The sequence below is a fragment of the Kitasatospora sp. NPDC001309 genome (assembly GCF_042896295.1).
Taxonomy (GTDB): Bacteria; Actinomycetota; Actinomycetes; order Streptomycetales; family Streptomycetaceae; genus Kitasatospora.
Genome location: NZ_JBIAXC010000039.1, coordinates 1 through 99,071 on the forward strand (window position 1 = coordinate 1; position 99,071 = coordinate 99,071).

The 99,071-nt window shown below is 73.5% G+C and carries 79 protein-coding genes and 1 pseudogene; 36 read left to right on the plus strand and 44 right to left on the minus strand.

Features of this window, described 5'->3' with window-relative positions:
* Window positions 1-162: 162 nt before the first annotated feature.
* From ACFY2K_RS31550 to ACFY2K_RS31565, 4 genes are read right to left on the minus strand one after another with little or no spacing between them, the layout of a single operon-like run.
* Window positions 163-2,166 (minus strand): hypothetical protein, encoded by a 2,004-nt coding sequence (locus ACFY2K_RS31550; RefSeq protein ID WP_387716084.1) that lies wholly within the window; start codon window positions 2,164-2,166, stop codon window positions 163-165.
* An 11-nt stretch (window positions 2,167-2,177) separates the two neighbouring features.
* Window positions 2,178-3,059: a carbohydrate ABC transporter permease gene (locus tag ACFY2K_RS31555; RefSeq protein ID WP_380531812.1), complete on the minus strand. Its 882-nt coding sequence runs from the start codon at window positions 3,057-3,059 to the stop codon at window positions 2,178-2,180.
* The gene (locus ACFY2K_RS31560) at window positions 3,056-4,000 is read right to left on the minus strand and encodes a carbohydrate ABC transporter permease (protein ID WP_380531815.1); all 945 of its coding nucleotides are present in this window, start codon (window positions 3,998-4,000) and stop codon (window positions 3,056-3,058) included. The genes ACFY2K_RS31555 and ACFY2K_RS31560 overlap by 4 nt, the downstream gene beginning before the upstream one ends.
* A gap of 37 nt (window positions 4,001-4,037) precedes the next feature.
* Window positions 4,038-5,351, minus strand: coding sequence for an ABC transporter substrate-binding protein (locus ACFY2K_RS31565; RefSeq protein WP_387716086.1), 1,314 nt, complete (start codon window positions 5,349-5,351; stop codon window positions 4,038-4,040).
* Window positions 5,352-5,511: 160 nt separating this feature from the next.
* Between ACFY2K_RS31565 and ACFY2K_RS31570 the strand changes: the two genes are divergently transcribed.
* The 5 genes from ACFY2K_RS31570 to ACFY2K_RS31590 all read left to right on the plus strand — a co-directional run bounded on the left by ACFY2K_RS31570 (window position 5,512) and on the right by ACFY2K_RS31590 (window position 12,646).
* Entirely contained in the window at window positions 5,512-6,792 is a 1,281-nt protein-coding gene (locus ACFY2K_RS31570; RefSeq protein ID WP_380531821.1) for an ROK family protein, read from the plus strand.
* A gap of 128 nt (window positions 6,793-6,920) precedes the next feature.
* Window positions 6,921-9,566 carry an RICIN domain-containing protein gene (locus ACFY2K_RS31575; protein WP_387716088.1) on the plus strand — a complete coding sequence of 882 codons (2,646 nt, stop codon included), beginning with the start codon at window positions 6,921-6,923 and terminating at the stop codon, window positions 9,564-9,566.
* A 127-nt stretch (window positions 9,567-9,693) separates the two neighbouring features.
* On the plus strand, window positions 9,694-10,320 hold the full coding sequence (locus tag ACFY2K_RS31580; protein ID WP_387716090.1) for a hypothetical protein: 627 nt from the start codon (window positions 9,694-9,696) through the stop codon (window positions 10,318-10,320).
* A gap of 169 nt (window positions 10,321-10,489) precedes the next feature.
* Window positions 10,490-10,918: a hypothetical protein gene (locus ACFY2K_RS31585; RefSeq protein ID WP_380533103.1), complete on the plus strand. Its 429-nt coding sequence runs from the start codon at window positions 10,490-10,492 to the stop codon at window positions 10,916-10,918.
* 54 nt (window positions 10,919-10,972) lie between these two features.
* The gene (locus tag ACFY2K_RS31590) at window positions 10,973-12,646 is read left to right on the plus strand and encodes an AAA family ATPase (protein WP_387716092.1); all 1,674 of its coding nucleotides are present in this window, start codon (window positions 10,973-10,975) and stop codon (window positions 12,644-12,646) included.
* Window positions 12,647-12,766: 120 nt separating this feature from the next.
* On the opposite strand, the gene ACFY2K_RS31595 is transcribed toward ACFY2K_RS31590, so the two are convergent.
* Window positions 12,767-14,467: a tannase/feruloyl esterase family alpha/beta hydrolase gene (locus tag ACFY2K_RS31595; RefSeq protein ID WP_387716094.1), complete on the minus strand. Its 1,701-nt coding sequence runs from the start codon at window positions 14,465-14,467 to the stop codon at window positions 12,767-12,769.
* A 212-nt stretch (window positions 14,468-14,679) separates the two neighbouring features.
* On the opposite strand from ACFY2K_RS31595, the gene ACFY2K_RS31600 reads away from it, so the two are divergent.
* Window positions 14,680-15,519, plus strand: coding sequence for an alpha/beta fold hydrolase (locus ACFY2K_RS31600; protein WP_380592506.1), 840 nt, complete (start codon window positions 14,680-14,682; stop codon window positions 15,517-15,519).
* A 111-nt stretch (window positions 15,520-15,630) separates the two neighbouring features.
* On the opposite strand, the gene ACFY2K_RS31605 is transcribed toward ACFY2K_RS31600, so the two are convergent.
* Window positions 15,631-16,992 (minus strand): epoxide hydrolase family protein, encoded by a 1,362-nt coding sequence (locus tag ACFY2K_RS31605; RefSeq protein ID WP_387716097.1) that lies wholly within the window; start codon window positions 16,990-16,992, stop codon window positions 15,631-15,633.
* A 68-nt stretch (window positions 16,993-17,060) separates the two neighbouring features.
* The gene (locus ACFY2K_RS31610) at window positions 17,061-17,987 is read right to left on the minus strand and encodes an alpha/beta hydrolase (RefSeq protein ID WP_387716099.1); all 927 of its coding nucleotides are present in this window, start codon (window positions 17,985-17,987) and stop codon (window positions 17,061-17,063) included.
* A 303-nt stretch (window positions 17,988-18,290) separates the two neighbouring features.
* On the opposite strand from ACFY2K_RS31610, the gene ACFY2K_RS31615 reads away from it, so the two are divergent.
* The 3 genes from ACFY2K_RS31615 to ACFY2K_RS31625 all read left to right on the plus strand — a co-directional run bounded on the left by ACFY2K_RS31615 (window position 18,291) and on the right by ACFY2K_RS31625 (window position 22,762).
* Window positions 18,291-19,523 carry a cytochrome P450 gene (locus tag ACFY2K_RS31615; RefSeq protein WP_380529767.1) on the plus strand — a complete coding sequence of 411 codons (1,233 nt, stop codon included), beginning with the start codon at window positions 18,291-18,293 and terminating at the stop codon, window positions 19,521-19,523.
* A gap of 330 nt (window positions 19,524-19,853) precedes the next feature.
* Complete coding sequence (locus ACFY2K_RS31620) at window positions 19,854-21,581, plus strand: ABC-F family ATP-binding cassette domain-containing protein (RefSeq protein ID WP_380529765.1); 1,728 nt, start codon at window positions 19,854-19,856, stop codon at window positions 21,579-21,581.
* 137 nt (window positions 21,582-21,718) lie between these two features.
* Window positions 21,719-22,762, plus strand: coding sequence for a trypsin-like serine peptidase (locus tag ACFY2K_RS31625; RefSeq protein ID WP_387716101.1), 1,044 nt, complete (start codon window positions 21,719-21,721; stop codon window positions 22,760-22,762).
* Window positions 22,763-22,840: 78 nt separating this feature from the next.
* Here ACFY2K_RS31625 and ACFY2K_RS31630 read toward each other — a convergent pair whose 3' ends face one another.
* Both ACFY2K_RS31630 and ACFY2K_RS31635 read right to left on the minus strand, forming a co-directional pair.
* Window positions 22,841-23,200: a hypothetical protein gene (locus ACFY2K_RS31630; RefSeq protein ID WP_387716103.1), complete on the minus strand. Its 360-nt coding sequence runs from the start codon at window positions 23,198-23,200 to the stop codon at window positions 22,841-22,843.
* 244 nt (window positions 23,201-23,444) lie between these two features.
* Window positions 23,445-24,008 (minus strand): TetR family transcriptional regulator, encoded by a 564-nt coding sequence (locus tag ACFY2K_RS31635; protein WP_387716105.1) that lies wholly within the window; start codon window positions 24,006-24,008, stop codon window positions 23,445-23,447.
* 155 nt (window positions 24,009-24,163) lie between these two features.
* Between ACFY2K_RS31635 and ACFY2K_RS31640 the strand changes: the two genes are divergently transcribed.
* The 3 genes from ACFY2K_RS31640 (at window position 24,164) to ACFY2K_RS31650 (ending at window position 29,082) form a co-directional block, all read left to right on the plus strand.
* A complete protein-coding gene (locus tag ACFY2K_RS31640) occupies window positions 24,164-26,983 on the plus strand; it encodes an AAA family ATPase (protein WP_387716107.1) in 2,820 nt (939 codons plus the stop codon).
* Between the two features lie 69 nt (window positions 26,984-27,052).
* Complete coding sequence (locus tag ACFY2K_RS31645) at window positions 27,053-28,240, plus strand: CaiB/BaiF CoA transferase family protein (protein ID WP_387716108.1); 1,188 nt, start codon at window positions 27,053-27,055, stop codon at window positions 28,238-28,240.
* Window positions 28,241-28,356: 116 nt separating this feature from the next.
* Window positions 28,357-29,082 carry a phosphatase PAP2 family protein gene (locus ACFY2K_RS31650; RefSeq protein ID WP_387716110.1) on the plus strand — a complete coding sequence of 242 codons (726 nt, stop codon included), beginning with the start codon at window positions 28,357-28,359 and terminating at the stop codon, window positions 29,080-29,082.
* Between the two features lies 1 nt (window position 29,083).
* Here the strand turns inward: ACFY2K_RS31650 and ACFY2K_RS31655 are convergent, their stop codons facing one another.
* The 21 genes from ACFY2K_RS31655 to ACFY2K_RS31755 form a co-directional block, all read right to left on the minus strand.
* Window positions 29,084-30,406: a glutamate-1-semialdehyde 2,1-aminomutase gene (locus tag ACFY2K_RS31655; protein WP_387716112.1), complete on the minus strand. Its 1,323-nt coding sequence runs from the start codon at window positions 30,404-30,406 to the stop codon at window positions 29,084-29,086.
* A 5-nt stretch (window positions 30,407-30,411) separates the two neighbouring features.
* Window positions 30,412-30,960 carry a dTDP-4-dehydrorhamnose 3,5-epimerase gene (rfbC, locus tag ACFY2K_RS31660; protein WP_380592522.1) on the minus strand — a complete coding sequence of 183 codons (549 nt, stop codon included), beginning with the start codon at window positions 30,958-30,960 and terminating at the stop codon, window positions 30,412-30,414.
* 17 nt (window positions 30,961-30,977) lie between these two features.
* Window positions 30,978-32,171 (minus strand): polysaccharide pyruvyl transferase family protein, encoded by a 1,194-nt coding sequence (locus ACFY2K_RS31665; protein WP_380529749.1) that lies wholly within the window; start codon window positions 32,169-32,171, stop codon window positions 30,978-30,980.
* Entirely contained in the window at window positions 32,168-33,118 is a 951-nt protein-coding gene (locus tag ACFY2K_RS31670) for a glycosyltransferase family 2 protein (RefSeq protein ID WP_380592526.1), read from the minus strand. Before ACFY2K_RS31670 ends, ACFY2K_RS31665 begins: the two co-directional genes overlap by 4 nt.
* Complete coding sequence (locus tag ACFY2K_RS31675; RefSeq protein ID WP_380592528.1) at window positions 33,115-34,446, minus strand: hypothetical protein; 1,332 nt, start codon at window positions 34,444-34,446, stop codon at window positions 33,115-33,117. The genes ACFY2K_RS31670 and ACFY2K_RS31675 overlap by 4 nt, the downstream gene beginning before the upstream one ends.
* 5 nt (window positions 34,447-34,451) lie before the next feature.
* The gene (locus ACFY2K_RS31680; RefSeq protein WP_380592530.1) at window positions 34,452-35,735 is read right to left on the minus strand and encodes a DUF4910 domain-containing protein; all 1,284 of its coding nucleotides are present in this window, start codon (window positions 35,733-35,735) and stop codon (window positions 34,452-34,454) included.
* Complete coding sequence (locus tag ACFY2K_RS31685; RefSeq protein ID WP_380592532.1) at window positions 35,723-36,748, minus strand: NAD-dependent epimerase/dehydratase family protein; 1,026 nt, start codon at window positions 36,746-36,748, stop codon at window positions 35,723-35,725. The genes ACFY2K_RS31680 and ACFY2K_RS31685 overlap by 13 nt, the downstream gene beginning before the upstream one ends.
* Window positions 36,749-36,751: 3 nt before the next feature.
* Window positions 36,752-37,399 (minus strand): PIG-L deacetylase family protein, encoded by a 648-nt coding sequence (locus ACFY2K_RS31690; protein WP_380529742.1) that lies wholly within the window; start codon window positions 37,397-37,399, stop codon window positions 36,752-36,754.
* On the minus strand, window positions 37,396-38,193 hold the full coding sequence (locus ACFY2K_RS31695) for a glucose-1-phosphate cytidylyltransferase (protein WP_380529740.1): 798 nt from the start codon (window positions 38,191-38,193) through the stop codon (window positions 37,396-37,398). Before ACFY2K_RS31695 ends, ACFY2K_RS31690 begins: the two co-directional genes overlap by 4 nt.
* Complete coding sequence (locus ACFY2K_RS31700; protein WP_380529738.1) at window positions 38,190-39,425, minus strand: class I SAM-dependent methyltransferase; 1,236 nt, start codon at window positions 39,423-39,425, stop codon at window positions 38,190-38,192. Before ACFY2K_RS31700 ends, ACFY2K_RS31695 begins: the two co-directional genes overlap by 4 nt.
* Window positions 39,422-40,696: a glycosyltransferase gene (locus ACFY2K_RS31705; RefSeq protein WP_387716117.1), complete on the minus strand. Its 1,275-nt coding sequence runs from the start codon at window positions 40,694-40,696 to the stop codon at window positions 39,422-39,424. Before ACFY2K_RS31705 ends, ACFY2K_RS31700 begins: the two co-directional genes overlap by 4 nt.
* A gap of 1 nt (window position 40,697) precedes the next feature.
* Window positions 40,698-41,990 carry an O-antigen ligase domain-containing protein gene (locus tag ACFY2K_RS31710; protein ID WP_380532156.1) on the minus strand — a complete coding sequence of 431 codons (1,293 nt, stop codon included), beginning with the start codon at window positions 41,988-41,990 and terminating at the stop codon, window positions 40,698-40,700.
* Window position 41,991: 1 nt separating this feature from the next.
* Window positions 41,992-43,521 carry a right-handed parallel beta-helix repeat-containing protein gene (locus tag ACFY2K_RS31715; protein WP_380592538.1) on the minus strand — a complete coding sequence of 510 codons (1,530 nt, stop codon included), beginning with the start codon at window positions 43,519-43,521 and terminating at the stop codon, window positions 41,992-41,994.
* A 16-nt stretch (window positions 43,522-43,537) separates the two neighbouring features.
* A complete protein-coding gene (locus ACFY2K_RS31720; RefSeq protein WP_380592550.1) occupies window positions 43,538-45,511 on the minus strand; it encodes an alginate lyase family protein in 1,974 nt (657 codons plus the stop codon).
* A gap of 2 nt (window positions 45,512-45,513) precedes the next feature.
* On the minus strand, window positions 45,514-47,715 hold the full coding sequence (locus ACFY2K_RS31725) for a bi-domain-containing oxidoreductase (protein ID WP_380592540.1): 2,202 nt from the start codon (window positions 47,713-47,715) through the stop codon (window positions 45,514-45,516).
* Window positions 47,716-47,742: 27 nt separating this feature from the next.
* A complete protein-coding gene (gene asnB, locus ACFY2K_RS31730) occupies window positions 47,743-49,662 on the minus strand; it encodes an asparagine synthase (glutamine-hydrolyzing) (protein WP_380532147.1) in 1,920 nt (639 codons plus the stop codon).
* 3 nt (window positions 49,663-49,665) lie between these two features.
* A complete protein-coding gene (locus tag ACFY2K_RS31735; protein ID WP_387716120.1) occupies window positions 49,666-51,201 on the minus strand; it encodes a Wzz/FepE/Etk N-terminal domain-containing protein in 1,536 nt (511 codons plus the stop codon).
* A 5-nt stretch (window positions 51,202-51,206) separates the two neighbouring features.
* Window positions 51,207-52,586, minus strand: a complete 1,380-nt coding sequence (locus tag ACFY2K_RS31740; protein WP_387716122.1) for a Wzz/FepE/Etk N-terminal domain-containing protein — start codon at window positions 52,584-52,586, stop codon at window positions 51,207-51,209.
* Window positions 52,583-53,842: a glycosyltransferase family 4 protein gene (locus ACFY2K_RS31745; RefSeq protein ID WP_387716124.1), complete on the minus strand. Its 1,260-nt coding sequence runs from the start codon at window positions 53,840-53,842 to the stop codon at window positions 52,583-52,585. The genes ACFY2K_RS31740 and ACFY2K_RS31745 overlap by 4 nt, the downstream gene beginning before the upstream one ends.
* A gap of 4 nt (window positions 53,843-53,846) precedes the next feature.
* Window positions 53,847-55,163, minus strand: a complete 1,317-nt coding sequence (locus ACFY2K_RS31750) for a nucleotide sugar dehydrogenase (protein WP_380525013.1) — start codon at window positions 55,161-55,163, stop codon at window positions 53,847-53,849.
* A gap of 79 nt (window positions 55,164-55,242) precedes the next feature.
* On the minus strand, window positions 55,243-56,682 hold the full coding sequence (locus ACFY2K_RS31755; RefSeq protein ID WP_380525012.1) for a sugar transferase: 1,440 nt from the start codon (window positions 56,680-56,682) through the stop codon (window positions 55,243-55,245).
* Between the two features lie 782 nt (window positions 56,683-57,464).
* Between ACFY2K_RS31755 and ACFY2K_RS31760 the strand changes: the two genes are divergently transcribed.
* The gene (locus ACFY2K_RS31760) at window positions 57,465-59,159 is read left to right on the plus strand and encodes an FAD-binding oxidoreductase (protein ID WP_387716127.1); all 1,695 of its coding nucleotides are present in this window, start codon (window positions 57,465-57,467) and stop codon (window positions 59,157-59,159) included.
* An 80-nt stretch (window positions 59,160-59,239) separates the two neighbouring features.
* Here the strand turns inward: ACFY2K_RS31760 and ACFY2K_RS31765 are convergent, their stop codons facing one another.
* The 4 genes from ACFY2K_RS31765 to ACFY2K_RS31780 all read right to left on the minus strand — a co-directional run bounded on the left by ACFY2K_RS31765 (window position 59,240) and on the right by ACFY2K_RS31780 (window position 62,787).
* Window positions 59,240-59,965 (minus strand): hypothetical protein, encoded by a 726-nt coding sequence (locus tag ACFY2K_RS31765; RefSeq protein ID WP_380586512.1) that lies wholly within the window; start codon window positions 59,963-59,965, stop codon window positions 59,240-59,242.
* 127 nt (window positions 59,966-60,092) lie between these two features.
* Window positions 60,093-60,680, minus strand: a complete 588-nt coding sequence (locus ACFY2K_RS31770; RefSeq protein WP_380641376.1) for a cysteine dioxygenase — start codon at window positions 60,678-60,680, stop codon at window positions 60,093-60,095.
* A 2-nt stretch (window positions 60,681-60,682) separates the two neighbouring features.
* Window positions 60,683-62,428 carry a cation acetate symporter gene (locus tag ACFY2K_RS31775; protein ID WP_387716129.1) on the minus strand — a complete coding sequence of 582 codons (1,746 nt, stop codon included), beginning with the start codon at window positions 62,426-62,428 and terminating at the stop codon, window positions 60,683-60,685.
* The gene (locus ACFY2K_RS31780) at window positions 62,425-62,787 is read right to left on the minus strand and encodes a DUF485 domain-containing protein (protein WP_387716131.1); all 363 of its coding nucleotides are present in this window, start codon (window positions 62,785-62,787) and stop codon (window positions 62,425-62,427) included. The genes ACFY2K_RS31775 and ACFY2K_RS31780 overlap by 4 nt, the downstream gene beginning before the upstream one ends.
* Before the next feature lie 102 nt (window positions 62,788-62,889).
* Between ACFY2K_RS31780 and ACFY2K_RS31785 the strand changes: the two genes are divergently transcribed.
* Window positions 62,890-63,810 carry a LysR family transcriptional regulator gene (locus ACFY2K_RS31785; RefSeq protein ID WP_380641372.1) on the plus strand — a complete coding sequence of 307 codons (921 nt, stop codon included), beginning with the start codon at window positions 62,890-62,892 and terminating at the stop codon, window positions 63,808-63,810.
* 42 nt (window positions 63,811-63,852) lie between these two features.
* Here the strand turns inward: ACFY2K_RS31785 and ACFY2K_RS31790 are convergent, their stop codons facing one another.
* Window positions 63,853-64,920, minus strand: coding sequence for a polyprenyl synthetase family protein (locus ACFY2K_RS31790; protein ID WP_380641412.1), 1,068 nt, complete (start codon window positions 64,918-64,920; stop codon window positions 63,853-63,855).
* Between the two features lie 301 nt (window positions 64,921-65,221).
* On the opposite strand from ACFY2K_RS31790, the gene ACFY2K_RS31795 reads away from it, so the two are divergent.
* From ACFY2K_RS31795 to ACFY2K_RS31840, 10 genes are all read left to right on the plus strand, one after another.
* Window positions 65,222-67,081, plus strand: coding sequence for an alpha/beta hydrolase family protein (locus ACFY2K_RS31795; RefSeq protein ID WP_387716133.1), 1,860 nt, complete (start codon window positions 65,222-65,224; stop codon window positions 67,079-67,081).
* A complete protein-coding gene (locus ACFY2K_RS31800; protein WP_380409779.1) occupies window positions 67,078-67,239 on the plus strand; it encodes a hypothetical protein in 162 nt (53 codons plus the stop codon). Before ACFY2K_RS31795 ends, ACFY2K_RS31800 begins: the two co-directional genes overlap by 4 nt.
* A gap of 112 nt (window positions 67,240-67,351) precedes the next feature.
* Window positions 67,352-69,286, plus strand: a complete 1,935-nt coding sequence (locus ACFY2K_RS31805; RefSeq protein ID WP_387716135.1) for a RiPP maturation radical SAM C-methyltransferase — start codon at window positions 67,352-67,354, stop codon at window positions 69,284-69,286.
* Entirely contained in the window at window positions 69,267-69,956 is a 690-nt protein-coding gene (locus ACFY2K_RS31810) for a DUF5825 family protein (protein ID WP_380525002.1), read from the plus strand. The genes ACFY2K_RS31805 and ACFY2K_RS31810 overlap by 20 nt, the downstream gene beginning before the upstream one ends.
* An 86-nt stretch (window positions 69,957-70,042) precedes the next feature.
* Window positions 70,043-71,245, plus strand: a complete 1,203-nt coding sequence (locus tag ACFY2K_RS31815; protein ID WP_387716136.1) for a cytochrome P450 — start codon at window positions 70,043-70,045, stop codon at window positions 71,243-71,245.
* Window positions 71,238-72,584: an MFS transporter gene (locus ACFY2K_RS31820; protein WP_387716137.1), complete on the plus strand. Its 1,347-nt coding sequence runs from the start codon at window positions 71,238-71,240 to the stop codon at window positions 72,582-72,584. Before ACFY2K_RS31815 ends, ACFY2K_RS31820 begins: the two co-directional genes overlap by 8 nt.
* A 398-nt stretch (window positions 72,585-72,982) precedes the next feature.
* Entirely contained in the window at window positions 72,983-73,867 is an 885-nt protein-coding gene (locus tag ACFY2K_RS31825) for an ABC transporter substrate-binding protein (RefSeq protein ID WP_387716138.1), read from the plus strand.
* Window positions 73,868-73,916: 49 nt separating this feature from the next.
* Complete coding sequence (locus ACFY2K_RS31830; protein WP_380586485.1) at window positions 73,917-74,702, plus strand: amino acid ABC transporter permease; 786 nt, start codon at window positions 73,917-73,919, stop codon at window positions 74,700-74,702.
* Window positions 74,695-75,510 carry an amino acid ABC transporter ATP-binding protein gene (locus ACFY2K_RS31835; protein WP_387716139.1) on the plus strand — a complete coding sequence of 272 codons (816 nt, stop codon included), beginning with the start codon at window positions 74,695-74,697 and terminating at the stop codon, window positions 75,508-75,510. The genes ACFY2K_RS31830 and ACFY2K_RS31835 overlap by 8 nt, the downstream gene beginning before the upstream one ends.
* A 91-nt stretch (window positions 75,511-75,601) precedes the next feature.
* Window positions 75,602-76,816, plus strand: a complete 1,215-nt coding sequence (locus tag ACFY2K_RS31840) for a saccharopine dehydrogenase family protein (RefSeq protein ID WP_387716140.1) — start codon at window positions 75,602-75,604, stop codon at window positions 76,814-76,816.
* Between the two features lie 330 nt (window positions 76,817-77,146).
* Here the strand turns inward: ACFY2K_RS31840 and ACFY2K_RS31845 are convergent, their stop codons facing one another.
* Window positions 77,147-78,208, minus strand: a complete 1,062-nt coding sequence (locus ACFY2K_RS31845) for a PIG-L deacetylase family protein (protein WP_380586475.1) — start codon at window positions 78,206-78,208, stop codon at window positions 77,147-77,149.
* A gap of 363 nt (window positions 78,209-78,571) precedes the next feature.
* Between ACFY2K_RS31845 and ACFY2K_RS31850 the strand changes: the two genes are divergently transcribed.
* The 5 genes from ACFY2K_RS31850 to rbsD all read left to right on the plus strand — a co-directional run bounded on the left by ACFY2K_RS31850 (window position 78,572) and on the right by rbsD (window position 84,450).
* Complete coding sequence (locus tag ACFY2K_RS31850; protein ID WP_380524991.1) at window positions 78,572-79,618, plus strand: LacI family DNA-binding transcriptional regulator; 1,047 nt, start codon at window positions 78,572-78,574, stop codon at window positions 79,616-79,618.
* Window positions 79,615-81,135, plus strand: a complete 1,521-nt coding sequence (locus tag ACFY2K_RS31855) for a sugar ABC transporter ATP-binding protein (RefSeq protein ID WP_380524990.1) — start codon at window positions 79,615-79,617, stop codon at window positions 81,133-81,135. The genes ACFY2K_RS31850 and ACFY2K_RS31855 overlap by 4 nt, the downstream gene beginning before the upstream one ends.
* Window positions 81,125-83,071: a substrate-binding domain-containing protein gene (locus tag ACFY2K_RS31860; RefSeq protein ID WP_387716141.1), complete on the plus strand. Its 1,947-nt coding sequence runs from the start codon at window positions 81,125-81,127 to the stop codon at window positions 83,069-83,071. Before ACFY2K_RS31855 ends, ACFY2K_RS31860 begins: the two co-directional genes overlap by 11 nt.
* Window positions 83,072-83,152: 81 nt before the next feature.
* On the plus strand, window positions 83,153-84,064 hold the full coding sequence (locus ACFY2K_RS31865) for a ribokinase (protein ID WP_387716142.1): 912 nt from the start codon (window positions 83,153-83,155) through the stop codon (window positions 84,062-84,064).
* Window positions 84,061-84,450, plus strand: coding sequence for a D-ribose pyranase (gene rbsD / locus ACFY2K_RS31870; RefSeq protein WP_380524987.1), 390 nt, complete (start codon window positions 84,061-84,063; stop codon window positions 84,448-84,450). Before ACFY2K_RS31865 ends, rbsD begins: the two co-directional genes overlap by 4 nt.
* Window positions 84,451-84,542: 92 nt before the next feature.
* On the opposite strand, the pseudogene ACFY2K_RS31875 reads toward rbsD, so the two are convergent.
* The 3 genes and pseudogenes from ACFY2K_RS31875 to ACFY2K_RS31885 form a co-directional block, all read right to left on the minus strand.
* Window positions 84,543-84,983, minus strand: a pseudogene (locus tag ACFY2K_RS31875) (flavodoxin family protein); the annotation flags it as partial.
* 894 nt (window positions 84,984-85,877) lie between these two features.
* Window positions 85,878-86,300 (minus strand): hypothetical protein, encoded by a 423-nt coding sequence (locus ACFY2K_RS31880; RefSeq protein WP_387716143.1) that lies wholly within the window; start codon window positions 86,298-86,300, stop codon window positions 85,878-85,880.
* A gap of 17 nt (window positions 86,301-86,317) precedes the next feature.
* A complete protein-coding gene (locus ACFY2K_RS31885) occupies window positions 86,318-87,460 on the minus strand; it encodes a hypothetical protein (RefSeq protein ID WP_387716144.1) in 1,143 nt (380 codons plus the stop codon).
* A gap of 284 nt (window positions 87,461-87,744) precedes the next feature.
* Between ACFY2K_RS31885 and ACFY2K_RS31890 the strand changes: the two genes are divergently transcribed.
* From ACFY2K_RS31890 to ACFY2K_RS31900, 3 genes are all read left to right on the plus strand, one after another.
* Window positions 87,745-88,155 (plus strand): hypothetical protein, encoded by a 411-nt coding sequence (locus ACFY2K_RS31890; protein ID WP_387716145.1) that lies wholly within the window; start codon window positions 87,745-87,747, stop codon window positions 88,153-88,155.
* Window positions 88,156-88,217: 62 nt separating this feature from the next.
* The gene (locus ACFY2K_RS31895; RefSeq protein ID WP_387716146.1) at window positions 88,218-88,766 is read left to right on the plus strand and encodes an AAA family ATPase; all 549 of its coding nucleotides are present in this window, start codon (window positions 88,218-88,220) and stop codon (window positions 88,764-88,766) included.
* Complete coding sequence (locus ACFY2K_RS31900; protein WP_387716147.1) at window positions 88,763-89,470, plus strand: phosphotransferase; 708 nt, start codon at window positions 88,763-88,765, stop codon at window positions 89,468-89,470. The genes ACFY2K_RS31895 and ACFY2K_RS31900 overlap by 4 nt, the downstream gene beginning before the upstream one ends.
* Window positions 89,471-89,615: 145 nt before the next feature.
* Here ACFY2K_RS31900 and ACFY2K_RS31905 read toward each other — a convergent pair whose 3' ends face one another.
* Together ACFY2K_RS31905 and ACFY2K_RS31910 are read right to left on the minus strand one after the other, a co-directional pair.
* On the minus strand, window positions 89,616-89,999 hold the full coding sequence (locus ACFY2K_RS31905) for a TetR/AcrR family transcriptional regulator (RefSeq protein ID WP_387716148.1): 384 nt from the start codon (window positions 89,997-89,999) through the stop codon (window positions 89,616-89,618).
* Between the two features lie 765 nt (window positions 90,000-90,764).
* Window positions 90,765-91,235, minus strand: a complete 471-nt coding sequence (locus ACFY2K_RS31910) for a MarR family winged helix-turn-helix transcriptional regulator (protein WP_380586446.1) — start codon at window positions 91,233-91,235, stop codon at window positions 90,765-90,767.
* 236 nt (window positions 91,236-91,471) lie between these two features.
* Between ACFY2K_RS31910 and ACFY2K_RS31915 the strand changes: the two genes are divergently transcribed.
* From ACFY2K_RS31915 to ACFY2K_RS31925, 3 genes are all read left to right on the plus strand, one after another.
* On the plus strand, window positions 91,472-93,487 hold the full coding sequence (locus ACFY2K_RS31915; RefSeq protein ID WP_387716150.1) for an MMPL family transporter: 2,016 nt from the start codon (window positions 91,472-91,474) through the stop codon (window positions 93,485-93,487).
* A gap of 86 nt (window positions 93,488-93,573) precedes the next feature.
* On the plus strand, window positions 93,574-93,762 hold the full coding sequence (locus ACFY2K_RS31920) for a hypothetical protein (protein WP_387716152.1): 189 nt from the start codon (window positions 93,574-93,576) through the stop codon (window positions 93,760-93,762).
* Window positions 93,763-94,776: an MFS transporter gene (locus ACFY2K_RS31925; RefSeq protein WP_387716154.1), complete on the plus strand. Its 1,014-nt coding sequence runs from the start codon at window positions 93,763-93,765 to the stop codon at window positions 94,774-94,776.
* Window positions 94,777-95,050: 274 nt separating this feature from the next.
* Here the strand turns inward: ACFY2K_RS31925 and ACFY2K_RS31930 are convergent, their stop codons facing one another.
* Both ACFY2K_RS31930 and ACFY2K_RS31935 read right to left on the minus strand, forming a co-directional pair.
* On the minus strand, window positions 95,051-95,611 hold the full coding sequence (locus ACFY2K_RS31930) for a dihydrofolate reductase family protein (RefSeq protein ID WP_387716156.1): 561 nt from the start codon (window positions 95,609-95,611) through the stop codon (window positions 95,051-95,053).
* Between the two features lie 16 nt (window positions 95,612-95,627).
* The gene (locus ACFY2K_RS31935; protein WP_380524977.1) at window positions 95,628-95,984 is read right to left on the minus strand and encodes a YciI family protein; all 357 of its coding nucleotides are present in this window, start codon (window positions 95,982-95,984) and stop codon (window positions 95,628-95,630) included.
* A gap of 183 nt (window positions 95,985-96,167) precedes the next feature.
* On the opposite strand from ACFY2K_RS31935, the gene ACFY2K_RS31940 reads away from it, so the two are divergent.
* Complete coding sequence (locus ACFY2K_RS31940; protein ID WP_387716158.1) at window positions 96,168-97,082, plus strand: LysR substrate-binding domain-containing protein; 915 nt, start codon at window positions 96,168-96,170, stop codon at window positions 97,080-97,082.
* Between the two features lie 172 nt (window positions 97,083-97,254).
* On the opposite strand, the gene ACFY2K_RS31945 is transcribed toward ACFY2K_RS31940, so the two are convergent.
* Window positions 97,255-97,686 (minus strand): SRPBCC family protein, encoded by a 432-nt coding sequence (locus tag ACFY2K_RS31945; RefSeq protein ID WP_380586434.1) that lies wholly within the window; start codon window positions 97,684-97,686, stop codon window positions 97,255-97,257.
* Between the last annotated feature and the right edge of the window lie 1,385 nt (window positions 97,687-99,071).

Below are 99,071 nucleotides of genomic sequence, written 5' to 3' on the forward strand. Positions count from 1 at the left end.
GGCAAGCTCGCCGACCTCGTCGTCCTCGACTCCGACACCTACGACCTGGTCGCCGTGATGCGCCGCGGCCGCTGGGCCGTCGGCGGCGACCGCTTTCCCACCGTCAGGTCGGCCTGACCGAAGGCGTGTCCGACACGCCCCAGGTGCCCGGGCCGGCCGCGGCTACCGCCAGTCGAGCAGCAGCCAGCCGCGGTGCGGCAGCTCCTCGGTGACCTCGACGCTGCGACCGGTCACCGCGGCCTCGACCGGCTCGGGGTCTGCCAGCGGGCGGAGCAGGATGCCCTCGGCCCGGACGGCCCCGACGGGCAGGTGCACCCGGGGGTGGGCCGGGTCGGCGCTGCCGTTGGCGACGGCGAGCCGCCAGCCGTGCTCGGTGCGGGTCAACTGCGGGATCAGGTGGGGCCCGCCGGTGACCAGCGGCAGGGTCGGGGAGTCGCCCTCCAGGTAGCGGACGGCGGCGTGCAGCAGGCGCTGCCCGTCGTCGTCGTGGGGCAGCAGCTCGACGGCGGTGGCGGCCGTCACCGCGACCCGGCCGCCGAGCTCGTTGGTGAAGACGCACCGGCCGGCGCCCCAGAACCGGTGGTCGGGGGTGAGGATCTCGGTCCAGGTCTCGGCCCCCGCCGCCGGCCGGAGCCGGGCCAGGGCCGGTTGGAGGTTGACGCTCAGGTAGGCGCCCGCGCCCTCCCCGGTCAGCACGCGTTCCAGCGCGTACGGGCCCGGCCCGCCCGCGGCTCCACCCCCGGCTCCGCCCCCTGCTCCGCGCTCGACGACCTCCTCGACGGTCACCCCGAGCAGCTCGCCGAACCCGCGGGCCCGCAGGATGTGGGCGGCGGTGCCGTCGAGCAGCAGGCCGTCGGCGAGCATCCGCCGGAGCTCGGCGTCCTGGTAGGCCCAGGCGAGCTGCCCGAACAGCACCCGGACCGGGCCGTCCTCGGCGGTGACCGGGACGCCGTAGCGGAGCAGGTGGTCCGCGGCCGGGCCGGGGTCGACCGCCAGTTCGGCGAGGTCGCCGCCCCGGCGGGTGCGGACGTGCGCGGCGGCGTCCTGGCGGACGGGCAGCGTCACGCCGTGGGTGCGCGCCGCCGGGCCGGTGAGCAGGTCCAGCGCGGGCCGGGAGCGGCGCAGCAGCTCGGCGACCCGCGGGAAGCGTCCGGCGGCGCCGGACTGCATCGGGTGGAGGTTGAGGAACAGCGCTTCGGAGCCGGCGAGTTGGGCGGCCACCAGCTCCGACCAGGTCTGGGTGTCGGACTTGGACCACGCGGTGTGCGGCCAGTTCTCGACCTCCGGCGCGCTGCGCACGTGGCGCGGCCGCAGGGCCCGCTGGACCTCCAGCATCCAGACCGAGAAGCTGAGTTCGCGGCCCGGCGCGTCCGAGTAGCGGGCGAAGTGCGGCCGGTGCCAGACTTCCCCGTCGATGGCGAGCGCGTCGAAGAGGGCCGGCCAGTCGCGGCCCTCGACCGAGTGGACGCCGGGCTCGGAGCTCATCAGGCCGAGCCGCGCGCGCCCGCCGGAGGCCTTGGCGACCGCCGCCGCCACCTCGCCGGCCACCTCCAACTGTGCGGTGCGCCAGACCTGTTGGAGCAGCGCGCGCCAGGGGTGCGGCGGGCCGGGGGCGGTCACGGCGGCGACCGCCCGCTCCCGGTCCACCGGCTCCCCGGCCAATGCGGCGAGGCGCTCCAGCATCAGCGGTTCGAAGCCGCCGCCCCAGGGCAGCGGAGCGTGGTTGTGGTAGCGGAAGTCGTCCTCCAACCACAGCACGCGGACGTCGAGTTCGGCGAAGCGGGCGTAGTGGGCGGTGATCCAGGCGCGGAACCGCGGACAGGCCGGGGAGGCCTGGGCGGTGGCCACGGTGCCGTCCGGTCCGACCATCGGGGCGAAGCCGAGCCGGTCGGCCCGGCCGCGGTCGGCGTGGCCGAGGGTGACCCAGGGGTTGAGGCTGACGCCGAGCCCGGCTGCGCGCAGGACCGCCGTGGCGGTCGCGGCGGTGTCGTACAGCCGGTCCTCCACCCCGCCCGCCGGGTGGCCGGGGTACAGCTCCTCGGCCGCGAGCAGCAGGACGACCTCCTCGACGCCCGACTCCCGGCAGAAGGAGGCGAGTTCGGCGGCGCGTTCGGCGGCGTCCGGGGTGGGATGGAGCTGGAACCGCAGGTGGTACCGGGCGGGCACGCCGGGCCTCCTCATTTGACGCTCCCGGCGGTGAGGCCGGCGCGCCAGAAGCGTTGCAGGGACAGGAACAGGATGACCAGCGGGATCGCGGAGACCATGGCGGCGGTGACCACGATGTTGAGCGGCGGCGCGCCGGGGCCGAGTGCCCGCTGGGCCTGCCAGCCGACCACGCCGACGGTGACCGGCTGGAGGTGGTCGTCGGCCAGCATCAGCACGGGCAGCAGGTAGTTGGTCCAGATGGCGACGAACTGGAACAGGAAGACCGTGACCAGCGCCGGGGACATCACCCGCAGCGCGATGGTGGCGAAGATCCTGAACTCGCCCGCGCCGTCGATCCGTCCGGCCTCGATCAGCTCGTCCGGCACGGAGGCGGCGGCGTAGATCCTGGCCAGGTAGACGCCGAACGGGCTGACCGTGCTGGGCAGCAGCACCGCCCAGTAGGAGTTGACCAGGTGCAGCTGGGAGAACATCAGGTAGAGCGGCACGGCCAGCAGCGGCTGCGGCACCAGCACGGCCGCGAGCACTCCGTTGAAGGTCAACTCCCTTCCCCGGAAGCGGTACTTGGCCAGTGCGTAGCCCGCCATCGCCGAGATCAGGGTGGAGCCGGCCGCGCCGCCCACGGCGTAGAGGGCGCTGTTGCCGAGCCACTGCCAGTAGATCCCGCCCTGGCGGGTGAAGACGTCGCGCAGGTTGTCGGCGAGGGCGAAGTCGCCGAACCAGAAGCCGTTCCCGGCGAACAGGCCGCTGCTGGTCTTGGTCGAGGCGACCAGCAGCCACCAGACCGGGGCGAGGAAGTAGACCGAGGCGATCAGCAGCACGCCGAGGGTGAGCCAGCGGGAGGCCTGGTACCGGGCGGTGCCGGTTTCGGTGGCGGTGTCGGTGGCGGTGCTCACAGGGCCTCCCCGCGACGCTGGACGAGCTTGAGGAAGCCGAAGGACAGCGCGAACGCCAGGACCGCGAGCACCACGGACTCGGTGGCGGCGAGGTTGAAGTCGTTGGCGTCCACGGCGTTGTAGGCGGCGTAGATGGGGGTGTAGCTGCTGCTCAGGTTGGGGGCGACGTTGTGCAGGATCGCGGGCTCGTTGTAGAGCTGGGCGGTGCCGATGACGGAGAACACCGTGGTCAGCACCAGGGCGGGGCGGATCATCGGGACCTTGATCCGCCAGGCGATGCCGAAGGCCGAGCAGCCGTCCATCCGGGCCGCCTCGGCCAGTTCGGCCGGGATGGCCTGGAGGGCGGAGTGGATGATCAGCATGTTGTAGCCGGTCCAGCCCCAGGTCAGCATGTTGCCGATGGTCGCGCCGAGCATGCCGTCCGAGGTCAGGTTCAGGTCCAGGCCCAGGTGGTGGGCGGCGGCGGTGATCGGGCTCAGGCCCGGGGCGACCAGGTAGGACCACATGATCGCGCCGACCACCCCGGGCAGGGCGTACGGCAGGAAGAAGGCCAGCCGGAAGAACCGCTTGAACATCGTCGACCCGGCGTCCAGCAGCAGGGCCAGCGCCAGGGCCAGGGCCAGCATCACGGGCACCTGGACCACGCCGATCAGCAGCACCCGCAGCAGCGAGCCGCGGAAGGCCGGATCGCCCAGCGCCGTCGCGTAGTTGCCGAGGCCGGCGAAGACCTGGGTGGGGGCGGAGAGGCCGAGGCCGGAGCGGTGCATCCGGAACAGGCTCTGGTAGAGGGTGTAGCCGATCGGCGCCAGGTACAGCGCCGTGAACAGCAGCAGGAACGGGGCGAGGAACAGCGCGACGGTCCGGGCCCGGTGGCGGGCGGGGCGGTCCGGGCGGGCGGCGCGGTCCTGCGGTGCTGTCCGCCCGGCGAGGGCGGTGGTCATGGGGGTTCGTCCCTCCTTGGTCGGTCCGGGTGCCCGGTCAGCCGGCGACGGCGAGGCCCTGCTGCTTGAGGCCGGCCACCGTCCTGCTCTGCAGGTCGGCGAGCACGTTCGGCAGGGTGGCTCCTCCGGTGCCCGCCTTGCCGAGCCCGTCGCCGAGGTCGGTGGAGGTCTGGGTCATGGTCGGGCCCCACTGCCAGTCGGTGGTGATGTGGGCGGTCTCGGCCTTGAAGACGTCGTAGATCACCTGCCCGCCGTAGAAGGGGTCGGGCTGGGAGAGCGCGGGGTGGGCGAGCGCCGAGGTGGCCGCCGGGTAGATGCCGGTGACCTTGATCAGGTTGCCGACGCTGTCGGGGTCGGTGCTCATCCAGGTGGCGAACTCGGCGGCCTCCTTGGCGTGGGCGCAGCCCTTCAGGACGGCGGTGGCCGAGCCGCCGTCGTTGCCGTACGCCGGGTTGGCGGCGTCCCACACCGGCATCGGGGCGACGGCCCACTGCCCGGCGCCGTCCTTGACGCTGCCGGCGATGATCGGCGCGTCCCAGACCGCGTTGACGTCGGAGAGGATCTTGCCGTTGGCCATGTCGCTGAACTGCGAGGCGTCGTTGCTGGGGTCGGCCTTCACCAGCTTCTTGTCCAGCAGGTCCTGCCAGTAGGAGGCGACCTTGCGGTTGGCGTCGCTGTTCAGGCTGACCTGCCACTGGTCGTTGCCGGTGCCGAACCACTTGGCGCCCGCCTGCCAGGCGAGGCCGGCGTAGGTGTACGGGTCGTTGCCGAAGTTGCCGAGGTACACGGTGGGGTCGGCGGCGTGCACCTTGGCGGCGTCGGCCGCGTACTCCGCCCAGGTGGCCGGGGGCTTGTCGATGCCGTACTTCGCGAACAGGTCCTTGCGGTACATCAGGGCCATCGGCGCGGTGTCGACCGGGAGGCCGTAGGTGTGGCCGTCGACGGTGACCTGCTTCCAGGTCCAGTCGGCGAACCTGCCCTTGGCGTCGGCGGTGTACGTGCCGACGTCGGTGAGGGCGCCGGCCGCGGCGAAGCTGGGCAGGGTCTCGTAGCCGACCTGGGCCAGGCAGGGGGCGTTGCCCGCCTTGGCGGCCGTGAGCATCTTGGTGTAGCCGCCCTTGGAACCGGAGGCGGTCTTGCCGAAGCTGACCTGGATGCCCGGGTGGGTCTTGTTGAACAGGGCGACCGACTCCTCGTACCCCGGGGCCCAGCCCCAGAAGTCGAGCTTGACCGGGCCGGGGGCGGCGTCCGCGCCACTGCTGCCGCTGCCGCCGGAGGAACAGCCGGCGACGAGGACCGCGGCCGTCACGAGCGCGAGTGCGGAGGCCGTCGAAACGGGTCTTGTCTTCACGTGTGTCTCCTCGAAACCGGGAGGGCGGGGCGCGGTCCCGGGGGCGGAGTGGGAACCGGCCAATTCGTTCGGTTATTGTTTGAACCAACCCTGATAAAGTCAAGAGGCAGTGTCGACGCCCGCGTCGGCCGTGACGGTGGCACCGGAGGAGGAGCGGTTCGTGAAGGCAGCGCTTCAAGGCTCGGGCGTACGGAGTCTGGCGATGGCCGGGCCGGCCGTGGCCCGCGACCGCTCGTCGTCCCGCCGGGCCAACCTCGGCATGGTGCTGCGGCTGCTGCGCGACGAGGGCCCCCGCTCGCGCGCCCGCATCTCCGAGGACACCGGCCTGCCCAAGGCCACCGTCTCCAACCTCACCGCGGAACTGCTGGAGGGCCGGCTGATCCGCGAGGGCGAGGCGGAGCGGGACCGGGGCACCGTCGGCCGGCCCGGGCAGGCCGTGGAGATCGACGGCAGCGGCGTGCACGGCATCGGCGCCGAGATCAACGTCGACTACGTCAGCCTGCTCGCCCTCAACCTCAAGGGCGAGGTCACCGCCGAGCAGCGGATCCCCTTCGACGTCCGGGCCGCCGGGCCCGACGCCACCCTGGACACCACCGCCCAGCTGGTCGCCCGGGGCATCGAGGCGCTGCGCCGCGACGGCGGCCGGGTCGCCGGGGTCACCCTGGCCACGCCCGGCGCCACCGACATGGCCACCGGCACCGTCGGCTTCGCCTCCAACATCGGCTGGCGGGACGTGCCCGCCATCGCCGGCCTGCGCGAGCGCCTGGGCCCCGGCGCCCCGGAACTGCACCTGGAGAACGACGCCAAGCTCGGCGCGCTGGCCGAGTACGTGACCGCCTCCGCCGACAACGTCCGCGACCTGGTCTACGTCACCGGCCAGACCGGCGTCGGGGTGGGCATCATCGCCGGCGGGCAGCTGGTGCGCGGGGCCGGCGGCTACGCGGGCGAGGTCGGCCACCTGCAACTGGTGCCCTCCGAGCAGCTGTGCGCCTGCGGCAGACGCGGCTGCTGGGAGACCACCGTCGGCCGCGGCGCCCTGCTGCGCTACGCCGCCGACCCCGGCGACCTGGTCTGGGACCCGATGGTGGACCTGGAGCGCCGACTCGCCGAACTGCGCGAGCGGGCGGGCGCCGGGGACGCCCGCACCCTGGCCGCGGTGCAGCGGATCGCCGACAACCTCGCGCCCGGTCTGGCGCTGCTCGCCGACGTCCTCAACCCCCGGCTGATCGTCCTCGGCGGGCACTTCGCCTTCTTCGGCGAGTACCTGCTGGACAGCGTGACCGCCCAGGTGCGCGAGCGGGTGATGGCCCCGGACGCCGGGGGCTGCGAGATCGTGCTGTCCACCACCGGGCTGACCGGGACGGCCCGGGGCGGCGCGCTGCTCGCCCTGGACGCCGTCTACCAGGACCCGACCAGCGCCATGACGCCCGCCCGGCGCTGACCGTACGCCCCGATCTGCTGCACGGGTCTTGACATGACCCGCAATAAGTTCGGATTCTGGCGGAACTAATCGCCAGTCGTGCCGCCTCCCCCACCCAGCGGGCGGCACGCCTCCGGAAGGATCCCCCGATGAGACGGACGACGTCCCGGCCGGCCCGGGCCTCGCTCGTGCCGGTCCTGGCCCTGGCGGCGGCCACCTGCCTGCCGCTCGCCGCCGCACCCCCCGCCTCCGCCGCCCCGCCCACCACCACTGCCGCCGTCGCCACCGCCGCTGCCGCCACCACCGGCACGGTCACCATCGGCGGCAAGTGCCTGGACGACGCCGACGGCGGCACGGCCGACGGCAACCCCGTCCAACTGCTCGGCTGCGACGGCTCGGCCCGCCAGCAGTGGACCCGCAACCCCGACGGCAGCGTCACCGCGTTCGGCAAGTGCCTCGACGTCACCGACGCCTCCAACGCCACCGGCGCCCTGCTCCAGCTGTACGGCTGCACCTCCGGCCCCAACCAGCGCTTCGGCTGGCTCCCGGACGGCACCGTCTACTCCGCCAAGTCGGCCAAGTGCCTGGCCGTCCAGGGGAGTTCGGCCACGGACGGGGCCCGGGTCGGCCTCGCGCCGTGCACGCCCTCCCCCACCGAGGTCTGGGGCGGCAGCGCGGCACCGCCCGCGTCGTACACCCTCTCCGCCGGGAAGCCCGTCCCCTTCGGCAACGCCGACGACACCCCCGCCTTCGGCTACACCGACACCGACGGGCAGTTCTACTACCAGTCCGCCCACTCGCTGTACGGCGCGAAGGACGGCCGCAGCTGGCAGTTCTACCGCGGCTCGGACTTCGACACCGCCACCCTCGCGCCGATCAGCACGGCGGTGAACCCGGCCAACCCCCAGGACAGCAACGGCGACACCACCTGGCGCTGCGACAACAGCCCGACCGGCCTGGGCGCCACCGCCGCCCCCGCCGGCTCCGGCTACGCCCAGCCCAACTACTGCGACCTGACCGGGGTCTGGGTCGACCCCGACACCGGCTGGTGGTACGGCCTGGTCCACAACGAGTTCACCCCGCAGCCCTTCGGCGACGGCCTGCACTACGACGCCATCGACGCCACCGTCTCCAAGGACCGGGGCCACACCTGGACCATCACCGACCACGCGATCACCACCCCGTACAGCACCGTCCGCGGCGACACCACGACCTTCCCGGGCTCCACCTACTCCTACGGCGACGGCGACCCGCGCCTGTTCACCGACTACCGCTCCGGCTACTTCTACGTCTTCTACATGTCCCGGGCCGTCGACAAGACCGGCGGCTGGGGCGGCTTCGAGGAGCACGTCGCCCGCGCGCCGATCTCCGGGAAGCTGGCCGCCTCCTCCTGGACCAAGTGGCACGACGGCTCCTGGTCCACCCCGGGCATCGGCGGCGCCGAGAGCGACCTCGTCCCCGCCCAGGGGGTCGGCACCGGCTACCTCGCCCCCGGCGACGGCTACTCCCCCGACCGGACCGGCAGCATCCGCACCCAGATCGCCGCCGGCACCATGCCCGCCCCCTCGCAGCTCTCGGTGCTGAACATCGCCTGGAGCGCCTACCTCGGCAAGTACCTCGGCACCCCCGAGAACGAGGCCGGCTCCGACCAGCCCCAGCACTACTACGTCACCGACGACCTGGCCACCCAGCAGTGGACCGACATCGGCTCCGTCGGCGGGCCGCAGAGCTCCTGGTACCGCTGGCTGGTGGACTCCGGCAGCCGGACCGGCACCACCGTGCTCGGCAAGACCTTCCGCTCCTACTGCTGGTACAGCTGCTCCACCGGCAGCGGCGAGTACGCCGAGGTCAGCATCGCCCCGACCGCCGCCGGCGCCCCGCCGGCCGCCCCCGTCACCACCGGGGTGCCGTACCGGCTCGCCGCGGGCGACGGCCACTCGCTGGCCCAGAGCGGGAGCACCCTCACCACCTCCGCCACCGCCGACACCGCCGCCCAGCAGTGGACCTTCACCCCCACCGGCGACGGCTTCTACACCATCGCCAACGCCGGCTCCGGCAAGCTGCTCGGCGTCGACTCCCGCGGCAACGCCGGACGCGCCTGGGGCGCCGCCCCCACGCTCGCCGCCCGTGGCAGCAGCCCGACCGTCGGCCAGCAGTGGTCCGTCCAGACGGTGGTCACCAGCCCGGCGGGCAGCGGCCCGTCCACCCCCACCGGCGGCTACCGCCTGGTCAACCGCTACAGCGACCTCGCGCTCAGCCTCACCACCGGGGCCCAGGCCGTGACCACCTCCCCCCAGCGCACCTGGGACAACCCCGGCAGCACCGCCGACACCCGCCCGGTCACCGCCCAGACCCTCACCCTCACCCCGGCCGGCGCCGCCCCGGTCCTCGACGGCACCCACGTGCTGTCCACCGGCGGCAAGGCGCTGGATGTCCCCGACTGGTCCACCACCCCGGGCACCCGGCTCGACACCTGGACCACCAACGGGGGCCGGAACCAGGGCTGGACCTTCGCCCGGCAGGCCGACGGCTCGTACACCCTCACCAACCTCCACTCCCGGCTGTGCGCGGACGGCCGGGGCGGCGCCACCGCACCCGGCACCCCGGTGATCCAGTGGACCTGCACCGGCGGCGACAACCAGCGCTGGACCGCCACCCGGCTCCCCTCCGGCGCCTACACCCTGACCAACCGCCGCAGCGGACTCCTGCTGACCACGGCCGGACCGGCCGACGGCGACCTGCTGGCCCAACAACCGGACAGCGGCTCGCCGTTGCAGCGGTGGACGCTGGACTGACCCACCGCCACCCGGCCGCCCCCGGCGCCGTCGAGCGCCGGGGGCGGCCCCGGACCTGGCCCGATCCACCGGACACGCCCTAAGCTCCCCGCAGCACTGTTGTTCAACAGTGGGCAAAGGAGCGGCAATGCACCACCCAAGGCCTGCCGGGCCGACCGGAACCACCAGGCCCGCGGAGAACGCGGAGAACCCGGAGAGTCGGGAGAGCCGGGAGAACCCTGCGGGCCGGTGGAGGACGGTCACGGCCGCCGCGGTGGCCGCCGCCCTCGTCTCCTCCGCCGCCACCGCCTGGTGGCTGTCCGCCGACGACGGCCTGGACTACGTCAACGACTACGCCTCCCACGAGCCGTTGCGCGTGGTCGGCTACCCCTCCACCGGCACCCTGCACCTGACCCAGCAGATCGTCTGGCGCCTCGCCGACGGCTCCGAGGGCTCGCTGGCGACGATGGCCACCTCCGACGGCTCCGGCGCCGAGGCGCGCAGCACGGCGGCGAACTGGGTCCGGACGTTCCGGGAGGGCGCGCAGGGCCCGGTGACGGCGGAGTTCCACGGCGAGGGCGAGGTCCGCCAGTCGGTGGTGCTGTACTTCGGGCGCACCCGGCAGGTCAAGCAGTTCCGCCTGCGCCTCGACGGCAACGGCGGCGCGGACGGCTGGCGCGTCCTGATGCGCGAGACCGACCCCCAGGAGGCCGCCGCCCCACCCACCTGGGCCCCGGCCTCCCCCGGCGCGACGCTCCCCCCGGCCGTGCCCTGAGGCCCACCGACCGCTGACCCGCACGCAGAACGGGCGGACACCCCCTCACGGGTGTCCGCCCGTTCCGCGTTCCCCGACCCGATTCGCGTCACCGTCTTGACGGGTGACGCCGACTCATGGAACTCTTTCGTCACCGGTCAGAACAGTTACTTTTGATGAGGACACCACCATGGCAGTCGTACGCTTCCAGCTCGTCTCCACCCTCGGCGCCGAGGACGTCCTGGCGGTCCTGACCGACTTCAGCCCCGCCCGCGCCGAGGCCTGGCCGTCCATCGACGCCGAACACTTCGAGGTGCACGCCCTCGGCGACACCTGGGCCGAGGTCACCGAGGGCACCGCGGCCGCCTGGGAGCGCGCCCGCTACGAGTGGCAGCCCGACGGCGACACCGTCACCGTCACCACCCTGGACTCCAAGCTCTTCGGCCCCGGCGGCGGTTGGGTCTTCAAGCTCACCCCCGAGGGCGACGGCACCCGGGTCGACGTCGAACTGACCCGCCACCCCCAGCACCTCAAGGGCCGGATGCTCGCCGCCCTGCTCCCCGTCGCCGCCCCCGGCGCCCTCCGCAAGTCCTTCGCGGGCCCGCTGCGCACCGGCTGAACCGCCGCCCGCCCGTGGCACGCCCGGTGGGAGCCGTTAGGAAGGAGCACGGGGATGGGGTCCACCGGTACGGCGTTGGTGGGGCGCGCGCAGGAGCAGGCGGAGCTGGCGGCGTTCGTGGAGTCCGCCACGGGCGGGGCGCTGGTCCTGCGGGGCGAGGCGGGAGTCGGCAGGAGCGCGCTGCTGGACCACGCCGCCGCGCGGGCCGAGCGGGCGGGCCACCTCGTCGTCCGGGCCGCCGGCGTCGAGGCTGAGTCCGCACTGCCGCACGCCGGGCTGCACCAGCTCCTCCATGCCCTGCTCGCCGGCCTCGCGCGGCTGGACGACGGCTCCCGGGCGGTGCTCGGCTCGGTGCTGGGTTCGGTGCCGGGTTCGGTGCCGGGCGGATCGCCTGACGTCCCGCCGGGCGATCCGCCGTCGGTCATGACGCTCGGCATCGCCGTCCTCGGCCTGCTCCCGGTCTCCGCCGCCCGGCGGCCGCTGCTGCTGGTCCTCGACGACGGGCAGTGGCTGGACGACTCCAGCGCCGACGTCCTCGGCTTCGTCGGCCGGCGGCTGGCCGGCAGCCGGGTGAAGCTGCTGGTCGCCGTCCGCACCGACGTCCCGTCCCGCTTCGACACCGCCGCCCTGCCCGAACTGCCGGTCGCCGCCCTCGGTGACGAGGACGCCGGGCGCCTTCTCGACCAGCGGTACCCGGAGCTGGACCCGCGGATCCGCCGGACCGTACTGGACCAGGCCCGGGGCAACCCGCTCGCACTGCTGGAGCTGCCCGCCCAGCTCGCGAACCGGTCGGACGGCCTCCCGGTCGACGGCCTCCCGGTCCAGGGCCTCGTCGGCCGGCCCGGCGTGCCGTTGCCCCGGCGGCTGCACCGCCTGTTCGGCGCCCGCATCGAAGCACTCGACCCGCGGGTGCGGGCCGAGCTCCTGACGGGTGCCCTGGACGACGCGGGCTCCCCGGGCGGCGCCGAGGCGCTCCCCGACAGCCGGTACCGGATGCGCGACGCCGACCCGGCCGTGGCAGCCGGGCTGCTGGGCACCGAGCCGGTCACCGGCGAACTCGTCTTCCGCCACCCGCTGGTGCGTTCCACCGTCGTGCAGCTGGCCACGGCCGACCAGCGCCGCGCCGCCCACCTGGTGCTGGCCCGGGCCCACCGGGGGAACCTCGAACGCCGGGCGGCCCACCTGGCGGCCGCGACGGTCGACCCCGACGAGGACGTCGCCGCGGTCCTGGAGGCCGCCGCCGAGTCCGCGGCCCGACGCGGCGGGGCGCCGGCGGCCGTGCACTGGCTGACCCGGGCCGCCGAACTCAGCGAGGACCGGGCCGAACGGCACCGGCGGCTGGCCGAGGCCGCCTTCGTCGCCGGTCACGCCGCCCGACTCGGTCAGGCGCAACGGCCGGTCCGGGCCGAACTGCGCGCCGCCGACGTCCCGTCACACCGCCCGGCCCCGGAACCGGCCAGGAGTCCGGCCCCGGCCTCGGCACCGGCCTCGGCACCGGCCTCGGCACCGGCCTCGGCACCGGTTTCGGCCCCGCTGACCTCGCAGGAGCGCCGGATCGCCGAGCTGGCGGCCGGCGGCCTGACGAACAGGGAGATCGGCCACCGGATGCATCTCTCACCGCGCACCGTCGGCTCGCACCTGTACCGGATCTTCCCCAAGCTGGGCATCACCGCCCGGGCCGCCCTGCGCGACGCGCTGAACCGGGCCGACGCGGACCGCCGGACCTGACGCCCGACCGCACCCACGGCCGGGGGGGGGGGGGGGGCCGGGGCCCGCGGCGCCGCGCCCCCCCCCGGGGGGGGGGGGCGGGCGCCCCGGCCCCCCCCCCCCCCCGGCCGGATCCGGGGGTCAGTGCCGCGGCGGCTGAACGCAGCGGAAGCTGCTCGCGGCGCCCGGGTCCCCGTGGCCGGTGTAGCGGGACACCATCGGGTAGCGGCACAGGTCGCGGGCGACGGTGGCGCCGGTGCCGGTGGTCAGGGTGGCGTGCAGCACCGACGGCGCGCTGCCCTGCTCCACCCAGGCGGTCAGCGCCGCCAGGTCGTCGACCTTGCCGCCGTCCAGGCCGCAGTGCTCGACGCCGGGGGCCAGGAACAGCCGGTAGAAGTCGTCGACCTTCTTCGCACCGCCCATCCGCTCCTCCACCCGCTTGCGGTAGTCGACCGTGCCGGCGGTGGGGATCAGCTGGTCGGCGTCGCCGTGCCAGCTGAGCAGCTTGCCGCCGGCGTCACGGAACGCGGAGAGGTCCGCGTCGCGGGTGCCGATGACCTGGTCGTACTCGGCGCGGGCCGCCCGGAAGATCCGGTCGAACTGCGCCCGGCTGAGGTGGGCGGTGTCGAACCCGGGCTGCTTCTGCACGAAGGTGGCGACCCACGCGGCCGGGACGACGAACGGCACGCCGGTGGTGACGCCGTTCGCATCGGTCCTGCTGGCCGCCAGGTAGCGGAAGTCGGCGCCGATCGGCAGGCCGTACCAGAGCCGCTTGCCGTTGACGTCGCGCGGGCCGTCCCAGATCCGGCGGACCACCTCGGCGTCCGCCGCCGTGACGGTGACCTGCTTGCCGTCGCACTCGACCCGGGTGCCGACCAGGCGGCGCGGGTCGAAGTCGCACCGCTGCGGGTCGCTGATCAGGCCGTCGGCGACGCCGTCGAGCGTGTCGCAGGCCTTGAGGGCGGCCCGGTTGAAGGCGTCGAACTCGCACCCGGTCGGGTAGGTGCGGGTCTCGTTCATCACCACCTGGGGCCACAGGGTGGCGACTTCGAACTGGTTCCAGTTGACGCCCGGCGCGGCGGCCTTGATGCCGTCGAAGTCCGTCGGGTAGCGCTGGGCCTCCAGGTAGCCCTGGCGGCCGCCGGTGGAGCAGCCGTTCCAGTAGGAGTAGGACGCCGCCCGCCCGTAGGCCGCGGCCACCACCTCCTTGCCGACCAGCGCCATCTCGTGCGCCGAGCGGGAGGCGAAGTTGTCCAGCAGCGCGGTGTCGACCCGCCCGGCGGCGTCCAGCGCCCAGCTGGTGTCCAGGGCCCCGCCGACACCCGCGTCGGTCGTGGCGGCGGCGTAGCCCTGCTTGACGGCCGCGGCGAGCCCGGCCCCGTTGTCCCCGGCGGCGTAGGCACTGCCGCCCACCGCCTGGAAGCGGCCGCTCCAACCCGCCTGCGGCAGCCAGACGTTGACCTTGGCGTGGTCGTTCGCGCCGGGGTGGGTCAGGGTGACCGTCACCTCGCAGTGCGCCGGGACGTCGGGCACCGGGAAGCCGCCGAGCGGCGGTTCCCCGGGCACCTGGAAGGTCCCCGCCGGCACCGCGACCGCGGTGACGGACTCCACGGCGGTGCCCGCCGGAGCCGGGATCCCGGCCGGGGCGCAGCTGAACGCCGACGGGCCGGCGGTGGCACTCGTGGCCGTGGCACTCGTGGCGGTGGCACTCGCGCCGGTGCTCACGGTGGTGGCGCTGACGGCGGCGGCGAGCTCCGGTGACGCGCTCACCGGAGTGGACACCGCAGCGGCGGCGACCAGGGGGACGGCCGCCGCGACGACGGCCAGGAACCGTCTCTTCATGATCTCTCCTCGGTATCGGGCTTGGCCCCCTCACTCTGGCCGCGCCGGCGGTGACGGCACATCAGTCACCTGACGCTCCGCCGACACCGCCCGGGGCGCACCCGAGCGGCCGGAAGGATGGAGTCACATGACCGATGCGCCGGGCCCGGACGGCGGACCACAGTGGGGCCCGCTGGATCCACTCACCATTCGAAACCCCTTGGAGCACTTGCATGTTCAGCCTTGAGCACGGCCGCCTGCGTCGCCTCGCCACCGGTGCCGCCGCCGGGGTCGGCGCGATCGCCTTCGCCGTCGCCGGCACCGCGAGCGCCGCGACCGAGGACGCGGCCGCCGACCGGGGCCCGAAGCCGACCGTCGTCCTGGAGCACGGCGCGTTCGCCGACGGCTCCAGCTGGGACGGCGTCGTCGCCCGGCTGCGCCACGACGGCTACCCGGTGGTGGCCGCCGCCAACCCGCTGCGCGGCCCGGCCTCCGACGCGGCCGCGCTGCGCAGCGTGATCGACCACGTCAAGGGCCCCGTCGTCCTGGTCGGCCACTCCTACGGCGGCTCGGTGATCAGCGCGGCCGCCGTCGGCCGGCCGCAGGTCAAGGCGCTGGTCTACGTCGCGGCGTTCCTGCCCGCGCCGGGCGAGTCCGCGCTCCAGCTGACCGACGCGTTCCCGGGCTCGACCCTGTCCGGCGCGCTGGACCCGGTACCGGTCACCAACGCCGACGGCAGCACCGGCACCGACCTGTACATCCGGCAGGACCGGTTCCGGGCCCAGTTCGCCGCCGACGTCCCCGCCGACCGGGCCGCGCTGGCGGCCGCCGCCCAGCGGCCGATCGCCCAGGCGGCGCTGACCGAGCAGGCCACCTCCGCCGCCTGGCAGACCGTCCCCAGCTGGGACGTCATCACCACCGAGGACCGCAACATCCCGGCCGACGCCCAGCGGTTCATGGCCGGGCGGGCCCACGCCCACACCACCGAGGTGGCCGCGTCGCACTCCGTCGCGGTGTCCCACCCCGGTGTGGTGGCGGGCGTCGTCGAGCAGGCCGCCCGCGCCACCCGCTGACCGGCGGCCCTGAGCAGGGAGGGCGGCGCCCCCGATCCGCCCTCCCGATCCGCCCGCCCTCCCGCCGTCGGCCCCGGGTCGGCCCCGGAGCGCTGCTCCGGGGCCGATGCGTCAGCGCAGCGCGCGGAAGGCGGTGCGGAGTTCCTCGGCCAGCAGCTGCGGCTGCTCCCAGGCGGCGAAGTGGCCGCCGCGGTCGACCTCGTTCCAGTGGATGATGTTGCCGAAGGTCCGCTCGCCCCAACTGCGCGGCGCCGGGTAGATCTCGGCGGGGAAGACCGTCACCGCGACCGGCAGCTTCGGGATCGGCACCGCGTTGAACGGTCCGCCGCCGGCCCGGGTGCCCTCCCAGTACAGTCGGGACGAGGAGGCGCCGGTGCCGGTCAGCCAGTACAGCGAGATCGCGTCCAGCATCTCGTCGTACGTGAGGACCTTCTCGGGCTCGCCGTCGGAGTCCGTCCACTCCGCGAACTTGTCGTAGTAGTAGGCCGCCATGCCGACCGGGGAGTCGGTGAGGGAGTAACCGATCGTCTGCGGGCTGCGGTTCATCATCGCCGCGTAGCCGAAGCCGTCGCGGTAGAAGTGCAGCAGCCGGTCGTACGCCCGCACCTCCTCGGCCGACAGGTTCGCCGGGGCCGGGTCGAAGTTGCGCAGCCGGCGCAGCAGGTCCTCCGGCACGGTCCCCGGCATGGTGACGTGGATGCCGAGCAGCCCCTTCGGCTGCTGGACGGCGAGCACCTCGGAGAGGATCGCGCCGTGGTCGCCGCCCTGCGAGACGTACTCCGGGTAGCCGAGGCGCAGCATCAGCGCGTGGAAGGCCCGCGCGATCCGGGCGAAGTTCCAGCCGGCCTTGCCGGGGTTCCCGGAGAAGCCGTAGCCGGGCAGGGTCGGCAGCACCAGGTGGAACGCGTCCTCGGCGCGGCCGCCGTGGGCGGTGGGGTCGGTCAGCGGACCGATGACCTTGAGCAGTTCGACGATCGAGCCGGGCCAGCCGTGGGTCATCAGCATCGGCATCGCGCCGGGGTGCGGGGAGCGGATGTGGGCGAACTGGACGTCCAGTCCGTCGAGTTCGGTGACGAACTGCGGCAGCCCGTTGAGACGCCGTTCCACGGTCCGCCAGTCGTACCGGGTGCCCCAGTGCTCCACCAGCGGGCGCAGCTTCGCCAGCTGGGCGCCCTGGCTGCGGTCGTCGACGGTCTCGCGGTCGGGCCACCTGGTCGCCCGGACGCGGCGGCGGAGTTCGTCGAGCTCGCTCTGCGGGACCTTGATGCGGAAGGGGCGGATGCCCGGCACGGGCCGCGGAGCCGGGGCGGGCGCCGGGGCCGACGTCGGGGCCGGGGCCGCGTTCGGGGTCTGCGCCTGGGCCTGGGCGGACGCGCCGACCTGCCCGGCGACGACACCGGCCGCGGCGAGGCCGAGGAAGCGGCGTCGGCCGGTGGAGGGGCGGTTGGTGCTGGTGTTTCCGGATGCTGCCATCGAGGACTCCTCGGGTTCGGAAGGGGACGGGAGGTGCGGTGCGGACGCCGGGGCACCGGCGCGGCCGTTCAGTGCGCGGCGTCCAGGTGGGCGGTGAAGAAGCCGGCCAGCTTGTCGACGGCCCGGTCGATGTACTCCTGCCGGTCGTAGAGGTCGACGTGGCTCGCGCCCGCGATCCGGTGCAACTCGGCCGGTCCGAAGGCGCGTTGGTGGGCCTCGACGGCCATCCAGGCGGTGACGGCACGCTCGCCGACGATCTGCAGGATCGGGCGCGGGCCGATCAGCGGGACGGCGAAGAAGGGGTCGTAGCCGGCCAGGCGGTCGACGCTCTCCCAGGCCAGGGACTTCGCGGACCGCTCGTGCGCGCCGCGTGCGGTGCAGTAGTACGCGAAGCCCTCGGCGCCGTGCTCGCCGCCGAGCTCGCGCGCCTGCTCGGCCGTCTCCGGGAACACCGTCAGCCCGCCGGGGTCCTGCCCCCGGGCGGCGGCGGTGCGGGCCCGGGCGGCCGCGTCCAGCAGGGCCCGGAAGACGGCCGGGTCCTGGCCGCCGTCGGCGCCGAGCCGGAACTGGCGGGACGGGTCGGCGGTGCACACGGCGGCCACCGCCCGGACCCGGCTGTCGCCGCCGGTGGCGGCCAGGGAGTACCCGCCGGACGCGCAGATCCCGAGCAGGCCGATCCGCTCGGCGTCCACCTCCGGGCGGGTGACCAAGTGGGACACGGCGGCCTTGAAGTCCTCCACCCGCTGGGCCGGGTCCTCCAGCCCGCGCGGCAGACCGCCGGACTCGCCCTGGTGGGCCGCGTCGAAGGCGAGGGTGACGAAGCCCCGCCCGGCCAGCAGCCGCGCGTAGGTGCCGGACGCCTGCTCCTTCACCCCCGTCCCCGGGTGGCCGACCACCAGGGCCGGGCGCGGACCGGGGGCCGGGGTGTCGGGGAGGTACAGGTGCGCGGCGATCTCGATGCCGGCGCTGTCGAAGCGGATCTCTGACCTGGCCATCCGGGGCCTCTTCCTGTCGATCGGCACATCGCGTGCGCGTCGTATGCGCGTCGGGCGCACGTCGGTGGTTCATGGGTGGTTCGTGCTGCCACCACCGTGGCCCACTGGCGGGTGCCGGGGCTTCGGTCAGATGACTCCGGAACCGACGTGCAGTCATGGAGCGGCCCGCCGCCGACCGGCCCGGACGTCAGATGACCGATGCGGGGCTCCCCGGCCGCCCGAAGGATGGAGACCCCCAGGTCACGGACGTCGGCCCGGTCCCACCCCCCGCCGACCTCCCTTCCCCCGACAGGAGTCGCTCCCATGGACGCGAACGACGAACCCGCCCACAGGCCGGCCACGGTGGTCCTCGACGCCGCCTTCAAGGCGGACGCCCCCGCCCGGTACGCCCGGCTGCGGGAGCTCGGCCCGATCCACCGGGCCGAGTTCCAACCCGGCCTGGAGGGCTGGGTGGTGGTCGGCCACGACCTCGCCAGGACGGCGCTGACCCACCCCGGCCTGCTCAAGGACGCCACCCCCGCCGCCGACGCCCTCGACGCGGCCGGCTTCGTCCTGCACCGGCCCGCCGTCGGCCTCGGCGCCCAGATGATGGAGGCCGACCCGCCCGAGCACACCCGGCTGCGCCGCCTCGCCGCGGCCGCCTTCACCCCGCGCCGCACGGCCGAACTCGCCCCACGGATCGAGCAGATCGCCCACCGGCTGCTCGACGCCCTGCCGCCCGCGGGCACGGCCGACCTCGTCGAGGCCTACAACGCCCCGCTGCCCGCCACCGTCATCGCCGAGCTCCTCGGCGTCCCGGCCGCGCACCACCGCGACTTCCGCCACTGGTCCGCGCAGGCGCTGCGGCCCGCCTCCCCCGAGCACCGCCCCGCGCTGGCCGCGCTGCACCACCTGCTGGCCGACCTGGTCGCGGCCAAGCGCCGCCACCCGCAGGACGACCTGCTGTCCGCCCTGGTCTCCGTCCGCGACCGGGAGGCGGGCCGCCTCACCGAGGAGGAGCTGGTCGGCACCGCGCTGATGCTGGTCGTCGCAGGCCACGAGAGCACCGTCAACCTGCTCGGCAACGCCCAACTCGCCCTGCTCCAGCACCCGGACCAACTACGGCGGTTGCGCGAACGGCCGGAGCTGCTGCCCGGCGCGGTGGAGGAGTTCCTGCGCCACGACACCTCCGTGGAACGCTCCACCAACCGCTACGCGGCGCAGGACCTGGACCTGGGCGGGGTGAGGATCCCCCGGGGCGGCGTGGTCGTGGTCGCCCTCGGCTCCGCCGGCCAGGACGCCCCGCAGACCGGCTCCGGCGACCCGGCCGCCCTCGACGTGGCCCGACCCGACGCCCGCCACCTCGCCTTCGGCCACGGCATCCACCACTGCCTCGGCGCCCCGCTCGCCCGGCTGGAGGCCACCATCGCCCTGCGCGTCCTGCTCGCCCGTGTCCCGGAGCTGGAACTCGCCGTCCCGGTGGACTCGCTCGACTGGATCGGCTCCGGGATCATCCGCGGCGTGCTCACCCTCCCCGTCCGCTACCGGCTCGGCTGACCGGACGGGGGCTCCGAACGGCCCGTTCCCGTCACCTGTCGGACAGGTGACGGGAACGGGCCCGCCCCTGCTAGAGTCGCCGTGACGTGCAGTCAGCATGCAGTCAGCCGGCCGTCCGGGTACGGCCGGAGGAGCGAGGAGCGGCAGACGTGGCGGGTGACGACGACATCTCCGGGTGAGCCCCGGAGCTGACGGCCACCGGCGGGTGCTCAGGAGCACCGCCGAAGTGGTCCGCCTCGTCGTACCCCTTTCCCCGGCGCCCGCCCACGGGCAGAGCTCCGCCCTTCCCGCGGACCGCCGGGGCCCGACGCCTCCCCCGGAAGGATCCCCGTGCTCCAGCACGCCCTGCTCGCCCATGACCTCGTCCGCAACCTCGACGGCCGCCGCGTCCTCGACGGCCTCGGCCTGACCGCCTCGCCCGGCCAACGGATCGGCCTGATCGGGGAGAACGGCGCCGGGAAGTCAACCCTGCTGCGGGTGCTCGCCGGCCTGGACGAACCCGACTCCGGCACCGTCTCGCGCCCCGCGGACCTCGGCTTCCTGCACCAGGAGCTGCCGTTCCCGGCCTCCGCCTCCGTCGCCTCCGTCCTGGACGACGCGCTCCGCGAGGCCCGCGCGGACCTCGCCGCACTCGACCGGCTCGGCGCGGAGATCGCCCGCGTCCCGGACACCGACCCCGGCCACGGGGACCTCCTGGACGCCTACGGCCGGCGGCTCGAACAGGCCCAGTACCGGGAGTCCTGGGACGCCGACCGCCGCGCCGCCCTGGTCCTGGACGGACTGGGCCTCGGTGCCTTCGGCCCCGGCGCCCCCGGACACGGCCGCCCGCTCGGCTCGCTGTCCGGCGGACAGCGCGGCCGGCTCGCCCTGGCCGCGCTGCTCGTCCGCCGGCCGTCCGCACTGCTGCTGGACGAGCCCACCAACCACCTCGACGACGGCGCCGCCGCCTTCCTGGAGCGACAGCTCCGCGCGCACCCCGGCACCCTGCTGGTCGCCACCCACGACCGGGCCTTCCTCGACGCCGTCTGCACCCACCTGATCGACCTCGACCCGACGGTGGACGGCCCGGTCCGCTTCGGCGGCGCCTACTCCGCCTACCTGGGCTCGCAGCGCGCCGAGCGGGAGCGCTGGGAGCTCCGGTACGCCGAGGAGCAGGAGGAGTTGGCGCAGCTGCGGCACTCGGCCGGCGTCACCGCGCACCTGGTCGCCCCGGACCGGGGACCGCGCGACCACGAGAAGATGGGCTACGGGCACCGCGCCGGCCGGGTGCAGAGCCAGGTCGCCCGCCGGGTGCGCAACGCCGCCCGCCGGCTGGCGGAGCTGGAGCGCGCCCAGGTGCCCGAGCCGCCGCGCCCGCTGCGGTTCGCGGCCGACGCCCTGGCCGCGCCGGACGCCCTCGTCGCAGCGCAGACCCCGGAGACCTCGGAGACCTCGGAGACCCCGGAGCCCCTGGTGTCCCTCCGGGGCGTCCGGGTCCCCGGCCGGCCCCCGCTGCCGGACCTCGACGTCACGGCCACCGACCGACTGCTCGTCACCGGCGGCAACGGCACGGGCAAGTCGACCCTGCTCGCGGTGCTGGCCGGCCGCCTCCCGGCCGGGGGCACGCTCCACCGCCACCCCCGGCTGACGGTCGGCCTGCTCACCCAGGACACCGCGTTCGACCGCCCCGACCGCACCGTCCACGACACCTACCGGCTCGCCCTCGGCCCGGCCCGCGCCGAGCGGGTGCCGCTGGCGTCCCTCGGCCTGCTGCACCCGGCGGACCTCGACAAGCCCGTGGCCCGTCTCTCCCTCGGGCAGCGCCGCCGCCTCGCCCTCGCCCTCCTGGTCGCCCACCCGCCCCGGCTGCTGCTGCTCGACGAGCCCACCAACCACCTCTCCCCGCGCCTGTGCGACGAGTTGGAGGACGCCCTCGGCACCGGCCCCGGCGCGATCGTCGTCGCGAGCCACGACCGCTGGCTGCGCCGCCGCTGGCAGGGCCGCGAGCTGCGGCTGGAGCCGGACCGGAGTGAGCAGCGGGCACCGCTGCCGGGCCGCGCCGCCGTTACCGGAACCTGACGCTACCGATGGACGGGCGATACGCGGTCCAGACACGGACCTGACGTTCCGTTCGTACAGTGCCGGACATCCCCGGTGAGCAGGGGCGGACCGCGGCCGCCCCTGCCCACCGACCGCACCGACCGAGATGGGCGACGATGTCAACCACACGCCGAGCACTCCCCCGCCGACTCCCCACCGCAGCAGCCCTCCTGCTGAGCGCGGCCACCGCGGCGGCCCTGCTGCCCACCGCAGCCCTCGCCGCGGAGCCGGACACCGTCACCTCGCACGCCGGCGCCACCACCCCGCAGGAGCGCAACCGGATCGACGCCTACTGGACGGCCGACCGGATGAAGCTGGCGGGCGCCATGGTCCCCGAGAACACCCCCGTGCCCGCGGACGACAACACGCCCGACGACCCGCGCCCGCTCGCCCCCAGCACCCCGGATCCCGGGGCGGTCTGGACCCACGGCGGCGCGGTGAACAGGAGCGTCGGCCGGCTCTTCTTCACCTTCTCCGACGGCTACGACGGCAGCTGCACCGCGACCGTCGTCACCGGCGCGAACCGCAGCACCCTCGTCACCGCGGCGCACTGCCTGCGGGGCGTCGGGGCGCCCACCGCCGACGGCACCTGGACGCACAACGTCTACTTCGTGCCCGGCTACCGCAACGGGACCAAACCGCTCGGCGGGTTCAGCATCAAGTCCATGGCGACGTCCTCCCGTTGGGACGCCGACCGGAACGGCACGAGTTCCTCGGACGTCGCCGCGGCCGGCTTCGACACGGGGGTCCTGGTGGGGAACCCGTCTCCCGACGGGCGGCGGCTGGCGGACGTCACGGGGAACCAGCGGATCGCGTTCTCCGATCCCGTCGACGCGGAGTTCGTCCACGCCTTCGGCTACCCGAAGGACCGCCTCAACGATCCCGCGGCCCAGTACGCCGGTTCGCGCATGATCCACTGCGCCGGCCCGAACCGGCAGAGCCCCAAGGCGCCCCTGCTGTGGGGCGAGTCCTGCAACATGGGCCACGGGGCGAGCGGCGGCCCGCACCTGGCCCGGTTCGACACCCGGACCGGCTCCGGAACCGTCGTCGGCGTCACCACCACCACCGACGAACTCGTGGGCGGGCAGCCGGGCACGCTCTACGCCACCCGCTTCGGTGACAGCGCCCACCGCCTCTACGACTGGGCCCAGGCGCGCTGACAGCGCCGGGGAACGCCGGTGCCGGGGGCGCGGCTCGCACCCCCGGCACCGGCGTCCGTCACCGCGCCCCGGCCTCCGTCAGGCCGGGACCACCCGGTAACTCAGCATCGTCCAGGGCGTGTTGGACTGGGCCAGCGAGCCGGTGCCCCACGGGACCGCACCCGCGCAGCCCCGGCCCGGGTACAGCACCACGGACGCGGAGCCGTCGGCGACCTGCACCGAGCGGACGGGCGCCGCCAGGGTGTGACAGGTGCCGAGGTCGCCCAGGTCGACCGTGGTCACCGCGCCGCTCCCGTCGGTGCCGGTGTACAGGTGCGCGCCCGGCTGCAACGGCGGCCAGCCGGCCGCCTGCGCCGAACCGGCACCGAGACCGATCAGGGCCGCGACCGCGACGGCCGCCGCGGCCGAGCCGCGGAGCATCCTCTTCGAAGTGGACATGTGGGAACCGCCTTCCGTGGGTGTGCCGGGATGCCGAACGATTCGGACCCCGCCGGGTCCTACCCGCCTCCACCCTGCCGCGGGGGGCGGTGGCGCGGCATCGGTCATCTGACTGCACATCACCGGTGCCGGTACGGAGGCGGGATCGGTCGAATGACTCCGTACGTCCGGTGACGCCGTACGTCCGGTGACGCCGTACGTCCGGACCGGCTCACCGCGAACGGTGCGCGGTGCGCGGCCCGGGTCACTCCAGCAGCCCGGCGGCCACCCGCCGGACCAGCTCCCGGCGGTGTGCCGCGTCGTCGAAGTCCACCACCGTGCGCACCTCGGGGGCCATCGCGGGCCACAGCATGGCGAGGTGGACCATCAGCGCGAACAGGAACCGGGCCTCGAACCGGTCCGACACCACGCCCCGGGCCTGGGCGTCGGCGAGGATGCCGGTCCGCCTGCGGACCTCGTCGACGGCGTAGCCGTTGAGCGCCTCGTCGCCGCGCTCCAGGTTCTGCCAGGTGATCAGCCGGGGGATCTCCGGGTGCTCGGCGTAGATGTCGCTGAGCCGGGCCGCGAACTCGGGGAGGTCCTCGTCCCCGTCGAAGGGCAGGCTGCCGATGATCTGCTCCACCGCGGAGTTCCAGACCGCGTCGAAGAGGCCCACCTTGCTGTGGAAGTAGTGGTAGATCTGCGCCTTGTTGCTCCGGGCGGATTCGGCGATGCGGTCGACCCGGGCGCCGTGGAGTCCGTGGGCGGCGAACTCGGCCCGCCCGGCCGCGATGAGTCTCTGCTTGGTGGCTTCGGCGTCGCGTTGCATGCGCAGACCTTAGCCCAGCACCGACTAACCGGTTGGTTGACAGCGGGTTCCTTGTCCGGGTGTAATCAACCAACCAGGTAGTTGAAAGTTGGCCGGCGTCCATGGCTCGCGGTCTTCGAACGACCTGGAGGTTCGATCGGGGAGGGAACTGGACCGTGGGATCAGCCGTGCCGTTGCTCGGTCGGGACAGCGAACGCGAGCAACTCGCCGAGTTCGCACGCTCCGTGGAGGGCCGCACCCTCCTCCTCCGCGGCGAGACCGGGGTCGGCAAGAGCACCCTGCTCGACTACGCCGCCGACCTGGCCGTCCGGGAGGGGCGGCTCGTGGTCCGGGCCACCGGGGTCGAGGCGGAGTCGGAACTGCCGTACGCCGGACTGCACCAGCTCCTCTACCCGCTGCTGCCGCACACCGCCGGACTGGAGCACAACTCCCGGGCGGCCCTCGACGCCGTCTTCGGCCACACCGGCGCCGGGGGCACGCCGCCCTCCCTGATGACCCTCGGCATCGCGGTGCTCGGCCTGCTGTCCTCGGCCTCGGTCGAGCAACCGCTGTTCCTCGTCCTGGACGACGGCCAGTGGCTGGACGACTCCAGCGCCGCGGTCTGCGGATTCGTCGGCCGCCGACTGACCGGCAGCCGGTTGAAGCTGCTGCTCGCGGTCCGCTCCGACATCGCCTCCCCCTTCGACACCGCCGCACTGCCCGAGCTGGCCGTCGGCACCCTCACCGACGAGGACGCCGCCCTCCTGCTCGACGGCCACTACCCCGCGCTGGACCGGCAGTCGCGCCGCCTCGTACTGGACCAGGCCCAGGGCAACCCGCTCGCCCTGCTGGAACTGCCCGGCCACACGGCCGGCCGCCACCCGGAACGTGCCGCCGCCGACCCGCAGGCCCTGCGCGGCGCCTCGCCGTCCCGGCGCCTCCAGTACCTCTACGGCACCCGGATCGCCGCCCTGGACGCCGCCGTCCGGGCCGAGTTGCTCAAGGGCGCCCTCGACGGCGTCGCGGCCGGACCCGGCGACGCGGCGGGCCCCGCCGGCCGGTACCGGATGCGCGACGCCGACGAGGCCGTCGCCCGCGGCCTGCTGGTGATCGAGCCCGCCACCGGTGAGTTCGCCTTCCGGCACCCGCTGGTGCGCTCCAGCGTCGTCCAGCTGGCGACCCCCAACCAGCGCCGCGAGGCCCACCGGACGCTGGCGCTGCTCCACCGGGACAACCTCGAACGGCGGGCCGCCCACCTGGCCGAGGCCACCCTGGACCCGGACGAGGAGGTGGCCCGGGTCCTGGAGGCCGCCGCCGAGTCCGCGACCCGTCGCGGCGGCGCGCTGACGGCGGTGACCTGGCTGACCCGCGCCGCCGAGCTGAGCGAGCACCCGGCGGAGCGGTCCCGGCGGCTCGGCGACGCGGCGTTCATCGCGGGGCACGCGGCCCGCCTCGGCCACGCCCGCCGGATCCTGCGGGCCGATCCCGGGCCCGACGCCGACCGCTCCCCCGCCGCCGCACTGGCCTCCGGCTACCAGGCGCTCTACCAGGACGGCGACGTGCGCTCCACCCACCGGCAGATCGCCGCCGCCGTCGAACGGCTGGTCGGTGGGACTGCCGACCCGGCGGCCGACCCCACCGCCGGGTACGACCCCGAGGTGCTGGACCGGCTGCTCGCCCTGCTGCTCGCCACCAGCCAGTTCGCCGCCGACCGGACCCTGTGGGAACGCACCCACGCCCTGCTCGCCACGCTCGGCGAACGGGTCGGCGAGCGGGCCCGGATCTACAGCGCCACCTGGAGCGACGTCGTCCGCCACGGCGCCGGCTGGACCGCACCGGTGGAGCGGGCCGCCGCCGACCTGCCGGGCCAGGAGCCCTGGGACGTCGCCCGCTTGGCCGTCTCCGCCTACCACCTCGACGTCCTCAGCCCGCTCCGCCCGCACCTGCAGCGCGTCGTCTCCCGCGAGCTGGAGACCGGCGCGGTCTCCACCGGCATGGTGATGCTGCACCTGATCATGCTGGACCAGATGGCCGTCGGGGAGTGGGAGGCCGCCGAACGGACCGGACGGCGGGCCCTGCTGCGCTCCGACGAGCACGGGCACGAGCTGTTCGCCCAGCAGACCCGGGCCTACCTGGCCCAACTCGCCGCGATGCGCGGGCAGACGGCGACCGCGCGCGAGCTCCAGGCGGTGGTCGACGCCTGGGCCCGCCCGCGCGGCATCGGCTTCCTCACCCAGCTCGCCGACGCGGCCGGCACCACCGCGGCGCTGAGCGACGGCGACTACGAGGGCGCATACCTCCAGGCCATCGGCATCACCGCGCCGGGCGCCTTCCAGCCCTACGCCCACCAGGCCTCCCGCACCCTGCTCGACCTCGTCGAGGCCGCCGTCCACACCGGGCGCACCGCGCAGGCCCGCGCCCACGCGCTGGCCGCCCGGGAGGCCGGCCTGCCCGCCGTCTCCCCCCGGCTGTCCCTGGTCACCCACGGGGCCCTGGCCATGACCGCCGAGGACGAGGACGAGGCCGCCGGGGCCTACGCGCACGCCGTCTCCCACCCGGCCGCGGCACACTTCCCGTTCGAGCTGGCCCGGATCCGCCTGGCGCACGGCATCCGGGTGCGCCGCGCCCGGGGCGCCACCGTGGCACGGGAGTTCCTCGCCCCGGCCGCCGACTCCTTCGAGCGGCTGGGCGCGGTCGCCTGGGCCGCCCGGGCCCGGGCCGAACTGCGGGTCGGCGGCGTCCCGACCCGGCCGGCGGCGCGCACCGCGAGCCTGCTGACCTGGCAGGAGCGCCGGATCGCCGACCTGGCCGCGGGCGGCCTGACCAACAAGGAGATCGGCGAGCAGACCCGGCTGTCCCCCCGGACCGTCAGCGCCCACCTGTACCGGATCTTCCCCAAGCTGGGCATCACCACCAGGGCGGCGCTGCGCGACGCCCTCACCGGGCTGGACGAGGCGTCCCCCGCGCCGGACCCGGGCCTGCCGGATCGCTGCTGACCGAACACCGCTGACTGAACGCCGCCGGGGGCGGGTAGGGCTCGGGGATCCGCCAGGGAGGGAGTCCGGATGTCGCTGCCGCTGACCGGCACCACGGTGATCGCGCTGGAACAGGCGGTGGCCGCGCCGCTGGCCACCCGGCACCTGTGCGACCTGGGCGCCCGGGTGGTGAAGATCGAGCGCCCGGACGGCGGCGACTTCGCGCGCGGGTACGACCGCAGCGTCAACGGCCTGGCCAGCCACTTCGTCTGGCTGAACCGCGGCAAGGAGTCGGTCGTCCTCGACCTCAAGGCGCCCGAGGGCCGCGCCGTGCTGGCCGACCTGGTGGCCGGCGCGGACGTCTTCCTGCAGAACCTGGCCCCCGGGGCGGCCGCCCGGCTCGGCTTCGGCTCCGCCGAACTGCGGGCCCGGCACCCCCGGTTGGTCACCGTCGACCTGTCCGGCTACGGCACCGGCGGCCCGTACCGGGACAAGCGCGCCTACGACATGCTGATCCAGTGCGAGTCCGGGCTCGCCTCGGTGACCGGCCCGCCGGAGCGGCCCGCCAAGACCGGCGTGCCCACCTCGGACATCGCCGCCGGGATGTACGCCCTGACGGCGACGCTCGCCGCCCTGCTCGGCCGGGCCGGCAGCGGACGCGGCACCGCGATCGAGGTGTCGATGTTCGAGGCGACCGCCGAGTGGCTGGGCCACCAGCTCCACCACACCCAGGGCACCGGGCAGGCACCGGGCCGCGCCGGACTCTCCCACCCGGCCATCGCCCCCTACGACGCCTATCCGACGGCCGACGGCCACGAGGTCATGATCGGCATCCAGAACGACCGCGAGTGGGCCCGGCTCGCCACCGGCTTCCTGGACCGCCCGGACCTCGCCGACCACCCCGAGTGGGCGACCAACGTCGCCCGGGTACGGCGCCGTCGGCTGGTCGACGCGCTGGTGGGCGGCCGGACGGCGACCATGACGGCCGAGGAGGCCGTCAAGCGCCTGGACGCCCTCGCGATCGCCTCGGCCCGGCTGAACGGCATCGGCGACCTCCTGCACCACCCCCAGCTCGCCGCCCGCGACCGCTGGCGCCCGGTGGCCACCCCGGCCGGCGAGGTCCGCTCCCTGCTGCCCCCGTTCGACTTCGCGGAGGTCGAACTCCCGATGGGGCCCGTCCCCGAGCTGGGCGCCCACACCGACTCCGCCCTGCGCGCCCTCGGCTACCCCGCCACCCGCATCGCCGCCCTGCGGGCGAACGGGGTGCTGGGCGGGTAGCGCACCCGTATCCTGGGTCCCGACCCTCCGGGCAAGTGGCGTACGGAAAGCACGATCTGACACTCCGTCATCCTCTCGCCGCGACCGGACGACACCTGGACACGACGGGGGCGCGCGTGGGATCGGCCGACCGCAACGGACCGGGCACCGGCACCACGCGCGAACGCGTCCGTCGGGGCGAGGCCGCACCGGCCGGGCGCGCGGAGCCGCCGCTGGTGGTGCTGCACGGGTGGCTCGGACTCGCCTCGGGGCTCGCCGCACTGGTGGTGGTCCTGCTCGGGGCCTGGTACGCGGGAAAGGGCGAGCCCGGCCCGGTGGACGGGCGGATCCAGGACGCGGTGTACGGGGTGGAACCGCCGTGGCGCTACGCCGCCCGCGGCCTGGACTCCCTGGGGGAACCGCTGGGCGCCGCGCTGCTGGTCGGAGCCGTGGCGGCGGGCTGCCTGCTGCTCCGGCGCCCCCGTGCCGCGGTGTTCGCGGTCGTCGGCGTCGCCCTGCCGGTGCTGGCGGCGACGCTGCTCAAGCACCTGGTGGGCCGCACCATCCACGGCGACGCCAACCTCTCCTACCCGAGCGGGCACACAGCCTTTCTGACCGCCGTCGCCCTCGTACTGGGGCTGCTGGCAGCCGGCGGGAGGGCCCGCCCGCTGCCGGTTCTCGCCGTCGCGGCGGCCGTCGGGGCGGCCATGGCCTGGGCCCAGGTAGCCCTGGGCGCGCACTACGCTACCGACACCCTGGCCGGCGGCTGCACCGCCCTGGCACTGGTACCGCCCGCCGGATGGCTGGTGGACCGGGCCGCCGACCGGCTGGCGGCCCGGTCGGCGCCCGGTGACCCGACGTAGCTCAGACCCGCTGCCGGAAGACCGGCTTGACCGGGCGGCCGCCGAGCCAGGGGGTGGGGTCGCCGGCGTCGAGGGCCTTGCGGTAGACGGCGCAGGCGGCGGAGACGGCGTCGATGGTGTGGGCGATGTCGGCGTCCGTCAGGGCGCTGCTCACCACGAAGGAGGGGGCCAGCACCCCGCCGGCGAGGAGTTGGCGCAGGAAGAGGGTGCGGTAGGGCTGGGAGGGCTGCCCCCGTTCGTCGAGGGTGGCGAAGACCAGGTTGCTGGCCCGGCCCCGGACCAGCACGTGGTCGGCGACGCCCATGCCGGCGGCGGCCTCCCTTACGCCGGCGGCGAGTTGGTCGCCGAGGGCGTGCAGCCGGGCGGTGATGCCCTCCTCGACGTACGTGGTCTGGACGGCCATCGCGGCGGCCAGCGCGTGGGTCTCGGCGCCGTGGGTGGTGGAGAGCAGGAACACCCGGTCGCCGGGGTGGCGCAGCCCGCCGTGTTCCATCAGGTCGCGGCGCCCGGCGAGCGCGGAGACGGCGAAGCCGTTGCCGAGCGCCTTGCCGAAGGTGGAGAGGTCGGGGGCGACGCCGTAGAGGCCCTGGGCGCCCGCCGGGGACCAGCGCAGCCCGGTGATCATCTCGTCGAAGACCAGCAGGCAGCCGTGCCGGTCGGCGAGTTCGCGCAGGCCGGCCAGGTAGCCGGGCGGGGGCTCGGCGTGTCCGGCGGGTTCGAGGACCAGGCAGGCGATCTCGCCGCGGTGGCGGGTGAGCAGTTCCTCGGTGGCGGAGAGATCGCCGTAGGGGAAGGAGACGGTGAGGTCGGTGATCGCCGAAGGGATCCCGGCGTCCATCGGGGTGGTGCCGATGAACCAGTCGTCGACCGAGAAGAACGGGTGGTCGCCGCAGACGGCCACCAGGGTCCGCCCGGTCACGGCGCGGGCGAGGCGCACGGCGGCGGTGGTGACATCGGAGCCGTTCTTGGCGAACTTGACCATCTCGGCGGTGGGCACGGTGTCCAGGAAGCGTTCCGCGGCCTCGAGTTCGAGGATGGACGGGCGGGTGAAGTTGCTGCCCCGGTCGAGCTCCCGCCGGACGGCCTCGGTCACCCGCGGGTGGGCGTGGCCGAGGCTGACGGAGCGCAGGCCGGAGCCGTACTCGACGTAGCGGTTGCCGTCGACGTCCCAGACGTGGGCGCCGCGGCCGTGGCTGATGACCGGGGCCAGGTGCTCGGGGTACTGGTCGTCGCCCTTGGCGTAGGTGTGGGCGCCGCCGGGGATCAGGGCGTGCAGCCGCTCGTTGGCCGCCCGGGATTTCGGAAGAGTGAAGTCGACGGTCACGGCGCTCAGTTCTCCTCCGCGCGCAGGACCTCGGCGAGGCTCGGCGCCTCCCGGTCCCGCTTGGACACCGACTCGGCCGGCAGCGGCCAGGGGACGGCCAGCTCCGGGTCGTCGAAGGCGATGGTGACGTCCTCGCTCGGGTCGTGCGGGCGGTCGATCCGGTACGAGACGTCGGCGTCGGTGAGCGCCTGGAAGCCGTGCGCGCACCCGGCCGGGATGTAGACGCTGGCCTGGGTCTCGCCGGAGAGCTCGAAGGTGGCCACGTTGCGGTAGGTCGGCGAGTCGGGGCGCAGGTCCACGACCACGTCGAACACCTCCCCGTGCGAGCAGCGCACGATCTTCGCCTCCCCGGCGCCGGAGCGCAGGTGCAGGCCGCGCAGCACGCCCCGCACCGAACGGGAGACGCTGTGCTGGACGAAGGCGTCGGGGTCGATGCCCACCGAGCGGAGCACCTCGGCGTCGAAGGTGCGGCAGAAGAAGCCGCGTTCGTCGGCGTAGGGGGTCGGTTCGAAGAGGTAGGCGCCGGCGATCGCCGGGACTTCGGTCGCCTTCATGAGGTCTCCGTAAGGTGTCAGTCGGCGGTCGGGAAGACGGCCGTGGTCAGGGCGGTGAACTGGTGGTCGAGCCGGCGGGTGGCCGTCAGGTTCCGCTCGGCGAGGGTCTGCCGCAGCTCCGTCGCGTGCTTCTCCAGCTCCCGGAACTGCTCGATCAGCCGGTCGGCGTCGACCTCGCGGGCCGGGTGGCAGTACTCCCCCAGCCCCATCCGGGCCATCAGCGCGTCGCTCTTGGCCGCGTAGCTGAGGGCGAGCGTCGGGGTGCCGGTCCGCAGCGCGCAGACCAGGTTGTGGTACCTGGTGGCCACCACGGCGTCGGCGGCGGCCGTCTCCGCCATCAGCTCGGCCAGCGAGGCGGCCCCGGAGACGGTGACCAGCGGGGAGTCGACGGCCTCGACGATCGCGGCGACCACCCGGGCGTCGACCGCGTCGCCGGTGAGCAGCCGGACCGGCCGTCCGTCCTCGACCAGCGCGCGGACGAAGCGGGTGGTGCCGTCGAGGTACTGCCGGTGGATCTGCTCGGCCCGGGCGCGGTCGTCGTCGCCGCCGTGGAAGTCCATGACGCCGACGCAGACCCGCCCGTCGGGGGAGCCGGTGGCGGGCGGTGCCGGGAGGGCGAAGGCGATGTCCGGATGCACGGCGTCGCGTGCGGTGTCCACGCCCATCGCCCGCATGGCGTCGCGGGACAGCTCGTCCCGGTACGAGCGGTGCGCGGCCAGCCGGGCGGACCAGCGCACCAGCGCCCGGGTGGCCGGGTTGCCGATCCGGGCGGCGCCGACGCCGACCAGCGCCACCGGGGTGCGCAGCAGCCGGCCGGAGGCGCAGAGCAGGAACAGCGCGTACGGGAAGCCCCAGGGGCGCAGCGGCAGGGTGGCCTCCAGGACCCCCATGCCCGGGACGATCACCACGTCGTGCCGGCGCACCCAGGCGGCGGTGCGGGCGGCGTCGACGAGCTTGCCCAGGCCCTTGCCGAGGACGGCGCCGGCCCGGGAGGCGGTGCGGTACTCGCCGCGGTACCAGTGCAGCCGGGTGGCGGGGATGCGGTAGCGGGCGGTGACCACCTCGGGGCCGCCGCAGAGCGCGTCCACCGCGGCGTCCGGGTGCTCGGCGCGGAGGTGGCCGAGTACGGCCTCCAGCGAGCCGTCGTTGCCGAGGTTGCCGGAGCCGAGCAGGCCGAACACCCCGACGCGCACCGGGGTTCGCGCGGTCATGCCCGCCTCCCCCCGCGTCCGGCCACCAGGTCGTCGACGGAGGCGGCGGAGCCGTCCGAGGACGGCACGGGGGTGCGGTCCTCGACCCGTTCGCCGGCGCCCGGCCGGGCCCGGCTGGTCATCCAGGCGGCCAGGTGGCCGTAGCAGGCCCGCCGGTCGGCGGTGGACAGCGGCGCCCGGCGGACGGCCGCGGCGAAGCCCCAGACGTACTCGGCGAGCAGCCGGGGCGTGGGGTGCAGCGGCCCGGCCCGGCGCGGGTCCAGGTTGACGCAGCGGGAGCGCTTGGAGGGGTTGGCCCGCTCGGCCCGGGTGGGGTGGTCGCGGCGGAAGTAGAGCAGTTCCGGCACCTGGTGGAAGGGGCCGTGCAGGGTGATCTCGGCGACGAAGGTGCGGTCGGCGTGGTGGTAGCTGTCGTGCGGCTTGACCCGGCGCAGCACGTCGGCCCGCATCACCCCGTAGAAGTCGTCGCCGCCGGGCTCGAACAGCAGGCTGCGGAAGCGCTCCGGGGCGCGCGGGGAGTCGGTGGCGAGGCCGTACGCGTAGGGGACCTTCACCCGGCCGTGCTCGTCGATGACCGCCTGGCCGGAGTGGGCGAGGATGACCTCGGGCCGGTCGTCCAGCGCCTCGACGCAGCGCAGCAGGAGGTCCCGGGCGTAGAGGTCGTCGTGCGAGGCCCACTTGAAGAGTTCGCCGCGGCACTGGGCGAAGACGTAGTTGTGGTTGGGCGCGGCGCCGATGTTCCGGGGCAGCCGGAGGTAGCGGATCCGGGAGTCCTGCGCGGCGTACTCGCGGCAGATGGATTCGGTGGCATCGGTCGAGGCGTTGTCGGAGATGACCAGTTCGAAGTCCTGGTAGGTCTGGCCGAGCAGGGCGTCGAGCGACTCGGCGAGGTACTCCTGGCCGTTGTAGACGGGCAGGCCGATGCTCAGTCGGGGAACGGCGGTCAAGGCGTCCTCACTTCGGGGGTGTCGTCCACCGTTTCGGGGACGGGGGTGCGGTGGTGCTCGCGCAGGGCGGCGCGCAGTTGGAGCCACCAGACGGCGGCGCCGCAGGCGGTGGCGGTGGCGACGCCCCAGGCGGAGCCGACGGTGCCGGCCGCGGCGGCGCCGCCGAGCCCGCCGCCCAGGTAGCAGGCGGAGGCGAAGAGTTGGCAGCGCAGGCTGCGCCGGGCGGCGGCGAGGGCGCGCAGCCCGGCGGCCGCGCCGCTGCCGAGGCCGGCGCCCGCGACGCCGAGGGTGGCGGGGAGGATGAGCGGCGAGGCGGAGTGCCAGACGTCGCCGAGGACGAACTGTCCGGCCCGGTCGGGCATCAGCAGCAGCGCCGAGCCCCACAGCAGGGCGGCGCCGGCCTGTCCGCCGCCGAGCAGCAGGCAGAACCGGCCGAGCCGGCGCGGTGTCTGCCGCAGGACCCGGGCGGCCTCCGCCACGGTGACCAGGGAGAGGCCCATCAGCAGGGCGAGGAACGGCCCCTGGAGGAGTTCGGCGCCCCGGACGGCACCGACCGCGCCGACGCCGACGATCGCACCGAGCCCGTACGCCCGCAGCTGGCCGGCGCCGCTGAGGCTGACGTTCTCGACCAGGTAGCGGCTGCCGAGGTCGCGCTGTTCGCGCAGCCAGCCGCGGGCCTGGGTGACCCGGGGCCGGACGCCGGACTGGAGGAAGCCGTACCCGGCGGCGGCCGCCGCGGCGGCGCCCCAGGCCAGCAGGAAGGCGGCCACGGTGCCCACCCGGGCCGCCACCACCATGGCCGGGATCAGCGCGAGGCCCTGCACCAGGTCGTTGGCGAAGGCCTTCCGCCCGGTGCCGGCGGCGAAGAAGGCGAACCGCCGGGAGTCCTGGAGCAGCAGCGCCGGCAGGGCGAGGCCGAGGCTCGCGAACGCGGGCCCCACGTCGCCGCCGAGGCCGAGCCCGACCAGCAGGCAGACGGCGCCGAGGGTGGCGCCGACGGCGAGCGCGGTGCCGGAGGACCGGGCCGCCGCGGCGCGCCAGGTCGCCTCCGGCACGCCGCTGAACCGCACCATCAGCGGGTCGGTGGCCAGCCCGCGGGAGACGTTGAGCACCACGCCGTAGGTCAGCCAGGCCAGGCTGAACACGCCGAACGCGTGCACCCCCAGCTCCCGGGCGACGTAGATGCCCACCGCGAAGTTGATCATGCTGGTGACCGCCTGGTCGGCCAGCCCCCAGGACACCCGGCCGAGCACGCCCCGCCCGGCGGGCCGGGCCGGCGCCCCGTCCCGGCCCGCCGGTGCCGCCGTCCTCACCTCCTCGGTGGTCATCGGCGTCACGCCTTGATCAGCCCGGCGCCCCGCAGGGCGTCGGCCGCGGCGGCGACGGTGTCGAACGGCAGCCCGGAGCGCTCGGCCACGTCCAGCAGGCCGTGCTCGCCGTCGGCGAGGCTGAGCACCCACAGCATGGCCAGCTGGGCCTGCTTGGCGTCGCTGCGCCCGCCGAGCGAGTCGTACAGCCCGCGCCGGCCCAACTGCGGTTCGCCGTAGGGGCTGAGGTTGAGGTAGCGCCGGTTGCGGTCGAGCACGGCGAAGGCCTCCCGGCAGACCGCGAGGGTGTCCGCCATCGCCTCGGGCCGCACGAAGTCCAGGTCGTCCGCCGAGGTGTGGTACTCGGGGTACCCGGCGTACGGGGTCCGGCTGAGCGAGCCCACGCCGAGGTCGAACCCGGGCGAGCAGTACTGCCGCTCGTCGTAGCCGTACGGCGTGAACTCGGTGACCCGGTGCGGGCGTTCGGAGGTGCGCAGGACGTGCCGCAGCACCCGGTCGATCTCCGCGTCGCCGCGCCGGCTCTGCTTGTACGTCAGCTGCCCCCGGTCCCCGGCGCAGGCCAGCACCAGGCCGTGCTTGACCCGGTCCACCCGCTCCCGGTTGCGGGCCAGCCAGGTGATCGCCCCGATGGTGCCCGGGGCGAAGACGAAGCGGTAGGTGTAGTACGGCGTCCGCTCCGCCAGTTCGCGGGCCAGGAAGGTCGCCACCGCGATGCCGGCCAGGTTGTCGTTGGCCAGCGCGGGGTGGCAGACGTGGCAGGAGACCAGCACCTCGTCGGCGACCTGCCCGGGGACGACGTGCTCGGCGTAGGTGAGGTGGCCGTCCGCGAGGGTGGAGTCGATCCGCACCTCGTAGTCGCCCTCGGGCAGCGCGTCCAAGGTCTCCTGGGCCAGGCAGAACCCCCACTCCGGGGTGTAGTAGCTGGTGCGGTAGGGCACCCAGGTGGGGTGGTCCGGCAGGGTGTGCAGGTGCGGGCGCAGCTCGCTCAGCGGCATGGTGGCCGCGACCGGCACGCTGTAGCCCAGCACGTGCAGGCTGGACGCGGCGAGGTCGACGACCCGGCGGCCCGCGGCGTCGGCGACGTAGGCGTCCCGGACGTTCCACTCCTGGGGCACCGTCCAGTCGAGCACCTGCGTCCCGGTCGGCACCTCGTGCACCGTCAGCGGGAGGTACTCGCCGACGACGTCCAGGGTGGCGCGCACCCCGTCGCCGGTGATGCTCCGGCGGAGCGGGTACAGCCGCTCCACCAGGGCGTGCATCCGCTCCCCGACCCCGGTCACCGGCGCCACCGCAGGGTGTCGTCGACGGCGCCGGCGCCGGTGGCCTCGCGGAGCACCGCCAGCCGGGTGAACCGCCGCTCGAAGTCCTCCCTGGTCAGCCCGAACTTCCGGTAGGCCTCGGCGAGTTCGACCGCGCCCTGCTTGACCGTCCACTCGCAGTCGAAGCCGGGCAGGGCGGCCCGGAACCGGGAGAAGTCCACCCGGTAGGAGCGCGGGTCGGCGCCGTTCTCGCCGGTGATCACCACCTGGGCGCCGACCACCGCCTCGGCGACCTGCTCGGCGATCTCGGCGACCGTGACGTTGTTGGCCTCGCTGCCGATGTTGAAGGCCCGGTCGTGCACCGCCTCGCGCGGCGCCTCCAGCGCGGCCGTGAAGGCCCGGGCGATGTCGGCGGCGTGCACCAACGGGCGCCAGGGGGTGCCGTCGGAGAGCACCAGCACCTCGCCGGAGAGCAGCGCGTGGCCGACCAGGTTGTTCAGCACGATGTCGGCGCGCAGCCGGGGCGAGTAGCCGAAGGCGGTGGCGTTGCGCATGTACACCGGGCTGAAGTCGCCGTCGGCCAGGGCGTGCAGGTCGTCCTCCACCCGCACCTTGGACTCCGCGTACGGGGTCACCGGGCGCAGCGGGGCGTCCTCGGTCACCAGCTCGTCGCCACCGGCCGCGCCGTAGACGGAGCAGGTCGAGGCGTACAGGAAGCGCTTCACCCCGGCCTCGCGGGCCAGCTCGGCCAGCCGCACCGAGGCGTGGTGGTTGATGTCGTAGGTGAGGTCCGGCGCCAGCGAGCCGAGCGGGTCGTTGGAGAGCGCGGCCAGGTGGATCACGGCGTCCACCCCGGCCACGTGCTCGGCGGTCACGTCGCGCAGGTCCACCCGCCGGCCCGGCGGGTCCGCGGGCTTCGGGCCGAGGACGCACTCCGCGAACAGGCCGGCGTCCAGGCCGACGACGTCGTGGCCGGCGGCGGCGAGCACCGGGGCCATCACGGTGCCCAGGTAGCCCTGGTGTCCGGTCAGCAGTACGCGCATGGTTCAACCCCCCAGGTTGAGAGTGACTTTGGTGGCGTCGAAGGCTTCCGCGTAGCGGGCGTGGCATTCGATGCCGCGGATCCGGGCGAGCCCGAGGAAGGCCTCCCGGTCGTACCAGGGGCGGTGCCGCTGCGAGGGGTAGTGCTCCTGCAGCAGCCGCACCTTGCGTTCGGCGGTCTCCGGGCTCAGCGGCTGGTAGGCCGTCGGGCGGCCGAGGTCGGCGTCCCACTTGACGATCTCGTAGCCGAGCACCAGGTGGTCGCGGAACGCGGTGGGGACCAGCCGGGCCAGGCCGCGGTGGTCCTGGTGGGCGTCGGCGGTGCGCGGGGCGAGGACCAGCTGCGGGTCGGTGCGCCCGCGCAGTTCCTCGACGGCGGCCTTGGCCTCCTCCCAGTGCGCGGGCAGCCGGCCGTCCGGCAGCTTGAGCACGGTCAGCCGCAGGTCGGCGCCGGGGCAGAAGGCGGCCAGCGCGGCCTGCTCCTCCTGCTCCCGGGCGCTGCCGCCGCCGGAGAGCACCAGCGCGTCCACCCGCAGCCCGGGACGCGCCTCGCACAGCGTCAGCAGCGTGCCGCCGGCGCCGATGGCGATGTCGTCGCAGTGCGCGCCGACGGCGGCGATCCGCTCCAGCGGCCCGGGGCCGAGCCGGATCACGAGGGCCTCACCGCGACCCCGTCCCGCTCCCAGACGGCCCAGGGGCGGTCGCCGTGGGCGTAGGCGGCGTCCAGGGCGGCCCGCTCCTTCACGGTGTCGGTGGGCTTCCAGAAGCCGCGGTGCTGGTGGGCCACCAGGCGGCCGCGCTTGGCGAGTTCGGTGCAGCCGTCGGCGACCAGGTCGCCGTTCTCCGGGATGTGGTCGAAGATCTCCTGGCGGAGCACGAAGTACCCGCCGTTCTCCCACAGCGGCATGTCGCTGACCGCGGTGATGCCCCCGACCAGGCCGTCCTCGCCCAGGTCCACGCAGTGGAAGGAGGACTGCGGCGGCACCACCATCATCGACGCCCCGGCGTCCCGCTCGGCGAAGCGGTCGATCATCTCCGGCAGCGGCGCGTCGGTGAGCACGTCGGCGTAGTTGGCGAGGAACATCTCGTCGCCGTCCAGGTGGTGGCGCACCCGGCGCAGCCGCTCGCCGATCGGCGACTCGATGCCGGTCTGCGCGAAGGTGATCGTCCAGGAGGCGATGTCGGTCGACAGCAGTTCCGTGCGCCCGCCCCGCAGCACGAAGTCGTTGGACGTCGTCTCCTGGTAGTTGAGGAAGAAGTCCTTGATGTGGTGGGCGCCGTAGCCGAGGCAGAGGATGAACTCGGTGTGCCCGTAGTAGGCGTAGTAGCGCATCACGTGCCAGATCAGCGGCCGGGGGCCGACCATCGCCATCGGCTTGGGCACGTCGTCGGAGGCTCCGCTGCGCATCCGCAGCCCGTAACCGCCGCAGAACAGGACGACCTTCACCGCTCCCCCTCGACGATGCTGAGTTCCGGGATGGGGAAGACCAGGCGGCCGCCCCACTCGTGCACGAAGGACAACTGCTCGACCAGTTCGGCCCGCAGGTTCCACGGCAGGACCAGCACGTAGTCCGGCCGGTCGGCGGCGATCTGCTCGGGCGCCAGGATCGGGATGCGGGTGCCCGGGGTGAACCGGCCGTGCTTGTACGGGTTCCGGTCGACGGTGTACGGGAGCAGGTCGGGCCGGATGCCGCAGTGGTTGAGCAGGGTGTTGCCCTTGCCGGGGGCGCCGTAGCCGACGACGCTCTCGCCGCGCTCGGCCACCCCGATCAGGAAGGTCAGCAGGTCCCGGCGGACCTTGGCGACCCGGGCCGAGAACTCGGTGTAGCCGGCCAGCTCCTGGAGCCCGGCGGCCTTCTCCCGGGCCAGCACGTCGGCCACCCGCGGGGTCGGCTCGCCCGCCGCCTCGGCCGGCCGGGCCCACAGCCGGATCGAGCCGCCGTGGGTGGGCAGCAGCTCGACGTCGACCAGGGTGAGCCCGCCGCTGGCCAGCGCCCGGATCGCGGAGGCGACCGTGTAGTACTGGAAGTGCTCGTGGTAGATGGTGTCGTACTGGTTCTCCTCGATCAGGGTCAGCAGGTGCTGCACCTCGATCGAGACCCAGCCGTCGTCGGCGACCAGGGCGCGCAGCCCCCGGGTGAAGCCGACCACGTCGGGGATGTGGGCGTAGACGTTGTTGGCCACCACCAGGTCCGCCGGGCCGTGTTCGGCGCGGACGTCCGCGCCGGTGTCCGGGTCCAGGAACGCGGTGAGGGTGGGCACCCCGGCCTCGCGCGCGGCGGCGCCGACGTTCACCGACGGTTCGACGCCCAGGCAGCGGATCCCGCGCTCCACCACGTGCCGCAGCAGGTAGCCGTCGTTGCTGGCCACCTCGACCACGAAGGCGTCGGCGCCCAGCCCGAGCCGCTCCACCGCCCCGGCGACGAAGCCTCGGGCGTGCTCCACCCAGGAGGTCGAGAAGGAGGAGAAGTACGCGTACTCCTGGAAGGTCTCCTCGGGCGTGATCAGCGGCGGGATCTGCGCCAGCCAGCAGTCCGTGCAGACCCGCAGGTGCAGCGGGTACGCCGGCTCCGGCCGGTCCAACTGGTCGGCGGCGAGGAAGCTCTCGCACGGCGGGGTCGCCCCCAGGTCGACGACGCTCCCCATCGCCGTCGAGCCGCACAGTCGGCATCGTGTCATTGACTGCTCCCATTCCTGCCCGCGCGGGTGCCCCGCCGCGGGCCAGCGTGTCCGTTCCCCACCGGCGGCGCGCCGACCGCGCCGCCGGACCGGGCCGCGATCGCGGCCCGGTACCCCTCCACCAGGCGCTCCAGCCCGACGGCCGGGCTGAACCCCTGCTCGTACCGGCGCCGGGCGGCCCGGCCCAGCTCCCGGTTGGCCGCCGGGTCGGCCGTGATCCGGCGCAGGCAGGCCGCGAGCGAGGCCGCCTCGCCCGGCTGGTGCAGCAGCCCGGTCACCCCGTCCTCGACGAGTTCGACGAAGGCGCCGTGACCGGCGGCGACGGCCGGCACCCCGGCCGCCATCGCCTCCACCACGACCAGCCCGAAGGCCTCCAGCCAGGTCGAGGGCGCCACCACGGCGACCGCCCGGGCGACGGCCTCCCGGCACTGCGCCTGGTCGTACAGGCCGACGCAGCGCACGTCCGCCCGGCCGGCCGCCCAGGCCCGCACCTGCGCCTCCAGCGGCCCGGCGCCCGCGATGACCAGCGGCACCCCGGCCCCGCCCTCGGCGGCGAGCCGGTCCCAGGCCGCCATCAGCAGCCGCACGCCCTTGGCCTCCGCGAGCCGGCCCAGGTAGAGCAGGTGCTCCCCCGCGCCGGTGCGGACGGGGCCCGGCTCCGGCACGAAGTTGTGCTTCACCGCCAGCCGTTCGGCCGGCAGCCCGGACCGCACCAGGACCTCGCGCTGCGCCGCGGAGATGCAGAAGAACCGCTCCACCCCCGTCCACCAGCGCCGCCGGTTGACCACCAGGCCCACCGCGAGCGGCACCGTCGCCAGCCGGGAGCCCCGGTAGCAGCCGTGCCGCACGGCGGGCAGCGGCGAGCCGCCGACGCACTCGGTGCACGGCCGGCCGTCCCGCTGGAGGGTGCCCGGCGGGCAGACCTGGGTGTAGTTGTGCAGCGTCGCGACGGCGGGCACGCCCGCGTCGGCGCAGGCCGCCAGCACCGCGGGCGACAGCAGCGGGAAGACGTTGTGGACGTGCACCACGTCCGGCCGCTCGGCCCGCAGCCGGGCGGCCAACTCCGCGCGCACCGCCGGGTTCCAGGGCACCAGCAGCGGCACCGCGACCTTGCCCGGCAGCGAGCGGCGGGCGATGTCGTCGCTGCGCCGCTCGAACAGCTCGACCCGGTGGCCGGCCTCCCGCAGCAGGCCCACCTCCTGGTCGACGACCTTGTTCTCCCCGCTCGGCTGCGCCGAGGCGTAGCGGTTGTGCACCACGAGGACGCGCATGTCAGGTGAGCTCCGTTCGCCGGGCCCGGGGCGCGGTGCGCCGCCGGGGAGCAGCAGGGGTCGGGAGGAGGGCGGGCGGCGCGAGGGCGGCGGGCCCGGCGGGCGCCGCCAGCAGCGAGGCGGCCACGGTCAGGTGCAGCAGGTACGGCGAGGCGTCGCCCAGCCCGGCCTCGGTGTACGAGGCGATCGCGCAGTAGCCGATCAGGAAGATCGCACCGGCCCGGGCGAGCGAGGGCGGCCGCAGCAGCGCGACGCCGCCCAGCACCACGAAGACCACGGCCACCACGGCGACCCCGGCCAGGCCCTGTTCGTTGTAGACGGCCAGCCAGCTGTTGTCGATCGGCAGCCCGCCGAAGGACTTGTCGCCCAGCCCCATGCCGAAGACCTGCTCGACGGTGGTCCGGGGCGCCGCCAGCAGGGCGTCCCAGACCTTGGCGCGGCCGGTGAGGTTGGAGATGTTCTCCTGGGTCTGGCCGCGCAGGAACCAGGCCTGGAGCAGGGAGTTCAGGCCGACCCCGACCACGGTGGCGAGCAGCACCGCCCAGCTGAACAGCCGGCGGGCGGCGGCGCTGGTCAGCAGCAGCGAGCCGATCGCCAGCAGCAGTCCGGCGATCAGTCCGATGGTGGCGGTGCGGGTGTGGGTCAGTGCGAGCAGGACGAGCGAGGGCACGATGATCGTCGCCGCGCTCGCCCCGGTGGTGCGGCGGTCCAGCAGGAGCAGCACGGTGAGCCCGATGATCACCGCCGCGTACTGCCCGATCTGCGGCGGGGTGAGCGGCCACAGCGCGCCGACCAGCCGCCCGCCGTAGACGTCGGGGAAGGCCGCGCCCGGTGAGGCGACCAGGCCGGCGGCCACCGAGACCAGCACCACGAAGTACATCCGGATGTGGAACCGGACGAAGCTCTGGCTGCCGTCCCACCAGCGGCTGAGCAGCCACAGGGTGGCGACGAAGAGCGTCAGCCGGAAGCAGCGGAACAGCGCGCCGTAACCGGAGTGCAGGTTGGCGCTGGAGATCACGCTCAGCACCAGCAGCAGGGTGAGCAGGAACAGGAGGGCGCTGGGCCGGATCCGCAGCCGCAGGTTGAGCAGCAGGGCCAGCGCGAAGGCGGAGACCAGGGCGCCCATGGTGGCCATCTGGATCAGCGAGCGGGGCAGCGGGATGATCGTCTGCGCCCCGGCGGAGCCGAGGGTGTTGAGGATCAGCAGGCCCCAGATCAGCTCGACGGTCCTCGGCGGGCCGGCCGGGCCCCCTTCGCGGGTGAGGTCCCGGGCGCGGGTCGCGGTCGCGGCCACCTCAACCACCGGCCCCGGGCTTGAGGGTGCTGCCCTGGTCCTGCTGGTACGGCGCGCCCTGCCACTGCTCGAAGTCGAGGGTGCGGCTCGGGTCGTGGGCGACGAAGCTCCACGGCCCGACGTAGGTGTTGTCGTGCCAGCGGTTCTGCTGCTTGCCGGTGACGGCGTCGGCCACCGGTTCGCCCTTGTACGGCGACCAGTCCGGGAAGGTGCCGTAGTTGGCCAGCACCGCCATCCGGCCGCAGGTCGAGGTGCAGCCGACCACGGACGGGTCCAGCGTGAAGCGGTTGTCGTGGACGTCGACGCGCTGGGTCTTCCAGCGGCAGTCGTCGTACAGCGGTGCGGCGGCGATGCCCGGCCGGGCGCAGCGGGCGGTGTCCTGGACCAGCAGGGTGCAGGCGCCGGAGGAGGTGTTGGCCGGGCTATTGCAGAACCGGTCGGCGTTCTCCCACAGGGTGATGCCGGACCAGTTGTCCTCCAGCGTGTTCCGGTCGATCTCGATCGTGTCGGTGCGGGCCTTGATCCGCGGTTCGCCGCCGGACTCGGACAGGTAGACGGTGGCGAACGGGAAGGTGTCGCCGCGGTCGGCGGAACGGCGGCCGTCCACCCAGTTGTTGCGCCGGATCGTGTTGTCGCGGATGACGGCGTTGTAGCTGGTCTCGTAGATCAGCGCGGCGCCGTCGTTGGACTCCAGCAGGTTGCCCTCGATCCGGAAGTCGTTGTTGTTCGTGTCGGCCCACAGGCCCGTCCCGCGGTTGTCGTGCACCCAGTTGCCGAGCACGTCGGCGCCGTTGACGGCCCAGAACTTGACGCCGCCGGTGCAGCCGCAGCCGGGCTGGCGCTTCTCCCACTGGTCGGTGTCGTTGCCGGTGATCTCGTTGTCCTCGACCAGCAGGTCGCCCAGCGGCGCGCCGGACTTGTAGGCGTTCATGCCGTACTGCCCGTTGCCGCGCAGGCAGCTGGCGCGGACCTTCTGGTGGGCGCCCGCCATCAGCCCGGCGCCGGAGTTGCGCTGGATCGTCGCGTGCTCGATCACCCAGCCGTCGGCCGAGTCGTGGTTGACCACGCCCTCGTTCTGCGGGGCGACGAAGCCCTGCACGGTCAGGTAGCGGAGGGTGACGTTCCCGGCGCCGCCGCCGAAGGCGTACTGGTTGGTCCCGTGGCCGTCGAGCACCGCGCCGGGCGCGCCGAGGTAGCTGTCGCCGTCCTTGGGGACGACCTGGGCGTAGCGGTCCGCTTCGAGGCTGTGCGTCCCCGGTCCGAGCCAGAACGTGGTGTTCGGCGGGCTGGCCTTGGTCTTCGCCGCCAGGTCGTTGACCACCTCGGGGTCGACCGTCACCGCGCCGGCGGGCGCGGTGGCCGGCCCGGCCTCGGTGTGGTCGCACACCCGGGCCACCGCCGTGGCCGGGGACGGCGGGGCGGTCGGCTCCGCCGGGGCGTCCGACGTGCTGGTGCAGCCCGCCGCCGCCAGCAGCGCGAGCACCAGCACCGACGCGGCCGACGCCGCCCGGCGCCACCTGGTGATCCCCACCGTCCCCATCCTCCCGCTAGCCCCGGAACCCGAGGACGCTGATGAACTCCCGCTCGCCGTCGGCGGTTCCGGTGCCGATCAGCGTGGTGGCGGGCTCCTTGCGGCCGAAGCCGGCCGAGTACCAGCCCAGCGGCGGCGTGCTCTCGCCGCGGTGCGCCCGCCAGGCCAGCTGCCCGGGCAGGTCGAGCACCGCGGAGCGGTCCTGGCCGTCCCTGGTCCAGGTCAGCACGGCCCGGTGGCCGGTCAGTTCGGCGCTGACCGCCGGGCCGAGGTGGAACGCCAGGCGTACGACCCGCGCCGGGCCGCGCACCTGGTCGACCACCCGCAGCTCCCGGGTGGCGGCCGTCAGCTCCACCCGGCGGCGGTGCACCGTCTCCTGGTAGCCGTCGTGCTCGGCGCACCAGCGGGCCACCGCCGGGTCGGAGGTGTCCGCGACCAGGACGCGGGTGCGGGCGTGCCTGGTCCACAGGAACGGGCCGCCGGGGACGGACTGGTCGGTGCCGGCCAGCTCCAGGGTGTTGTGGCCCAGCGTCGAGCGGAAGTAGCGCCGCCACTCGGGCTGCCCGTGGTAGCAGTACGTCCCCGGGTCGGCGAGCACGTCGACGCCCTCGTAGCGGACCTCCACGGACAGCGCGTCGGCGTGGCCGTGCGCGGCGATGGACAGGAAGCCGTGCGGGCCGCCGTCGCAGCGGCACCAGATCTCGCCCGTACGACTCTCCCCGGGGTCGCTCCACGCCGGGGCCCGCAGCACCGTCATGCCCGCGTCCGGGAGGTGCACCGGCCGCGCCGCCGGGCGGGCCACCGTGCCGTCCTGGGCGTACGGCCGCAGCAGCGCGGCCAGCAGCGGGGTGCGCACATCGGTGCCGGTCACCGCCGGCCACCAGGGGAGCCGGCCGAACACGGCCTCCCCGGTGGCCAGCAGCGAGGCCCAGCGGTCGCTGCCCGCGCCGTCCAGGACCAGGCCGTGCCCGTCGTCGGCGTCCCCCTGGCGGGGCGGGCGCAGGCGCTCGTCCACCACGGCCGCGAGGGCGTCGGTCATCCGCAGCAGCACCAGCCGGACGGTCCCGGGGACGGGCACGGCGGCCGCGTCCGCCTCGGCCACCGCGGCCAGGCCGAGCTCCAGGACCAGTCCGTGGTACTCGGTGGCCAGTTCGCGGTTGAGCCCGGAGGGGAAGGTGTTGGCGCGCAGCTGCCGCTCCAGCGAGCGCAGCGCGTCGGCGCGCCAGCGCTCCGAGGCGGGGAACCAGTCGAACGCGCAGGCCGCCGCGAACTGCCCGGCGTCCTCGGCGATCACGTGGTTGTTCGCCGAGGAGCCCCGGCTGGGGAAGGCGGCCAGCCAGTGCTGGTGGTGCCAGATCTGCTCCAGTGCCACCGGGTTGTCCTCGAACAGCCCGGCCGCGCCGGGCCAGCCGTCGAGCAGCCGGCGGACCCACACCCAGGACAGCAGCCGGATGCCCAGCTCGATGCCGCTGATCCAGTGCACGCCGCGCAGCGGCGGGTTGGCCTGCCACCAGGACCGCAGGTGCTCGGCCGCCCGCTCGGCGTACCGCTCGTTGCGGGTCAGCGCGTAGGCGGCGGCGAGCACCGTCAGGTGCTGGTGCCGGGACGGCTCCCAGATCTGCTTGATGTCGCCGACCGCGTCCTCCTCCCGGTAGGGCAGGTCGAAGGCGTAGCCGTCCGGGGCGCGTCGGCCGGTCTTCGGGTCGAGCCACCAGTCCGGGGCGGCCAGGTCGGCGCGCTCCACCCCGAAGTACTCGGCGTGCCCGTCCATCAGCCGGTCCGCCGCGGCGACCAGCCGCTTGGCGGCGTCCGCCGGGACGGCGGCGAGCGCCCCGGCGGGCAGAACGGCGGTGAACCGGGCGCCGGTGACGGCCGGGGCGCTCGGCGGCGCCGCGCGCCACCGCCGCCGGCGCAGCACGTCGCCGGCCCGGCCGCCGACCTCCTGCGGTCCCATCCGGGACAGCCGGCGCAGGTACCAGCCCGGACTCATGGTCACTTCGGCCCCGCCAGGGTCACCGGCGCGCCGCCGGACAGGGCGGCCTGGACGGCGAGGGTGGCCGCCGTGGTGGCGACCAGCGACTCCAGCGGTACCGGCATCGGCCCGCCGGTCCGCACCGCCTTGACGAACGAGGCCAGTTCGGCGGACTGGCCCTTGTCCCGGGCCTTCGGCAGCCGGGAGCTGACCCAGCGCTTGCGTCCGGCCGTGCCGCTGAAGTGCACCGAGGCGCGGACGAAGTCGTCGAGCTTGAGCACCTTGCCGTCCGCGACCAGGTCCAGCGTCTCCTTGGGGAAGCCGGGCGCGCCGGTGGTGACGTAGCTGAGGGTGGCGGTGGAGCCGTCCGGGTAGCCCAGCACGATCTGCAGGTCCTCGTTGCCGGCCGGGGCGACGGCGTACACCGAGACCGGGTCGGCGCCCAGCAGCCAGCTCGCCGTGTCGATGAAGTGCCCGCCCTCGCCCGCGAACCGCGAGCCCTCGGTGCCCTGCTGGAGGTACCAGCTGCCGTGCTGGAGCCGCCCGGCGTTGACCAGGTAGCGCAGGCTCGCCGGGCCGCTGCGGGCTCCGAAGTGGCTCCTGGCCTCGCGCAGCAGCGGCGCGAAGCGGCGGTTGAAGCCCACCTGGAGGCGGTCGTTGCCGGACTCCTCCACCGCGGCGAGCACGCGCGCCAGGTCGTCCTCGGTGAGGGCCAGCGGCTTCTCCACGAACACCGGCTTGCCGGCCAGCAGCGCCCGCTCGGTCAGTGCGGCGTGCGAGCTGTGCCGGGTGACCACGAAGACCGCGTCGATCGAGTCGTCGCCGAGCACGGCGTCCAGGTCGGTGGTCGCCCGGTCGAAGCCGAACTTGCGCTGGGCGTTGGCCGCGGACAGCGCCGTGGTGGTGACGACGGTGGACAGCGCGACGCCCTCGCGCTGGGCCAGGTGCGGCAGCAGCATCGACGTCGCGTAGTTCCCCGCGCCGACGAACGCCAGCCGCACCGGCGTTCCGGCCGGCCGGGCGGGGGCGGCGGCCCGGCCCGGGCGCCGCACCTCGGGGACGGCCAGCGTCGGGGCCTGCGCCGCCGGCCCGGCCTCGGCGCCCGGGTACTGGAACAGCACCGCCACGGCCTTCAACTCGCCGTCCTTCAAACGCCGGTAGGTCTCCACCGCGTCGTCGAAGTCGGCGATGTGGGAGATCAGCGGCGCCACGTCCACCCGGCCGCGGGCGGCGAGGTCGAGGAAGCAGGCCAGGTTGCGGCGCTCGGTCCAGCGCACGTAGCCGATCGGGTAGTCCCGGCCCGCGAGCTCGTACTCCGGGTCGTAGCGCCCGGGGCCGTAGGAGCGGGAGAACCGGACGTCCAGCTCCTTCTCGTAGTACGCGTTCCAGGGCAGGTCGAGGCGGCACTTGCCGATGTCCACCACCCGGCCGCGGTCCCGGCTCAACTGCGCGGCCAGCTCGACGGGTTGGTTGCTGCCGCCGCCGGCCGCCAGGTACACCTGGTCCACGCCGTGGCCGTCGGTCAGCTCGGCGACGGCGGTCTCCACCACCGCGGAGCCCGGATCGCCGCAGGCCACCGCGCCCAGCCGCTCGGCGAGTTCGCAGCGCACCGGGTCGGGGTCCGCCCCGACCACCCGGACGCCCGCGGCGGTGAGCAGCTGCACCACCAGCTGGCCGATCAGCCCCAGGCCGATCACCAGCGCCACCTCGCCGAGCTGCGGCTCGCCCTGGCGCACGCCCTGGAGGGCGATGGACCCGACGGTGCCGAAGGCCGCGTGCTGCGGCGCGAGGCCGTCCGGGACCGGGGTGTAGAGGTTCTTCGGCACCCAGTTCAGCTCGGCGTGCAGCGCGTGCTCGTTGCCCGCGCAGGCCACCAGGTCGCCGACCTTGACGTCGTCGACCCCGGCGCCGACCTGCTCCACCACCCCGCACAGCGAGTAGCCCAGCGGCGTGTAGGAGTCCAGCTTGCCCATCACCTTGCGGTAGGTGGCGGGCAGGCCGTTGGTGGCGACGCTCTGCATGACCTTGGCCACCTGGTCGGGGCGCGAGCGGGCCTTGCCCACCATCGACATCCCGGCCTCGGACACCTTCATCAACTCGGTCCCGGTGGAGATCAGCGAGAAGGCGCTGCGCACCAGCACCCCGCCCGGCTTGCACCCCGGCACCGGCACGTCGAGCACCGACAGTTCGCCGCTCTTGTAGTTCTGCACAACCTGTTTCACCGGAAGTCCCCTTGCTTCTCTCGCAGTTCAGTGGGCGGCGGAGCCTGAGGTCGCGCCGCGGTACCAGTACTCCAGGGTCAGCACGTGCCACAGGTGCTTGGAGAAGTCCTGCTGCCCGGCGGCGTCCTCGGCGGCCAGCCGGGCCAGTGCGTCGCGGCGCAGGAAGCCGGAGCGCACCAGCTCGCCGTCGTTGATCACCTCGCGCACCAGCGGGGCGAGGTCCCGGCTCATCCAGGCCCGCAGCGGCGCGCTGAACAGGCCCTTGGGCCGGTAGACGATCTCCCGGGGCAGCACGGAGGTGGCCGCCTCCTTGAGCACGGCCTTGCCCTGGCGTCCGACGATCTTGCGGTCGCCGGGCACCGTGAACGCGGCCCTGACCACCTCGACGTCCACGTACGGCACCCGCACCTCGGTCGACGCGGCCATGCTGGAGCGGTCGGTGTAGGCGAGGTTGAGGCCCGGCAGGAACATCCGGGCGTCGCCCAGGCACATCCGGTTGACGAAGTCGTCGAGCTCGTTGTCCCGGTAGACGTCCGCGTGCTCGTCCAGCACGTCCTGGACCGTCCCGGCGAGGTCCGGGTCGACCAGGGCGAGCAGCTCCTCCCGGTCGTACATGGTGTAGCTGCGCCGGAACGCCGTCTCCTCCGGCAGGTCGGCGAAGGAGAGGAAGCGCTTGGCGAACCGCACCGAGCGCAGCCCCCGGTTGGCGGTGGCCACCGGCAGCCGGTCCACCGCGGCGGACAGGCCGCGCCGCAGCGGCCGCGGCACGCGCTGGTAGCGCAGCGCCAGCTGGTTGGCCAGGTGCTTGCGGTAGCCGGCGAACAGCTCGTCGGCGCCCATCCCGGAGAGCAGCACCTTGACCCCGGCTTCCCGGGCGGCCGAGCAGATCAGGAAGGTGTTGATGGCCGCCGGGTCGCCGATCGGCTCGTCCAGGTGGTACGTCATCCGCGGCAGCAGGTCCAGCACGTCCGGGGCGATCTCGATCTCGTGCAGGTCGACGCCGAACTGCGCCGCCACCTGCCGGGCGTAGCGCAGGTCGTCCGGCATCGCCTCGAACCTGGCGTCCTCGGCGCGGAAGCCGATCGTGTAGGCGGAGATCCCCGGGCGGTCGCGGGCCGCCAGTGCGGTCAGGTAGCTGGAGTCCAGTCCGCCGGAGAGGAAGGTCGCCACCGGGACGTCGGAGAGCAGGTGGCGCCGCGTCGACTCCTCGACGATCGCGGCGAGGTCCGGCAGTTCGCCGGCCCGGGCCCGTTCCCGGCCCTCGGCGGCGACCTCCCGCAGGTGCCAGTACCGGCCGCGCTCCACCCGGCCGTCGGGCCGGCAGCGCAGCCAGCTGCCCGGCGGCAGCTTCTCCGCCTCGCGGTACGCGCACCGGGAGTCCGGCACCCAGTAGTAGAGCAGCGAGGCCACCATCGCCGCGTGGTCCACCTCCAGCGAGCCGCCGGTGGCGGCGGCCAGCGCCTTGAGCTCGGAGGCGAACACCAGGCCCTCGCCGCGCCGGAGCAGGAACAGCGGCTTGATGCCGAGCTGGTCGCGGGCGAGCACCAGCTCGCCGGTCCGCTCGTCGAAGACCCCGAAGGCGAACATGCCGCGCAGCCGGGGCAGGCAGTCGGTGCCCCAGCGCCGCCAGGCCTCCAGCAGCACCTCGGTGTCGGAGGTGCCGCGGAAGCGCACCCCGGTGGCGGCCAGTTCGGCACGCAGCTCGGGGGCGTTGTACAGCTCGCCGTTGTAGGTCAGCACCAGGCCGTCCTTGGCCATCGGCTGGGCGCCCGTCCCGGAGAGGTCGACGATGGCCAGCCGGCGGTGCCCCAGGTGCACCTCGCCGTCGCCGAGGGAGTGGCTGTACCGGCCGGCGCCGTCCGGGCCGCGGTGGGCGAGGGTGTCGGTGAGCAGGTCGGTCACGACCTTCCCGTCCGGCCACCGGTACGTTCCTGCGATGCCGCACATGTCCTACCTCGCCTCCTGGTCGATGTCCGGGACCCGTGCGGTCCAGGCCGGTAGTCGTTCGGTCCGCCGTCGGCCCAGCCAGATCAGCCGGGCGGGCCGTTCGTCGCGGTCGGGCGGCGCGGCGGGCGGCCCGTCCCAGCGGGTGCCGTCGGTGCGGTCGCGCGGGTCGGGGTCGATCAGCACCACGCCGAGCACCGGGACGCGCTGCTCGGCGAGCTGGCGGGCCACGGTGTGCAGCCAGGCGGCGCTGCCGGCCCCGGCCCGGACGACGAGCACCGTCCGGGTGCCGAGGTACCGCAGGTCGGTCCAGGCCGTGCCGGGCGCCACCGAGCCGACGCCGACCCGGCGCTCCTGCGGCTGCGGAACGGCCCCGGCCTGTTCGCCGCGGACCACGGTCGGCTCCCCCGGCTTCGCGGTGCGCCGGGCGAGCTGCGGTCCGGGCAGCCCGTCGACGACGACCACGGGGCCGTCCTGCTCGGTCAGCGCCCCGGCGAGGTCCAGGGCGAGCGCGCCGGTGCTGTGCGCGCAGCCCAGTTCGAGCAGCGACACCGGCTCGGCGCAGCCGCGCACGGTGCGGGCCAGGGTGGCGGTGACCCGCTCCCGGGCGGCCCTGGTCCGGCGCAGCTGCCAGCGGCCGCGCGAGCGGCGCGGCACCCGCGCCAGCTCCGCGATCACGGAGGCGCCGAGGTGGGCCGCGATCTCCCGGCGCAGCACCGGGCGGTCCGCCACCACCGCGCCGACGGCGGCCACGGCGATCCCGAGGAACAGCCCGAGGACGGCTCCGATCCCGGCATCGGTGGCGGCCGTCTTCGGCAGCGACTGCCGCACCGCGTGCGGGGCGTCCACGATCTGGGTGCCGGCCACCAGCCGGGGCGCGCCGACCTTGGCCTCGGCGGCGCGCTGGCCGAAGTCGGTGATCCGGGCGGTGAGTTCGGCCCGGCTGGCGTAGAGCGACTCCAGGTTGGCCGGCCCCTTGGCGCCGTTCGGCTGCGTGCCGGTGCCGATCTGCTGGTTGACCTGGTCGAGTTCCTGGCGCATCCGGTCGCGCTGGTCGAGCAGGGCCTTGGACTCGGCGTCCGCGGCCTCCTGGATCCGCTGCACGTGGTCGGCGACGAAGGCCTCGGCCAGCGCCTTGGCGCGGGCCTGGGCCTCGGCGTCGCTCTTCCCGGTCACGGTGATCTCCAGCAGGTTGTTGGTCAGGCCCGCCCCCGCGTACTCCTTCATGAAGTCCTCGGGCTTCTCGGCGGATCCGAGGGCTTTCAGCGCCGCGCCGGCGATCCCGGTGGTCTGGAGCAGGGCGGCGTCGGTGCGGATCAGCGTTCCGGGGTCGTTCGGCTGGTCCGCCGCGTGGGCGACCAGCACCTTGGCCGTCGCGCTGGGCGGCGGCGGCCGCAGGACGGCCAGTGCCGCGCCGGCCAGCAGGCCGAGCAGCGCCAGGGCGCACCAGAGGCGGCGGCGCCTGCGCACCGCGACCACCAGCGACTGGAGGTCCAGCAGTGGAGCGGCGGTCGACGACTCCCCCGTCGTACTCGTCGTCACCCCGATCATCCCCCCGTTTCGTCATCGGCTTCGGACCGCGCCGCGGCGGCGCCCGCGAGCACCGGCTCGGCGCCGCCCGTACGGCGGCCGGTCGGGCGCTCGGGGCCGCCCTGGACCAGGTCGGCCACCACGATGCCGACCAGCTCGTGCTCGGCGTCCGCGCACGCCCCGGCCAGGCCGGCCAGCTCCCCCGCCGTCCAGCTGCCCGCGCTGAGCACGACCAGGGCGCCGGCCTCCTCCTCGCGGTCCGGCACCAGCGGCCGGGTGACCGGCACCCCCACGACCCGCAGCCGCGGCTCGCCGCCCGCCTCGGCGGCCAGCCGGTCGGCGGCCCGGCGGGCCGGCTCGTCGCCCTCCGGGACGACGACCAACAGCCCGCGCGAGGGCGGCAGTTGCTCCCGGATCCGGGTGCAGACCCGCCGGTAGCGCAGCTGCCGGCCGGCCTCGTCGCCGGAGGCGTGCGGGGTCGGCAGGTCCCACCGGACGTCGGTGCCCAGCACCCGGCGGAGCAGAGCACGCGGGCCGCGCGCCGCCGACCGCCGCGCGGCCCGCCCGCCGGGGACGTCGACGGTGCCGAGCAGTTCGGTGCCCAGCGCGGCGGCGATCTCCGGTTCGGTGCGCAGCCGACGGCTCATCCGGGCGGCCGTGAGGTGCCCGACCACCCCGAGCAGGAGGAACACCAGCGCGCCGGCGGCGACGAGTTGGACCCGGGTCGGCGGTGCCTGGCCGGTCGGCCGGGCCGCCGTGCCCATGACGACCATGTTGGCCTTGCTGGCGGCCAGGTCGACCTGGTCCAGCTTCTTGACGGCGTCCTGCAGCGCGGTGCGCAGCTTCTCCAGCTCGGTACGGACCTGCACGCTCTCCACGGTCTGCCCCGGCCCGACCGAGTTGGCCAGGTCGGTGATGCGCTGGCCGGTCTGGACGACCAGCTGGCGCAGCTGCTCGGGCTGGGCCGCCTCGGGGTCGGTGCCGTCGCCCGCCATCCGCGCGGCGAAGCCGACGAACTGCTTGGCCATCTGGTCGGCGAGCTGCTGGGCGCGTTCCGGGGTCTCCGCGGTGCCCGAGATCTTGATGATGTTCCCGTCCGCGGCGGTGGCGCTCACCCGGCTCTGCAGCTTGGCGCCGTTGACCCCGCTCCACTTGAGCGCGGCGGCCGCCCGGTCGACCACCACCGAACTGGTCGCGATCTCCGCCTGGGTCATCAGCTCGCGCTCCTGCCAGACCCCCGGCAGCAGCACGGACGACGAGGTGGTGTAGCTCGGCGGGAACAGCAGTGAGCTGCCGTAGCCGACCAGCGCCCCCAGGACGGTGAGGACGGCGAGCAGCCGCCACCGCCGACGGAGGATCCGGCTGATCGTGACCAGGCGGATCGTGTCCTCGCTCAACGGCGCTGCCTTCTCCCCGCCCTACCCCGGCCGCCCGCCGCCGGGGCGCCGTCACCGCAGGCGGCGGCGTAGGCGGCGAGCAGGGCCCGCTGGGAGTTCCGCCAGGCGAGCGGCCCGTTGATCCGCTCCTGGCCGACCTTGCCCATCAGGGCCCGCCGCTCCGGGTCGTCCATCAGCTGCGCGACCAGCCGGGCGAACTCGGACTCGTCGTTGGCGGGCGCGTAGAGGGCGGCGTCACCGGCGGAGACCCGGGCCTCCCGGAGGTCGAAGGAGACCATCGGCCGGCCCATCACCATGTACTCCAGGACCTTGTTCATGGTCGACACGTCGTTGAGCGGGTTGCGCGGGTCCGGGGAGAGGCAGACGTCCGCGGTGGACAGGTAGCGCGCCAGGTCGGCGTCGGACACCCGGCCGGTGAACTGCACCCGGTCGGCGAGTCCGAGCCGCCGGGACAGTTCGACCATCGCGTCGAAGGTGTCGCCGCCGCCCACGAACACCGCGTGCCAGTCGGTCCGGCCCTGCTCGTCGCGCAGCTTCGCCAGCGCCCGCAGGGCGTAGTCGACACCGTCCTGCGGCCCCATCACGCCCAGGTAGCACAGCAGATGGGGCTGTCCGCGCTTGAGCTCCGGCTCGGGCGGCACCGGGCGGAAGCGGGCGGTGTCGGGCGCGCTGCGCACCACGAAGACGGACTCCGGCCGCTTGCCGCCGCGGCGCAGCGCGACGTCCCGGTAGCTCTCGTTGGTGGCGAGCACGACGTCCGCGGCCCGGTAGGTCATCCGCTCCAGCGCGCACACGCCCCGGTAGAGCAGGTCCTCGCCGCGGTCGAAGCGGGAGAGGTACAGCTCCGGCACCAGGTCGTGCTGGTCGAAGACGAACCGCGCGCCGCGCCGTTTCAGCCACAGCGCGGGCAGGAACAGCAGGTCGGGCGGGTTGCAGGCGTGCACGACGTCGACCGGGCCGACCTTGCGGGCCAGCCGGGCGGTGTGCCAGAGCGCGCTCCCGTACTCCCGCAGGTAGCCGGCCGGACCGCCGGTGGCCGCCCGGAGCGGGTAGCGGTGGATCCGCACCCCGTCGATCACGGCCTCCGGCTCGGTGTCCCGCTTGCTGCCCTGCGGGCAGATGACGTCCACCCGCCAGCCCGCGTCGCGCAGGGTGGTGCACTCCTGCCACACCCGCCGGTCGAACGGCACCGACAGGTTCTCCACCAGGATCAGCGCGCGGCGTCCCCGCCCGTCGCCGACCGCGTCATCGAACATCGCGTCACCAGGCAAGGCCCACGTACCCCGGTTCGGTCCGGCGCCGCTCGGCGTCCGGAAGGCGGACGAGGTCGACGATCACCGCTCCGTCGCCCTGCGGCAGGGCCGACAGCACGGCCTCGTCCCTGGTGCCGACCACGCACACCTCGGCGTGCTCCAGCACCTCGGCGACGGAGGGCACCAGCAGCTGCGCGAGGTGCGGCAGCCGGGTCTCGATGTACTCCCGGTTCGCCCCGAGCAGCCGGGAGAGGTGCACGTTGGGGTCGTAGATCCGCAGGTCGTAGCCCTTGCCGAAGAGCCGCTCGGCGAGTTCGACCAGCGGGCTCTCCCGGAGGTCGTCGGTGCCGGGCTTGAAGGACAGGCCGAACAGGCCCACCCGGCGCTTGCCGGTGCGCTCGACCAGCTCCACCGCGCGCTGGAGGTGGTCGGCGTTGGAGGCCAGCACGTGCGAGAGGATCGGCACCGAGACGTCGGCCCGGTGCGCGGCGTGCACCAGGCTGCGCAGGTCCTTGGGCAGGCAGGAGCCGCCGAAGGCGAAGCCGGGCCGCAGGTAGGCGGGGCTGATGTTGAGCTTGCGGTCGGCCAGGAAGACGTCGACCACCTGGTGCGAGTCCACCCCGAGCGCCTGGCAGACCGCGCCCAGCTCGTTGGCGAAGCCGATCTTGAGGCCGTGAAAGGCGTTGTCCGCGTACTTGATCGCCTCGGCCACCGGGACGGGCACCCGGAACACCTCGCCCGGCAGGCCCTCGTAGAGCGCCGCGACCACGTCGCCGCTGGCCGCGTCGAGCTCGCCGATCACCGTCTTCGGCGGGTCGAAGAAGTCCCGCACGCTGGTGCCCTCGCGCAGGAACTCCGGGTTGACCGCGACCCCGACGTCCACCCCGGCGGTGCCGCCGAGGTGCTTCTCCAGGATCGGCACCAGCAGGTCGAGGCAGGTGCCCGGGAGCATGGTGCTGCGGAACACGACGGTGTGCCGCCCGCCCTTCTCGGCCGCCGCCGCACCGATCTGCTCGGTGACCCGCTCCAGGTAGGTGGTGCACAGGCTGCCGTTGGCCGCCGAGGGCGTGCCCACGCAGACCAGCGACACGTCGCTGCCCAGGACCGCCTCGCGGACGTCCGCGGTGGCGCGCAGCGCCCCGGACCGCACCATCTCGGCGGTCAGCTCGCCGATCCGCTCCTCGACCACCGGGGCCCTGCCCTCGTTGACCAGGTCGACCTTCACCTGGTTGACGTCCACGCCGATGACCTCGTGACCGAGGCTGGCCAGGCACGCGGCCGACACGCAGCCCACGTAGCCGAGCCCCAGGACGCTGACCCTCATGACCCGTTCCTCCCCTCGGGCCGGCCCTCACGGCCGACCGTCCGCGCGTCGTCGCGACGACGCCCCCCAGCAATGGCCATCAGTACGCCCCCTGCCCCTGGAGCACCGCACGCAGCGTCTTCCAGAGGATCACCGTGTCCAGGGCGAGCGACCAGTCCTCCACGTACCGCAGGTCCAGTCGGACCGCCTCCTCCCAGGGCAGGTCGCTGCGCCCGCTGATCTGCCACAGGCCGGTGAGCCCGGGCTTGACGAGCAGTCGCCGCCGGATGTCCGGGCCGTACGCGGCGGACTCCTCCGGCAGCGGCGGGCGCGGGCCGACCAGCGACATCGAGCCGGCCAGCACGTTGAGCAGCTGCGGCAGCTCGTCCAGCGAGTACCGGCGCAGCACTCCGCCGACCCTGGTCACCCGGGGGTCCCGGCGGAGCTTGAACAGCAGGCCGGCGCCCTCGTTGCGGTCGGCCAGCCCGGCCTTGGCCCGGTCGGCCCCGGCCACCATGGTGCGGAACTTGACCAGGGTGAACTGGCGGCCGTCCTTGCCGACCCGGTGCTGCCGGTAGAGCACCCCGCCGCGGCTGTCCAGCGCGACGAGCAGTCCGACGCACAGCATCAGCGGCGAGAGCAGCACCAGCAGGACCGCGGCGCCCAGCCGGTCGACGACCGCCTTGACCGCCCGGGGCCCGCCGGTGAAGGCGGGCATGCTGACCCGCAGCATCGGGATGCCGAGCACCGCGTCGACGTGCAGCCGCGGTCCCGCCACCTCCATCAGCACCGGCGCCACCACCATCTCGGCGTCGCCGCCCTCCAGGTTCCAGGCCAGCCGTTGCAGCCGGTCCGGCGACCAGTGCGGGTCCGGCGTGATCGCGACCACCCGGTAGCCGTCCCGCCGGACGTGGTTGGCGACGTCCGCCAGCCGGCCGACCACCGGCACGCCGTCCAGCCGGTCGCCGTCGGGGCCCAGCGCGTACGGCGTGCAGACCGCCTCCACCCGCCAGCCCAGGTGCGGGAACTTGCGGGTCCGGGCGATCAGGTCGCGCACGGTGGCCGGGCTCCCGGCGGCGAGCACCGGACGCAGGCACCGCCCCCGGTTGCGCTGCTCGTGCAGCCACAGCCGCAGCAGGTAGCGCTCCGTCATGGTGACGACCGTGATCGCCGGGATCGCGACGAAGATCCAGAGCCTGATGTTGTGCGAGGAGAGGGCGATCCCGCCGAGCGCCAGGACGACGGCGGCCGTGAACAGCGAACGGCCGAGTCGGCGGAATTCCTCCGCCCCCTGGCCGAGAACCGCCGGTGCCCACGCCCGGGTCGTCCCGAGCGCCCCCAGCACCAACAGTTCGGTGCCGAAGGCCAGAATTCCCCATTTCTCGTGCCAGTTGGCCGCGTCCCGGACCCCGAAGAAGCCGCCGATGGCCGCCACCACGAAGGCGGTGGCCACCGTATCGCTGATGATCACGGTACGGCGGTACTGCTGCTCCCAATCGCGCTCGGGCCGGCCGAATTTCCCGCTCCCCGGATGGCTCACCCGGGTCGGCGCGAACCGGCCGACTAATTCCCCCTCCTTCTGCTCGACCGCTCCTGCTCCCGCCCCCGCCAGGCCGTCAGTGGGTTCGACGTGCTCGCTCCACACGGTTCCTCCCCCCGGGAGGCGGCTGCCTCCCGCACCTGATTCCTCCCCCCGGGAGGCCCTGCCTCCCGTGTCGCGCCGTTCCTGGCCGCGCACGGCAACGCCGCCGGAAATGGCGGATCCGCCATTGCGGCGCTACGCGGACTTCCCACCGGGCACCGGCAGACCGGTACGTCCTGCCGAATTCCCGGAGTGCGCGGAAAAACGTCGACGGTTGCTCTCCACACTCAGAACCTCTGCTCGGGCGTCGAGAATGGGACACCCCCCGCCCGCCGCCGGAAAACGCGACTACCGGCGGTCCGCAACGACCGATCCGTAGATCATCACGTGTCACCCCTCACGCCCGATCGTGCGGCACGAAAATCAATGTAGAGCATCCGGGGCGCCCGATGAGGGGGATGTGTGAAACAGGTGCTCGAGATTTGAAATCATCCCCAACTACCGGTGCCCGGCAGGGGGTTGCCGGACACCCCGGACCCCTGCCGTGACCTGTGCCGACGTACCTGCGACGCACCCCCGGCGAGCCCCGGCGGGCCGCCCCGGACCGGGGGCCGGGCGGGCCCGCAGGCGCCACTTCCGGCCGTCCGGCCACACCCCTGGGCACGGGCCGGTGGGTACGGGCATGCTGAGGGGACGACCTGCCCGTGGGGCAATCCGGCTTCACCGTACGGGGGCTGACGATGAGTCACAGTGAGGAACCTGCCGCGCGGCCGACCCGCCGCACCCTGCTCACCACGGCCGGGGGCCTGGCCGCCGGACTCGCCGGGGCGGCCGCCACCGGCGCCGGGGCGACGGAGGCCGCGGCAGAACCGGCGGAGGCGGCCGCGGAGGCAGCCGCACGCCGGGGCCCGACACCCTTCGGCCCGGCCGCCGTGCACCCCGGCGACCCGCGCTACGAGAGCCTGGTGAAGGGCGACAACCAGCGCTTCGTCGGCCGCCCGGAGGAGATCCGGGTGGTCGGCAGCACCGAGCAGGTGGTGCAGGCCGTCCAGGACGCGGTCCGCGACGGCCGGCGGATCGGCGTGCGCAGCGGCGGCCACTGCTTCGAGGACTTCACCGCCGACCCGGCGATCCGGCTGCTGCTGGACCTCTCACCCCTGGACGCGGTGGGCTACGACCCCGTGCACCGGGCCTTCGAGGTGCAGCCGGGGGCCACCCTGGGCCGGGTGTACCGGACGCTGTTCAAGGGCTGGGGCGTCACCGTGCCGGCCGGCGGCTGCCCGGAGGTCGGCGCCGGCGGGCACCTGGTCGGCGGCGGGTACGGGCCGCTCTCCCGGCGCTACGGCTCGGTGGTGGACCACCTGTACGGCGTCGAGGTGGTGGTCGTCGACCGCGACGGCACCGCCCGCGCCGTGGTGGCCACCCGCGAGCCGGACGACCCGAACCGCGAACTGTGGTGGGCGCACACCGGCGGGGGCGGCGGCAACTTCGGCGTGGTCACCCGGTACTGGCTGCGCTCGCCGCGGGCCGACGCCGAGGCCCGCGCGGCGGCGCCCGACCCGTGCCGCCTGCTGCCACCGGCGCCCGCCGAGATGCTGGAGGCGCTGGTGGAGTGGACCTGGGACGAGGAGCGCACCACCGAGCGGGCGTTCACCACCCTGCTGCGCAACTTCTGCACCTGGCACGAACGCCACAGCGATCCTGGCGCGCCCGAGGCGGGCCTGTACGCCGTCCTGGAACTCACCCACCGCTCGGCGGCCAAGTTCTCCATGGTGGTCCAGATCGACGCCGGGCTCCCCGGCGCGGCCGACCTGGTCAAGGACTTCGTCGGCCGGGTGAACGCCGGCACCGGCCTGGACCTCGGCGGCGGCAGCGCGACCGTCCCCTGGCTCTACCCGATGACCTGGCCGGGCAACGGCGAGGCCGGCGACATCGTCACCCGCCGCTACAAGGGAAAGGCCGGCTACCTCAGACGCTCCTTCACCGACGACCAACTCTCAACGGTCTACCGCCACTTGACCAATGACACCGGCACTTCCGGGTGCGGCATGCTGGTGGTCGGCTACGGCGGCCAGGTCCGCGCGGTGGAGCCGGGCGCCACCGCGGTGGCCCAGCGCGACGTGGTGATGAAGGCCGTCTACCACAGCGTCTGGGCCGAGGAGAAGGACGACGACGCCCACCTGTCCTGGGTGCGCGCGCTCTACCGCGAGGTCTACCGGGACACCGGCGGCGTGCCCGTCCCCGGCGCGGTGAGCGACGGCTCGTACATCAACTACCCGGACGCCGACCTCGCCGACCCGGCCTGGAACACCTCCGGAGTCCCCTGGCACACCCTCTACTACCAGGGCGGCTACCCGCGCCTGCAACGGGCCAAGGCCCGCTGGGACCCGCGCAACGTGTTCCGGCACGCCCTCTCGGTGGAACTCCCGGAGTAGCCGGACTCGCGGAGTGGCCGGACTGGCGAAGTGGCCGGACTCCCGGAGCGGCCGTCGGGCCCGGCCGGAGCACGCCCCCGTCACGCGCTGGGCGGGTTCCGCGCCAGGTAGCGCAGGCCCTGCTTGAGGTAGGCCCGCGGGTTGGTGGTCAGGTGCCGGGCCCAGTCGGGCCCGGTCTCGCCGCGCCGGTGGGCGTAGCAGGCCAGCGCGTAGCCGAGCATCCGCTCGGACAGGTAGCCGAGCCGCGAGGACGACCAGCCGCGGTCGCTCCGGCGGAACTCGAAGGCGGAGTTGGCGGTGAAGACCCCGAGGCCGAAGTGCACCGTCAGCAGGTCGGTGAGCGGTTCGTGGTCGCGCCGGTCCCGGGAGATCCGCTGCTCGTCCAGGAGCCGGACGTGGCCCAACTCGTGGGCGACGGTAGCGACCAGGGCGACGGGACGGGCGGCCTGGCGCTGATCGACGGCGATCACCGGGCGCCCGTTCTCCCGCCGGTAGTGCCCGGCGGCGGAGCGGGAGCTGTGGTTGAGCCGGAGTTGGTCGACCATCGCCTGCTCGCCGTCGTCCGGCTCGATCTCGATGGTCAGCCGGTTGGGCGGCACGTCCAGGTAGCCGCAGATCTGGGCGATCACCCCCCGGATGTCCTCCGCGGACCCCCGGTACGGCCCGGGGAAGAAGTCCGCCGTCGGCAGCACCGGGGCACGGTCCAGCACCCCGCGGCCGAACTCGGCCGCCAGCCAGGCCATCGACTCCTCGATCCAGACCCGTTCGTCCGGCTCCACCGGACACTTCGGCGCGAACAACGCCATCACACCCCCCGCATGATCACGGACATGATGCACCAGGGTGGTGAACGGCGAGCGCCGGGGCCGTCCGGAGTGGACGGCCACCGGCGCACGGGCACGGGCACGGGGTGGGTCAGGGGTGGCTCAGGGATCAGGGGGCGAGGACCTCCGGGCTCCGCCAACTCACCAGCCGGGCCCCGTCCGGTGGACGGTCCACGACCTCCTGTCCGAACACCCGGTTGATCGAGGTGCCCATGTTCTGCGAGATGTCCGTGCCGTAGACGTGCAGGGAGACCGCGCGCCCGGTACCGGCGTTGGACACCCGGTGGATGTCCTCGTCGGGCGGCACCAGGAACTGCACCCGGCCGGGCGAGCAGGTCGTCCGGGCGTACGGCGCCAGCACCTTGCGGCCGGACCTGGGGAGCCGCCACAGCCGGAAGGCCTCGTCCACCTCGACGCCCTCCAGCACGCCCGACACGCACCAGGCGACGTGGTCGTGGATCGGGGTCGACTGCCCGGGCAGCCAGGTCAGGGCGACCACGGAGTGGGTGCGTTCGGCGTGCAGCAGCCGCTGGCTGTAGCCCCCGGTGTCACCGGCGCACAGGTCCTCGGGGACGATCAGCCCGGCGCGCAGGTACTTGCGCAGGGTGTCCGCGGTGAGCTCCGCGGTCAGCACGTCGGCGGCGGCGTAGCGCGCGAGGTCGGCGAGGAACTCGTCGAGGTTGGATCCGGTGGCCACGGCTACCTCCCCACCCCGGTGAGCGCACGGACCTCCAGCTCGGCGAAGCCGCGCCCGTCCGCGTCCTCGTCCCGGCGGCGGCGACCGCCGGCCAGCGAGCCGAGGACGGCGGCCGCGAACCCGATCGGGATGGAGAGGACGCCCGGGTTCTGCAGGGGCACCGGCGCCGCGGCGGTGCAGGAGATCAGCGCCGTGGCGTTGCCGACCCGCTGGTCCCCGGCGTCCACCCCGCAGTCCTTCGCCTGGGCGGCCGTCAGCTTCACGGCGGGGACGGTGCTGCTCGCGCCGCCCCAGCAGATCGGCGAGAGCAGCACCAGACCGATCGAGGCGACCAGCCCCGCGTAGATGCCGCACTTGGCGCCGAAGGTGGTGAAGCGCCTCCAGAACAGGGTCAGCAGGATCGCCGGCAGGTTGGCCGAGGCGGCGATGGCGAAGGCCAGGGCCACCAGGAACGCCACGTTGAGGTCCCTGGCGACGATCGACAGGGCGGCCGCGACCGCGCCGATCACCACGGCGGCGACCTTCGCGGTGACCAGTTCCTGCCGTTCGGTGGCCCGGCCCTTGCGGATCACGCTGGCGTACAGGTCATGGGCGAAGGAGGACGAGGAGGTCAGGGTGAGCCCGGCGACCACCGCGAGGATGGTGGCGAAGGCCACCGCCGCGATGAACGCCAGCATCAGGGAGCCCCCGGTGGTGCCCGTGCCCCCGCCGAGGTGCTCGGCCAGCAGGGTGGCGGCGGTGTTGCCGGACGGGTCCTTCGCCTTGATCGTCGCCGTGCCGACCAGCGCGGCCGCGCCGAAGCCGAGCACCAGGGTCATCAGGTAGAACACCCCGATGATGCCGATCGCCCAGTTCACCGACTTCCGCGCGTCGCGGCCGGTCGGCACGGTGTAGAAGCGCACCAGCACGTGCGGCAGCGCCGCGGTGCCCAGCACCAGGGCCACGCCGAGGCTGACCAGGTCGAGCTTCGACCAGCCGTCCGTCGCCCCGTACTTGAGGCCGGGCCGCAGGAACGCCTCGCCCTTCTTGGACGCCGAGGCGGCGTCCCCCAGCAGGTGGCCGAGGTCGAAGCCGTACTTCGCCAGCACCCACACGGTCATCACGGCCGCGCCGGCGATCAGCAGCCCGGCCTTGACGATCTGCACCCAGGTGGTGCCCTTCATCCCGCCGACCACGACGTAGACGATCATCAGGGCGCCGACCCCGACGATGGTCCAGATCTGCGCGGAGGCGCCCTTGACGTCGAGCAGCTGGCCGACGATCGTCGCCGCGCCGACCATCTGCGCGATCAGGTAGAAGATCGACACCACGATGGTCGACACCCCGGCCGCGGTCCGCATCGGCCCACTGCGCAGCCGCGCCGCCAGCACGTCCGCCATGGTGAACCGGCCGGTGTTGCGCAGCAGTTCGGCCACCATCAGCAGCGCGACCAGCCAGGCCACCAGGAAGCCGATGGAGTAGAGGAAGCCGTCGTACCCGGAGAGCGCGATGATCCCCGCGATGCCGAGGAAGGACGCCGCGGACAGGTAGTCGCCCGAGATCGCGATGCCGTTCTGCAGCGCGGAGAACTGGCCGCCGCCGGTGTAGAAGCCGCCGGTGCCCCGGGTGCTCCGCCGCGCCCAGAGGGTGATCACCAGGGTCACCGCCACCAGGGCGACGAACAGGCCGACGGTCAGGCCCTGGTGCGAGGCCTCCTGCGCCGTGGTGGCGGTGGGGGCGGCAGCGGCGAGGGGGAGGTGCTGTGTCATGCCAGGCTCCCCGTCGGCTCGTGCTCGTCGCCGGCCCGGGCGGCCGCCGTCCGGCGCAGCTCCTCGGCCAGCGGGTCCAGGCGCCGGGCGGCGAACCGGCCGTAGGCCAGGGCGATGCCGAAGGTGGAAGCGAACTGGAGCAGCCCGAAGACCAGCGCCACGTTGATGTGCCCGACGACCTCGGCCGCCATGAAGCCGCGGGCGTAGGCCGAGCAGAGCACGTACGCCAGGAACCAGAGCAGGAACGCCGCCGTCACCGGGAAGACGAACCTGCGGTATCTGGCGCGCAGGAGGGCGAAGCGCGGATCGTCGCCGATCCAGGGGGTGTCACCGCGCGACGGCGCGGCCGGGTCGATCATGGGAATCCTTCTGAGCGGTACGGAACGGGTCGAACGCGCCGACCGTAGGATCCCCCGGTAGACGAGCGATCAACGCGCGTCCGGCTCAGGGGGGATCCACCGGTGGACCTGCACACGCTCACCCAGTTCCTGGCGGTGGCGCGGCTGGAGCACCTGAGCCGGGCGGCACGGGAACTGCGCGTCGCCCAGCCGTCGTTGAGCCGCTCGGTCGCCCGGCTGGAGGCCGAACTGGGCACACCGCTGTTCGAACGGAGCGGGCGGCTGCGGCTGAACGAGGCCGGCCACCTGTTCCGCGGCTACGTCGAGCGCGCCCTCGGCGAACTGGAGGCGGGCCGGCGGGCCGTGGCCGAGGCGACCGGGGAGGGGCTGGGCACGGTCCGGCTCGCCTCGGAGACCTTCCTGGCCTTCAGCGGCCCGCTGGCGGCGTTCAAACGCGCGCACCCCGGCGTGGAGATCGAACTGCACCAGCTGACCGCCGTCGAGATGGCCCGGCAGCTGCGGGCCCAGGACGTCGACCTGGCCGTCGCCTCCCAGCCGATCGCCGTCGAGGGCCTGGAGTCGGTCCGGCTCCTCGACGAGGAGGTGGGACTGGCCGTGCCGCTCGGCCACCCCCTGGCCGGACGCGCCGCGGTGGGCGTCGAGGAACTCGCCGACCAGCCCTTCATCGCCGCCCGCCCCGGGCACTGGCAGCGCCGACTGCTGGACCGCCTGTTCGCCGGACAGGGCCTGGTGCCCCGGATCGTCTGCGAGGGCGACGAGGCCGGCGCCATCGCCGAACTGATCAGCGCGGGCCTGGGCATCGGCCTGGTGCCCGCCCTCGCCCGGCGCACCGCCACCCGCCTCCCGCTGGCGTGGGTCGACGTCGACAGCCCCGACTGCCGCCGCGCCCTCACCCTGCACTGGCCCCGCGGCGGACGCCTGCCCACCGCCGCCCGGCTGCTGCGCGACGCCGTCGCGGACTGGGACTGGACGGCGGGCGAGGCCGGTGGGCCCGGGCTCCCGGGGGTTCCGGGGGTGTTCTGATCACGCCTGCGGGATCACGTTCCCGCGATCACGTTCCCGCGATCACGTTCCCGCGATCACGTTCGACAGCGGCAGGCCCTCGAAGAAGGCCACCGCCTCCTCCCGCCAGTACGGCCGCCAACCCTGGGCTTCCCTACGGGCCGCCTCCGCGCAGCGGCGCATGTCGGCGCGGAGCTTCCCGTCCACGCCCAGGAGCCGGGCCAGTTCGCGGACCCGCTCGACCGTGGCGGCCGGGCACTGCGGGTCGCCGAGCGCGGACTCCACCACGGCCCGCTGCCCCTCGTCCGCCGCGGCGAGCAGGGCGGTCACCGCGTAACTGCGGCGCCCCGCACGGAGGTCCGCGCCGGTCGACTTGCCGGTGGCGTCCTCCTCCCCGAACAGGTCGAGGTAGTCGTCGCGCAGCTGGCCGCCGATGCCGACCAGGGTCGCGTACCGGCGCAGCCGCACGTCGTGGCGGGCCACGTCCTCGCCGGCGGCCAGCAGCCCCAGCCGCAGCGGGGCGAGCACGGAGTACCGGGTGGACTTGTACTCGCAGACGGTGTGCAGGAACTCCTCGTCCGGGAGCGGCCGGAAGTCGCGTTCGAGGTCCACGATCTGGCCGGCGACCGTCTCGGCACCCGCGTTCAACTGGACCTCCAGCAGCGCCTGGCGCAGCTCGGCGGGTACGTCCGCCTCCAGCAGGACCCGCATCGCGAGGAAGGCGGCGAGGTCCCCGGCCAGGACGGCCAGGCCAAGCGCGGTCCGCTCGGAGTCCGGGAACTCCCGGCGGTAGGCGTAGTAGGTGGAGGGTCCGCCGCGGCGCACGGCCGCGTCGTCGATGATGTCGTCGTGGACGAGTCCGTGCGTCTGGAGCAGTTCGATGCTCAGCGCGGCCTCGGCCAGGCCGGGCACCGGGTCGGTGGTCACGAGTCGCGCGGCCTCGTACAGCAGGGCGACCCGCAGGCGCTTGCCGCCGCGCAGCGAGAGCTCGCGCAGCAGCTCCAGGCAGCGCGGGGTGAAGCGGCTGAGCGGCGGGGTGTCGAGGCGCTGCGGCAGGGCGTCGAAGTAGGCCTCGAAGCGGAGGTCGAAGCGGCGCCGGTGTCCGGCGGCCCGTTCGCGGGCGGCTGCCATGATCGTCTCGTTCACGCCGCCCACCTTCGCATCCACCCGGGCCCGCCCCCACCGCCGGGGTCGACGCGGACCGGCATGCGGACGGCCGACGGATTCATCTCAGCTGCATTTCGGCCATCTGTGCGAAAGGTCTGGTCGTGACCGCGACACCCTCCTAGAGTGGCCGCGATCCTCCGCAAGTGACCGTTTCTTCACACTGGTTCACCTTGCCTTCACACCGGCGTGCCGGCTCCGGCACGTTCAGCGCGCTCCGTCCCACCGCTCCCACCGCTCCCACCGTCGAACCGAAAGGGCCGGGTCCGTGACGCAGGCGTTCCAGTCCCCCGGCTTCGCCGCCCTGGCGGCCGACCGCGCGGTCGAGACGCGGCTCGTCGAGGAGCGCTGGCAGGCGGTCGCCTGGGACCGTCGGACGGACCGGCGCCGGGTGGTCACCGACCGGCCCGAAGGCGTCCACCTGAGCGAGATCGAACCGGACGGCGAGGCCATCTGGTGGTTCGACACCGACGGCGCCGGGGAGGGCCGGTGGTGGCGCGAGCCGTTCACGGGCGGTGCGCGCGGCCCGGCACTGCACGGCGTGCCGCCCGGCCGGGCCTACGGCGTGGCCTTCGACCGGACCGGCGCCCTCGCGGCGGTGGCCGTGGGGACCGGCGACGCCTCGCACTGCTACGTCGGCCCGCCCGCGGGCGAGGCCCGGCCGATCGGTTCGGCGCCGGGGTACCTGGGCCTGGCCGACCTGTCGCCGGACGGCCGGCTGCTCGCCCTCGCCGGACGCCCCGACGGTGACGACGCGGTACTCCTGTGGCCGACGGACAGCACGCCGCCCGGTGCACCGGACAGCGCACCGGAGGGTGCCACGCGGCTCGCCGGGAGCTCCCGACTGCGGCTCTGGCCGATCGAGTTCAACCCCCTCGCCGTCCGCGAACCGGAGCTCCTCCTGGTGATCGAGGAGGACGAGCGGTACTCCGTCGCGACCTGGCGGGCGGCCTCGGGCCTGCGAAGACACCCCGAGCTGTCCTTCGACTCGCAGATCTCGGCCGGCTGGTACGGGGGGCCGCACGGCGTGCTGATCCAGCACGAGCGGGCCGGGCGGAGCCGACTGCTCCTCGCCGACCTCGGCCCGCCGGTGGAACCGGCCCCGCCCGCGCCCGCCCGGGAGATCGGCACACCCGGCGGCACCATCCACGACCTGTCCTGCGCCCCGGACGGCACCCTGCACTGCGTCTGGAGCCGGGAGTCGACCCCGCCCCGCCCCCTGATCCTGCGCCCGAGCGCCGAGGAACCGCACCACCCCGCCCCGGACCACGCCCCGGAGCCCGCCGACGACACCCGCCGCAGCAGACGGTGGACGCCCCGGCCGTACGGGCGGATCCACAGCTTCGTCACCACCCCGGCCGGCCCCGGCCCGTGGCCGACCCTCTTCCTGGTCCACGGCGGCCCCGCCACCCACGACCGGGACTCCTACGACCCCCGGGTGAACGCCCTGGTGGGCCACGGCTACGCGGTGGTGCGCACCAACTACCGCGGCTCCACCGGCTACGGCCCCGGCTGGCAGCACGACTACGGCCACCGGGTCGGCCTGGCCCAGATCGAGGACCTGGCCGCCGTCCGCGCCGAACTGGTCGCCGACGGCACGGCGCTCGCGGACCGCACCGGCCTCTGCGGATTCTCGTGGGGCGGCTACCTGACCCTCCTCGCGCTGGGCGCGCAGCCCGAGCTGTGGACGCTCGGCATGGCCGCCCAGCCGATCGCGGACTACCCCGCCACCTACCGCACCACCACCCCCGCCCTGCGCGAGGTCGACCGCCAGCTCTTCGGCGGGACCCCGGACGAGGTCCCCGAGCGCTACCGCGCGGCCGATCCGCGGTCGTACGTGCACCGGGTCCGCTCGCCCGTCCTGCTGGTCGCCTCGCGGACCGACGAGCGCTGCCCGCCCGAACAGGTCGCCGGGTACGCCGCGGACCTGCGCCGGCTGGCGGTGCCGCACGAACTGCTCTGGGTGGACGGCGGCCACTACAGCCGCCGGACCGCCGACCACCGATCGGTGCTGGAGGCCATGGTCCGCTTCGCCGGACTCGCCTGGCCGGCACCGCTCCCCCGGACACCCCGGGGCGGCCGCCCCGGGGCACCCACCGATCCGATGGAAGGAGGTGAACAGCCATGAAGCGACGCAGCATCCAGAACGACCCGATCGGCACCCCGGAGCGTGACCGGGGCGCCGTGGTGGTCCAGAACTTCTCGCTCGACATCACCAAGGCCGCAGCGGTCGCGCCTGCCCTCAAGGGGCAGCCGAAGCCGAAGCCGGAGACCAAGGTCAAGTGACCCACCGTCGTTCCGGGGCGCCCGCGGGTGCCCCGGAGCGACACCCCGCCGACCGTCCCCGTGGCCGCCCTCGACCACCCGCGACCGCCCTCGACCGACAGAAGTGGCCACCATGCGTATCGTCCTGCTGCACATGCCCTGGGGTGCGATCGACGTGCCCTCGCTGGCCCTCGGGATCCTGCACACGGCCGCCGCCAAGGCCGGGCACGAGACCGAAGTGCGGTACGCCAACCTGGACTTCGTGGACTGGGCCGCCGGGGCCGCCGGCCTCGGCGTGGACGACTACCAGTACTTCTCCGAGAAGTCGTACTTCCAGGGCGCGGGCGACTGGGCCTTCGCCGGCGCGCTGTACGGCGACGACGACGAGGATCCCGGCGGCGCCCACGACGGCTCCGCCGACTACTTCGCGTACCTGGCCGCCGCCGGTGCGAGCCCGCAGGAGATCGCCCTGACCCGGTCCGTCCGGGCCCTCGCCCCCGCGTTCATCACCAGGCTGGTCGACGAACTCGCCGCCGACCCACCGGACCTGGTCGGCTTCACCACCACCTTCCAGCAGAACACGGCCAGCCTCGCCGCCGCGAAACTGCTCAAGCAGCGCTGCCCGCAGGTGCGCACGGTCTTCGGCGGCGCGAACTGCGACGGTCCGCAGGGCGCCGCGCTGCACCGCAACTTCCCCTTCCTGGACCACGTGGTGCGCGGCGAGGGCGAGGCCGCCTTCCCTGCGCTGCTGGCGGGCGACGACCCCGCCACCGTCCCCGGCCTGTGCTGGCGCGACGCCGCCGGGAGGTCGACGGCCAACCCGATGGCCGAGCGGCCGCTGCCGCCCGCCGCGATCCTGACGCCGCGCTACGACGGCTTCTTCGAGCGGCTCGACACCTCCGTCGCGGCCGGCTGGGTCGACCCCAAGCTGGTCCTCGAAGGTTCCCGCGGCTGCTGGTGGGGCGAGAAGCACCACTGCACCTTCTGCGGGCTCAACGGGTCCTCGATGGCGTTCCGCTCCAAGCCGCCGGCCGACTTCCTCGCCGAGGTGCTCACCCTCGCCGAGCGCCACCAGCTGCTCGACGTCTACGTGGTCGACAACATCCTGGACATGGGCTACTTCGACACCGTCCTCAAGTCGCTGGCCGAGCTCCCGGTCGACCTGCGGCTGCACTTCGAGATCAAGGCCAACCTGCGCCGCCACCAGTTCCAACTGCTCGGCGACTCGGGCGCGGCCCAGGTGCAGCCCGGCATCGAGAACCTGAGCACCCGGGTCCTGCGGATCATGGACAAGGGGGTGACCGGCTGCCAGAACGTCCGCGCGCTGCGGGACGCGCAGAGCGCCGGGGTCTCGGTGACCTGGAACTACCTCTACGGCTTCCCGGGCGAACAGCCGGAGGACTACGAGTCGGTGATCCGCCAACTGCCGGTGCTGCACCACCTCGACCCGCCGACCGGGGCGGGCCGGATCGCCATCGAGCGGTTCAGCCCGTACTTCGACCGCCCCGAGCTGGGCTTCGCGATCACCCGGCCGGCCCTCCAGTACCGCGCGACCTACCGCCTCCCGGAGAGCGAACTCAACGAGCTGGCCTACGTGTTCAGCGCGCCGCCGCGCGGGATCGGCGGCGGCCTCGCGGAGCGGCTGGGCGCGGCGGTGGACACCTGGCTCGCGCGGTTCCCCGACAGCCGGCTCAGCTACCGGGACGCGGGCGCGCGGGTCGTGCTCGTCAACACCCGCCCCGGGTACGACTGGCGGGCGGTCGAGCTGACCGATCCCGTGGAGCTCGCCGTCTTCCGGCTGCTCGACCGGCCCCGGTCGGCCGCCGCGCTGGCCGCCAAGGTCCCCGGCGGCGCGGCGGCGGTCGAGCCGGTGCTGGAGCGCTTCACCGCGCTGGGCCTGCTGTTCCACGACGGCGACGGCTACCTCCAGGTCGCCGTCGAGTCCGACAACCAGGTGCTGATGCGGATGCGGCACCGGCACGGTGCCGAAGGCGCCGCCGGCCCCGACACCCCTGCCCGTCCCGGTACCCGCAGCGAGGAGGTGCCCGATGCCGTCGCGATCGGCTGAACGGACCGGGCGGCACGACGGTGCCGCCGCCTGGCGCGAGGCCGCGCCGGAGGTCGAGCTCTGGCTCGACTACGACCCCGCCGTACGGGAGTTGCCGGGCTTCGCACTCGGCCGCCGCACCCTGACCGGCCCGGCGCAGGCCGAGGTCACCGGACTGCACCGGGCCGGGGTCCGCTGCCTGCGGCTGACCGAGCCGGTGCGGTTGTGCGCGGACGCGCCGGCGGCCTCGGCCCGGGCGCTGATGCTGCTGCGCGAGGCGACCGGACAGGGGCTGGCCGTGCTCTGGCGGGCGGTCTGCCCGGACGGCTGCGCGGCGCAGCGCCGGTTCCACCACCTGTACCCGCCCGAGCAGTTGACCGGTGGCGGCGCACCGGACGTGCTCGCCGACTGGCGCGCCACCTACTTCCCGAGCAAGTGCGTGCTCCGGCGCGGCCCCGGCTTCGTCGAGGTGCGGGACCGCCGGTTCGGGACGCTGGAGCTGTTCACCATCGACGAGCCGGGCCACCTGGCACAGCTGGAGGCACTGTCCGAGGGCGTCGAGGTCGACCGGCTGCCGGACGCCGTCCGCCGGGACTTCGCCGAGGCCGGTCTGATCGCCGAACAGGCCGGCCGCGCCTGGTTCCTGCCGATGCGGGTGCGCCGCTGGCCGTTCCCGTCGCTGACGGTCTGACGGCCTTCCCCGCGGCACGGCCGCCCAGCTGCCCGGCCGACCGGCCGACCGGCCCGCACGAGTTCCGAGCCCGAGGAGAGAGATCCATGACCACTGCGGTCGACGACGACGCCGCAGCCCGGATGGCCGCCTTCATCCGCGACCCCTACCCCACGCTCGCCCGGATCCGTGAGGCCGGCGCGGTCTCCGTCGTGGAGTTCGGCGAGGGGCTGCCGGTCTACCTGGTGACCCGCTACCAGGACGTCCGGGCCGCGTTGACGGATCCGCGCTTCGGGCAGGACGTCCGCCGCAGCCAGGCCATCGCGAGCGGGCGCGGCGCCGGGCTGACGCTCGGTTCCGAGGTCGTCCACATGCTCAACAGCGATCCGCCGGACCACACCCGGCTGCGCCGCCTGATCCAGGGCGTCTTCACCCGCCGACGGGTCGACGAGATGCGGCCGCTGGTCGAGCGCACCGCCGACGGCCTGCTGGACGGGCTGCGCGGGCGCGGGACCGCCGACCTGATCACGGACTTCGCCTTCCCGCTGCCCATCATGGTCATCTGCGAGCTGCTCGGCTTCCCCCCGGAGGACATGCAGGCCTTCCGCACCTGGTCGACGGCGATCCTCACCCAGGGCGGCGACCTGTCCTTCGCCCAGGCGACCGAGGAACTGAACGACTACCTGCGGGAGTTGATGGCGGCCCGGCGGGCGTCGCCGAAGGCCGACATCCTCACCGACCTGGTGCAGGCCCGGGACGCCGGCGAACTCACCGAGCGGGAGGTGTTCTCGATGGTCTTCCTGCTGCTGATCGGCGGCCACGAGACCACCGTCAACCTGCTCGGCACCGCCACCCTGGCGCTGCTCCACCACCCCGACCAGCTCGCCCTGCTGCGCGCCGACCCGGCGTCGATGCCGGTCGCCGTCGACGAGTTCCTCCGCTACGAATCCCCGGTCAGCATGGCCACGTTGAGGTTCACCAACGCCGATGTGACGGTCGACGACGTCGAGATCCCGGCGGACGAACTGGTGCTGCTCTCGCTCGGCGCAGCCAACCGGGACCCGGCCCGCTTCACCGACCCCGACCGGCTGCTCCTGGACCGGGGCGACCCCGGCCACCTGGCCTTCGGACAGGGCCTGCACCGCTGCCTCGGCTCCTTCCTCGGCCGACTGGAGAGCGAGGTCGCGCTCACCGGGCTGCTGTCGCGCTTCACCCGGATCGAGCTGGCGGCCGCGGAGGAGACCCTGCCCTGGCGCAACACCATCATGCTGCGCGGCCTGGAGTCGCTGCCGGTGTCGCTCGATGGCTAGCGGCACCGGCACCGGTACGAGCGGCAGCGACGGGCCCGGCGGCGCGGAGGCGGGCAGCCAGCTGAATCCGGGTGGCCGTACGAGCCCAGGCGGCACCGAACCCGCGCGTGCCGCAGGGCCGTTGCGGTTCCGCCCCCGGTTCGGCCTGGCACCGCTGCGCGCCCGCGGCTTCCGGCTGCTGGTGATCGGGCAGGCCACCTCGGAGTTCGGCAACGCGTTCCAGGTGGTCGCCCTGCCGCTGCTGGTCTACTCCCTCGGCGGCGGCGCCCGCCGACTGAGCCTGGTGATCGCCGCCTACGGCGCGGGCCGGCTGGCCGCCACCCCGCTCGGCGGGATGCTCGCCGACCGCTTCGGCGCCCGGCGGGTGATGCTGGCCGCCGACCTCGGCCGGCTGCTCGCCACCACCGGCCTGTGCGCGGCCGCGGCCGCCGGGGCGGCGGACTTCCGGCTGATCGGCGGGCTGGCACTGCTGGTCGGCCTCGGCGCCGGGGTGTTCCTGCCGGCCGCCTGGGCGATCACCCCGACCCTGCTGCCCGCCGCGGACCTGCACGCGGGCAACGCGCTGAACAGCACGGTCACCTTCGGCGCCGGTCTGCTCGGTCCGGCGCTGGCCGGCCCGCTGGTCGCCTGGCTGGACCCGGCCGCCGCGCTGGGCCTGGACGCGGCGACCTTCGCCGTGTCGGCGGCGACGCTGCTGCTGATCGGTCGCGGCAGCCCGGTCGCCCCGCCCGGCCCGATCTCCGAACGCGCCTCCGTACCAAGGAACTTCCGTACCCTGCTGCGGGAGTCGCCGCTGCTGCGCGCGGTGCTGACGGTGACGGTGATCGCCAATCTGACGGTGGGCGGCGCCACCCGGGTCGCCCTGCCGACCCTGGCCACCCACGGCTTCGGCGCCGGCGCCGTCGGGCTCGGCCTGCTGCTGGCCGCCTTCACCGGCGGCGCGCTGGTCGGCGGCCTCTTCGCGGCCGGCCTCACCGAACTGCGCTCGCGCGGCCGTACGGCGATGCTCTCCGGCCTGGTGATGGGTGCGGCGATCGGCCTGGTGCCGTTCACCGGCCTGGTCGGCGCCGTGCTGCTGCTCTTCCTGGCCGGCGGCGCCAGCACCGTGACCAACGTCCTGGTCGTCACCGGCGTGCAGCGCGGCACTCCGCCCGCGCTGCTGGCCCGGGTCATGGCGGCGATCACCTTCTGCGCGCTGGGGGTCTTCCCGCTCTCGGTGATCGCGGCCGGCGCGGCCGTGGACGCCTTCGGGGCCCGCGGGGTGTTCGCGACGACCGGACTGTGCCTGACGGGCGCGTTCGGGTACGCGCTGACCAGGCGCGTCATCCGCGAACTGTGAGGCCGTGGCGTCGGCGGAGGATTTGACTCCGCCGACGATCACCACGCATAGTGCCCGCATGGCTGGATACCTCGTTTCGCGCAGGCACATCGACCTGCGCCGTGTGACGGCGATGAGCTGTCGCCCCAGCTGCTGACGCACGCCCTCTTCCGGCTCTGACGCCGGGCGCCCGCGTCCCTCCGTTCCCTTTCTTCACTTCACTTCCTTCCTTCCGCTCGCCCTTTTCGCGACCGCCTCGATCCGTGCGGTCGTGCGCTGCCGTCCGCCCTGCCCCGGTCTTCCCCGGTCCCGGCCCCCGGTCCCCGTACGTCCCGGACCGGATCAGACCGACCTCGGGCCGAACCCAGGCCGGGCCGGCCGGCGGCGCCTCCCCTCACCACCACACCTCTGGAGCCTCCATGGGCCCGCGCCGGGTTCTCGTCACCACTCTCGCCGTTCTCGCCTCCCTGGCCTCGCTCACCGCCTGCGGCGGCAGCTCCTCGGGCGCGAAGTCCGCCGACAATCCGTACCAGTTGTCCGTTCCCGGGACGATACGCGTCGGCACCCTCTCGGACGCGCCGCCGAACGTGTACCTCAAGGACGGCAAGTTCACCGGTTTCGACAACGACCTGTTCACGGCCGTCGCCGCCAAGGCCGGCCTCAAGGTGGAGTTCGCGGCGACGGACTTCTCGTCGCTGCTGTCCCAGGTCGCCAACCACAAGTTCGACGTGGGCAGTTCGTCCATCACCGTCACCGAGGCCCGCAAGAAGACGGTGGCCTTCACCAACGGCTACGACTTCGGCTACTTCGGCCTGGACGTCCCCGCCGGTTCGCCGATCACCGCCTTCGACCAACTGGCGGGCAAGCGCGTCGTGGTCGTCCAGGGGACCGTCCAGGACGACTACGCGACCAAGAACAACCTCAACCCGGTGCGCGTGCCCGACTACAACGGCGCGCTGAACCAGCTCAAGGCCGGGACGGCCGAGGCCTGGATCTCGCCCGCGGAGATCGGCGAGAAGAGCGCCCAGGACAGCGGCGGCAAGGTGGTCCTCGCCCAGAAGCAGCTCAGCTCCGCGCCGACCGCCTTCGCCGTCGCCCAGAACCGCCCCGAACTGCTCGCCGCGCTGAACAAGGCCCTCGACGAGGTGATCACGGACGGCACCTGGACCCGCCTCCAGGAGCAGTACTACCCGGGACGCCCGGTGCCGGACGGCTTCAAGCCCGGCAACGGCTCGGTCGCCTACCCGCCCGTCAAGGCGGCCCCGAACACGGGTGCACCGGCCGGCGCGTCCCCGACTCCCTGACCTCGCCCCTCACCCCCTCACCCCCGAACCGGACGACAAGGAGGCCGACGTGGACCAGCTGGGCACGCTGGCGGAGACGTTCTTCAACTGGGGATCGATGCGCTCCGCGATCTCCGACCTGCTCACCACCGGCGTGCCCAACACGCTGATCCTCGCGGTGACTTCGGCCGTCATCGGCACCGTCCTGGGGCTGCTGCTGGCAGTGGCCGGCATCGCCCGGACGCGCTGGCTGCGCTGGCCCGCCCGGGTCTACACCGACGTGTTCCGCGGTCTTCCGGCCGCGGTCACCATCCTGCTGATCGGCGTGGGGCTGGCCCCGCAGGGGATGGAGATCTGGGGGCCGGACCCGTACCCGCTCGGGGTCCTCGCGCTGTCCCTGATCGCCGCCGCCTACTTCGGGGAGATCTTCCGCTCCGGGATCCAGAGCGTGGAGGCGGGCCAGTTCGAGGCGGCGCGCGCGCTGGGCTTCTCGTACGCGGCGGCGATGCGGCTGATCATCCTCCCGCTCGGCGTCCGGCGGGTGCTGCCGGCCTGGGTGAACCAGCTCATCTCGCTGATCAAGGACTCCAGCCTGATCTACTTCCTCGGCCTGACGGCCGATCAGCGCGACCTCTTCCGGATCGGCCAGGACTCCGCCGCCACCACCGGCAACGAGTCCGCGCTGGTGCTCGCCGGCCTGTTCTACCTCCTGCTCACCGTGCCGCTGACGCATCTGGTCAACGTGATCGACCGGCGGCTCCGCCACGGGCGCGGCGCACCGGCCGCCCCCTCCCCCTCCGAGGCCCGGCCCTCGCCCGAGCCCGCCCCCGCGCCCGAAGGAGCGGCACGTGTCTGACCACCGCCCCACCGAGTCCGCCGACACCGAGGCCACTGGCACCACCACGACGGCCGCCGGCACCGCCACCCGCACGCCGTTCTCCCCGGTCAGCCTGGCCACCCGGGACCTCCACCTGTCCCTGGGCGGCACCCCGATCCTGCGCGGCGTGGACCTCGACGTCCCCTCGGGACACACCCTCTCCGTGATCGGTCCCTCCGGTTCCGGCAAGTCCACCCTGCTGCGCACGATCAACCGCCTGCTGGAGCCCGACCGCGGCGACGTCCTGCTGGACGGCGAGAGCGTCCTGCACCGCGACCCCGACCTGCTGCGCCGCCAGGTCGGCATGGTCTTCCAGCAGTTCAACCTCTTCCCGCACCTGAGCGTGCTGCGCAACCTCACCCTCCCGCTCCGCAAGCTCCGGGGCCTCTCCCGCGAGGAGGCGACCGGGACCGCCCTGCGCCAACTCGACCTGGTCGGCCTGCGGCACAAGGCCGACGTCCGGCCCGCCCGGCTGTCCGGCGGCCAGCAGCAGCGGGTGGCGATCGCCCGCGCGCTGGCCATGGAGCCCCAGGTGATGCTCTTCGACGAGGCGACCTCGGCCCTGGACCCGGAACTCGTCAAGGGCGTCCTGTCCCTGATGGCCGACCTCGGCCGCGCGGGCATGACCATGGTGGTGGTCACCCACGAGATGGGCTTCGCCCGCTCGGTCTCCGACACCGTCGCCTTCATGGACGGCGGGGTGGTGGTCGAGTCCGGCCCACCGGGGGCGGTCTTCGACGCACCGCGCAGCCCGCGCCTGCGGCAGTTCCTCGCGGACGTGCTCTGACTCCGGCCCGGCGCTCGGAGCGGGACCGTTGACAGTGCCATGCCGGGCTCCTAACGTGGCGCAGTCGATTACCCGTGAGTAGGGAACGCTGATGGCCGAGCCCCGCCCGTACGACCTCGTCCTGTTCGGCGCCACCGGGTTCACCGGCGGTCTCACCGCCGAGTACCTGGCCCGGGCCGCGCCCGAGGGCTGCCGCTGGGCCCTCGCCGGGCGGGACGAGCGCAGGCTCGCCGCCGTCCGGGCGCGGTTGACCCGGATCGACCCGCGCTGCGCGGACCTCCCGCTGCTGGTGGCCGACGCCGCCGACCACCGGGCGCTGCGCCAGGTGGCGGGCTCGGCCCGGGTGGTGGTCTCCACCGTCGGCCCCTACCTGCGGCACGGCGAGCCGCTGGTAGCGGCCTGCGCGGACACCGGCACCGACTACGTGGACCTCACCGGCGAGCCGGAGTTCGTCGACCGGATGTACCTCCGCCACCACGAGCGGGCGGTGGCCAGCGGCGCCCGGCTGGTGCACGCCTGCGGCTTCGACTCGGCGCCGCACGACCTCGGCGTGCTCTTCACCGTCGACGAACTGGTGCGCCGCAGCGGCCCGGTGGCCCGGCTCTCCGTCGAGGGCTTCGTCCGCGTCGGCGGCACCGTCTCCGGCGGCACCTTCGCCTCCGCGCTCACGGCCCTCTCCCGGCCGCGGGCCATGGCCCGGGCCGCCCGCGCCCGCCGCGCGGTCGAGCCCCGACCGAAGGGGCGGCTGGTCCGCACCCCCACCGGCCTGCCGCACCGCTCCCGGGCCGCCCGCGCCTGGGCCGTGCCGCTGCCCACGATCGACCCCCAGGTGGTGTCCCGCTCGGCCGCCGCACTGGACGCGTACGGACCGGACTTCGGCTACGCCCACTACGCGGCGGTACGCAGGCTGCCGGTCGCCCTCGCCGGCCTCGGCGCCGTCGCGGCGCTCGCCCTCGCCGCCCAACTCCCCGCGCTGCGCCACGCCCTGGAGCGGCTGCGCAAACCCGGCGACGGCCCGGGCCCGGAACAGCGGGCCCGCTCCTGGTTCGCCGTCCGCTTCGCCGCCCGGGCCCAGGACGGCCGCACCCTCCTCACCGAGGTCACCGGCGGCGACCCCGGCTACCAGGAGACGGCCAAGATGCTCGCCGAGTCCGCCCTCTGCCTCGCCTACGACGACCTGCCCCCGCTGGCCGGCCAACTCACCACGGCGGTCGCCATGGGCCGCCCCCTGATCGACCGCCTCACCGCGGCGGGCCTCTCCTTCCGCGTCCTCCCCACCCCGCCCCGCACCGCCCCCGGCCGCTGAACCCGGTCACCGGCCCCGGTACGCGGTCGGCGCGCCACCGTTCGGAACGGTCAGGCGCGGCCGACCGGGGCGTGCGGCCGCTGGATCTCCTCCGGGTGGGCCGTGTGCCGCAGGGCCTCCTCGTAGGCGACGGCACCCGGCGCCAAGGACACCAAGCGCTCAAACCCTCGCCCACGTAGCCGGAGCGGACCCGCCGTACCGGTCCACGACCGCAGCGCTGCCGGAGACCGTGCGGACGGTCTCCGGCAGCGCTGCGGCGGGATCCAGCGGTGCTCGGGATTCTCGAAGTCAAGGCGTGCCGCGGCGCTCGACGGCCCGGCCGGCGGTCCGTCAGGACCATTCCCACCGCGGCTCGCCGTCGTAGCCGCCCTCCTTGCGGCCGATGTCCCCGTACCGGTAGTCGCCGTTGGGGAGGGCGAAGACGTACTCGCGCGGGTCGGCCGATGCGGGCTCCAGCTTCCGCCAGGCGCTGTGGTAGCCGAGCGCGTAGAAGTTCTTGGACGGCTTCCAGGCGTTGTAGCAGGCCATGGCGTCGCGCTTCGTCCTCATGTGGGCGTCGGGGATGTTCAGCACGTAGGCGGCGCCGTTGCCGCGCAAGGACGGCTTGTGGTCGTAGGCGTAGACGAAGTTGAAGCGCACATCGGTGAGCTTGCCCTCCCTCGCCAGCTGCACGGCCGCGTCGGAGATCGCCTTGTGGGTCGCGCTGACCTCCAGCCAGCCCGCGGTGAACTTGTGCGAGGCGCCCGGGTACTGATCCGCGATGGACGCGATCTTCGACTTGACCGTCTTGGTGAACTTCTTGAAGGCGTCGTCCCCGTTCCACGCGGAGTCGGAGATCTTCAGGTTGATCACCTTGTCGACGCCGAGGACGGCGGCCGAGGCCATGAACTCCGCGGTCCGGGCCGGCACGATCACGCTGTCACTGGCGGCGCCGGTCGGCCAGTTCAGCCCGTGCGGGCCGCGGGCAATGCAGTGGTCCATCGCGCGCAGCTCGCAGTCCAGCTGGTCGCCGTTCTGGTCCTTCTCGTTCATGAGCCTCGCCAGCCCGTCGTTCTCACCCAGTGTCACCAGCACCAGGTACACGGGCCGTCCGGCCGCCTTGTGCTCCAGGATCGACCCGGCCAGGCCCAGCACCTCGTCGTCCTGGTGCGGCGAGTAGAAGATCGCCGGCGCGGACGCGGCCGAGGCCCTGCCCCCCGACAGACCGGTGCCCAGGAGCGTCGCCCCGGCCAGCGCACCCGCCGTCAGCACCCGCCGCCGGGACAGGCCCGCACGGCCGATCCCGGCCATCGCCGCCTCCTGCCGGCCCCACCGGGCCGGCCCGTACCCCGGCCCGCCGTCGCCGGTGGGAGCGGAGGAGTCGAAGCGGTGGAGGAAGTGACGATCGGCCATGGACAGGCTCCTTGGACAGCGGCACCGCGGGGGCGGCACGGGAAACGGGAGTCGACGGTGACGGCGGACGAACCACCAGGTCACGCCCCCGACACTACGGAGCGCACCCGTCACCGGGCGTCACCCACCGGAACGGGGACCGCACTCCCGCTCCTGCCCCGTTCCGGGACCGTACTCCCGGGCCCAGCCCCGCCCAGCGGCGGCGGCTCACCGCCCGGCTCCACGTCCGGCGGAGGCACCGGCGCGGCGTTCATCACGATCAGGTTTCAGCCATCCGCTCAAGGCTTGCCCTGCAGGCATGTAATCGATTCCAATCGTGGGAACACATCGATGTAATCGATTCCACGAGGAGGTGGAGCGACTGTGCCGAGCATCAAGGACGTCGCCGCCGAGGCAGGCGTGTCCGTCGCCACTGTCTCGCGTGTCCTGAATGAGCACCCTTCGGTCAGCGAGGACGCGCGGGCGCGGGTGCTGGCCGCCGTCGCGTCGCTCGGGTACCGGCCCAACGCCGTGGCACGGTCGCTGCGCACCGACCAGACCCGCACCCTCGGCCTCGTGATCAGCGACGTACTGAACCCGTACTTCACCGAGCTCGCGCGGTCCGTGGAGGAAGAGGCGCGGGCACTGGGGTACAGCGTGATCATCGGGAACGCCGACGAGCGGCCGGACCTGCAGGACCACCACGTACGGACGCTGCTGGACCGCCGTATCGACGGACTGCTGGTCTCGCCCACCGACGGCGGGTCGCCGCTCATGCTGGACGCCGCCCGGGCCGGGACACCGATGGTGTTCGTGGACCGGTGGATCCCCGGCGTCGACGTGCCGGTGGTGCGGGCGGACGGGCGGGGTGCCGTACGGGACCTCGTCGTGCACCTGCACCGGCTGGGGCACCGGCGGCTGGCGATCATCGCCGGGCCGGCGGCCACCACGACCGGGCAGGAGCGTGTGGAGGCGTTCCGCGAGGCGCTGGCGGAGTGCGGCCTCGACCTGCCGGACCAGTACATCGGCCAGGGTGACTTCCAGGCCGCCAGCGGCCGGCGGGCGACCGAGCGGTTCCTCGACCTCGCCGAGCCCCCGCAGGTCGTGTTCGCGGCGGACAACCTGATGGCGCTGGGGGCCCTGGACGCCGTGCGCGCCCGTGGTCTGCGCGTGCCGGACGACATCGCGCTCGCCGCGTTCGACGACATCCGCTGGTTCGTGCACACGGACCCGCCGATCACCGCGATCGCCCAACCCACGGGCGAGCTGGGCCGGGCCGCCGTGCGCGCGCTCGTGGACCGCATCGAGGGGCGGACGCCGCGATCCGTGACGCTCCCTGCCCGGCTCGTCGTTCGCCGCTCGTGCGGCGAGACCCCCGTCACCGAGACCCCCATGACCGAAACCCCCGTGACGAACAGGAGCCAGTCGTGAGCGACCCGGACGAGTTGCTGCGCATCGAGGGCATTCGGAAGACCTTCCCCGGGGTGGTCGCGCTGGACCGCGTCGACTTCGACCTGCGGCGGGGCGAGGTGCATGTGCTGCTCGGTGAGAACGGCGCGGGAAAGAGCACCCTGATCAAGACGCTGTCCGGTGCCCACACACCCGACGAGGGCCGCGTCCTGGTCGGTGGTGAGGAGGTCCGCATCCATGGTGCGCAGGACTCCGAGCGACTCGGGATCGCCACCATCTACCAGGAGTTCAACCTCGTCCCCGACCTGACGGTCGCCGAGAACATCTTCCTCGGGCGCCAGCCGCGCCGGTTCGGGATGATCGACCGGAGGAGGATGGAGGCGGACGCCTCGGAGCTCCTGGAGCGCGTCGGCGTCAGCGTGTCGCCCCGCGCGCGGGTGCGCGAACTCGGCATCGCGCGCCTGCAGATGGTCGAGATCGCGAAGGCGCTGAGCCTGGACGCGCGGGTTCTGATCATGGACGAGCCGACCGCCGTGCTGACCTCCGAGGAGGTCGAGAAGCTGTTCGCGATCGTGCGCAAGCTGCGCGAGGACGGCGTCGGGATCGTCTTCATCACCCACCACCTGGAGGAGATCGCCGCCCTCGGGGACCGCGTCACGGTCATCCGGGACGGCAGGTCGGTCGGGCAGGTGCCTGCCTCCACACCGGAGGAGGAACTCGTCCGGCTGATGGTGGGCCGGTCCATCGAGCAGCAGTACCCGCGCGAGCGCGCCGTCCCGGGCACCGCTCTGCTGTCCGTGGAGGGGCTGTCCCGGGACGGTGTCTTCCACGACGTCAGCTTCGAGGTGCGGGCCGGCGAGGTCGTCGGCGTCGCGGGGCTGGTCGGGGCGGGTCGTACCGAGGTGGTCCGGGCGGTCTTCGGAGCCGATCCGTACGACCGCGGTTCGGTCCGCGTCGCCGGGGCCTCCTTGAAGCGGCACGACATCGGCGCCGCGATGACCGCGGGACTCGGGCTGGTACCGGAGGACCGCAAGGGTCAGGGGCTGGTGCTCGACCAGTCGGTGGAGGAGAACCTCGGACTCGTCACCCTCAGGTCCGCCGCCCGAGCCGGGATCGTCGACCTCAAGGCCCAGCACCTCGCCGCCGCGCGGATCGCCGGGCAGCTCGGCGTACGGATGGCCGGGCTCGGTCAGCAGGTGCGCACGCTGTCCGGCGGCAACCAGCAGAAGGTCGTCATCGGCAAGTGGCTCCTGGCCGACACCAAGGTGCTGATCCTCGACGAGCCCACCCGCGGCATCGACGTCGGCGCCAAGGTCGAGATCTACCAGCTCATCAACGAACTGACGGCGGCCGGGGCCGCCGTCCTCATGATCTCCAGCGATCTGCCCGAGGTGCTCGGGATGAGCGACCGGGTGCTGGTGATGGCCCAGGGCCGGATCGCGGGCGAGCTGTCCGCCGACGAGGCCACGCAGGACGCGGTCATGTCGCTGGCCGTGAGCAATCCCCCTACCGAACTGGAGGCCCCCCGTGGCCGCTGAAACGCTCAAGAGCGGTACGGGCGCCGGTGGCGCCGCGGCGTTGCGCCGTCTGCTGCTCGACAACGGCGCACTGACCGCGCTGATCGTCCTCGTCATCGCCATGTCGGCGCTGTCGGGCGACTTCCTCACCACCGACAACCTGCTCAACGTCGGTGTCCAGGCGGCCGTGACCGCCGTCCTCGCCTTCGGTGTCACCTTCGTGATCGTCTCGGCGGGCATCGACCTGTCGGTCGGTTCGGTGGCCGCGCTGTCGGCGACGGTGCTGGGGTGGAGCGCCACGGCGCACGGAGTGCCGGTGGTCCTCGCGGTGCTGCTGGCACTGGCGACGGGTGTGGCCGCCGGCCTGGTGAACGGTTTCCTGATCTCGTACGGCAAGCTGCCGCCGTTCATCGCGACGCTCGCGATGCTGTCGGTGGGGCGTGGTCTGGCACTGGTGATCTCGGACGGCTCGCCGATCGCGTTCCCGGGCTCGGTCTCCCACCTGGGCGACACGCTCGGCGGGTGGCTGCCGGTGCCGGTGCTCGTCATGGTGGCCATGGGACTCATCGCGGCGTTCGTCCTCGGCCGTACGTACATCGGCCGCTCCATGTACGCCATCGGCGGCAACGAGGAGGCGGCCCGGCTCTCGGGTCTGCGGGTGTCCAGGCAGAAGCTCGCGATCTACGCGCTGTCCGGTGTGTTCGCCGCGGTCGCCGGTGTCGTCCTGGCCTCCCGGCTCTCCTCCGCGCAGCCGCAGGCCGCCACCGGGTACGAGCTGGACGCCATCGCCTCCGTCGTCATCGGCGGCGCCTCCCTCTCCGGGGGTACCGGCAAGGCGTCGGGGACGCTGATCGGCGCGCTCATCCTCGCGGTGCTGCGCAACGGGCTGAACCTGCTGAACGTCTCCGCGTTCTGGCAGCAGGTCGTCATCGGTGTCGTCATCGCCCTGGCGGTGCTGCTCGACACCGTGCGGCGCAAGGCCGGGGCCGCGCCCACGGCGATCGGGGCACCCGGCGGCGGACGGGGCAAGCAGGCCGCCACGTACGGGCTCGCGGCCGTCGTCGCCGTGGCGATCGTGGGTGCGACGTCGTTGCTGCACGGCGATCCGAAGTCCGGCACCCAGAAGATCGGTCTCTCGCTCTCCACGCTCAACAACCCGTTCTTCGTGCAGATCCGGGCGGGTGCGCAGGCCGAGGCTGCGAGCCTGGGCGTGGACCTGACGGTCACCGACGCGCAGAACGACGCCTCGCAGCAGGCCAACCAGCTGCAGAACTTCACCAGTTCGAAGCTCGGGGCGATCGTCGTCAATCCGGTGGACTCCGACGCGGCGAGCAACTCCGTGCAGGCCGCCGGCGCGGCGAGGATCCCGGTCATCGCCGTCGACCGGGGCGTCAACAAGGCTGAGGTGAACGCCTTGGTCGCCTCCGACAACGTCGCCGGCGGTGCGCAGGCCGCGAAGGCCCTCGCCGAGAAGCTCGGTGGCAGCGGGAAGATCGTGGTCCTCCAGGGGCTGGCCGGTACCTCCGCCGCGCGCGAGCGGGCCGAGGGCTTCGCCAAGGGACTGGAGGCGTACCCGGGGATCGAGGTCGTCGCGCAGCAGCCGGCCGACTTCGACCGGACGAAGGGGCTCGACGTCATGTCGAACCTGCTCCAGGCGCACCCGGACGTCCAGGGTGTCATCGCCGCGAACGACGAGATGGCGCTCGGCGCGGCGAAGGCGCTCGGGTCCAAGGCCGGCGGATCCGTGCAGGTCGTCGGCTTCGACGGAACTCCCGACGGGCTCAAGGCGGTCGAGCAGGGGACGCTGTACGCCTCCGTGGCCCAGCAGCCGTCGCAGCTCGGGAAGATCGCCGTGGACAACGCGGTCAAGGCGATCAGGGGTGAGAAGGTCGAGCAGACCATCAAGGTGCCGGTGAAGGTGGTCACGAAGGAGAACGTGGCCGGGTTCAGCGGCTGAGACGGGGAAAGGGGTGGCCGGGGTGCCCGCGGATGCGGCGCTCCGGCTGCCCCGTTCCGGATTTCCTGATTGGGGAGTTTCATGTACGACTACGACTACGACGTCTTGGTCGTCGGTTCGGCCAACGTCGATCTCGTGATCGGTGTCGAGCGCAGGCCCGCAGCCGGGGAGACGGTGCTCGGGTCGGACCTCGCCGTCCATCCCGGCGGCAAGGGGGCCAACCAGGCGGTTGCCGCCGCACGGCTCGGGGCGCGCACGGCGCTGCTCGCGCGGGTCGGGGACGATGCCAACGGGCGGCTGCTGCTGGAGTCGCAGCAGAACGCGGGGGTCGACACGGAGGGAGTCCTGGTGGGCGGGGCCCCGACCGGCGTCGCGCTGATCACCGTCGACCCGTCGGGGGACAACAGCATCGTGGTGTCGCCCGGCGCGAACGGGCGGCTCACGCCGGAGGACGTCCGGGCCGCCGGGCCCCTGCTCCACGCCTCGCGGGTGGTCTCGGCACAGTTGGAGATCCCGTTGGAGTCGGTCGTGGAGGTCGTACGCCAACTGCCGTCCGGCACGAGGTTCGTGTTGAACCCTTCGCCACCGCAGCCGCTGCCGGCCGAGGTCCTGGCGGCCTGCGACCCGCTGATCGTCAACGAGCACGAGGCCCGGGTGATCCTGGGCGGCGGGACCGTCGGCGACGATCCCGCCGCATGGGCACGGGAGTTGCTCGCGAGCGGACCCGCATCGGTCGTGGTGACACTCGGTTCGGAGGGCGCGTTGGTGGCGTCCGCCGAGGAGGAGGCCGTGCGGGTCGCGCCGGTGAAGGTCGACGCCGTCGACACGACCGGTGCCGGTGATTCCTTCACGGCCGCACTGGCCTGGAAGTTGGGCGCGGGCGCCTCGCTCGTGGAGGCCGCCGCGTACGCCGCTCGGGTGGGCGCCGTCGCCGTGACCCGGCGGGGGGCCCAGGAGTCGTTCCCCACCACCGAGGAGGTCGAGGCGCTGTGAAGAAGGGCGGGATTCTGAATCGCCATCTCGCCGGAGCCATCGCCGAGTTGGGACACGGTGACCAGGTACTCCTGTGCGACGCGGGGATGCCGGTTCCGGACGGACCCCGAGTGGTCGACCTCGCGTTCCGGGCGGGGATCCCGTCGTTCGAGGACGTACTGGCCGGACTCCTCGACGAGTTGGTGGTCGAGGGGGCGCTCACGGCGCAGGAGGTACGGGAAGCGAACCCCGCCGCGGACGAACTGCTGACCGGCACCTTCGCCGAACTGGCCTACGTGCCGCACGAAACGCTCAAGGAGCTCAGCACGGGGGCGCGCCTGGTGGTGCGCACCGGGGAGGCCCGGCCGTACGCGAACGTGCTGCTGCGGTGCGGAGTGTTCTTCTGACGGGCTGGTGCGTGATTCGTGGGCTGGGCTTGATCGGCCACGAACGGCATCAGCAGGAGACGACCCGGCCGCTGTGCCTCGGTTCAGACAGGTCAGCGGTGCTCGGGGTTCTCGAAGTCGAAACGGCAGCCGGCGTCCCACGCGGAACGCTGGTTGCCGTGGGCCGGGATGCCGCCGGCGTCCTTGAGCATCCTCGCCAGGTGGAGCTGGCTCCAGGTCATGAAGGTGGTGTTGCGGTTGGTGAAGTCGTTCTGCGGGCCGCCGGAGCCCGGGTCCAGGTAGGACGGGCCCGGGCCGGCCTCCCCGACCCAGCCGGCATCGGCCTGCGGGGGGACGGTGTAGCCGAGGTGCTGGAGGCTGTAGAGCACGTTCATCGCGCAGTGCTTGGCACCGTCCTCGTTGCCGGTGATCAGACAGCCGCCGACCCGGCCGTAGTAGGCGTACTGCCCTTCGGAGTTGAGGATCGACGAGCAGGCGTACAACCGCTCGATGACCTTCTTCATCACCGACGAATTGTCGCCCAGCCAGACGGGCGGAACACTCTGGCACCATAGCTGACCTGCGGCGTAGACAGCCAGACCTTCGTGGCCTTCCAGGGGCGCACGGGATACGAGAACTCCGCACACAACAGCGGCACCGCCTGAACGGTGCCGCTGTACAGGAAGGCGGACACCCCAGATCCCGCAGCATTCTCCACGTGCACCATTCACCGAACGTACTGGCGGACCCGTCTGTCACACGTTTCGGGACCACAGAATTTGAGCGGGCCGGGCACGATCCCGACCGAATCTCCTTCGTCCGCACCCTTCGGGTCGTCCGCCACCAGGTCACCACCCAGACTGCTCTTTCCCCCCTCCCGGCTCGCCCGCGCCGTCACACACAGCCTCCGCGAGATCGCTGAACGGCTCTTGCCGCCACGGCGGTTGCGCGCCAATCCCCGCGTCATCAAACGCAAGATGTCCAACTGGGCCCTGAAACGCGGACACCACTACAACCCGCCTCGCCCGGACGTTCCCACCGTGACGCTGGTCGGGCCGACCAAGACCAGCCCGACCCGCCGGAAAGCAACCTAAATCACCGGTATTACGCCTAGATGCGCTGCTCGGGCCGCTCGGGCGAGGTCAGTTGGGGTGTTGGACACGGCGGACTCCCGGTGGTGTTCACGGGGTCCGGCCTACGCCAGGCGACCTGTCGCGCGGCTCGGCTGCTCCCGTCAGGTTGGGATCCGGCCTACCGCCAGCGATCGTTCCGCCGACGTGGCTGGTTCCGTTTGAGACCCGGCCTCACCGCCAGCGGCTGGTCACATTATGCACCCGGGTTCGCTAGTGCGCGGGGGCCGAACCATGGACCCGGGGTCCAGCCCCGGTACGGCACCGGACAGCCGAAGGCCCGGCTGCTCCTCGCAGCCGGGCCTGGGTGATGTGGAGTCAGGCGGTGCCCCGCGCCGAGAACCGCGCGTTCAACTTCTCCAGCTTGGCCAGGTAGGCGGCACGCTTCGCCAAGGCTGCGGCGCCATCATCGACCGGTACGCTCTGCTCGGGCGTGACTGCGTCCAGAGCGTTGGGGCCGACCTCTTCGATGTCAGACACCACAGCAGCGCCCGCGTCGAGATCGAGGACGTCGGCAGCTTCGGGGCCGGCGTCGAGGATCTCGTCCACGTCTACAATCACGTCGCGCGCACCGAGCCCCGGCTGGTCGGCGAACCACCCACCGGCCAGGTCCATGACCATCTCGCGGGCGTCCACCGGGAAGTACTCGACCCCCCGGATGGAAATCCACCCCTCCCCGTCCAACCCGGCCAAGACGTGCTGCTCCAGCTCCCTCGCGGCTCCGGCAGGGAGCCCGATCATCCGAAGGTGCTGCGCAGTCAGGCCATCCTCCTTGTGCTGCTCCAGCCGCCTGTATCCGGTGCCCGAGCTGACACCAGGCTTAGGGCCTGTCCGGCGGATCTTGGCAGATCAGCGCGCGGCGTTGGGCGCCTGGCTGGGCGTGCGCCCGAGTCGGCCTCGTACTGGACGTACTTGGGCGATTCGGGCGTGCGTCCAGGCGGGATGCCCGGCGTCGCGCGCCTGGCAAGATCCGCCGGACAGGCCCTAACGGTGTACGCATCCGTCACCAGGTCCCGACCGCTCACGACGTAGTAGACATCGTGAGCCGGATTCGCGTGGCCGTACGTTCCCGGGGGGCACTCGGGGCAAGACCAGCGCTTCCCTGTTGGCCGGAGCGCGAACTCATGCCCCATGAAGCACATGGCGGGGTATGCGGCGTTGGCCGACTTCCACTCGGTGGCAAGCACGGTCATACCGAAGCCCTTCGCCTTGTCCGAGAACTCGGCAAGCAGGTCCAGTTTGTTACACGCCCCGCAGAAGGATGGACGGAACTCGGTCTTGCCGTACGAGGGGTAATTGCTGAAGATCACCACAGTGTGGTTCCGGCGGCATTGGACGTGAACCGTGTCAGCCTTCTCTCCGAAGTTGCTCCGGATGATCCGAGCCTCAGTCTCCGCGCAGAGATCCGCCGCACGAGACAAGAGCTTCCGGTAATCCTCCTCCTCCCAGCACGTACGGCACAGGAGGCTCCCGCGAAGAACGCTTTGATGACGTCCGTGCACGGTGGAGGCATGTCCGGCCTCGCATACGGCATCGAACAGCTCATCGTGGGATTCGTCGGCCTGCCCGCCGGTCGGTTTCAGCGTCACGTGCTGCTTCTCTGCGAGCGCAAGAAGCGCGCTGCGGCGGGAGGCGATCTCATCTGCGTAGCAGCATTCGGAGCACAACGGTTGGCCGGGTGTGCGATACCCGCGGCTTCCGTCAAGCAGCAGGTTCATGGCTATGACCGTGAAAATATGCCCATCGACGCACTTGAGGTCCGAGTAACCCCTAAGCCCGTTCCACTGAATCACGGCCAAACCCTGGTCATCCACGATCGCCGTGAACAGCTCCTCAAGCGCCCTGAAGTGAGCTGCGGCTGCCTCGATCGCCGCGGCCGACGCCGGGTACTGGTGTGCCATGCCGAGCACGCTTCCTTCCTAGTAGCTCGTCGCGACTAAGTATTTTTCTTCTTGGTGGAGTTGGGGTCGGGCTGGCTCCCATGTCGCTTCCGTTCGGCTGGCAGGGGTGCCGTGTCCTCGCAGAAGAAGTGTCCGGTTGCGTTGAGTGCCGAAGATCGTCGGGCGTTGGTGCGGGTGACGACGACGGGGGTCCGCAGCGCGTCGATGATCAGGCGGGCGCGGGTGCTGCTCGCGTTGGACACCTCGGTCGGCGAGCACCGGCTTCGCCGTGCCCGCACTGCGCGATGCCGCTGACCGCGGAGCACCTCACCAGCGTGCTCGGCCCCCGCGACCGCATCACCGTCACCTGCCCGCGCTGCGGGCCCGCCCACAACCGCCCCGCCGGCCAGACCCCGCCGACCGTCCACGCCCCCACCGCCGTCCACCCCGGCCAGACCTTCACCCTCACCGTCGACGGCCCCGAACGCGGCCTGCTCGCCGTCCACTTGCGCCCGCGCAGCAGCTACGCCCACACCACCACCGACCTCGCACCAGGGCCGCTGACCGTCGACCTCGACGTCCCCACCGACCTGGTACCCGAACTCGACCGGCTCTGGCTCGTCCACGCCGACCGATTCCACCTCTCCCTCCACCAGCGGCGCGTGCCCGTCCTGCCCACCGGGTGCAACCCTGACAGCAGTACCCGCACGTCGTAACCCCCGGCCAGCGCACGCAGTTGGCCCGAACACCACCACCCAGCGACGAAAGCGAGACCCCAGTGACCGTGATCTGGATCAACGGCCCCTTCGGCGGCGGCAAGACCACCTGCTCCACCACCCTGCAGCAGGAACTGCCCGGCGCCGTCCTCTTCGACGCCGAGGAGGTCGGCTTCCTCCTGCGCCAGGTCTTCCCCGGCAAGTACAAGGACTTCCAGGACAACCCGGCCTGGCGCCCCCTCGTCGCCCAGTTCGCCGTCCACTGCCACCGGGAGAACGACGACCACCCGGTGATCATCCCGATGACCCTGCTGCGCCAGCCCTACGCCGCCGAGATCCACGGTGCCATCCGGGCCACTGGCATCCCGCTCCAGCACCTCCTGCTCCACGCCGACCCGGACACCGTCAGCGCCCGCATCGACGCCAGCGTCGAGTTCCCCGACGACGAGGCGCGCAGCGAGAAGGTCCGCGCCTTCCGCCGCCGCAAGCTGCCGGTCTACACCGAGGCGTACGACGGCTGGCTCGCCGCCGACACCGAGGTCATCGACACCACCCACCTCACCCCCCGCCAGGTCGCCGACCAGGCGTTGAAGACCATCGGCGCCCTGTGACCACCACCGTCTCCGAGGCGACAGCGCGCCTCACTGGGCCGGCCGAGGTCGTCGCCGACCTCAGCTGGCCCGGCACCACCGCGACCGTCCGCCTCCTGCGCCGCCCCTCAGGCCAGCACCTCGTCCTCAAGGCGAACAGCCACCCGGACTGCTTCACCCGCGAGCTGCACGCACTGCACACCTGGACTCCCGCCCTCGACACCGCGGCACCCCAACTGATCGACGCCGACGAGGACGCCCGAGTGCTGCTCATGACCGCACTGCCCGGCATCCGTCTCGACCTCGCCACCCTCACCACCGCCGAACTCGACTTCGCCCTGGCCGCCATCGACCGGTTGGAGACCCTGCCCCCGCAGAAGTCCCAGCCCTCCCACCTGGACCTCACCGCCCGCAACCTCCTCGCCGACACCGACGAACGCGGCCGAGTGCGGATCGCCGTGATCGACTTCGAGACCAGCCGCTACGAAGCCGCCGGCCGGGACTTCCTCCGCATCACCCAACGCACCCTGCGTACCCGGTCCGACCTCTCCGTCGCCTTCTACAACGGGTACGGCCGACAGCCCACGGAGGACGAACAACGCCTCATCCGATGGTGCGGGACCGGGGACGCCGCCGCCATCGCCGTCACAGCTGCCGCCCACGGCCACGACGACTTCTCCCGCGAGGGCCACACGGCACTTCGCGCCGCCATGGCCGCCACGTAGCCTTCGCTCGTTCCGCGAAGCTCCAGGTTTGTCGTTGTGTTCTCGTCCTACCTACCCTGCCGTCACCGAAGGCGGCTTCATCGAACTGGAGGCGGCTGGACAGCCGGTGCTGTGGCATCGCTCTCCTGACGGCGCGCGGACTGGCTCAGCCGGTGGCCCTGAACCGGCGGGACGGGAGCACTCGTTCCAGCCAGACCGCGTTCGCGCGGGCGGCCTTCAAGGCGGCGTGAACCTTCGGTTCGTCCTCGACGCGGGGGGCCTCTACACAGGCCAGTAGCCCCTCGATGGTGGTTTCGGGGCTGCTGGCGTCGATCTTGGGTTCGAAGGCGTCGATCTGGGCTGCCGGGCTGAACGCTTTGACCGCTTCCAGGGCGAGGTTGGCCTTGTCGCCGAAGTGCCGGAACAGGGTGACCTCGTTGACACCGGCCGCGGCCGCGATCTCCTTTGTGGTGATCGCGGCCATGCCCTGCTCCCCCGCAAGCGCCAGGAAGGCGGTGAGGATCTTCTTCCGGGTCTGATCCGCACCCAAAGTTCAGCTCGCTTTCGTTGTCGTGGCAGGCGCCTGGGCACAGTAGTGGGCCCGCCCCACGGCTGACGAGTCCCGTCGTCGGGCATCAGCGGTGCCCAGCGGCCGTGCTGCCCGTCAGCCGAGGACCCGCGTCCCGCGGTTTCCCCGGGAACACGCGCGCCGTGGCCCGCCAGCGCTCGGGCGCCGACCCGGACGAGGGGGCCGCCACCAGCCCACCTCGGACCTAGAACGTGCATGCAGGCACTTGCAAGCCTATGCCGTGGCGAAGGTCGGGTTCGTTTCGGGGATGTCCTCCGCTGTCCGCCGCAACGGCCGCTCGGCGGCTGACGGCGGACAGGCTCGACGCAGGCACTACGTCGGAAGGGGTGTCGGCTGCTCGGCCGGGCGAGGGGTGTCCGCCCGCGCTGATGCCGCGGTTGCGATACCGCCGGACACGTCGGCCGGCGGCACCCCCACTGGTGGGGGCGGACCCAGTCGCAGCCGAGCGGCGAGCCGGCGGTAACGTCCGGCGTTCTACCGGGTGAGGGTGTGGACGGCGTGGAGCCGGTCCTGGGCCTGGCCGATGGCGAGGGTGAAACGCAGGAGCAGGACTCCGTCGACGGCGTCCTGCCGGCACTCGCCAACGTACCTGAGGCGAAGGCCGACTGCGGTGATGAGGAGGGCCAGGGTGCACCGGTCGGCCCGGGCAAATCGGCAAGCACCATGCGGATCACCGATTGGCCCCGGAGGCCTGGGCGATCTGACAACACCGGGCCCCTGACCTGTCTATCGGGCGTTCTGTGCCAGGTAGGCGCGGTAGGCCTCGGAGACCTTCTCCAAGTAGCGCTTCGCCGCCGCGCGCTCGCTCTCGTCCAGGCCGCGGGAAGCCTCGTAGAGCAGTTCCAGCAGTGGGGCGAGTTCGCCCATCACGTGGGTGAGGCCGCTGTCGGTGACGTCCAGGACCTGGCGGCGGCCGTCGCTCGGGTGAGGGCCCCGGGTCATGTGGCCCTCGGAGACCAGCCGGTTGACGGACTGGGTGCCGGCGGCACTGGTGACACCGAGGCGCCGCGAGAGCTCGACCGGGCCGATCGGCTCACCCGCACCCCGGGCCATGATCACGTGCTCGACGGCCTCGACGTTGGTGAGCGGCATCCTCAGGCGCTCGGCCAGGACCGCGCGGGCGAGCTGGGTCAGCGTGAGCACGTCGCGCAGCGCCCGGGACAGGTCGTCGCCGACCGGTGCGCCATGCGGGCGCACGGCTTCACGCTGACCGGAATCCGAATCCGGCCCGGCTCCGAATGACTGGTGTTGCGCCATGAGGAGAAGTCTGCCACGGTGAGAATCGCTAAGTAACTTAACGACTTCGAGGGTGCGTTTCCGTGTCCCCTTCCCCGACCCGGCACGCCGGGCCACCGTCCACCGACCACTCGTCCCCCGGCGGCGGTCCCCTCGGGAGACCGAGGGCCACCGCCTGGACGGTCCTGCTCCTGACCGTGATCGGGCTGGCAGCGGCGTTCGCGCTGGGGCCCGGTGACGCCACCACTACAAAGGCAACCGGGACCGGCCTGCCCGCCTCGTCCCAGTCCGCCCAGGTCGCCGAGATTCTCAAGACCTTCCCGTCCGGTGCCGCCGCCCCGGCGATCGTGGTCTACAGCAACACCGACCACAGCCCCCTCACCGATACCCAGCGGGCCGCCATCGGTGGGCGCGCGACGCCGCTCGGTGCCCTGGGCCTGGCACCCACCACCGCGGCCCCCAGGTTCGTCGACGCCACCGTCGCGACCGTCGCCGTCGTCCTGCCCACCGGAGCCGACGACCAGGAGAACACCGCCGCCGTCGACCGGATCCGAGCCGTCGCCGCGCAGGACCTGCCCGCACCCCTGCGCGCCGAGGTCACCGGAGGGCCCGCGGTCCGCGCGGACATCGGAAAGGTCTTCGCCGGCGCGGACACCAACCTGCTGATCGCCACCGCCTCGGTCGTCGCGGTCCTGCTGATCGTCACCTACCGCAGCCCCGTCCTGTGGCTGGTCCCGCTGCTCGTCGTCGGCGCCGGGGACCGCACGGCCGCGATCCTCGTCGGTGTCCTCGCCCCGCACGCCGGTGTCCAGGTCGACGCGTCCGCCGCCGGAATCCTGTCCGTCCTGGTCTTCGGTGCCGGCACCGACTACGCCCTGCTGCTGGTCTCCCGCTACCGCGACGAACTCCACCTCACCGAGGACCGGTTCACCGCCATGGCCCGCGCCTGGCGCGGCACGGCCCCGGCCGTCCTGGCCAGCGGGACCACCGTCGTCCTGAGCCTGCTGACCCTCCTCGCCGCCGAACTCACCGGCAACCGCGGCCTCGGCTTCGCCGGCGCCGTCGGCATCCTCACCGCGATGCTCTTCGGCCTGGTCGTCCTGCCCGCCGCCCTGGTCCTGCCCGGACGCCGACTCTTCTGGCCCCTCGTGCCCAAGGTCGGCACCCCGGTGACAGCCGACCGCCGCGGCCTGTGGTCGCGCATCGGCCGCTGCGTCGCCAAGCGCCCCGCCCGGGTCGCGCTCGCCGGAACGGCGGTGCTGCTGCTCCTCGCCTCCGGCGCGCTCGGCATCGACACCGGGCTCGCCCAGGCCGATTCCTTCCGCAAGACCCCCGAATCCGTCCTCGGGCAGCGCACCCTCGCCGCCGTCCAGCCCGCCGGCGCCACCGACCCCCTCACCCTCCTGTCCACCACCACCGCGGCCGACCGGGTCACCGCCGCCGCACGACAGGTGCCCGGCATCGCCTCCGTCACCCCGACGAGCCGCACCGACCGGTGGGCCCGCGCCGACGTCATCCTCGACGACGCCCCCGGCACCGCCGCCTCCGACCGCACCATCGAGCGGCTACGCCACGACATCGCCACCGTGAGCGGCGCCGACGCCCTTCTCGGCGGCACCACGGCCCAGGCCTACGACACCGCCCGAGCCAACGCCCACGACACCCGCATCGTCGTCCCCCTCGTCCTCACGATCGTCCTGATCGTGCTCATCGCCCTCCTCCGCGCGCTCATCGCCCCGCTGCTGCTGGTCGCCACCGTCATCGCCTCCTACTTCGCCGCCCTCGGCGCGAGCTGGACCATCTTCCGCACCGTCTACGACTTCCCGGCCCTGGACACCAACGTCCCCCTGCTGTCCTTCCTCTTCCTCGTCGCCCTCGGCGTCGACTACAACATCTTCCTCATCGCCCGCACCCGCGAGGACACCGTCGCCGGCCACGACACCAGACGCGCCGTCCTGCGAGCCCTCGCCTCCACCGGCGGCGTCATCACCAGCGCCGGCATCCTGCTCGCCGCCGTGTTCGCCGTCCTCGGCGTCCTGCCCCTGATCACCCTCACCCAGATCGGCGTCATCGTCGGCATCGGCGTCCTCCTCGACACCCTGCTGGTGCGCACCGTCCTCGTACCCGCACTCGTCCTGCTGACCGGCCGCCACTTCTGGTGGCCCGGCCGCCCCGAAACCCCCCGACCGAGGGCCCACCACGACTCCACGTGAGCCCGGCCCGGGGCGCGCCCATCCGGCGCGCCCCGGAGAACCGGCCGACTCCCACTGCCCCCAGCACCGCCCCGAAGGAGGCGTTCATGACCACCACCGGCAAGGCCCCCGACACCCCGGCGGGCGCCGCTTCATCCGCTGGCCGTCGGCGCCGGTGGGGCCTGGTCGCGATCAGCCTCGGCGTGTCGCTGATCATCGTGGACTCCACGATCGTCAACGTCGCCGTCCCCAGCATCATCGATGACCTGCACATCACCTCCAGCGACGCCCAGTAGGTGCAGGAGACCTACACCCTGGTGTTCGCCTCCTTCCTGCTCCTGGCCGGGCGTACCGGAGACCGGGTCGGGCGCCGCCGGGTCTTCCTGACCGGCACCGCCGTCTTCGTCGCGGCGAGCGTCGCCGCGGCTACGGCCCCCAGCGGGCCGGTGCTGATCGGCAGCCGACTCGTCCAAGGGCTCGGCGGCGCGATGATCCTGCCCACCTCGCTGTCGCTGATCAACGCCACCTTCCGGGGCCGCGAACGCGGCCAGGCGTTCGCCGTCTGGGGATCGACCATCGGCGGCACCGCCGCCCTGGGACCGCTGCTGGGCGGCTGGCTCACCACCCACCCGTCCTGGCGCTGGGCGTTCGGCATCAACCTGCCGCTCGGCGCGCTGGTGGCCGCAGGCGTCCTGCTACTGGTCGCCGACAGCCGCGACGACAGAGCCGAACGCGGCCTCGACCTCCTAGGAGCGGTGCTGTCCGTCGTCGGGTTCACCAGCATCGTCTTCGGCCTCATCGAAGGCCGCACCTACGGCTGGTGGCACCTCGAGCAGCCCTTCTCCGCGTTCGGTACGCGCCTGGACAGCGGCCCCTCCCCCGTTCCCGTCGCCTTCGCCCTCGGCCTCGTCGCACTCGCCGCCTTCGTCGCCGTCGAACGGCACCGCAACCGCCGCCACCTCACCGCCCTGGGCGGCCTCCTACCGGTCCACGCTGCTGTCCGCCCCGCCGCAGACCGTCGCCGCGGTCATCGAGACGGCGGCCACCTCCCCTCGGCCCCGCACCCGCTACGTCGTGACCCCCGCGGCCAAGGCTCTGGTGCACGCGCGCCGGCTCTTCGGCGCCAAGCCCTTCGACGCCTACCTGCGGCTCCAGTTCCGCAGCGGCAGCTGAGCACCAGCCTCGGCGGCGAGCCCCCACCCGCGATCCCCGTCCGCGGCGCGAGTCGCAGCGATGTCGCCACCCGCCGCACGGCTGCGGTCGGGACCGATCGTCCGTGTGCAGGTTTCTACCGCACAGGCGCGTCTTGACCAAGGTGCGGAGCCCGGCGGCCATCGCGGAACTGGAGGCGGAACTCGTGGAGGTCTCCGTAGTACCGCAGCCGAACCGCAGGTAGCAGGACCCTGGTAACCCGCCGGGCCGCCGGTTCACACCGGCGGCTCGGCGGAAGGGTTGCCGGGTCACCGAGCCTGGTGGAGGCCCTGCACGAGCCGTCCAGCAGCGGTGGGCTCGGTGTTGAAGAGCGGCCGTGGCCGACGTCCTTGCGCGGACGGCGGCGGTGGCGCCGCCCAGACAGGCTCCGTTCTACGGCTCCTCGGCGACCGGTGCAGGCCGGTAGTCGAGGATGACGGCGCCGGAGTTGAAGGACGTCGTCGCGGCGAGCCTCCACGACGTGAACCCAGCGCCCTCGGGGAACAGGCGTTTACCGGTGCCGACGACGACGGGGTGGATCCACAGCTTCAATTCGTCGAGGAGCCCGAGTTCGATCAGCGAGTTCGTCAGCTCGCCGCTGGCGTAGACAAGGATGTCCCTGTCGTACCGTTCCTGGAGCTTGGCGACCTCGGTCGCCAGGTCACCGCGCACCACTGTGGAGTTGGTCCACTCGGCTTGGTCGAGCGTTGTGGACACGACGTGCTTGGGCATCGTGTTCATCCGGGCGGCGAACTCGCCTTCGGTCTCCTCCAAGTGCGGCCACGCTGCGGCGAAGCCCTCGTAGGTGATACGGCCCAGGAGCAGGGCGTCGCTGGCGAACAGTTGGCCATGGGCGTACTTGGCGTGGTCGGCGTTGAAGTACGGGCCGGTCCAGACCGGGTGTTCCATGACGCCGTCCAGCGACAGGAATGTCAGCGCGACGATCTTTCCCATGGTGTTTCCTCTGGGCTCACATACCGTTGAAGATTTGCCGGATCTCGGCCTTGCCGCTCCACACCGGCCAGTGCTTCCGGTGGACCTCGAAGAAGCGCTCGGTCCAGGCCACGACCTCCTCGACCGACTCGACGTCGTAGATCGTGTAGGCGGCGACGGTCTCGGCCGGGCTCTGCTCGAACTCGGAGCTGACCGTGATCTCGCCCCCGGCCAGGGTGACCAGCGTCGAGCCGTCCAGCGGCGCCAGGCCTCCGGTCTCGACGAAGACGCCGGCCGCCACGGCCTCGGCGCCGAGCTCGCCGATCGCAGTGAACAGCTCGGTGGGCGGCATGCCGAAGTCGCCGTCGCTCTTGAGCAGGATCAGGTAGCGCATGGTGGTTCCCCTTCGTGGATGTTCTCAGGGCTCTGTGATGTCACGGAGCATCCGGTGCTTCAGGTCCTTCGTCCCTGTGCGTCGCTGTGACCAGCCTGTCCGGCGTCAACCACTCGAACAACGAGCGATACTGGAACCCGTGTTTAGCCGGCTTCAACACTCGGACCGACGCAGGGAGGGCTCGTGCTGGAACGTCTGGAGCTGGAGGCGTTCCTCACCCTGGCCGAGGAGTTGCACTTCGGGCGCACCGCAGAGCGCCTGCACGTCAGCACCGGCCGGATAAGCCAGACCATCAAGAAGCTGGAGCGGCAGATCGGTGCGCCGCTGTTCTACCGCACCAACCGCAGCGTACGCCTCACCCCGCTGGGACACCTGCTGCACGAGGACATCCGTCCCGGCTACGAGCAGATCCGAGCCGGCCTGGACCGCGCGACGGAAAGCGTTCGGCACCAGCACACTGTCCTGCGCGTCGGCTTCGTCGGCGCGGCGGCCGGGCAGGTGGCCCACCAGGCCAGCAACCTGTTCTCGAAGCGCGAACCCGGCAGCCGTGTCCACGTCCGCGAGGCGCAGGTCGTCGACGCGGTCGCCAAGCTGCGCGCCGGCGACATGGACGTCCTCATCCTGAGCCTGCCCCTGCCGGGCCCCGACCTGGTCATCGGCCCGCTGCTCATCTCCGAACGCCGCATGCTGGCCGTGCCCGCCACCCACCCCCTCGCCTCACGAACGAGTGTGACGATGGAAGACCTCGCGGACGTCCGTCTCCTGCGTCTGGCTGGCGCGCTGCCCGGCGACTGGCCGTCCGACCGCTGGCCCGAGCGGACTCCCTCGGGCAGGGACATCCCCGGCGGGCCCCCGTTCGAGACCTTCCAAGAGGCCCTGCAACTCATCGGCGCGGGCAACGGCGCCTACATCGTCGGCACACAAGTCACCCGGTTCTACACCAGGCCGGACGTCGCCTTCATCCCGCTGTCCGACGCGAAGTCCATCGACTGGGCACCCGTCTGGCTCCGTTCCAACAACACCTCGGCCCACCGGGCCTTCGCGCACTGCGCCCAGGAAGCCGCCAACCGCATCTACCTGGCTGCCACCCACGAATGACCGAGGCGTGGTCCTACAAGTGGCGCCGCCGACCGGCCGAGCCCACGAAGCGCGAGGAGTGACGGCCCGCGAGCCCTCGGTCTCCACTGTCTTCTCCGACCTCTCAGCCCCCCAACGGCGTGTGGCTGGACGCGGGATCTCCGGCCATGCCAATGACACACGTCGCCACTGGTCAAGGGCCCGCAACGACGACGGGCAGGCGCAGCGCCACCGCGTCCGCGAGGCGTTCGAACTCGGCGCGGAGGAAGGGGGCGGCCAGACGTGCGAGTCCGTTGAACCTCAGTGACGCCCGGTAGACGACCACCGTGCGTTCCTCGGAGGCCCGGATGGCGATGTCGTCGGTGGCCTCGACGGTCCGGTTGTGGCCGACGAACACCAACCGCTCGGGGCCGTAGTGCTCCAGGCGGTAGAGGAGTTCGGTACGCCGCCCCCGGAACCGTGAGACGTTGCGCCAGCGCGCCCCTTCCGCCACGGGGCCGGGGTCCAGGCGGGTGCAGCTCTCGGTGCCCGGGTCCCACTGCGGTGTGTTCCCGAAGTCCGCCAGGTAGCGCATGACCTCCCCCACCGGTCGGTCGACGAGCATGGTGCGCTCCACACTGATCATCGGCTCTCCCTTCGAGTTCTGCCTGCCCGGTCAGCGGGCTTGTACCCCCTTCTTCGGTGCGGACGGCCTTTCGGATGGTGGGCGCGCGCCCGATCTCCTGGGGCCGGTTCGCGGCCACGAGCCGGGCGCGGTCGCGCTGGAGGCAGCCGGTCACCCAGCGTCCACCGCCGTGCCGCGGCTCGTGGACCAAGTCTGCTCTGGCGGCCTTCGTCCACCGTCGGCCGGTTGGGGAGCGGGAGGAGATGTCACCCGTTTCGGCGGCATGGGCGTGACGCGGCGCCGAGGGCCGCAGAGGCGCACTCAGCGGTCAGCCGGCGCCATTGGGGTGCGGTGCGCAGCGTCGTGTGGCCGCCCATGGCCATGGGTACGGCCTCGACAGCGGCCCCCGCAGTGGCAGCGCGGCGGGCGAGCTCCCATGTCATCACCGCCGGGGGTGGCGTGGTCGGCCCGGCCGTGCAGGAGAAGGAGCTGCTTGGCCCTGAGCCGGTGCACGGGATCGTCAGGCGGGCACCAGGGGGCCAGTGCGACGACGCCGACCACGGAGGCCGCCAGCGGCGGCCATGGCGGCTCTGGCTCCCGTGGAGTGGCCAACCGGGAGCAACGGAGCGTGGGGCGAGTACTTCGAGGGCGTCGGTGACGGGGTCGGTGTCACCGGCCCCGTTCCGGCCGCTGTGGCGGTAGCGGACGGACGCGACGACGGCGTCGGGGAGGGGAGCGTGTAGGGCCCGGGCAAGCAGCAGCGCGCGCAGGGCCGGCGGGTCAGTGCAACGGGGCGGCGGTGCGAGGCCGCGCGAGCGGCCGCCGGGCGGCAGGAGCACCCCGGCGCCGGGCACGGCGGGCCGGTGGTGGATCCGTAGCGGCCAATTGGGTGGCGGCATCGGGCCTCTGGTTCGCTGCCGAGTACGCGGGTACGGCGGGGTGGCCGGATGCTCGCGGCGGGCCTGGCCGTGTTGCCTCAACTGCCCTGGGGGCTCGGAGAGGCTGCCGTCCACAGATCCGGGGCGTGCCGTCGGCGGGCAGCGGTCAGGTGGGGCCCTTCGCGCCAGGACGACGGCAGTCTCAGGTTGTCTGTCGCAGCAGCTTGGCCTGCATGGTGGCCAGGTGATCCGTTGCCGGCCAGCCTGGTAGCCCGTGTATCCGCCGGGCCCACGGCGGAAGTAGTGCCCTCGGTGGTACCTACGTGGAACCCGTGTCGGACGACGTCAGGTTGTCGGTGGTCGGCGACACCGGATGTGTCGGTGGCTCGCCCATCTACGCGAGGCCGACAGGCTCGCCATTTTCAGTTCAACTCTAGTGTCCTGAGTCCTTGATCCGTCGTTGGTCAGTGCATGGGACGTCCTGGGCCGAGGCTGGCCGAGCTGGTGTTGTCGGATCACGAGCGGCAG

Bases quoted from the DNA above. Each gene is read 5' to 3' on its own strand.
- ACFY2K_RS31945 (WP_380586434.1), bottom strand. From the start codon at position 97,686: ATGATCAGTGTGGAGCGCACCATGCTCGTCGACCGACCGGTGGGGGAG.
- ACFY2K_RS31675 (WP_380592528.1), bottom strand. From the start codon at position 34,446: ATGACCACCGAGGAGGTGAGGACGGCGGCACCGGCGGGCCGGGACGGG.
- ACFY2K_RS31600 (WP_380592506.1), top strand. From the start codon at position 14,680: ATGTTCAGCCTTGAGCACGGCCGCCTGCGTCGCCTCGCCACCGGTGCC.
- ACFY2K_RS31810 (WP_380525002.1), top strand. From the start codon at position 69,267: ATGCCGTCGCGATCGGCTGAACGGACCGGGCGGCACGACGGTGCCGCC.
- ACFY2K_RS31750 (WP_380525013.1), bottom strand. From the start codon at position 55,163: ATGAGGGTCAGCGTCCTGGGGCTCGGCTACGTGGGCTGCGTGTCGGCC.
- ACFY2K_RS31585 (WP_380533103.1), top strand. From the start codon at position 10,490: ATGGCAGTCGTACGCTTCCAGCTCGTCTCCACCCTCGGCGCCGAGGAC.
- ACFY2K_RS31840 (WP_387716140.1), top strand. From the start codon at position 75,602: ATGGCCGAGCCCCGCCCGTACGACCTCGTCCTGTTCGGCGCCACCGGG.
- asnB (WP_380532147.1), bottom strand. From the start codon at position 49,662: ATGTGCGGCATCGCAGGAACGTACCGGTGGCCGGACGGGAAGGTCGTG.
- ACFY2K_RS31885 (WP_387716144.1), bottom strand. From the start codon at position 87,460: ATGGCACACCAGTACCCGGCGTCGGCCGCGGCGATCGAGGCAGCCGCA.
- ACFY2K_RS31935 (WP_380524977.1), bottom strand. From the start codon at position 95,984: ATGCGCTACCTGATCCTGCTCAAGAGCGACGGCGACTTCGGCATGCCG.
- ACFY2K_RS31595 (WP_387716094.1), bottom strand. From the start codon at position 14,467: ATGAAGAGACGGTTCCTGGCCGTCGTCGCGGCGGCCGTCCCCCTGGTC.
- ACFY2K_RS31580 (WP_387716090.1), top strand. From the start codon at position 9,694: ATGCACCACCCAAGGCCTGCCGGGCCGACCGGAACCACCAGGCCCGCG.
- ACFY2K_RS31645 (WP_387716108.1), top strand. From the start codon at position 27,053: ATGTCGCTGCCGCTGACCGGCACCACGGTGATCGCGCTGGAACAGGCG.
- ACFY2K_RS31700 (WP_380529738.1), bottom strand. From the start codon at position 39,425: ATGACACGATGCCGACTGTGCGGCTCGACGGCGATGGGGAGCGTCGTC.
- ACFY2K_RS31930 (WP_387716156.1), bottom strand. From the start codon at position 95,611: ATGGGAAAGATCGTCGCGCTGACATTCCTGTCGCTGGACGGCGTCATG.
- ACFY2K_RS31765 (WP_380586512.1), bottom strand. From the start codon at position 59,965: ATGGCGTTGTTCGCGCCGAAGTGTCCGGTGGAGCCGGACGAACGGGTC.
- ACFY2K_RS31720 (WP_380592550.1), bottom strand. From the start codon at position 45,511: ATGAGTCCGGGCTGGTACCTGCGCCGGCTGTCCCGGATGGGACCGCAG.
- ACFY2K_RS31630 (WP_387716103.1), bottom strand. From the start codon at position 23,200: ATGTCCACTTCGAAGAGGATGCTCCGCGGCTCGGCCGCGGCGGCCGTC.
- ACFY2K_RS31865 (WP_387716142.1), top strand. From the start codon at position 83,153: ATGTACGACTACGACTACGACGTCTTGGTCGTCGGTTCGGCCAACGTC.
- ACFY2K_RS31820 (WP_387716137.1), top strand. From the start codon at position 71,238: ATGGCTAGCGGCACCGGCACCGGTACGAGCGGCAGCGACGGGCCCGGC.
- ACFY2K_RS31705 (WP_387716117.1), bottom strand. From the start codon at position 40,696: ATGCGCGTCCTCGTGGTGCACAACCGCTACGCCTCGGCGCAGCCGAGC.
- ACFY2K_RS31745 (WP_387716124.1), bottom strand. From the start codon at position 53,842: ATGTTCGATGACGCGGTCGGCGACGGGCGGGGACGCCGCGCGCTGATC.
- ACFY2K_RS31590 (WP_387716092.1), top strand. From the start codon at position 10,973: ATGGGGTCCACCGGTACGGCGTTGGTGGGGCGCGCGCAGGAGCAGGCG.
- ACFY2K_RS31805 (WP_387716135.1), top strand. From the start codon at position 67,352: ATGCGTATCGTCCTGCTGCACATGCCCTGGGGTGCGATCGACGTGCCC.
- ACFY2K_RS31610 (WP_387716099.1), bottom strand. From the start codon at position 17,987: ATGGCCAGGTCAGAGATCCGCTTCGACAGCGCCGGCATCGAGATCGCC.
- ACFY2K_RS31625 (WP_387716101.1), top strand. From the start codon at position 21,719: ATGTCAACCACACGCCGAGCACTCCCCCGCCGACTCCCCACCGCAGCA.
- ACFY2K_RS31880 (WP_387716143.1), bottom strand. From the start codon at position 86,300: ATGATCGGGCTCCCTGCCGGAGCCGCGAGGGAGCTGGAGCAGCACGTC.
- ACFY2K_RS31825 (WP_387716138.1), top strand. From the start codon at position 72,983: ATGGGCCCGCGCCGGGTTCTCGTCACCACTCTCGCCGTTCTCGCCTCC.
- ACFY2K_RS31790 (WP_380641412.1), bottom strand. From the start codon at position 64,920: ATGGCAGCCGCCCGCGAACGGGCCGCCGGACACCGGCGCCGCTTCGAC.
- ACFY2K_RS31605 (WP_387716097.1), bottom strand. From the start codon at position 16,992: ATGGCAGCATCCGGAAACACCAGCACCAACCGCCCCTCCACCGGCCGA.
- ACFY2K_RS31760 (WP_387716127.1), top strand. From the start codon at position 57,465: ATGAGTCACAGTGAGGAACCTGCCGCGCGGCCGACCCGCCGCACCCTG.
- ACFY2K_RS31635 (WP_387716105.1), bottom strand. From the start codon at position 24,008: ATGCAACGCGACGCCGAAGCCACCAAGCAGAGACTCATCGCGGCCGGG.
- ACFY2K_RS31890 (WP_387716145.1), top strand. From the start codon at position 87,745: ATGCCGCTGACCGCGGAGCACCTCACCAGCGTGCTCGGCCCCCGCGAC.
- ACFY2K_RS31575 (WP_387716088.1), top strand. From the start codon at position 6,921: ATGAGACGGACGACGTCCCGGCCGGCCCGGGCCTCGCTCGTGCCGGTC.
- ACFY2K_RS31920 (WP_387716152.1), top strand. From the start codon at position 93,574: ATGACCACCACCGGCAAGGCCCCCGACACCCCGGCGGGCGCCGCTTCA.
- ACFY2K_RS31780 (WP_387716131.1), bottom strand. From the start codon at position 62,787: ATGATCGACCCGGCCGCGCCGTCGCGCGGTGACACCCCCTGGATCGGC.
- ACFY2K_RS31665 (WP_380529749.1), bottom strand. From the start codon at position 32,171: ATGACCGCGCGAACCCCGGTGCGCGTCGGGGTGTTCGGCCTGCTCGGC.
- ACFY2K_RS31845 (WP_380586475.1), bottom strand. From the start codon at position 78,208: ATGGCCGATCGTCACTTCCTCCACCGCTTCGACTCCTCCGCTCCCACC.
- ACFY2K_RS31775 (WP_387716129.1), bottom strand. From the start codon at position 62,428: ATGACACAGCACCTCCCCCTCGCCGCTGCCGCCCCCACCGCCACCACG.
- rfbC (WP_380592522.1), bottom strand. From the start codon at position 30,960: ATGAAGGCGACCGAAGTCCCGGCGATCGCCGGCGCCTACCTCTTCGAA.
- ACFY2K_RS31685 (WP_380592532.1), bottom strand. From the start codon at position 36,748: ATGCGCGTACTGCTGACCGGACACCAGGGCTACCTGGGCACCGTGATG.
- ACFY2K_RS31800 (WP_380409779.1), top strand. From the start codon at position 67,078: ATGAAGCGACGCAGCATCCAGAACGACCCGATCGGCACCCCGGAGCGT.
- ACFY2K_RS31615 (WP_380529767.1), top strand. From the start codon at position 18,291: ATGGACGCGAACGACGAACCCGCCCACAGGCCGGCCACGGTGGTCCTC.
- ACFY2K_RS31560 (WP_380531815.1), bottom strand. From the start codon at position 4,000: ATGACCACCGCCCTCGCCGGGCGGACAGCACCGCAGGACCGCGCCGCC.
- ACFY2K_RS31815 (WP_387716136.1), top strand. From the start codon at position 70,043: ATGACCACTGCGGTCGACGACGACGCCGCAGCCCGGATGGCCGCCTTC.